Source organism: Arthrobacter sp. 10T44 (assembly GCF_056393885.1).
This window is the reverse complement of the sequence record NZ_JBFTGT010000006.1, coordinates 1-112,387: the sequence shown is the minus strand read 5'-3', so window position 1 is coordinate 112,387 and position 112,387 is coordinate 1. Positions and strand designations below refer to the sequence as shown.

At 67.6% G+C, this 112,387-nt stretch carries 108 protein-coding genes (1 of these 108 cut by a window edge); 60 read left to right on the top strand and 48 right to left on the bottom strand.

Annotated elements, in window-relative coordinates; genetic code table 11:
* On the bottom strand, positions 1-2,245 hold the 5' portion of the coding sequence (gene polA / locus AC1DBL_RS11895; protein WP_476926180.1) for a DNA polymerase I. It extends 662 nt beyond the left edge of the window; 2,245 of the gene's 2,907 nt are visible here — the first part of the coding sequence; it begins with the start codon at positions 2,243-2,245; its stop codon lies beyond the left edge, outside the window.
* On the opposite strand from polA, the gene AC1DBL_RS11890 reads away from it, so the two are divergent.
* The gene (locus AC1DBL_RS11890; RefSeq protein ID WP_476926179.1) at positions 2,244-2,708 is read left to right on the top strand and encodes a hotdog fold thioesterase; all 465 of its coding nucleotides are present in this window, start codon (positions 2,244-2,246) and stop codon (positions 2,706-2,708) included. The genes polA and AC1DBL_RS11890 overlap by 2 nt on opposite strands.
* Before the next feature lie 33 nt (positions 2,709-2,741).
* Here AC1DBL_RS11890 and AC1DBL_RS11885 read toward each other — a convergent pair whose 3' ends face one another.
* The 7 genes from AC1DBL_RS11885 to AC1DBL_RS11855 form a co-directional block, all read right to left on the bottom strand.
* The gene (locus tag AC1DBL_RS11885) at positions 2,742-3,290 is read right to left on the bottom strand and encodes a dihydrofolate reductase family protein (RefSeq protein WP_476926178.1); all 549 of its coding nucleotides are present in this window, start codon (positions 3,288-3,290) and stop codon (positions 2,742-2,744) included.
* Positions 3,291-3,405: 115 nt separating this feature from the next.
* Positions 3,406-3,627, bottom strand: a complete 222-nt coding sequence (locus AC1DBL_RS11880; protein ID WP_441418666.1) for a hypothetical protein — start codon at positions 3,625-3,627, stop codon at positions 3,406-3,408.
* Positions 3,627-4,835 (bottom strand): inorganic phosphate transporter, encoded by a 1,209-nt coding sequence (locus AC1DBL_RS11875; RefSeq protein ID WP_441418665.1) that lies wholly within the window; start codon positions 4,833-4,835, stop codon positions 3,627-3,629. The genes AC1DBL_RS11880 and AC1DBL_RS11875 overlap by 1 nt, the downstream gene beginning before the upstream one ends.
* A gap of 190 nt (positions 4,836-5,025) precedes the next feature.
* Positions 5,026-5,709, bottom strand: a complete 684-nt coding sequence (locus AC1DBL_RS11870; RefSeq protein ID WP_476892596.1) for a hypothetical protein — start codon at positions 5,707-5,709, stop codon at positions 5,026-5,028.
* A gap of 84 nt (positions 5,710-5,793) precedes the next feature.
* Positions 5,794-6,663, bottom strand: coding sequence for a universal stress protein (locus AC1DBL_RS11865; protein ID WP_441418663.1), 870 nt, complete (start codon positions 6,661-6,663; stop codon positions 5,794-5,796).
* A 220-nt stretch (positions 6,664-6,883) separates the two neighbouring features.
* Positions 6,884-8,200 (bottom strand): erythromycin esterase family protein, encoded by a 1,317-nt coding sequence (locus tag AC1DBL_RS11860; RefSeq protein ID WP_476926177.1) that lies wholly within the window; start codon positions 8,198-8,200, stop codon positions 6,884-6,886.
* Entirely contained in the window at positions 8,197-9,579 is a 1,383-nt protein-coding gene (locus AC1DBL_RS11855; RefSeq protein WP_476926176.1) for an MBL fold metallo-hydrolase, read from the bottom strand. Before AC1DBL_RS11855 ends, AC1DBL_RS11860 begins: the two co-directional genes overlap by 4 nt.
* A 213-nt stretch (positions 9,580-9,792) precedes the next feature.
* Here AC1DBL_RS11855 and AC1DBL_RS11850 point away from each other — a divergent pair, with 213 nt between their 5' ends.
* Together AC1DBL_RS11850 and AC1DBL_RS11845 are read left to right on the top strand one after the other, a co-directional pair.
* Positions 9,793-11,550 (top strand): long-chain-fatty-acid--CoA ligase, encoded by a 1,758-nt coding sequence (locus AC1DBL_RS11850; RefSeq protein WP_476926175.1) that lies wholly within the window; start codon positions 9,793-9,795, stop codon positions 11,548-11,550.
* A 326-nt stretch (positions 11,551-11,876) separates the two neighbouring features.
* Entirely contained in the window at positions 11,877-14,234 is a 2,358-nt protein-coding gene (locus AC1DBL_RS11845; protein ID WP_476926174.1) for an FdhF/YdeP family oxidoreductase, read from the top strand.
* Between the two features lie 84 nt (positions 14,235-14,318).
* On the opposite strand, the gene AC1DBL_RS11840 is transcribed toward AC1DBL_RS11845, so the two are convergent.
* Together AC1DBL_RS11840 and AC1DBL_RS11835 are read right to left on the bottom strand one after the other, a co-directional pair.
* Positions 14,319-14,636 (bottom strand): DUF6457 domain-containing protein, encoded by a 318-nt coding sequence (locus AC1DBL_RS11840; RefSeq protein WP_441418658.1) that lies wholly within the window; start codon positions 14,634-14,636, stop codon positions 14,319-14,321.
* A 123-nt stretch (positions 14,637-14,759) separates the two neighbouring features.
* Complete coding sequence (locus AC1DBL_RS11835; RefSeq protein ID WP_441418749.1) at positions 14,760-15,740, bottom strand: LysR family transcriptional regulator; 981 nt, start codon at positions 15,738-15,740, stop codon at positions 14,760-14,762.
* Between the two features lie 118 nt (positions 15,741-15,858).
* Between AC1DBL_RS11835 and AC1DBL_RS11830 the strand changes: the two genes are divergently transcribed.
* The 9 genes from AC1DBL_RS11830 to AC1DBL_RS11790 are packed head-to-tail and all read left to right on the top strand — an operon-like array spanning position 15,859 to position 25,431.
* Positions 15,859-16,761 (top strand): FAD binding domain-containing protein, encoded by a 903-nt coding sequence (locus tag AC1DBL_RS11830; protein ID WP_476926173.1) that lies wholly within the window; start codon positions 15,859-15,861, stop codon positions 16,759-16,761.
* Positions 16,762-16,766: 5 nt separating this feature from the next.
* Positions 16,767-17,330 (top strand): (2Fe-2S)-binding protein, encoded by a 564-nt coding sequence (locus AC1DBL_RS11825; RefSeq protein ID WP_476926172.1) that lies wholly within the window; start codon positions 16,767-16,769, stop codon positions 17,328-17,330.
* On the top strand, positions 17,327-19,720 hold the full coding sequence (locus tag AC1DBL_RS11820; protein ID WP_476892603.1) for an aerobic carbon-monoxide dehydrogenase large subunit: 2,394 nt from the start codon (positions 17,327-17,329) through the stop codon (positions 19,718-19,720). The genes AC1DBL_RS11825 and AC1DBL_RS11820 overlap by 4 nt, the downstream gene beginning before the upstream one ends.
* Before the next feature lies 1 nt (position 19,721).
* On the top strand, positions 19,722-20,660 hold the full coding sequence (locus tag AC1DBL_RS11815; protein ID WP_476926171.1) for an XdhC family protein: 939 nt from the start codon (positions 19,722-19,724) through the stop codon (positions 20,658-20,660).
* Positions 20,644-21,273, top strand: coding sequence for a nucleotidyltransferase family protein (locus AC1DBL_RS11810; RefSeq protein WP_476926170.1), 630 nt, complete (start codon positions 20,644-20,646; stop codon positions 21,271-21,273). Before AC1DBL_RS11815 ends, AC1DBL_RS11810 begins: the two co-directional genes overlap by 17 nt.
* Positions 21,270-22,193, top strand: coding sequence for an AAA family ATPase (locus AC1DBL_RS11805; protein WP_476926169.1), 924 nt, complete (start codon positions 21,270-21,272; stop codon positions 22,191-22,193). Before AC1DBL_RS11810 ends, AC1DBL_RS11805 begins: the two co-directional genes overlap by 4 nt.
* The gene (locus AC1DBL_RS11800) at positions 22,186-23,523 is read left to right on the top strand and encodes a vWA domain-containing protein (RefSeq protein ID WP_476926168.1); all 1,338 of its coding nucleotides are present in this window, start codon (positions 22,186-22,188) and stop codon (positions 23,521-23,523) included. Before AC1DBL_RS11805 ends, AC1DBL_RS11800 begins: the two co-directional genes overlap by 8 nt.
* Complete coding sequence (locus tag AC1DBL_RS11795) at positions 23,523-24,275, top strand: SRPBCC family protein (RefSeq protein ID WP_476926167.1); 753 nt, start codon at positions 23,523-23,525, stop codon at positions 24,273-24,275. The genes AC1DBL_RS11800 and AC1DBL_RS11795 overlap by 1 nt, the downstream gene beginning before the upstream one ends.
* A 10-nt stretch (positions 24,276-24,285) precedes the next feature.
* Positions 24,286-25,431: an XdhC family protein gene (locus AC1DBL_RS11790; protein WP_476892607.1), complete on the top strand. Its 1,146-nt coding sequence runs from the start codon at positions 24,286-24,288 to the stop codon at positions 25,429-25,431.
* A gap of 46 nt (positions 25,432-25,477) precedes the next feature.
* On the opposite strand, the gene AC1DBL_RS11785 is transcribed toward AC1DBL_RS11790, so the two are convergent.
* Both AC1DBL_RS11785 and AC1DBL_RS11780 read right to left on the bottom strand, forming a co-directional pair.
* The gene (locus AC1DBL_RS11785) at positions 25,478-26,023 is read right to left on the bottom strand and encodes an NAD(P)H-dependent oxidoreductase (RefSeq protein WP_476926166.1); all 546 of its coding nucleotides are present in this window, start codon (positions 26,021-26,023) and stop codon (positions 25,478-25,480) included.
* A complete protein-coding gene (locus AC1DBL_RS11780) occupies positions 26,020-26,889 on the bottom strand; it encodes an SDR family NAD(P)-dependent oxidoreductase (RefSeq protein ID WP_476926165.1) in 870 nt (289 codons plus the stop codon). Before AC1DBL_RS11780 ends, AC1DBL_RS11785 begins: the two co-directional genes overlap by 4 nt.
* Before the next feature lie 180 nt (positions 26,890-27,069).
* On the opposite strand from AC1DBL_RS11780, the gene AC1DBL_RS11775 reads away from it, so the two are divergent.
* From AC1DBL_RS11775 to AC1DBL_RS11760, 4 genes are all read left to right on the top strand, one after another.
* Positions 27,070-27,690 carry an L-threonylcarbamoyladenylate synthase gene (locus AC1DBL_RS11775; protein WP_441418646.1) on the top strand — a complete coding sequence of 207 codons (621 nt, stop codon included), beginning with the start codon at positions 27,070-27,072 and terminating at the stop codon, positions 27,688-27,690.
* Between the two features lie 114 nt (positions 27,691-27,804).
* Complete coding sequence (locus tag AC1DBL_RS11770; protein ID WP_476926164.1) at positions 27,805-28,431, top strand: hypothetical protein; 627 nt, start codon at positions 27,805-27,807, stop codon at positions 28,429-28,431.
* A 131-nt stretch (positions 28,432-28,562) separates the two neighbouring features.
* On the top strand, positions 28,563-28,994 hold the full coding sequence (locus AC1DBL_RS11765; protein WP_476926163.1) for a LexA family protein: 432 nt from the start codon (positions 28,563-28,565) through the stop codon (positions 28,992-28,994).
* Between the two features lie 18 nt (positions 28,995-29,012).
* Entirely contained in the window at positions 29,013-30,302 is a 1,290-nt protein-coding gene (locus AC1DBL_RS11760) for a Y-family DNA polymerase (RefSeq protein ID WP_476926162.1), read from the top strand.
* A gap of 98 nt (positions 30,303-30,400) precedes the next feature.
* On the opposite strand, the gene AC1DBL_RS11755 is transcribed toward AC1DBL_RS11760, so the two are convergent.
* Positions 30,401-31,258 (bottom strand): AfsR/SARP family transcriptional regulator, encoded by an 858-nt coding sequence (locus AC1DBL_RS11755; protein ID WP_476926161.1) that lies wholly within the window; start codon positions 31,256-31,258, stop codon positions 30,401-30,403.
* Between the two features lie 494 nt (positions 31,259-31,752).
* Between AC1DBL_RS11755 and AC1DBL_RS11750 the strand changes: the two genes are divergently transcribed.
* The 4 genes from AC1DBL_RS11750 to AC1DBL_RS11735 are packed head-to-tail and all read left to right on the top strand — an operon-like array spanning position 31,753 to position 34,481.
* Positions 31,753-32,175 carry a cupredoxin domain-containing protein gene (locus AC1DBL_RS11750; RefSeq protein ID WP_476926160.1) on the top strand — a complete coding sequence of 141 codons (423 nt, stop codon included), beginning with the start codon at positions 31,753-31,755 and terminating at the stop codon, positions 32,173-32,175.
* The gene (locus AC1DBL_RS11745; RefSeq protein ID WP_476892613.1) at positions 32,172-32,648 is read left to right on the top strand and encodes a hypothetical protein; all 477 of its coding nucleotides are present in this window, start codon (positions 32,172-32,174) and stop codon (positions 32,646-32,648) included. The genes AC1DBL_RS11750 and AC1DBL_RS11745 overlap by 4 nt, the downstream gene beginning before the upstream one ends.
* A 34-nt stretch (positions 32,649-32,682) precedes the next feature.
* Entirely contained in the window at positions 32,683-33,432 is a 750-nt protein-coding gene (locus AC1DBL_RS11740; RefSeq protein ID WP_476909423.1) for a CDP-alcohol phosphatidyltransferase family protein, read from the top strand.
* Between the two features lie 23 nt (positions 33,433-33,455).
* Positions 33,456-34,481, top strand: coding sequence for an isopenicillin N synthase family dioxygenase (locus AC1DBL_RS11735; protein WP_476926159.1), 1,026 nt, complete (start codon positions 33,456-33,458; stop codon positions 34,479-34,481).
* A gap of 12 nt (positions 34,482-34,493) precedes the next feature.
* Here AC1DBL_RS11735 and ligD read toward each other — a convergent pair whose 3' ends face one another.
* Genes ligD through AC1DBL_RS11720 form a run of 3 tightly spaced genes read right to left on the bottom strand, consistent with a single transcriptional unit; the run spans position 34,494 to position 39,395 of the window.
* Positions 34,494-35,516, bottom strand: a complete 1,023-nt coding sequence (gene ligD / locus AC1DBL_RS11730) for a non-homologous end-joining DNA ligase (RefSeq protein ID WP_476926158.1) — start codon at positions 35,514-35,516, stop codon at positions 34,494-34,496.
* 46 nt (positions 35,517-35,562) lie between these two features.
* Entirely contained in the window at positions 35,563-38,112 is a 2,550-nt protein-coding gene (locus AC1DBL_RS11725) for a cation-translocating P-type ATPase (RefSeq protein ID WP_476926157.1), read from the bottom strand.
* Positions 38,112-39,395 carry a class I SAM-dependent methyltransferase gene (locus tag AC1DBL_RS11720; RefSeq protein WP_441418635.1) on the bottom strand — a complete coding sequence of 428 codons (1,284 nt, stop codon included), beginning with the start codon at positions 39,393-39,395 and terminating at the stop codon, positions 38,112-38,114. The genes AC1DBL_RS11725 and AC1DBL_RS11720 overlap by 1 nt, the downstream gene beginning before the upstream one ends.
* 154 nt (positions 39,396-39,549) lie before the next feature.
* On the opposite strand from AC1DBL_RS11720, the gene AC1DBL_RS11715 reads away from it, so the two are divergent.
* From AC1DBL_RS11715 to AC1DBL_RS11695, 5 genes are all read left to right on the top strand, one after another.
* Positions 39,550-39,900 (top strand): hypothetical protein, encoded by a 351-nt coding sequence (locus AC1DBL_RS11715; protein ID WP_441418634.1) that lies wholly within the window; start codon positions 39,550-39,552, stop codon positions 39,898-39,900.
* Positions 39,887-40,579: an alpha/beta hydrolase family protein gene (locus AC1DBL_RS11710; RefSeq protein ID WP_476926156.1), complete on the top strand. Its 693-nt coding sequence runs from the start codon at positions 39,887-39,889 to the stop codon at positions 40,577-40,579. Before AC1DBL_RS11715 ends, AC1DBL_RS11710 begins: the two co-directional genes overlap by 14 nt.
* 11 nt (positions 40,580-40,590) lie before the next feature.
* Positions 40,591-41,511, top strand: a complete 921-nt coding sequence (locus tag AC1DBL_RS11705; protein WP_476926155.1) for an amidohydrolase family protein — start codon at positions 40,591-40,593, stop codon at positions 41,509-41,511.
* A gap of 65 nt (positions 41,512-41,576) precedes the next feature.
* Complete coding sequence (locus tag AC1DBL_RS11700; protein WP_441418631.1) at positions 41,577-41,798, top strand: hypothetical protein; 222 nt, start codon at positions 41,577-41,579, stop codon at positions 41,796-41,798.
* Positions 41,799-41,839: 41 nt separating this feature from the next.
* Positions 41,840-42,064 (top strand): VOC family protein, encoded by a 225-nt coding sequence (locus AC1DBL_RS11695; RefSeq protein WP_476909427.1) that lies wholly within the window; start codon positions 41,840-41,842, stop codon positions 42,062-42,064.
* A gap of 27 nt (positions 42,065-42,091) precedes the next feature.
* On the opposite strand, the gene AC1DBL_RS11690 is transcribed toward AC1DBL_RS11695, so the two are convergent.
* Positions 42,092-44,776, bottom strand: a complete 2,685-nt coding sequence (locus tag AC1DBL_RS11690) for an ATP-dependent RNA helicase (RefSeq protein WP_476926154.1) — start codon at positions 44,774-44,776, stop codon at positions 42,092-42,094.
* 145 nt (positions 44,777-44,921) lie between these two features.
* Here AC1DBL_RS11690 and AC1DBL_RS11685 point away from each other — a divergent pair, with 145 nt between their 5' ends.
* The 6 genes from AC1DBL_RS11685 (at position 44,922) to AC1DBL_RS11660 (ending at position 49,798) form a co-directional block, all read left to right on the top strand.
* Positions 44,922-45,188, top strand: coding sequence for a hypothetical protein (locus AC1DBL_RS11685; protein WP_476926153.1), 267 nt, complete (start codon positions 44,922-44,924; stop codon positions 45,186-45,188).
* Positions 45,189-45,515: 327 nt separating this feature from the next.
* Positions 45,516-46,559 (top strand): NAD(P)-dependent alcohol dehydrogenase, encoded by a 1,044-nt coding sequence (locus AC1DBL_RS11680; RefSeq protein ID WP_476926152.1) that lies wholly within the window; start codon positions 45,516-45,518, stop codon positions 46,557-46,559.
* 230 nt (positions 46,560-46,789) lie between these two features.
* Complete coding sequence (locus tag AC1DBL_RS11675; protein ID WP_476926151.1) at positions 46,790-47,890, top strand: class I SAM-dependent methyltransferase; 1,101 nt, start codon at positions 46,790-46,792, stop codon at positions 47,888-47,890.
* 154 nt (positions 47,891-48,044) lie between these two features.
* Entirely contained in the window at positions 48,045-48,548 is a 504-nt protein-coding gene (locus tag AC1DBL_RS11670) for a GNAT family N-acetyltransferase (RefSeq protein WP_441418626.1), read from the top strand.
* 69 nt (positions 48,549-48,617) lie between these two features.
* Complete coding sequence (locus tag AC1DBL_RS11665; RefSeq protein ID WP_441418625.1) at positions 48,618-49,553, top strand: prenyltransferase/squalene oxidase repeat-containing protein; 936 nt, start codon at positions 48,618-48,620, stop codon at positions 49,551-49,553.
* A gap of 68 nt (positions 49,554-49,621) precedes the next feature.
* Complete coding sequence (locus tag AC1DBL_RS11660) at positions 49,622-49,798, top strand: DUF7340 domain-containing protein (protein WP_476916680.1); 177 nt, start codon at positions 49,622-49,624, stop codon at positions 49,796-49,798.
* Between the two features lie 18 nt (positions 49,799-49,816).
* Here AC1DBL_RS11660 and AC1DBL_RS11655 read toward each other — a convergent pair whose 3' ends face one another.
* Complete coding sequence (locus AC1DBL_RS11655) at positions 49,817-50,188, bottom strand: winged helix-turn-helix transcriptional regulator (protein WP_441418623.1); 372 nt, start codon at positions 50,186-50,188, stop codon at positions 49,817-49,819.
* Positions 50,189-50,289: 101 nt separating this feature from the next.
* On the opposite strand from AC1DBL_RS11655, the gene AC1DBL_RS11650 reads away from it, so the two are divergent.
* The 3 genes from AC1DBL_RS11650 to ggt all read left to right on the top strand — a co-directional run bounded on the left by AC1DBL_RS11650 (position 50,290) and on the right by ggt (position 53,693).
* On the top strand, positions 50,290-51,153 hold the full coding sequence (locus tag AC1DBL_RS11650; RefSeq protein WP_441418622.1) for an SDR family oxidoreductase: 864 nt from the start codon (positions 50,290-50,292) through the stop codon (positions 51,151-51,153).
* A gap of 130 nt (positions 51,154-51,283) precedes the next feature.
* Positions 51,284-51,757, top strand: a complete 474-nt coding sequence (locus AC1DBL_RS11645) for an NUDIX hydrolase (protein WP_476909433.1) — start codon at positions 51,284-51,286, stop codon at positions 51,755-51,757.
* 109 nt (positions 51,758-51,866) lie between these two features.
* Positions 51,867-53,693, top strand: coding sequence for a gamma-glutamyltransferase (ggt, locus tag AC1DBL_RS11640; protein WP_476926150.1), 1,827 nt, complete (start codon positions 51,867-51,869; stop codon positions 53,691-53,693).
* On the opposite strand, the gene AC1DBL_RS11635 is transcribed toward ggt, so the two are convergent.
* From AC1DBL_RS11635 to AC1DBL_RS11590, 10 genes are all read right to left on the bottom strand, one after another.
* Positions 53,677-54,186, bottom strand: coding sequence for a mycothiol transferase (locus AC1DBL_RS11635; protein ID WP_476926149.1), 510 nt, complete (start codon positions 54,184-54,186; stop codon positions 53,677-53,679). The genes ggt and AC1DBL_RS11635 overlap by 17 nt on opposite strands.
* 120 nt (positions 54,187-54,306) lie before the next feature.
* Positions 54,307-55,827: an aldehyde dehydrogenase family protein gene (locus AC1DBL_RS11630; RefSeq protein ID WP_476926148.1), complete on the bottom strand. Its 1,521-nt coding sequence runs from the start codon at positions 55,825-55,827 to the stop codon at positions 54,307-54,309.
* Positions 55,824-56,582 carry an HD domain-containing protein gene (locus AC1DBL_RS11625; protein WP_476926147.1) on the bottom strand — a complete coding sequence of 253 codons (759 nt, stop codon included), beginning with the start codon at positions 56,580-56,582 and terminating at the stop codon, positions 55,824-55,826. The genes AC1DBL_RS11630 and AC1DBL_RS11625 overlap by 4 nt, the downstream gene beginning before the upstream one ends.
* A gap of 33 nt (positions 56,583-56,615) precedes the next feature.
* Positions 56,616-57,878, bottom strand: a complete 1,263-nt coding sequence (locus AC1DBL_RS11620) for an NAD(P)/FAD-dependent oxidoreductase (protein ID WP_441418748.1) — start codon at positions 57,876-57,878, stop codon at positions 56,616-56,618.
* A gap of 92 nt (positions 57,879-57,970) precedes the next feature.
* A complete protein-coding gene (locus AC1DBL_RS11615; RefSeq protein ID WP_476926146.1) occupies positions 57,971-58,291 on the bottom strand; it encodes a 2Fe-2S iron-sulfur cluster-binding protein in 321 nt (106 codons plus the stop codon).
* 46 nt (positions 58,292-58,337) lie between these two features.
* Positions 58,338-59,111, bottom strand: coding sequence for an SDR family NAD(P)-dependent oxidoreductase (locus tag AC1DBL_RS11610; RefSeq protein ID WP_476926145.1), 774 nt, complete (start codon positions 59,109-59,111; stop codon positions 58,338-58,340).
* 7 nt (positions 59,112-59,118) lie between these two features.
* Entirely contained in the window at positions 59,119-60,987 is a 1,869-nt protein-coding gene (locus tag AC1DBL_RS11605; RefSeq protein WP_476926144.1) for a PEP-utilizing enzyme, read from the bottom strand.
* Between the two features lie 70 nt (positions 60,988-61,057).
* The gene (locus tag AC1DBL_RS11600) at positions 61,058-62,137 is read right to left on the bottom strand and encodes a PEP/pyruvate-binding domain-containing protein (RefSeq protein WP_441418613.1); all 1,080 of its coding nucleotides are present in this window, start codon (positions 62,135-62,137) and stop codon (positions 61,058-61,060) included.
* 5 nt (positions 62,138-62,142) lie between these two features.
* Positions 62,143-63,417, bottom strand: a complete 1,275-nt coding sequence (locus AC1DBL_RS11595; RefSeq protein ID WP_476926143.1) for a cytochrome P450 — start codon at positions 63,415-63,417, stop codon at positions 62,143-62,145.
* A gap of 328 nt (positions 63,418-63,745) precedes the next feature.
* On the bottom strand, positions 63,746-64,540 hold the full coding sequence (locus AC1DBL_RS11590; protein ID WP_441418611.1) for an IclR family transcriptional regulator: 795 nt from the start codon (positions 64,538-64,540) through the stop codon (positions 63,746-63,748).
* A gap of 326 nt (positions 64,541-64,866) precedes the next feature.
* On the opposite strand from AC1DBL_RS11590, the gene AC1DBL_RS11585 reads away from it, so the two are divergent.
* The 5 genes from AC1DBL_RS11585 to arsA all read left to right on the top strand — a co-directional run bounded on the left by AC1DBL_RS11585 (position 64,867) and on the right by arsA (position 71,737).
* Positions 64,867-65,571 carry a TetR/AcrR family transcriptional regulator gene (locus AC1DBL_RS11585; RefSeq protein WP_476926142.1) on the top strand — a complete coding sequence of 235 codons (705 nt, stop codon included), beginning with the start codon at positions 64,867-64,869 and terminating at the stop codon, positions 65,569-65,571.
* 130 nt (positions 65,572-65,701) lie between these two features.
* A complete protein-coding gene (locus tag AC1DBL_RS11580; RefSeq protein ID WP_441418609.1) occupies positions 65,702-66,958 on the top strand; it encodes an acyl-CoA dehydrogenase family protein in 1,257 nt (418 codons plus the stop codon).
* Positions 66,959-66,987: 29 nt separating this feature from the next.
* Positions 66,988-68,184: an acetyl-CoA C-acetyltransferase gene (locus AC1DBL_RS11575; protein WP_441418608.1), complete on the top strand. Its 1,197-nt coding sequence runs from the start codon at positions 66,988-66,990 to the stop codon at positions 68,182-68,184.
* A 23-nt stretch (positions 68,185-68,207) separates the two neighbouring features.
* Positions 68,208-69,770 (top strand): long-chain-fatty-acid--CoA ligase, encoded by a 1,563-nt coding sequence (locus tag AC1DBL_RS11570; RefSeq protein ID WP_476926141.1) that lies wholly within the window; start codon positions 68,208-68,210, stop codon positions 69,768-69,770.
* A 203-nt stretch (positions 69,771-69,973) separates the two neighbouring features.
* A complete protein-coding gene (gene arsA, locus AC1DBL_RS11565) occupies positions 69,974-71,737 on the top strand; it encodes an arsenical pump-driving ATPase (protein WP_476926140.1) in 1,764 nt (587 codons plus the stop codon).
* Between the two features lie 34 nt (positions 71,738-71,771).
* On the opposite strand, the gene AC1DBL_RS11560 is transcribed toward arsA, so the two are convergent.
* From AC1DBL_RS11560 to AC1DBL_RS11550, 3 genes are all read right to left on the bottom strand, one after another.
* The gene (locus tag AC1DBL_RS11560) at positions 71,772-72,005 is read right to left on the bottom strand and encodes a hypothetical protein (RefSeq protein WP_441418605.1); all 234 of its coding nucleotides are present in this window, start codon (positions 72,003-72,005) and stop codon (positions 71,772-71,774) included.
* Between the two features lie 76 nt (positions 72,006-72,081).
* Positions 72,082-72,606 carry an N-acetyltransferase family protein gene (locus AC1DBL_RS11555; protein ID WP_476926139.1) on the bottom strand — a complete coding sequence of 175 codons (525 nt, stop codon included), beginning with the start codon at positions 72,604-72,606 and terminating at the stop codon, positions 72,082-72,084.
* Positions 72,603-72,953: an ArsR/SmtB family transcription factor gene (locus AC1DBL_RS11550; RefSeq protein ID WP_175322642.1), complete on the bottom strand. Its 351-nt coding sequence runs from the start codon at positions 72,951-72,953 to the stop codon at positions 72,603-72,605. The genes AC1DBL_RS11555 and AC1DBL_RS11550 overlap by 4 nt, the downstream gene beginning before the upstream one ends.
* A gap of 167 nt (positions 72,954-73,120) precedes the next feature.
* Between AC1DBL_RS11550 and arsB the strand changes: the two genes are divergently transcribed.
* The 7 genes from arsB (at position 73,121) to AC1DBL_RS11515 (ending at position 79,792) form a co-directional block, all read left to right on the top strand.
* On the top strand, positions 73,121-74,212 hold the full coding sequence (gene arsB, locus AC1DBL_RS11545) for an ACR3 family arsenite efflux transporter (protein ID WP_476926225.1): 1,092 nt from the start codon (positions 73,121-73,123) through the stop codon (positions 74,210-74,212).
* 24 nt (positions 74,213-74,236) lie between these two features.
* Entirely contained in the window at positions 74,237-74,659 is a 423-nt protein-coding gene (locus AC1DBL_RS11540; protein ID WP_441418603.1) for an arsenate reductase ArsC, read from the top strand.
* A gap of 27 nt (positions 74,660-74,686) precedes the next feature.
* Positions 74,687-76,069, top strand: coding sequence for an FAD-dependent oxidoreductase (locus tag AC1DBL_RS11535; RefSeq protein ID WP_476926138.1), 1,383 nt, complete (start codon positions 74,687-74,689; stop codon positions 76,067-76,069).
* A gap of 21 nt (positions 76,070-76,090) precedes the next feature.
* Positions 76,091-77,308 (top strand): MFS transporter, encoded by a 1,218-nt coding sequence (locus AC1DBL_RS11530; protein WP_476926137.1) that lies wholly within the window; start codon positions 76,091-76,093, stop codon positions 77,306-77,308.
* A gap of 129 nt (positions 77,309-77,437) precedes the next feature.
* Positions 77,438-77,980, top strand: coding sequence for a DinB family protein (locus AC1DBL_RS11525; RefSeq protein ID WP_476926136.1), 543 nt, complete (start codon positions 77,438-77,440; stop codon positions 77,978-77,980).
* A 77-nt stretch (positions 77,981-78,057) separates the two neighbouring features.
* Positions 78,058-78,483 (top strand): alternative ribosome rescue aminoacyl-tRNA hydrolase ArfB, encoded by a 426-nt coding sequence (arfB, locus tag AC1DBL_RS11520; RefSeq protein ID WP_476892626.1) that lies wholly within the window; start codon positions 78,058-78,060, stop codon positions 78,481-78,483.
* Positions 78,484-78,682: 199 nt separating this feature from the next.
* Positions 78,683-79,792, top strand: coding sequence for a cytochrome P450 (locus AC1DBL_RS11515; protein ID WP_476926135.1), 1,110 nt, complete (start codon positions 78,683-78,685; stop codon positions 79,790-79,792).
* A 32-nt stretch (positions 79,793-79,824) separates the two neighbouring features.
* On the opposite strand, the gene AC1DBL_RS11510 is transcribed toward AC1DBL_RS11515, so the two are convergent.
* A complete protein-coding gene (locus tag AC1DBL_RS11510) occupies positions 79,825-80,031 on the bottom strand; it encodes a hypothetical protein (RefSeq protein ID WP_476909452.1) in 207 nt (68 codons plus the stop codon).
* Positions 80,032-80,210: 179 nt separating this feature from the next.
* On the opposite strand from AC1DBL_RS11510, the gene AC1DBL_RS11505 reads away from it, so the two are divergent.
* On the top strand, positions 80,211-80,612 hold the full coding sequence (locus AC1DBL_RS11505) for a nuclear transport factor 2 family protein (RefSeq protein ID WP_476909453.1): 402 nt from the start codon (positions 80,211-80,213) through the stop codon (positions 80,610-80,612).
* A gap of 7 nt (positions 80,613-80,619) precedes the next feature.
* Here AC1DBL_RS11505 and AC1DBL_RS11500 read toward each other — a convergent pair whose 3' ends face one another.
* The gene (locus AC1DBL_RS11500; protein WP_476909454.1) at positions 80,620-81,423 is read right to left on the bottom strand and encodes a chitosanase; all 804 of its coding nucleotides are present in this window, start codon (positions 81,421-81,423) and stop codon (positions 80,620-80,622) included.
* Between the two features lie 215 nt (positions 81,424-81,638).
* Between AC1DBL_RS11500 and AC1DBL_RS11495 the strand changes: the two genes are divergently transcribed.
* Positions 81,639-82,424, top strand: coding sequence for an isocitrate lyase/PEP mutase family protein (locus tag AC1DBL_RS11495; protein WP_476909455.1), 786 nt, complete (start codon positions 81,639-81,641; stop codon positions 82,422-82,424).
* A 29-nt stretch (positions 82,425-82,453) separates the two neighbouring features.
* Here the strand turns inward: AC1DBL_RS11495 and AC1DBL_RS11490 are convergent, their stop codons facing one another.
* The 3 genes from AC1DBL_RS11490 to AC1DBL_RS11480 form a co-directional block, all read right to left on the bottom strand.
* Complete coding sequence (locus AC1DBL_RS11490) at positions 82,454-83,356, bottom strand: NAD(P)-dependent oxidoreductase (protein ID WP_441418593.1); 903 nt, start codon at positions 83,354-83,356, stop codon at positions 82,454-82,456.
* A 33-nt stretch (positions 83,357-83,389) separates the two neighbouring features.
* Positions 83,390-83,641 carry a hypothetical protein gene (locus tag AC1DBL_RS11485; protein WP_441418592.1) on the bottom strand — a complete coding sequence of 84 codons (252 nt, stop codon included), beginning with the start codon at positions 83,639-83,641 and terminating at the stop codon, positions 83,390-83,392.
* Positions 83,642-83,796: 155 nt separating this feature from the next.
* Positions 83,797-84,717 (bottom strand): LysR family transcriptional regulator, encoded by a 921-nt coding sequence (locus AC1DBL_RS11480; RefSeq protein WP_441418591.1) that lies wholly within the window; start codon positions 84,715-84,717, stop codon positions 83,797-83,799.
* Positions 84,718-84,837: 120 nt separating this feature from the next.
* Between AC1DBL_RS11480 and AC1DBL_RS11475 the strand changes: the two genes are divergently transcribed.
* Positions 84,838-85,380 carry a PadR family transcriptional regulator gene (locus AC1DBL_RS11475; protein ID WP_441418590.1) on the top strand — a complete coding sequence of 181 codons (543 nt, stop codon included), beginning with the start codon at positions 84,838-84,840 and terminating at the stop codon, positions 85,378-85,380.
* Positions 85,381-85,385: 5 nt separating this feature from the next.
* Positions 85,386-87,107, top strand: a complete 1,722-nt coding sequence (locus tag AC1DBL_RS11470) for an ABC1 kinase family protein (RefSeq protein WP_441418589.1) — start codon at positions 85,386-85,388, stop codon at positions 87,105-87,107.
* 111 nt (positions 87,108-87,218) lie between these two features.
* Here the strand turns inward: AC1DBL_RS11470 and AC1DBL_RS11465 are convergent, their stop codons facing one another.
* Positions 87,219-87,722 carry a hypothetical protein gene (locus tag AC1DBL_RS11465; RefSeq protein WP_476926134.1) on the bottom strand — a complete coding sequence of 168 codons (504 nt, stop codon included), beginning with the start codon at positions 87,720-87,722 and terminating at the stop codon, positions 87,219-87,221.
* 378 nt (positions 87,723-88,100) lie between these two features.
* Between AC1DBL_RS11465 and AC1DBL_RS11460 the strand changes: the two genes are divergently transcribed.
* From AC1DBL_RS11460 to AC1DBL_RS11450, 3 genes are all read left to right on the top strand, one after another.
* Positions 88,101-88,796, top strand: a complete 696-nt coding sequence (locus tag AC1DBL_RS11460) for a GAF and ANTAR domain-containing protein (RefSeq protein ID WP_476926133.1) — start codon at positions 88,101-88,103, stop codon at positions 88,794-88,796.
* A 27-nt stretch (positions 88,797-88,823) separates the two neighbouring features.
* Positions 88,824-89,537, top strand: a complete 714-nt coding sequence (locus tag AC1DBL_RS11455) for a GAF and ANTAR domain-containing protein (RefSeq protein WP_441418586.1) — start codon at positions 88,824-88,826, stop codon at positions 89,535-89,537.
* A gap of 111 nt (positions 89,538-89,648) precedes the next feature.
* On the top strand, positions 89,649-90,176 hold the full coding sequence (locus AC1DBL_RS11450; protein ID WP_441418585.1) for a DUF427 domain-containing protein: 528 nt from the start codon (positions 89,649-89,651) through the stop codon (positions 90,174-90,176).
* Between the two features lie 87 nt (positions 90,177-90,263).
* On the opposite strand, the gene AC1DBL_RS11445 is transcribed toward AC1DBL_RS11450, so the two are convergent.
* From AC1DBL_RS11445 to AC1DBL_RS11405, 9 genes are all read right to left on the bottom strand, one after another.
* Complete coding sequence (locus AC1DBL_RS11445; RefSeq protein ID WP_441418584.1) at positions 90,264-90,923, bottom strand: dihydrofolate reductase family protein; 660 nt, start codon at positions 90,921-90,923, stop codon at positions 90,264-90,266.
* 58 nt (positions 90,924-90,981) lie between these two features.
* Entirely contained in the window at positions 90,982-91,560 is a 579-nt protein-coding gene (locus AC1DBL_RS11440) for a lytic transglycosylase domain-containing protein (protein ID WP_476926132.1), read from the bottom strand.
* 209 nt (positions 91,561-91,769) lie between these two features.
* Complete coding sequence (locus AC1DBL_RS11435) at positions 91,770-92,492, bottom strand: DUF2182 domain-containing protein (protein WP_476926131.1); 723 nt, start codon at positions 92,490-92,492, stop codon at positions 91,770-91,772.
* 44 nt (positions 92,493-92,536) lie between these two features.
* The gene (locus AC1DBL_RS11430) at positions 92,537-93,142 is read right to left on the bottom strand and encodes a DUF1326 domain-containing protein (protein WP_476926130.1); all 606 of its coding nucleotides are present in this window, start codon (positions 93,140-93,142) and stop codon (positions 92,537-92,539) included.
* Between the two features lie 164 nt (positions 93,143-93,306).
* Entirely contained in the window at positions 93,307-93,747 is a 441-nt protein-coding gene (locus tag AC1DBL_RS11425) for an SRPBCC family protein (RefSeq protein WP_476926129.1), read from the bottom strand.
* Between the two features lie 135 nt (positions 93,748-93,882).
* Positions 93,883-94,185, bottom strand: a complete 303-nt coding sequence (locus tag AC1DBL_RS11420; protein WP_476909464.1) for a DUF4193 domain-containing protein — start codon at positions 94,183-94,185, stop codon at positions 93,883-93,885.
* Between the two features lie 177 nt (positions 94,186-94,362).
* Positions 94,363-94,620, bottom strand: a complete 258-nt coding sequence (locus AC1DBL_RS11415) for a hypothetical protein (RefSeq protein WP_441418578.1) — start codon at positions 94,618-94,620, stop codon at positions 94,363-94,365.
* Between the two features lie 98 nt (positions 94,621-94,718).
* A complete protein-coding gene (locus AC1DBL_RS11410) occupies positions 94,719-95,369 on the bottom strand; it encodes a PAS and ANTAR domain-containing protein (protein ID WP_476909465.1) in 651 nt (216 codons plus the stop codon).
* Positions 95,370-96,378: 1,009 nt separating this feature from the next.
* Complete coding sequence (locus AC1DBL_RS11405; protein WP_441418758.1) at positions 96,379-96,528, bottom strand: ANTAR domain-containing protein; 150 nt, start codon at positions 96,526-96,528, stop codon at positions 96,379-96,381.
* Between the two features lie 794 nt (positions 96,529-97,322).
* Between AC1DBL_RS11405 and AC1DBL_RS11400 the strand changes: the two genes are divergently transcribed.
* The 3 genes from AC1DBL_RS11400 (at position 97,323) to AC1DBL_RS11390 (ending at position 100,868) form a co-directional block, all read left to right on the top strand.
* Positions 97,323-99,842, top strand: coding sequence for a molybdopterin oxidoreductase family protein (locus AC1DBL_RS11400; RefSeq protein ID WP_476926128.1), 2,520 nt, complete (start codon positions 97,323-97,325; stop codon positions 99,840-99,842).
* Positions 99,839-100,300 carry a hypothetical protein gene (locus AC1DBL_RS11395; protein WP_476926127.1) on the top strand — a complete coding sequence of 154 codons (462 nt, stop codon included), beginning with the start codon at positions 99,839-99,841 and terminating at the stop codon, positions 100,298-100,300. The genes AC1DBL_RS11400 and AC1DBL_RS11395 overlap by 4 nt, the downstream gene beginning before the upstream one ends.
* 193 nt (positions 100,301-100,493) lie before the next feature.
* Complete coding sequence (locus AC1DBL_RS11390; protein ID WP_476926126.1) at positions 100,494-100,868, top strand: HPP family protein; 375 nt, start codon at positions 100,494-100,496, stop codon at positions 100,866-100,868.
* 13 nt (positions 100,869-100,881) lie between these two features.
* Here the strand turns inward: AC1DBL_RS11390 and AC1DBL_RS11385 are convergent, their stop codons facing one another.
* Both AC1DBL_RS11385 and AC1DBL_RS11380 read right to left on the bottom strand, forming a co-directional pair.
* Positions 100,882-101,286, bottom strand: coding sequence for a low affinity iron permease family protein (locus AC1DBL_RS11385; RefSeq protein ID WP_441418762.1), 405 nt, complete (start codon positions 101,284-101,286; stop codon positions 100,882-100,884).
* A gap of 125 nt (positions 101,287-101,411) precedes the next feature.
* Entirely contained in the window at positions 101,412-102,770 is a 1,359-nt protein-coding gene (locus AC1DBL_RS11380; RefSeq protein ID WP_441418763.1) for an ABC transporter substrate-binding protein, read from the bottom strand.
* Between the two features lie 227 nt (positions 102,771-102,997).
* Here AC1DBL_RS11380 and AC1DBL_RS11375 point away from each other — a divergent pair, with 227 nt between their 5' ends.
* The 4 genes from AC1DBL_RS11375 to AC1DBL_RS11360 all read left to right on the top strand — a co-directional run bounded on the left by AC1DBL_RS11375 (position 102,998) and on the right by AC1DBL_RS11360 (position 111,188).
* Positions 102,998-103,945, top strand: coding sequence for a carbohydrate ABC transporter permease (locus tag AC1DBL_RS11375; RefSeq protein WP_441418764.1), 948 nt, complete (start codon positions 102,998-103,000; stop codon positions 103,943-103,945).
* Positions 103,945-104,895 carry a carbohydrate ABC transporter permease gene (locus tag AC1DBL_RS11370; protein WP_441418765.1) on the top strand — a complete coding sequence of 317 codons (951 nt, stop codon included), beginning with the start codon at positions 103,945-103,947 and terminating at the stop codon, positions 104,893-104,895. The genes AC1DBL_RS11375 and AC1DBL_RS11370 overlap by 1 nt, the downstream gene beginning before the upstream one ends.
* A 736-nt stretch (positions 104,896-105,631) precedes the next feature.
* Positions 105,632-106,567, top strand: coding sequence for an SRPBCC family protein (locus tag AC1DBL_RS11365; RefSeq protein ID WP_441418766.1), 936 nt, complete (start codon positions 105,632-105,634; stop codon positions 106,565-106,567).
* 4,444 nt (positions 106,568-111,011) lie between these two features.
* Positions 111,012-111,188: a CsbD family protein gene (locus AC1DBL_RS11360; RefSeq protein ID WP_476892663.1), complete on the top strand. Its 177-nt coding sequence runs from the start codon at positions 111,012-111,014 to the stop codon at positions 111,186-111,188.
* The last annotated feature ends 1,199 nt before the right edge of the window (positions 111,189-112,387 follow it).

Genomic DNA, 112,387 nt, shown 5'->3' with positions numbered 1-112,387 from the left:
CGATCTGCGAATAGTCCGCGGAGAGCAGGCACTCGTAGCCGTCGCTGACCACAAAGATGCCGCGCACACGGCGACCTTCCTCGCTGCGGATCGGGATGTTCTGCAGGTTCGGATTGTTGGACGAGATCCGTCCCGTGGCTGCGACGTTCTGCGCGTAGGTGGTGTGGATCCGGCCGTCTTCCGCGACGGACTTCTTCAGCGACTCCAGCATCTGGCGCAGCTTCGAGGATTCGCGGTGCGCCATCAGCTGGACCAGGAATTCGTGCCCGGTCTTTTCCAGCAGGTTCTTGAGCGAGGCGGCGTCGGTGGTGTAGCCGGACTTGATCTTCTTGGTTTTGGGCAGGCCCAACTCGTCGAACAGGACGGTCTGGAGCTGCTTGGGCGAGCCGAGGTTCACCTCATGGCCGATGGCCGCGAAGGCCTGCTCCTGCGCGTTGTCGATCACCTTGGCGAGGTCCGCCAGCTGCTCATCCATGCGCGGCATGTCGATGGCGATTCCTGCCAGTTCCATGTCGGCGAGGACCCGGCTGACGGGCAGTTCAAGGGTGGTCAGCAGGTCCTGCGCTTTGCGCTCTTTGAGCTCTGATTCGAAGTAGCGGCTCAGGGCCTGGACGACGGCGGCGACGTGCACCAGCGCACCGGCGGCGGCAGCGTCGTCGCCGTCGAACGCCAGCTCAAGCTGGCCTTCCTTCGCGGCTTCCTGCGAAACCGCAACGTTGAGGTGGTGCTGCGCCAGCTCGGCGAGCTCGTAGCTGCGGCGGTCGGGCTGGATGAGGTAGCCGGAGATGGACGTGTCATCCACCACGCCCTCAAGTTCCAGGCCGCGGGCAGTCAGCGCCTTCAGTGCGGCCTTGAACCCGTGCATCACCTTGGCGGCCTGGGGGTCACGCAGCCAGGCGGCCAGGACGTTTTCGGCGTCGGCGTCCTGCCGGGCCAGGTCGATGTACACGGCGGCGTCGTCACGCACGATCGCCAGCGCGGCGGCGTCCTCGCCGATCCGGCCCGGCACGAGGTCGACCGCCATGGCGGACCGCTTCCCGGCGCCGCCCGCGAGGAAGGCGCCCAGCTCGGCGGCGTCCGAGGGGATCGTGAAGTCCGGGGTTTCGATGCTTTCCCGCTCGGCTTCCGTCACGTCACTGCCGTACAGGGCAAAGAGCCGCGTCCGGATGGTCTTGAATTCGAGGGCGTCGAACAGCTCCTCAAGGGCGGCCTGGTCCGGCCGCGGGTCGGCGAGCTCGTCCAGGGTGACGGGCAGCTCCAGATCGGTGCGGAGCCGGTTGAGCCGCCGGTTCCGCTTAACCTCCTCGACGTTTTCGCGGAGGGCGTCCCCCACCTTTCCGCCGATCGCGTCAAGGTTCTCCAGGACGCCCTCAAGGCCGCCGTAGAGGTTGATCCATTTGGCCGCCGTTTTGGGCCCGACGCCGGGAACGCCGGGGAGGTTGTCCGCGCTCTCGCCCACCAGGGCGGCGAGGTCCGAGTACTGGGCCGGGCTGACGAAGTACTTCTCCTGGATGGCGTCCGCGTCCATCCGGGGAATGTCGCTGACACCCTTCTTGGGGTAGAGCACGAACACGTTGTCCGTAATGAGCTGGAAGGCATCCCGGTCGCCCGAGACCAGCAGCACCTCGTAGCCCGCCTTCTCCCCCATCGCGGCGAGCGTGGCCAGGATGTCGTCTGCCTCCCAGCCGGGCATCTTGATGGTCTTGATGCCCCACGCGCCCATGACCTTATCGATCAGGTCGATCTGGCCGCTCATTTCCCGCGGGGTCTCATTGCGTCCGCCCTTGTAGCCGTCGTACTCGGCCTTGCGGTGGGTGGTGTCATCGGAGACGTCGAAAGCCACGGCCACGTGGGTAGGCTTTTGCGCCTTGATCAGGTTGATCAGCATCGACGTAAAGCCATGCACGGCGTTGGTGTGCTGCCCGGTCGAGGTGGAGAACTTGTCCGCGGGCAGGGCGAAGAATGCCCGGAACGCCATGGAGTGTCCGTCCAGTACCAGGAGGCGGGGCTGGTCCGTGATGGGAATGACCGGCGCTTCGGTGGCGGAAACCTCGGGCCTGCTGCGCCGGGGCTTCTTCGCCGCCTCGGCCACGAGCAGGGAACCGCCGGACGCCGCAACGGCATCCGCCAGCGCGTCGGTGGCGGCGGATGTTGTGCTGCCTGCGGCAGCCGTTGCAGTGCCTGCGGCAGAAGGGGAAGGGGCCGGTTTGGTAGTTTCGCTCACAGGTGCCAGCCTAGTTGCCATGATCGACAATTTCACGCCCGCCCCGTTCGCCGCCGAACTGGAAGCCGCCGGCGTTCCCGCGGAACTGCACGACTGGCTGGGCCGGATGGGGGTGGGCGCCCTCGTGGTGAAGATGGGAATCCACTTCCTCGAGTTGAGCCCTGAACGCACCGTCGCCACCATGCCCGTGGAGGGCAACACCCAGGTGGCTGGAATCCTGCACGGCGGCGCGCACGTGGTGCTGGCCGAAACGCTGGGGTCCTTCGCCGCCGGCATGCACGCCGGTCCGGGGCGCCAGGCCCTGGGGATCGACGTCGGCGCGACGCACCACCGCGCGATCTCCTCCGGCACCGTGACCGGGACCTGCACCGCCATCCACCTGGGCCGCACGCTCACGACGCATGAAATCGTGATGACCGACGAGGAGGGCCGCCGGCTGTCCACTGCGCGGATCACCAACCTGCTGCGGGATGTGACCGAGTAGCGTTCCCGCGGTAAGCCTGGTTTCAGTCCCGCGTCAGGAGCCGCCCGGGAGGCGGTAGCGGAGCTCGACGATACCGCGGCCCATGGTCCGCGACGAGAGCAGATCCAGCGGCGCCGTGGGGCGGGCCAGCGGAAGCAGCGGCTTCCCGCCGCCCAGGACGAGCGGGATGATCGAGATGATCAGTTCCGCCAGCAGTCCGGCGTCGGCGAATTGCGCGGCGAGGACACCCCCGCCCACCACCCAGACGTTCTTGCCCGCGGCGGCGTCCATCAGGTCCTCGGCGAATTCGGCGACGGGTCCGCGGACAAAGGTGATGTCCGTGCCTTTCGGGGCCGCCAGTTCGTGGTGCGTGAAGATCCAGCACGGGGTTCCCGGGTAGGGCCAGTTGCCGGGCTCGTGCTCGGTAAGCCAGGCGTAGGTTTCCCCGCCCATCACGATGCAGCCGACGTCAGCCATGAAGGTCTCGTAGCTCTCCTTGCCGCCGGCGAAGCCGTCGAACTGGAGCAGCCAGCCGAGGTCGTCGTCCGCGGTGGCGATGAAGCCGTCCAGGGAGGCCGCTACGAAGTACTGGAAGCCGGGCATGTGCATAGCGTAGCCACCGCCGGGGTCATTTCCCAGAGCACCCGCACCCGGGAGCACCGGCTCCCGGGAGCACCGCTTCCGGAGCGGGGTGCCCGGCCTGCGCCGCCGCCGTCGACTACTTGCTGAAGTACGGAATGATCAGGTACAGCCCGAAGAGCACCGCGATGCCGCAGAGGCCGAAGCAGACGTAGGAAAGCGGCCGGATCCAGCCCGGCTGGCTGGTCCGGACGTCCCCAGCGATAGCGGTGAGACGCACGCCCAGGGCGTAGAGAACGACGACGGTCACTGCGGAAACGAGGGTGGCCCCCGCTACCAGGACGAGTTCAAGCCACTTCATTACCGGCCACCCTTGGAGTTGTTGTTGCGGCTGACCGCAGCCGCCTTCTTCTTGGCGAACCGGATGGCCTGGCCGGCCTCTTCGACCTCGACGGCGTTGTGGTGGCCGACGTGGGACTTCCGGGACGCAACGAACATGTAGACCACGGCTGCCGTGCCGGCGACTGCGGCGATGACGAATCCGACCGTGCCGGTGTGCACCAGCATGGCGGTGAGGGCACCGACGATCCCGGCGGCCGGGAGGGTGAAGAGCCAGCCGACGACGATCTTCCCCGCGGTCCCCCAGCGCACGGTGGTGCCGCGGCGGCCCATCCCAGAGCCGATCACCGAGCCCGAGGCCACGTGCGTGGTGGAGAGGGCGAAGCCGAGGTGGGAGGAGGCGAGGATGGCGGCCGCGGTGCTGGTCTCCGCGGCGAAGCCCTGGGCGGGTTTGACGTCGGTGAGGCCCGAACCCATGGTCCGGATGATCCGCCAGCCGCCGGAGTACGTGCCGATCGCGATGGCCAGGGCGCAGGCCGCAATGACCCAAAGCTGCGGTCCCGAGCCGGGAGCCTGGCTTCCGGCCGAGATGAGCACCAGGGTGATGATGCCCATGGTCTTCTGCGCGTCATTGGTGCCGTGCGCGAGGGCCACCAGGCTGGAGGTGAAGATCTGTCCGGTGCGGAACCCGCCGCGCTTCTGCGTCAGCTTGCTGCCGGTCTCGGGGTCATGGCGGGCCGTCAGCGCGTATGCCAGCCGGGTGCACACGTAGGCCACGGCGGCGGCGATGACGGGGGCGAAAACTGCGGGCAGGAGGACCTTCTGGAGCACCGAGGTGAAGTTCACCGAGTGCAGGCCGATGCCGGCGATGGCCGCACCGATCAGGCCACCGAAGAGGGCGTGCGAGGAGCTGGAGGGCAGACCCTTCAGCCAGGTGATCATGTTCCACAGAATGGCGCCCATCAGGCCGGCGAAGATGATGTCCGGGGTGATCTGGACGCCGTCGGAACCTTCCCGGATGATGCCGCCGGACACCGTCTTGGCCACCTCGGTGGAAAGAAACGCCCCCACCAGGTTCAGCACTGCCGCGAGGGCGACGGCGGTCTTGGGCTTGATGGCACCGGTCGCGATGGGTGTCGCCATCGCGTTCGCGGTGTCGTGAAATCCATTCGTGAAGTCAAAGAAAAGCGCCAGCGCAATAACCAGCGCCACCATTACGGTGATTTCCACCTGTTGCCCAATCTGCAGAGTCGACGGTCAGCAGTTTCATTCCCCGTGGCGGCCTTGCTTCTCACTGTTCACCCGCTGTCAAGCGGCGTGCACCCGCGCAGTTCACCAAAGCTGTCCTGAAACCCTATAGATCGTACGTGCCAATGGGTGCAGGGCAAAACAACGTGCCCGGCCGCGGAGCCGGCGGCGGTCAGCCCTGCGGTGTCCCCAGCGCCGGACCTGCGTCGAGCATGCCGGCAATCTTCTCCTCCAGGGAGGCCACCGTTGCCTCCGGCAGCACGATCAGGCCGTCCAGCTCCCGCCGTGCCCGCTTGTACGCCGTCTGCCGCTCGGCCGGGGTGGCGGCGCCGTCGGAAGCGATCCGCAGCAGTTTCCGGGCCGTGGCGAGCCGCTCGCGTTCCGGTCCGGTGAAGTTGCTGTCCTTGAGCCGGCGGGCTTCGCGCTCGGCGACGTCGAAGGCCAGTTCATAGCCGCGCACGGCGGCGCGGTATTCCGTCAGCCGGGCCGACGTCGTGAGCTGTCCGGGGTCCGCCGGGCGCAGGCCGTCGGCTTCGCGTTTGGCGCGCAGGAAGGCCACGGTGAGGGGCTCCCGCACATCGGTCATCACGGGGAAGTCAATCAGTTTGCCGACGTCCAGTTCGTAGTCCAGCCAGCGCCGGTTGACGGCGTCGTGGGCGTCGATGAGGGCCTGTACCTCGTCGCGGCCGGCCTGTTCCACCTCGGCCTGGTGGTTCTTCAGCCGGTACAGCTCCACCTTCCGGCGGTGCCGGCGTTCGGCGGCCTTGCCCCAGGAACGGGCCCAGTTGGCGAGCAGCGCGCTCAAGGGGAACACCAGCCACCAGTTGTGGCCGATAAAATTGAACAGGGAATCCACGGCAACATCCTCCCACCGGACCCGGGCAGCGGAAAGCCCCCTCCGCGAAGGGGGCCTTCGTGGCAAAACCCGCCAGCTACCGGGTCAGTCCTCGTGCTTGACCTTGTGCAGCCGGGTCACCACCGTGGGGCACGGTACGTTCAGCAACACGGCATGGGCCGTGGACCCGAGCACCAGCCTGGAGAAGCCGCCGCGGCCGCGGCTGCCGACCACCAGCAGCCGCGCCTCCCGGGCAAGGTCAACAAGGGCCTTCGCCGGCTCCGTGTCCGTTTCGAGGCGCTGGTGGACTACCAGGTCCGGGTACTTGTCCCCGAGGCCGGCCACCGATTCGGCCAGCACAATCCGGTCCTCCTCAACGATCGTCTCCGCGAGCCCGCTTTCGGGCAGTTGGTGTTCCACCCAGCGGGCCGGGCTGCGGAAAGCCAGGACCACGGTCAGTTCGTCGCCGCCGCGGTCGGCTTCGGCGGCCGCGAAAGCCACAGCCTGGAGCGACTCCTCCGATCCGTCCACGCCGACCACCACACCGTGGTTGCCCGTGCCGCGCTGGACCGGGACGACCGTGACCGGGCTGTCCGAGGCGCTCACGATCTGGAGGGCGCGGTCCGTCATTGGGCCGCCGTCCATCCAATGTTTGTCGTGGCCGCCGACGACGACCATGGACGCATCCTTGGACGCTTCCCGGAGCGCCGAACCCGGGCTTCCGTGCCGCAACTGGACGTCTACGTCCACGTCGGGGGCCTGGTTCTTCGCGTTGGCCTTGGCCTTCTCCAGCAGTTCCATCCCGGATTCGCGGATCAGCTCGTGGTACTGGAAGTCCGGCGACATCCAGCGGTCGTCCACGGCGTGGACGCATATGACCGGGAGTTTCTGCCGGGCAGCGCGGTCGAGTGCCCACGCCAGCGCGGCTTCGCTGCCCGCCGAACCGTTGATGCCGACGACGATTGGTTTACTCATGCTGAATCCTGCTCTTTTCCATAGCGTGAAGGTGTACGTGACCTCGACGGGATCCCGGCAGCGCACCGTTCTGTGACCACTGCTAAGACCGCGGCGGAGACCGTTGCTGGCGGCCGCTGCACTCCGGCATGACTCTCCGGCAGCTCCGAGGCTCTGCCGACACTTCAGTGTGCCCCGGCCCCCGGTGGCGGGTTAGGGCCTTAAGCCCCGCACAACCGGCTCAGAAGCCGGTCGGTTCGGTCTCGAATTCGGGCTCCCGGGGCGGGCCCTCATGGTGCACCGGGCGGAGCGCGGCCGTGTCCTCGAGCCAGATCAGGGCGTCGTAACGCTCCCCCATCCGGGTCGGGACGTAGTTCCCCTGCTCCCGCTCCGGGTGGTAGACCACCCCGATCGCCCGGTGGCCGAGCCAGGTCGAGAGCCACGGCCCGGTCCGGTCGTCGCCGAACTCCAGCACCGCCGGGACGCCCAGGGCTTCGTGCAGGAAATCCTCGTGGCTGCCGGGCCGCGCCGCGGGCACGGGCAGGATCCGCTCCGGTGTCCCCCAGGAGTCGGCGGCGATGACCGCGCCGCGGTGGGCGGCGAAGCCGACCAGCAGGACGCCGTCCAGGGCGTGCCGCTCCCGCAGCAGCTGGCCGACGTTGACCAGGCCGTCCCGCGCCATGTCGGTGGCACGCGCGTCCCCTACGTGGGTGTTGTGCTCCCAGATGATGCCCTTGGATGCTGCGCCCAGGTGGCGGCTCAGCCGGTCGATCGTGTCCGCCATGTGATGGTCCCGGACGTTCCAGGACTGCCGGTCGCCGCGGACCATGATCCGGTAGTAGTGCTCGGCGTTGGCCGCGACCTCGGCGTTCTGGACGGCGTCGAACGCTTCCTCGTCGTGGTCGCCCGGGGTGAACACACGGCTCCGCACTTCGCTGAGCAGGGCCACGACGTCGGCCTCGCAGGAGTTCGGGACCAGCCGCGTGCTCCAGGCGTACTGGTGCGGGTCCTCGTGGTGCGGCAGGAAGCACTGCCAGGCGCGCATCGCGGCGGGCACGGCGTCGGGCACGTGTTCCTCGAGCCAGGCGATGATCTCGCGTAGCGAGTCCCAGAGCGAATAGACGTCCAGGCCGTAGAAGCCGACCCGTTCCGGCAGCGGCCGGCGGGAGTTCCAGGTGCGCAGCCAGTCCAGGAAGCCGGCCACTTCCTCGTTCGCCCACATCCAGGTGGGCCAGCGCTGGAACCCGGCGAGCAGCGCATGGACGCCCTGGTCCTGCCCGGTTTGGCCCCGGACCCACTGGTTGAGCCGCCAGCAGTCGGGCCAGTCCCCCTCCACGCCGATCCAGGTGTAGCCCTGTTCCTCGATCAGCCGGCGGCTGAGCGTGGCCCGCCAGGTGTAGAACTCGTGGGTGCCGTGCGAGGCCTCCCCGATCGCCGTGAAGCGGCACTCCGCGGCGCGCCGGACCAGTCCGTCCAGATCGCGTTCGGTGCGGAGCGGCCGCGCGAGGGAATGGATCTCGCCCAGGACGGATGCCTTGGTGACGTTGCCCGGGTTCACCGCGGGTCCCCGATGTCGATCCGCTCCAGGTGCTCCGGGACCCTGGCCCGCCAGCCAAGTTCACGCTTGATCCTCACCCGCAGCGCGTCCGAGGATTCCGGCTCGCCGTGCGTGATGTAGGTCATCCGCGGCGCCTCCGGTGCGGCCTGCATCCAGTTGATCAGGCCGTCAGTGTCCGCGTGCGCGGACAGGTTTTCCATCTGGATGACCTCGGCCCGGATCTTGACGTCTTCGCCGTAGATCCGGACCTCACGCTCACCCGCGGCGAGTGAAGCGCCGCGGGTGCCGCCGGCCTGGTAGCCGCTGAGGATGAGGGCGTTTTTGGGGTCGGGGCCGTAGGCGGCGAGGTGGTGCAGGATCCTGCCGCCGGTGAGCATGCCGCTGGCGGAAATGATGATCATTGGCCCGCCGCGCAGGTTCAGCAGCTTGGAGTCGTCCACGCTGCGGGTGAGCTTGGCGAGGCTGTACATGTGCTCGTATTCGTCCCGTTTGAGCCGGTGCTCCTCCGGATGCCGCTGGTACATGTCCGAGGCGTCGATGGCCATCGGGCTGTTGAGGTACACCGGAATGTCCGGGATGGCGTTCTTGCGGCGGAGCCGGGAGAGGTAGAGCATGAGCGTTTCGGCCCGTCCGACGGCGAAGGCGGCGAACATCACCACCCCGCCGCGTTTGGCGACCCGTGTGATGATTTCCCCGAGCTGCTGTTCGGGATCCAGGGTGGAGTGCTTGCGGTTGCCGTAGGTGGACTCCGTGACAAGCACGTCCACGGCGCCCAGCGGCCGGGGCGGGAACATGAACGGATCATCGGAGCGGCCCAGGTCGCCGGTGAAGTGCACCGACTGGGAGCCGAACCTGACGTGCACCTGCGCGGCCCCCAGGATGTGGCCGGCCGGAACGAAAGTCATTTCCATTCCGCCGCCTAGATCCAACGGGTCGTCGAAGTCGCGGATCTTGAAGCTGTTCAGCGACTTGACGGCGTCCGCGGCGGTGTAGAGCGGCAGCGCCGGGCTGTGCCGGGTGGATCCGCGGTGCGTGGCGTAGCGGGCCTCTTCTTCCTGCAGGTAGCCGCTGTCCGGCAGGATCAGCTTGCACAGCTCGGTGGTCCCGTCGGTGGCGTAGACCGGCCCGGCGAAGCCGTCCCGGACCAGCGCCGGGACGTAGCCGGTGTGGTCCAGGTGCGCATGGGTGAGGACGACGGCGTCGAGCGAGCGGGGCGGCACGGGGAAGGGCATACGGTTGCGCTCGCGGCTGCGTTTGTAGCCCTGGAACAGGCCGCAGTCGACCAGCACCCGGCGTCCGCCGGCTTCGAGCAAGTAGCGGGAGCCGGTCACGGTGTCCGTTGCGCCGAAGAACCGGAGGGTCGGCTGCTCGTGTTTCATGGTGCTTCCGTTCCCGAGTCCGTCAACCCCACCTTCCGCGCAATCCGGGCCCCCACCTAGGGCCAAAAGTCACGGGCGGCGGCCGGCTGCAGGCAGGGTACGGGCGGAGCGGCGGGGCCCGCACCGGTAGGCTTTTTCCGGCAGGCTCTCCGGGCAGGCCTTCGGGCGGGAAGGGAAACCGGACGCCGCCATTCCCAGTGGCAAGGACTACGCATGAACAAGAAATCACGCCCAGGCGCCCCGGTTCCCGGCCTCCCCTGGGCGGACCGTCCGTGGACGAAGCATTACAGCCAGGGCGTCCCTGCCGACCTCAAGCTGCCCACGGGTTCCCTCGTGGACCTGGTGGATTCCTCCGTCCGGCGCTTCGGAAGTAAGACGGCACTCGAGTTCTTCGGGGCTACGACCAGCTACCGGGAACTCGGGACGCTAATCAGCCGGGCGGCCGCCGGCCTGAAGAAACTGGGCGTGAAAGCCGGTGACCGGGTCGCCCTGGTGCTGCCGAACTGCCCCCAGCATGTGATCGCCTTCTACGCGGCGCTGCGGCTCGGTGCGGTCGTGGTGGAGCACAACCCGCTGTACACGGACCGGGAACTGCGCCATCAGTTCGAGGACCACGGGGCCGCCGTCGCGATCGTCTGGGACAAGGCGGTGGACCGGGTGCTGCAGCTGCCGGCCGACGTCGGGCTCCGGAGTATCGTCTCGGTCGGGCTGATCCCCGCGATGCCGCTGGCCAAGCGGCTCGCACTGCGGCTGCCGCTGCCGGCGGCCCGGAAGGCGCGGGCCGCGCTGGCCGCCGGAAAGCCCGCCCCCCGTGCCCACACGGGGGGTGCATCTCGCACGGTCCTGCCGTGGCACGACCTTCTTAAGGCGGGCGAACTGAAGAAACGGCATCCGCGCCCGGCGCCGGACGACCTGGCGGTGCTGCAGTACACCAGCGGCACCACCGGGGCGCCGAAGGGCGCCATGCTCACGCACGCGAACCTGCAGGCAAACGCCGCCCAGGGGCGGGCCTGGGTTCCGGGGCTCAAGGACGGCCGCGAAACCGTGTACGCGGTGCTGCCCATGTTCCACGCCTACGGCCTGACGCTCTGCATGACCTTCGCCCTCAGCATTGGTGCGCGGCTGGTGCTTTTCCCCAAGTTCGACGTCGACCTGGTGCTCAAGGCGTACCGGAAGTCTCCGGCGACGTTCCTGCCGGCGGTCCCTCCGATCTACGACCGGATCGCCGCCGCGGCGGCACTGCGGGGCATCAGCCTCAAGGGCATCCGGTTCTCCATTTCCGGGGCCATGAACCTGCCGGCCGCGACCGTGGAAACCTGGGAGAAAGCAACCGGCGGGTACCTGATCGAAGGCTACGGGCTCACCGAGACCTCACCCATCTCGGTCGGCAACCCGTTCGGCCCGAGCCGCAAACCGGGCACGGTGGGTGTCCCGTTCCCGCTCACCGACATCCGCGTCGTGGACCCGCAGAACGTGAAAATCGACCGCGCCCCTGGCGAGGCGGGCGAGCTGCTGATCCGCGGACCCCAGGTCTTCGCCGGCTACTGGAACCGGCCGGAGGAAACCGAGGAGGCCCTGCTGGAGGGCGGCTGGTTCCGCACCGGCGACATCGTCTCGGTGGACAAGGACTACTTCGTCACCATCCGGGACCGGATCAAGGAACTGATCATCACCGGAGGTTTTAACGTCTCACCGACCGAGGTGGAGGACGTCCTCGCCGAATACCCCGGCGTCGCCGAGGTCTCCGTGGTAGGCCTGCCCCGGCCCGGCGGCGGCGAAGATGTCGTGGCCGCCGTCGTACCCGCCCCGGGGGGCACCCTCGATACCGGCGCCCTGCTGGATTTCGCGCGCGGGCAGCTGGCGGCTTATAAGGTTCCCCGCCGCGTCGCGGTCCTGGACTTGCTGCCGCGCTCGCTGATCGGCAAGGTCCTGCGCCGCGAGATCCGGGACATGCTGGTGGCCGGCCGCTGACGGAGGCGGGCCGGCTGCCGGGTCGCTGGGAACCCGGCAGCCGGCGGTCCCATCTCAAGCGTCCCGGACCCGGCCCCTGGCAGTTCTGCCGCGGCTGGACGTCCGCGGTCGGATGCCGCGCTTCTGTCTGCGGACGCTAATGGTGGTGCCAGCATCGGGGACGGACCTTGGGAAAATCTGGAGTCCGGCCGCCGTCGGCGCCTGCCCATTTCCTTACGGCGCTCCGGGCAAGCTGATAGGCCTGTCACAAGAGGGCAGGTAGGGTGCCTAGAGGTAGTTGTGCCGGCCGCCGGGCTACCGGCGGCGTCTGCAGAAGGGAAGTTGTCGTGACTCGTAAGACTCCGCGCGTTGAAGAAGAGAACGAAAAGGACCTGGAGGTCGGCGACGGGCCGAAGCACTGGGCCGCCGGCGTCCCGGGCGTCTACCACTCCATGAAGCCTGCCATTGAGCAGATGGGGCTGAACCGCACGCGCAAGACGGTCATGAAGATGAACCAGAAGGACGGCTTCGACTGCCCGAGCTGCGCCTGGCCGGACCCGCATCACCGGAAGGCCTTCGAATTCTGCGAGAACGGCGCGAAGGCTGTCACCTGGGAGGCGACTCCGGTGGTCATCCCGACGTCGTTCTGGGCGGAGCACTCGGTGAGTGAACTCCGCGACCGCTCGGACTACTGGCTGGGCATGCAGGGCCGGCTGACCGAGCCGGTCTATAAGCCCAGCGGCGAGGACCACTACAAGCCGATCAGCTGGGACGACGCCATCCGGATCATCACGGAGAAGCTCAAGGGCCTGGACTCCCCGGATGAGGCCTCCTTCTACACCAGCGGCCGCACCTCCAACGAAGCTGCCTTCCTGTACCAGTTGCTGGTCCGTGGCTACGGCACCAACAACCTGCCGGACTGCTCCAACATGTGCCACGAGTCCTCGGGCTGGGCGATGGGCCAGACCATCGGCATCGGCAAGGCCACGGTCAACTTCGACGATTACGCCGACGCGGACCTGATCATCATCATGGGCCAGAACCCGGGCACCAACCATCCGCGCATGCTCACCGAGCTGGAGAACTGCAAGGAGAACGGCGGCGAAATCGTCGCTGTCAACCCGCTCCCCGAGGCCGGGCTGCACCGCTACAAGAACCCGCAGAAGGTCAAGGGCATCATCGGCCGCGGCACGTCCATCGCCGACCAGTTCCTGCACATCCGGATCGGCGGGGACATGGCCCTGCTGCAGGCCGTCTCCAAGCGGGTGCTCGACGCCGAAGCGAAGAACCCCGGCACGGTCCTGGACCACGCTTTCCTCGCCGAGCACTGCGAAGGGCTCGAGGAGCTCAAGGAGCACCTGGCCCTGCTGGACGAGCAGGCGGTGCTGGAAGCGACCGGGCTGCGCACCGAGGAGATCGACGAGCTTGCCGCCCGCTACCTGAAGGCCGAGAAGGTCATCATCACCTGGGCCATGGGGATCACGCAGCAGAAGAAGGGCGTGGCCACGATCAAGGAGATCATCAACCTGCTCCTGCTGCGCGGCAACATGGGCAAGCCCGGCGCGGGCGCCTCACCCATCCGCGGCCACAGCAACGTGCAGGGCGACCGCACGATGGGCATCTGGGAACAGATGCCGCAGTCCTTCATGGAAGCCCTCGGCGAGGAATTCGACTTCGAACCGCCCCGCGAGCACGGCGTGGACGCGGTCGAGACCATCAACAAGATGCAGGACGGCGAGATCAAGGTGTTCATGGCCGTCGGCGGCAACTTCGTCGGCGCCATTTCCGACACCAACGCCGCCGAGGACGCGATGGCCGGGACGGAAATGTCCATCCAGGTCTCCACCAAGCTCAACCGCTCGCATGTGGTGACGGGCGCCGAGGCCCTGATCCTGCCCACCATGGGCCGGAGCGAGATCGACATCCAGGAATCCGGCGAGCAGTTCGTCTCGGTCGAGGACACGGTCTGCGCGGTCCACCCCTCCTGGGGCAGCGTGGAGCCCGTTTCACACCACCTGCTCTCCGAACCGGCCATCCTCAGCCGGCTCGGCAAAGCCCTCGTCGGCGACAAGATCAAGGCGGACTGGGATGGTTACGAGAAGAACTACGACCTGATCCGCGACCACATTTCGCGGGTCGTAGGCGGCTGCGAGGACTACAACACCAGGATCCGCCAGGAAGGCGGCTTCATCCTTGAGAACGGACCCCGGGACTCGCGCACCTTCCCGACGCCGACCGGCAAGGCCGTGCTCACGGTGAACGAACTCGAACACGTGGAGCGGCCGGAGGGCACCCTGATCCTGCAGAGCATGCGCTCGCACGACCAGTTCAACACCACCATCTACGGCCACAACGACCGCTACCGGGGCATCAAGAAGGGCCGCCACGTGGTGTTCGTGAATCCGGAGGACCTGACCGAGCTGGGCCTGGCCGACGGGCTGTTTGTGGACATCCACGGCCAGTACCAGGACGGCGTCGAGCGTGTACTGCGCAAGTTCCGCGTGGTCTCCTACCCGACGGCACGGGGCTGCGCCGCCGCCTACTACCCCGAAGCCAACGTGCTGGTGCCACTGAACCACACGGCAGAGGGCAGCAACACGCCGATCTCGAAGGCCGTCATCGTGCGCCTTGAGCCGAGCCTGGACCAGTCGCCGGACAGCCCGGCCCGGCTCCATGCAGCCCCGGGAGTCACCGTGCCGGCCTAGGCCCGCCGGCACCTCCGCCAAACGCAGGCAGGCCGCGCCCCCGGTGGGGACGCGGCCTGCTTTCTTTTCGCTACTGCTCCGGTGTTACTGGGCCCGCTTGGCCCAGCCCTCCTCGTCCGGGCCGCCGGCCTCACCGTTTTCGCACAGCTCGATGACCTTGTTGGACGCGGCGTGTACCGCCTCCTGGGTGCTCTTGCGGCCGTTGGTGGACGCCGTCCCGGCGGCGTAACCGACGATGAAAGCGCTGATGGCGTCCGCGTGCGGCCCGACCGCCTTCAGTGACTCGTCCGCGACTTCGACGATCTTGTCGTGGTCGACTTCCAGATCCAGGATCTGCAGGGCCTGGATCAGTCGGGCGCTCCAGTGCCGCAGCGAGCTGTCTTCATCTCGGGGCAAAGTCATGTGCTACTCCTCATCGTGGGGTGCTTGGGGTCAAGCGGGTGTCCCTCAAGGGGTAGCACCGATTCCGGCCAATGTGCAACGCGACACAGCCGCTCACCGCCAAGTCGCCGGCTCCCCCGGCCGTCAACTCCACAGGGCGACATGGAATTTCGAGCCGCGGCGCTCCAGCCCGCGCGAGCCGCCATGGGCGACCATCGCCGCGGTGGCGTCGGCCGTGCCGACGAAGCGCTGCAGGGTCTGGGCCATGGTGGTGGTCCTGTGCTGGTCCAGCGTGCTGGCCCACCACAGGCCGGCCACCGGGGTTCCGACGACGGGCAGCCGCACCAGCGTCCCGTTGGCGACTTCGGCGTGGACGATGTGCCCCAGGGCCAGCATGGTTCCCTCCCCCGCGCGCACGGCCGCAAGGGCCTCGGTCTCGCTGCTGAGCCTGATGATCTCCGGGGCGATGCCCAGCGACGCGAGCCAGCGGCCTTCCTCCGAACTTTCCAGGATGCCCGCGGGACCGGCGAACCAGGGCCTGCCCAGCAACCGTTCCACCGCGAGCGGGCCGTGCACCCGCCCCAGCGGATCGGCCGGGGCCGCCACGAAGGCCCGCTGGTAGCGGAGGAACGGGACGGACACCAGGCCCGGGACGGACGCGGGGCTGCCGGCGGGCGCGGGCGGCCTGGCGCCCAGGGCGATGTCGTAGGCGCGCTCCAGCAGCAGCCCGGCCAGGTCCTCGGCGGCTTCGGCGACGACGTCCACCGAGGCACCCGGTACCCGCTTGGTGAACAGGTCCAGCAGCCGGCCGGCAGCGTGCTCGGCAAACGGCGCGGTGGCGGCGATCTTCAGCCGGCCGGCGTCGTTCTTGGCATTGCCGACCTCCCAGCGGGCCTGGTCCGCGAGCCCGACAATGTCCTGGGCATAGTCCGCCAGGGCCCGCCCGCCGGGCGTCAGGGTGATCCCGCCCGAGGCCCGGACAAACAAGGGGTCGCCCAGGTCCTGCCGAAGCGCCGCGAGGGCCGCGGACACGGCCGGCTCGCTGACCCCGAGGGCGGCTGCGGCGGCGTGGAGGGAGCCCAGGCGTGCGACCAGCGCGAACGTCCGCAGCTGGCTCAACGTCATCGACACGGCTTCATAACCTTTCGCTTATGACGATGTTGACACCCTCATCGGGGCGGGGCAAGACTTGCGTTAATCGGCGCCGGGCGGCGTTGCCCGTGCCTTGGAGTGAGGTGGGACTATGCAGATTCCGGCTCCATTCGACTACGTTCGGGCCACCACGGTGGAGGACGCACTCGAGCTTCTGGCACGCCACGGTCCCGAGTCGCGGGTCATCGCCGGCGGCCACAGCCTGCTCCCGATGATGAAGCTCCGGCTTTCCCGGCCTGAATGGCTGATCGACATCAACGACCTCTTCGAACTCGACTTCATCCTGCGCGACGGCGCGGAACTACGCATCGGCGCGCTGACCCGCCACACCACGCTGCTGGAATCGGACGAGATCGCCCGGCTCTTCCCGATCGTCCGGGACGCGGAGCTGGTGATCGCGGACCCGGTGGTCCGCAACCGGGGCACCATCGGCGGCTCACTGTGCCAAGCCGACCCCGCCGAGGATCTCTCCACGGTGTGCGACGTCCTCGGCGCCGTCGCCGTGGTCCGCGGCCCCGGCGGCGAGCGCAGCCTGGCCATGCAGGACTTCCACCGCGGCCCGTACCAGACCGCCGTCGGCCAGGACGAGCTGCTGTGCGAGGTCCGCATCCCTATCAAGGCCCGTTCCGGCAGCGCCTACGAGAAGGTGGAGCGGCGCGTGGGCGACTGGGCCGTCGGGGCCGCGGGAGCATCCGTGACCCTCGCGGAGGACGGCAGCATCGCCGATGCCGCCATCGGGCTGACCGCACTGGGCCTGGACCACACCATCGCCGACGCCGCCGGACGGCTGCGAGGCAAGCGCCCCTCGGAAGAGCTGTTCGCCGACGCCGGCCGGCTGGCCGCGGCGGCCTGCGACCCGGTGGCGGACCAGCGCGGACCGGTCGACTACAAACGGCACCTGGCCGACGAACTCACCCGGCGCGTCCTGCGGCAGGCCTGCGCCCGCGCCGGCCAGAACGCCGGCCAGACGGCCCCCCAGACACAGGAAGGCTGAAGCGCATGCAGATCAGCATGAGCGTGAACGGCAACGAAGTTACCTCCGACATCGAACCCCGCGTGCTCCTGGTCCACTACATCCGCGAGGTGCTCGGACTGACCGGCACCCACTGGGGCTGCGACACGAGCAACTGCGGGACCTGCGTGGTCCTGCTGGACGGCCAGCCGGTGAAGTCCTGCACCGTCCTCGCCGCGATGGCCGCCGGGCACGACATCCGCACCGTCGAGGGTCTCGCCGCCGGGAACACTCTCGACCCCGTGCAGCAGGGCTTCATGGAGGAACACGGGCTGCAGTGCGGCTTCTGCACCCCGGGCATGATGCTCACCGCGCGCGCCCTGCTGGATAAGAACCCGCACCCGGACGACGGCGAGATCCGGCAGGCCATCTCCGGTCAGATTTGCCGGTGCACCGGCTATGCGACGATCGTCCGCTCGGTGCAGTGGGCGGCGGCCCATCCCGCGGCCGCGGCCGGCGGGGGCGAAGGGGCCGACGAGGTCCTCGACGGGACCGACACCGTGGTGGCGGACGTCGCCACGGAAACCGAAGACTCAGAGGTGAAGGCATGACCGTCATCCATGAGCGGGAGACCAACCCCGCTGCCGGCGACGCGGACCGGCCAATCGGCTACGGCCGCATCCAGCGCAAGGAGGACCCCCGCTTCGTCCGCGGCAAGGGCCACTACATCGACGACCTCGTGCTGCCCGGAATGCTGCACGGCGCCATCCTGCGCGCCCCCGTGGCGCACGCACGGCTCGTGTCGATCGACACCACCAACGCCCTGGCCCACCCCAAGGTGCTCGCCGTCATCACCGGCAAGGACCTGGAGGGCCTCAAGCTCGCCTGGGCGCCGACCCTCTCCGCCGACGTCCAGGCCGTGCTGGTCACGGATAAGGTCCGGTTCCAGGGCCAGGAGGTCGCGTTCGTGGTGGCCGAGGACCGGTACGCCGCCCGCGACGCGCTGGAACTGATCGACGTCGAATACGATGTGCTGCCGCCCCTGGTCGACGCGCGCAAGGCCCTCGACGCCGACGCCCCGCTCATCCGGGACGAAATTGCCGGCCGGACGGACAACAAGATCTTCGACTGGGAGATGGGCAGCGCTGCCGAGACCGACGCCGTGTTCGCAAGCGCCGACGTCGTCGTGAGCCAGGAGATGGTGTACCCCCGCGTGCACCCGGCCCCGATGGAGACCTGCGGCGCCGTCGCCGACTTCGACCCCGTGGACGGCAAACTGACCCTCTACGAGACCACCCAGGCTCCGCACGCGCACCGCACGCTCTTCGCGATCGTGGCCGGCATCCCGGAGCACAAGATCCGGATCGTGTCCCCGGACATCGGCGGCGGCTTCGGCAACAAGGTCGGCATCTACCCGGGCTACATCCTCGCCGTCGTCGGCTCCATCGTCACCGGGCGGCCGGTGAAGTGGGTGGAGGACCGCTCCGAGAACCTGATGTCCACCTCCTTCGCCCGCGACTACATCATGACGGGCGAGATCGCCGCGACCAAGGACGGGAAGATCCTGGCCCTGCGCACCAACGTGCTGGCCGACCACGGCGCGTTCAACGCCACCGCCCAGCCCACCAAGAACCCGGCCGGCTTCTTCTCCATCTTTACCGGCAGCTACGACCTGCAGGCCGCCCACTGCAAGGTGACCGGCGTCTACACCAACAAGGCGCCCGGCGGGGTTGCCTACGCCTGCTCCTTCCGCGTCACCGAGGCCGTGTACCTCGTGGAGCGGATGGTCGACATCCTCGCCCGGAAGCTGGAGATGGACCCCGCGGAGCTGCGGCTGAAGAACTTCATCAAACCCGAGCAGTTCCCCTACGCGAACAAGACCGGTTGGGTCTACGACTCGGGCAACTACGAGGCGGCCATGCGGCTGTCCATGCAGCTGGCCGGCTACGAGGACCTTCGACGCGAACAACGTGAGAAGCGGGCCAGGGGCGAGCTGATGGGCATCGGACTCTCCTTCTTCACCGAAGTCGTTGGCGCCGGGCCGCGCAAGCACTTCGACATCGTCGGCCTGGGCATGGCCGACGGCGCCGAGCTGCGGGTGCACCCCACCGGCAAGGCCGTCGTGCGGCTGTCGGTGCAAAGCCAGGGCCAAGGCCACGAAACCACCTTTGCCCAGATCGTCGCGGAGGAACTCGGCATCCCGCCGGAGAACATCGACGTCGTCCACGGCGACACCGATCAGACGCCGTTCGGGCTGGGAACCTACGGGAGCCGCTCGACGCCGGTCAGCGGCGGCGCGGTGGCGCTCGTGGCGCGCAAGGTGCGCGAGAAGGCGAAGCTGATTGCCGCGGCCATGCTGGAGACCCGCCCGGAGGACCTCGAATGGGAAAAGGGCCGCTGGTTCGTGAAGGGCGATCCCACCGCCGGGAAGACCATCGAGGACATCGCGATGGCCGCGCACGGGACCATGACGCTGCCCGAAGGCGTCGACGGCAACCTCGACGCGGAAGTCACCTACGACCCGCCCAACCTGACCTTCCCCTTCGGCGCCTACATCTGCGTCGTCGACGTCGACCCCGGCACCGGGCGCGTTGTGGTGCGGCGCTTCATCGCAGTGGACGACTGCGGGACCCGGATCAACCCGATGATCATCGAAGGCCAGGTCCACGGCGGCCTGACCGACGGCGTCGGGATGGCCCTGATGGAGATCATCGAGTTCGACGCGGACGGCAACAACCTGGGCGGCTCCTTCATGGACTACCTGATCCCCACGGCCATGGAAGTGCCGGACTGGGAGACCGGGTTCACGGTCACGCCCTCCCCGCACCACCCCATCGGCGCGAAAGGCATCGGCGAGTCCGCCACGGTCGGCTCGCCGCCGGCGATCGTGAACGCGGTGGTCGACGCGCTGGCGCCGTTCGGGGTCACCCACATGGACATGCCGTGCACACCGGCCAGGGTCTGGGCAGCCATGCAGGGCCGGGCAAGGCCGCCGATCTGAGATGACCACCGCCGCAGAATCCCTTGCCGCCCGGGCCGCCGAACTCACCGCCCGCCGCGAGCCGTTCGTGCACGCCACGGTGGTCCGCGCCCAGCATCCCACCAGCGCCCGCGCCGGGGACACCGCCCTGGTGCTGCCCGGCGGCGAGATCCAGGGCTTCGTCGGCGGGAACTGCGTAGAGTCCTCGGTCCGGGAGTACGGCCTGCAGGTGCTCTCCTCCGGGGAACCCCTGTTGCTGCGCGTCCTGCCCGGGGAGCTGTCCCGCCGGGCCGAGGAAGGCGCCGTCGAGGTGTCCAACCCGTGCCTGAGCGGCGGTGCGATCGAGATCTTCCTCCAGCCGCGCCTCCCTGCGCCCCGGGTTGTGGTGGTCGGGGCCGCGCCGGTGGCGCAGGCCTTGGCCGCGCTGGGGTCCGGGGTGGGTTTCGACGTTGAGCTCGCCGACGGCGGGTCGGCCGAACCCCGCCCGGACGACGCCGCCCTGATCGTCGCTTCGCACGGCAAGGCCGAGGAGGGTGCCCTCGAAGCCGCGCTGCGCGCCGGCGTGCCCTACGTCGCCCTGGTGGCGAGCGCATCACGCGGCGCCGCCGTGCTGGACTCGCTCGACGTGGACGATGCGCTGCGCTCCCGGGTGTACACCCCGGCCGGCCTTCAACTGGGCGCCCGCACCCCCGGCGAAATCGCCCTGTCCATCCTCGCCCAGCTGGTCCAGGAGCGGGCCGCGGCACGGGACGGCGCTCAGCACGGCGCGCAGGCCGGCGGGGTTCCGGCGCCGTCCACCCCGCAACCGGAAACCGCGGTCGACCCCGTCTGCGGCATGTCCGTGCCAGCCGTCGAATCGTCGCTGCAGCTCGAGCACAACGGCGCCACCGTGTACTTCTGTTCCCCCGGCTGCCGCGCGGCCTTCCGCAAGGATCCGGAGCGCTATGCCCTCAGCAGCTGAAGCACCCCGCATGGCCGGCACCGCGGCCGTCATCCTCGCGGCCGGGGCGTCGGCGCGCCTGGGTCGGCCCAAACAGCTGCTGCCCTACGGCGACGGCGTGCTGCTGGACGCCGTGCTTGCGACCGCCCGGCGCTGCGGGTTCGGCCAGACCGTGCTGGCACTGGGCGGAGCGGCCGAGCAGGTCCTCGGGGCCGTGGACACCACGGGCTGCGAGGTGGCGCTCAACCCGGACTACGGCCAGGGATGTTCGTCTTCGATTGCCGCGGCGATGGCCGTGCTGCGGCCTGGCACCGAGGCGGTGGTACTGCTGCTCGGCGACCAGCCCGGCATCCGGGTGGAGAGCGTGCTCCCGTTGCTGCAGGCACTGGCCCGGCCCGACGGTCCCGGAGCGGCGGTGTGCCGCTACGACGACGGCGTCGGCCATCCCCTTGCCTTCGGCCGGCGGCTGCTGCCTGAGCTGGCGTCGCTGCATGGCGACAAGGCCGTGTGGAAACTGCTGGAGCAGCGCGCGGACGTCGTCGTCGAGGTTCCCACGCCGGGCAGCATCCCGCTCGACGTCGACACCGAGGAGGACTACCGGCGGGTGCTGGCCGAGCTGCAGGGGGCCGGGTGAACACGGCGGCCCGGACCGGGGCGGAGGAGGAAGTTCAGCGGCGGATCCCCGACGTCGCCTCGCTGATGGCGGCCCTGGACAAGCACGACTACCTGGCCGACACCGGCCTCGCCACCGCACTGTTCCTCGCGGTGCGGCTCCCCCAACCCATCCTGCTCGAGGGAGAGGCCGGCGTGGGCAAGACGGAGGCCGCGAAGACGCTGGCGCTGCTGCTGGACACCCCGCTGTACCGGCTGCAGTGCTACGAGGGGATCGACGCGGGCGAGGCACTCTACGAGTGGAACCACCAGCGCCAGCTGCTGGGCATCCGGCTGGCCGAGGCGCGCGACGCCGAGGTCAGCGAAGCCGAGCTGTTCGGCCCCCAGTACCTGCTGCGCCGGCCGCTGCTGCAGGCCATCGAACACCCGGGGCCGCGGCCGGCCGTGCTGCTGCTGGACGAGATCGACCGCGCCGACGCCGAGTTCGAGGCGTTCACCTTTGAGCTGCTCGCGGAGGCCTCGGTCACCATCCCGGAGCTGGGCACCATCCGCGCCACGCATCCGCCCATCGTGGTGCTGACCTCCAACCGCACCCGGGACCTGCACGACGCGCTGACCCGCCGCTGTCTCTACCACTGGATCGACTACCCCGGACCGGCCCGGATTGCCGAGATTGTGCGCCGCCGGGTGCCCGCCAGCAGCGGCCCGCTGGCGCTGCAGGCCGCGGCGGTGATCACGCGGCTGCGGACCCTGGACCTGGCCAAGCCGCCCGGGATTTCCGAGGCCATCGACTGGGTCTCGGCGCTCGCGGTGCTGGGCATCGAACGGATCGACGCCGCGACGGCCGAACAGACCTGGGGTTCGATCGTGAAAAACCGCGACGACTTGGAGCTCGTCGGCTCCCGCGGCGCGGCCTGGCTGGTGGACGGCACCGATGGCTGAACCGAGGCAGCCCCTCCCGATGCGCACGACGCCGGCTGCCGGACCGCCGGCCGCCGGCCCGCCGTTCGTCGAGGCCGCCTCCCTGGCTGCGGCCTTCATCACGGCCCTGCGGGGCGCGGGCGTCACGTGCTCGCCGGACCGGGCGGCCCGGCTGGCGGTGGCACTCCGGCTGGTCCCGCCGACGAACCTGGAGCGGTTGTACTGGACGCTGCGGGTGGTGCTGGTCTCCAGCCGTGAGCAGTTGCCGGTGTTCGACGCCGTGTTTGGCGCCGTCTTCCGGGGCGGCTTCGATCCCGCCGCCGCGCTGGACCGCCACGCCGGCGAACCGGTCCCGGTCCCGGCAGCGCCGCCTCCCGCGGACGGTTCGCACACCCGGGCCGCCGCCGACACCGGACGAGAGACCGAGCCGGGCCGCGCCGCCCGGCCGCCGCACCCCGCGGTAGCCGCGGGCCGGGACGACGCCGGAGACCGGCAGGGACCGGAGCGCGAGGCCGTCCTCGCGATGGCGTCCACGGAAGAACACCTGCACGGGATGAACTTTGCCGAACTCACCGAGGCGGAAGCTGCCGAGATCCGCTGGCTGGCCACCCGGATCCTGCTGGCAACACCCGTGCGCCTGAGCCGGCGCACGCGCAAGTCGCCGCACAGCAGCGCACGCCTGGACATCCGGGCCACCGTGCGGGCAGCCCGCCGCTCCGGCTACGACTCCCCCAGGCTCCTGTACGCCCGGCGCCGCGAGCAACGCCGCAAGCTGGTGCTGCTCTGCGATGTCTCCGGCTCGATGGAACCGTACTCCCGGATTTTCCTCTCGCTGCTGCAGGGCGCCGTCGCGAAGGCCGGGGCGGAGGCCTTCGTGTTCTCCACCAGGCTGACGCGCCTGACCCGGCAACTGGCCCAGCGCGACCCGGACCTGGCCCTTGCGCAGGCGGCCGCCACCGCACCCGACTGGGCCAGCGGCACCAGGATCGCCGAGAGCCTCCGGAGATTCGTGGACGAGCACGGCCGCCGCGGCCTGGCCCGGGGTGCCGTGGTGGTGGTCTTCTCCGACGGCTGGGCGCAGGAGGACCCGGCGCAGGTCGGGGCCCAGATGGCCCGGCTGCGCAGGCTCGCGCACCGGGTGGTCTGGGTGAATCCGCGGAAGGCAGCACCGAACTATCAGCCGTTGGCCGGCGGGATCGCCGCCGCGCTGCCCTACTGCGACGCGTTCGTCAGTGGACACAGCTACACGGCCCTGGCGGAGTTGGCGGCGGCAATCCGGGGCGACGACCCGCCCGTGCCGGCAGGACGCACAGGCGGAAGACAAGTGATCGCAAGTCAAGGGAGCAGCTAATGCAGATTGACAGCAGTTTCTCGGTGGTTGCACCGATCGGCAAGGTCTGGGACACGCTGATGGATTTCGAGCGGGTGGCCGGTTGCCTCCCTGGCGCGCAGATCCTGAACAAGCTATCCGACGACGCCTACCAGGTGGGCATGACGGTGAAGCTGGGCCCGGTGAACATGCAGTACAGGGGCCTGCTCAACGTCCTGGAGCGGAACGCCGCCGAGCATCGGGCCGTACTCGGCGGCAAGGCGCAGGAAACCCGCGGCCAGGGCACCGCGGAAGCCAAGGTCACGCTGGCCCTGGCGGAAGAGGGGACCACGACGCGCGGGACGGTCAGTGCCGATCTGGCGCTCTCCGGCAAGGCCGCGGCGATGGGCAAGAGCGTGATCGGCAGCGTCACCGAGCAAATGATGGGGCTCTTCGCGGCCAACCTGCAGGCCATGCTCGCCGAACCGGGTGCCGCGGAGTCCCCGACCGTAGCGGCAGCGTCGACCGCTGCCGCTGCCGCTCCCGCAGGGCCGGGCACCGCTCCGTCGGCGGCTCCCGCTGCCGCAACCGCAGGCACCGCACCGGCGGGGCCCAAAACACCAGGGCCGTCGTCGGGCAGCCTTGACGCCTTCAGCCTCGCGAAGGGCATCGCTGCCGACCAGCTCTCCAGCCCCGGCAAGGTCCTCGGCCTGGTCGCCGCAGTGGCCTGCGTGGCTTACTGGGCCGGCCGGCGCTCGGCCTTCCGGATGCTCCGGCTCTGCGGAAGGCTCTAGGGAGAAGCCCATGCGGGACGTGCTGGAGGCCATCCTGCCGGACTGGCGGCAGGGCAGGACTGCCGGCCTGGCCACCGTCGTGAACACGTTCAAGTCCGCCCCGCGGCTTCCCGGCGCGTCGATGCTGGTCACCGCCGGCGGTGCCGCCGTGGGATCGGTTTCCGGCGGCTGCGTCGAGGGCGCCGTGTACGAGCTGGCCACCCAGGTCAAGGACGACGGCGTCCCGGTGCTGGTGCGGTACGGGATCAGCGACGACGACGCGTTCGCCGTCGGCCTCACCTGCGGCGGCATTATCGACATCTTCGTCGAGCCGGTCTCGCAGCAGCGCTTCGCCGAGCTCGACGGCGTACGGCAGGACATTGAGGATGAAAGGCGGGTGGGCGTTGCCACGGTGATCGAGCACCCGGACAGCAGCTGGCTGGGACGGCACCTGGTAGTGCGACCGGGCGGCTTCGAGGGGAATCTGGGCTCCGAGCGGGCCAACCTCGCCGTCGGCGACGACTGCCAGGGTTACCTGGCTGCGGGGCGTACCGGCATCCTGAGCTACGGTCCCGACGGGGAGCGGCTGGACAGCGGGATGCGGGTCTTCTTCACCAGCTACGCCCCGCCGCCGCGGATGCTCGTTTTCGGGGCCATTGACTTCGCCTCGGCACTCGCGCGGCTCGGGACCTTCCTGGGCTACCGGGTGACGGTTTGCGACGCCCGCGCCGTCTTCGCCACGCCGGCCAGGTTTCCCGAGGCCGCCGAGGTGGTCAACGAATGGCCGCACCGCTACCTCTCCGGCCAGCAGGAGCAGGGACTGGTGGATGAACGGACCGTCATCTGCGTGCTCACCCACGACCCGAAATTCGACATACCGCTCTTGGAGGTGGCCCTGCGCGGACGCCCGGTGGCCTTCGTCGGTGCCATGGGGTCGCGGCGTACCCACGAGGACCGAATGAGGCGCCTGCACGAGGCGGGGCTGGGCGGGGCGGAACTGGCCCGGCTGCACAGCCCCGTGGGCCTGGACCTCGGCGCACGGACCCCGGAAGAGACGGCGGTGTCCATCGCCGCGGAAATCATTGCCAAGCAGTGGAGCGGCAGCGGTGAACCGCTGCGGCAGCTGGACGAGCGGATCCACCACGAGGAACAGAACCGCGAGCAGCAGCAGGCCTAGCGCCGGCCCGGCTACAGGGCTGCCCGCAGCCCTGTAAGCTCACCGCTCAGCGCGCGGCGGCGGGGACGGCCGAGAGCAGCTCCCGGTAGCGCGCGGCGTGCGCGGTCAGTTCCTCCGGCGTCACCCTCGGGGCCGCATGCAGGACCAGAGGTTCTGCCATTTCCAGGCCGCAGAGGTGCGCGGTGGCCTCCAGGGGACGCAGCAGCTCGGCCATGGTGAAGCGGTTGTGCCCCGTCGGCGTATACGAGGATTCGGGGCCGCCGGTGGAGATGACCAGCTGCAGCCGCTTGCCGTGAAGGGCGTCGCCGCCGGCGCCGTAGGCGAAACCGTAGGTGAGCACCTGGTCCATCCACTCCTTCAGCACACCGGGAACGGAGTACCAGTGCCACGGGAACTGCAGGACGATGGTGTCATGCCCGCGCAGGAGTTCCTGCTCCCGGGCGGCGTCCACGCGCCGGTCCGGGTACGCGGAGGCGAGTTCCCTGACGGTCACGCCGTCGAGGTCCCTGATGGCGGCGGCGAGCTGCGCGGTGATCCGGGACGCCGCCAGGTCAGGGTGGGCGACGACGACGAGCGTGCGGTGTGCGGTCATGGAAGGTTTGTGCTTCTTTCAGAATCGGGTTCGAGGCCTACCAGCGCGCTGCTGAGCCGCCAGAGGAGGTCGGCATCGGCCTGGTTGTAACTGCGTTTTGATGATTTCTTGGCTGTGCTGTTGGCAAAGTACTGGCCCGTGACATTGTCAAGCTCGGGCGCCGAGGCGAGGTGTATGGAGGTCCGGGCGCCTTGCTCCGGAGTCTTCATCCAGCGCTGGATCAGCGGCGTCAGGAACGCCTGCACCCGGCCCGGATCTTCCGCGCCGAACGCTGTCGCCACCACCCCGGGGTGCAGCGCGTTTGCCGTCACCCTGGTGCCGGCGAGCCGGGCGGCAAGGCCGTAGGTGAACAGGACATTCGCAAGTTTCGATTGGTTGTACGCGCTCTGGCCCGAGTAGGAGTGTTCGCCCTGCAGATCCGCGATGTCCATGCGGCCCATGGCCTGGGCCCCTGAGGAGACTGTCACGACCCGTGCCGGCCCGCTCTCCTGCAACCGCTCCAGGAGCAGGTTGGTGAGCAGGAAAGGCGCGAGGTGGTTGAGCGCGAAGGTGTGTTCGAGTCCGTCAACGGTGGTGCGGCGGCTGTTCCAGAATCCGCCCACATTGTTGACCAGGACATCGAGGCGGTCCAGGGCCTGCAGCACCTCGCCGGCCAGGCGGCGGACCTCCTGCTGGGACGACAAATCTGCGATGAACACCTCGACGGGGGCCGACGCTACCGTGCGGATCTCCTCCGCTGCCCGCGCCGCCCGGTCAGCGTCGCGTCCCGTGATGGCCACCCGGGCGCCCCGGGCCGCCAGACCCAGCGCTGTGGCCTTCCCGATTCCGCCGGTGCCACCGGTGATCAGGACCGTCTTGCCTGCCATGGATCGCATTCGGGGCTCGCTCTCGCTGCTCGTTCGCCGGTCCACGCTTCCGCCTGCGGACCTAGACAGGGCTGTCTATGCCGAACGAAGCTACCAGACAGAATTGTCTGTGCACAAGCCGGGGCCGTCGACGGCCGGAGCTGCCGCGCCGCGGGCCAGCCGCGGGCGTAAGCTCGTGCCATGGCGAGATATTTCGATGTGCACCCCGACAACCCGCAGCCGCGATCCATCACGCAGGTGGTGGAGATGGTCAAGTCCGGCGGCCTGATCGCCTACCCGACCGACTCCTGCTACGCCCTCGGCGCACAGCTGGGAAACCGGGACGCGCTGGACAGGATCCGCGCCATCCGGCACCTGGACGACAAGCACCACTTCACTCTGGTCTGCAAGGACTTTGCCCAGCTCGGCCAGTTTGTCCAGATCGACAACGACGTGTTCCGCAGCATCAAGGCCGTGACGCCGGGCAGCTACACCTTCATCCTGCCCGCTACCAAGGAAGTGCCGAAGCGGCTGCTGCACCCCAAGAAAAAGACGGTCGGTGTGCGCATTCCGGACAACAAGGTGGTCCAGGCGCTGCTGGCCGAACTCGGCGAGCCATTGCTCTCCAGCACGCTGCTGCTCCCGGACGAGGAAGAGCCGCTGACCCAGGGCTGGGAAATCAAGGAGAGGCTGGACCATGTGGTGGACGCCGTCATTGACTCCGGGGACTGCGGAGCCGAGCCGACGACGGTCATTGATTTCTCCAGCGGCGTCGCCGAGGTCGTCCGCCACGGCATGGGCGATCCGTCGAGGTTCGAATAACGCCGGGAACAGCGACCGCCGGCTTGGCCCGGCGGGTACTTGCCGCGACGCCCCCTGCCCCCTAGTGTTCGGATCATGGCCGCGCCCGGGGGAAACGCACGTTATCGACAAAGCATGACGCCGACGCTGCTGTCCGTGGCGTGTCTCGTCATTGGGGCGGTGACGGCGGGCTGCGGTTCGGCTCCGCCGGCGGAGCCCGCCGGCGAGCCAGCACTGACCAAGCTGCCGGCAGCCTCGGCCGCGGCCGGGACGGGAGCCGGACTGTCGCCGGGCATGACCCTGGCGCCGGCGCCGCCCGTTCCGCCAGCCCCCGCCGGGCACGGTGCAGATGAATGCCTGCCGCAGCGTGCCGGGGTCGCCGCGGCCAACGGGCCCCTTGAGTGCCAGTACTTCACTTCGGGCTCGATGATGCCGGCCTCTGTGCCCCGGGGTCCGGGACTGACTTCCGGCGACTACGCCGTAAGGTTCAGCAGCGTGGGTGGCCACGCACTGATGACAGTGCGGATCCGCTGCGCTTCGTACGTGGTCAGGGTCGGCATTGCCGGCGAAACAATCACACCGGACCCGCGGGCACTGGAAAGCTTTGTGGGCACGTGCAACTTCCCGTGGGACCAGGAACAAGCACGGATGAAGCGCTACCTTCAGGCTCCGCTTCAGTTTGCGCGCCGGGAAAGTGGCATTGTGCTGCACAACCCGGAATGGGGAGTCACTCTGTTCAGCACCCCGTACGAGGCCGCCTGATCCCCCAGACCCCTCCTCCCGGGCCCGGGCCCGTGCCCGCACGTCCGGCCGAAACCTTCAGCAGGGTCGGTCAAATGTCAGCCCCCGGGGCTACACTTTAATTCGAACATATATTCGAAAAAGGGTGTGTTGTGGGCGTAATCATCGGGCCCCGCGTGATAGATGCGGGCACTTCCCTGCTGTCGGTCCTGGTCTCGCCGGTGGCGGTCGCCGCCGGCTATCCGTCGCCGGCGCAGGACTACTTTGACGGCAGGATCGACCTCAACGAGCACCTGATCAAGGACATCACCAGCACCTACGTCGTGCGGGTGTCAGGGGACTCGATGGAGGGCGCCGGCATCAGCGACGGGGACGAGTTGATCGTCAACCGGGCGCTCGAGCCGCGCGACGGGTGCGTCGTCGTCGCCGTCCTCGACGGCGAACTCACCGTCAAGCGCCTCCGCGTCACCCCGTCAGGCGTGGTCCTGCAGGCGGACAACCCGCGCTACCCCGACATCCGGGTCCCCGCCCTCTCCGACCTGGTCATCTGGGGCGTCGCCACCCGGTGCCTGCCCCATGTCTGAGACCAATGTCTGAGCCCCATGCCTGAGGCCCGGCCCGGCGGCAGTATTGCCCTCGTGGATGTGAACTGCTTCTATGCCAGCGCCGAACGCGCGTTTGATCCCTCACTGGAAGGCAAACCGGTGGTCGTGCTGTCCAACAACGATGGTTGCGCCGTCACCCGTTCGCCCGAGGCAAAGGCCCTCGGCATCCCGCTCGGGGAACCGTGGTTCAAACTCGCCCCGCGGGCCAAGGAGTGGGGGCTCGTGGCCAAGTCCAGCAATTACGAGCTCTATGGCGACATCAGCGCGCGGGTGATGGAACTCCTGGGCCGGTATTCGGCCTGGCTGGAGGTCTACAGCATTGACGAGGCCTTCCTGGGCGTGCGCGGAAACCCGGAGGAACTGCTGCTGCTGGGGCAGGCCATGAAGACGGCGGTCCGGCGGAACGTCGGTGTTCCGGTGTGCGTCGGCATTGCCGGGACCAAGACCCTGGCGAAACTGGCCAACAAGTGGGCCAAACACAACCCGGCGTTCGACGGCGTCTGCCACTGGGATTCCGTTCCCGCCGACCGGCAGGAACGTCTCATGGCCGGCCTGTCCGTGATCGAGCTCTGGGGCGTTTCCACGCGCCTGACCAAACGGCTGAACGCGCTGGGGATCCATACCGTGCTTGACCTTGCCAGGGCGGACCCGGTCCGGATCAGGGACCGTTTCTCGGTGGTGCTCATGCGCACGGTCCTGGAACTGCGGGGGACGCCCTGCATCCCGCTCGAAGAGGAACGCATCGGCCGCGACCAGCTGATCTTCAGCAGGTCGTTCGCGACGCCGATCAGCACACCGGCCGGAATGCGCCAGGTCCTCGGGATCTACGCGCAACAGGCCAGCGCCCGGCTCGCCCGGCACGGCCTGCAGGCCAAAGTCCTGACTGCTTTTGCCGCCACATCCCACTACAACCCCCGGGACAGTTCGCACCCCTCGGTGTGCGTTTCGCTGCCGATGCCCACCGCGGACCCGGTGCTGCTGGCCAGGGCTGCCTACGCCCTGCTCCCCCGGATCGACGACGGCGTCAAGTATGCGCGGGCCGGCATCATGGTGACCGACCTGCGCCCGACAGCCAACCAGGCCCCGCTGGCCGTGTTCGAGAACCCGCATGAGGAGCGCGGCATCGGCACGCTGCTGGAGGAGGTCAGCCGGAAGTACGGCCGGGGCTCCATCGGACTGGGCCACGCCGGAATCCGCGGCGGCCCCGACTGGACGATGAAGCGCGACATGCTCTCCCCGCGCTACACAACCCACTGGGACGAACTCCCCGTGGTCAAGGCCGCCTGACGGCGCCGGCACGAAGGTAGGACCGGGGCACCGTGGCACCGGGGCACCGCAGTGCGCCATGCCGCCCGGACTCCGGCGCGCAGCGCCGCCCTGATCGATCAGGCCGTGGTCCGGACCCGCTGCAGGAAGGAATCCAGGATCCGTCCGGCGTTCTCACCTAGCCGGTCATCGACCGCCGGACTCTGCGGTCCCGCCACGTGCAGCCGATCCCACAGCAACAGGAGGGCCGCCAGCACCTCGGAGAGCCCCGTATCCGACTCCGCGCGCCGCCGCAGCAGCCGGAGGTGCGCCGCCTGCAGGGCCGGTCCCGGAGAGCAGGCCAGGTCGCGGCCGAAGAGGCGGCGGCAACGGTCATAGGCGGACAGGCCCTCGACCGGGAGGCCCGCGATTTCATACGCCGCCACCAGGGCCAGCCAGGCCCGTTCATTCAGCGGCTCCAGCCGGACGGCCGACTGCGCCCAGCGGATCCCGTCGTCGTGACGACCCAGGAGCGTTGCCGCCTCGGCGGCGGAGATCATGGCCGCCACGCGTTCGGCGGCGTGACGAGTACGGGCTTCGTCGGCCCAGTCGGCGACGAGTTCAAAACCGAGGAGAGGCTTGGCGGAGAGTTCCAGCGCTTCGACCAGGAACCGATAGGCCCTGGCCGGCGCGGCAAGGTCAGCTGCGCTGAGCAGGCAGCGGAAGCGCGAGAGGTCCAGGTCCACGAGGCCGGGATCGAGCACGTATCCGCTGTTCGCGGTCCGGAGTGGTCCCGTTTTGGTCTGTCCCGGCTGGATTGCCCGGCGGATGCCGCTGACATAGCTCTCCAGCGTGGCCACGGCCCCGTCGCTGGCACTTGGCCCCCAGAGGATTTCGATCAGCCGGGTCTTGGAGACCGGCGTGCCCAGGTTCAGCAGGAGAATTTCCAGAATGTGCCGCGGCTTGCAGCCGCCCAGATCCGCGGCCGTGAGTGCCACACCCTCACGGCGGACTTCCAGTGATCCAAAAAGCTGAACCGATATGGCTGGTGCTGTTGCCGGCAAGTTGTGCATGATGTTCTCCGATTTCCCGGGCCCCGTTGCAATCGCGTTGGTCAAAGACATGCCGCCTCCCGGAGCCACCGTGACACGGTGGCCCGGAGGCAGCAAGCGTAGGAAACTACCCGATTTTCGGGAGGCCAAAAGTCGGGTAGGGGCATCCGTGCGTTGAGTACGCACCCCCGAGGAAATACAGGTAGCCGGCAGCCTGGCCAAGTAGCTTCCGGGGGCAAGCAGGGCTCCTTCAAGTAGCCCTGCACCCTCACCGGGTCTGTCGCGCCGGGCCGTCGTTCGCTCCACGCCCCCCTCGGAGCGCCCGGGAATTTCGGCTGAAGACCCCGCCGGCGCACCGGCGCCATGTGCCCGTAACGGGAGCAGAATTGAAGCAGGCAACTTCACGTCCACAGCCGCGTCAAGGTCTAAGAGGGTGCGCTATGAACACCGGGAATGTTCGCGTCACGCTGCTGCTCGCGGCGGTCCTGCTGGGTGCCGCGGGATGCGCCCCGGGAGGCGGGAGCACGGCTCCGGCGAGCGCATCCGCGACAGAGGGCATGCAGATGGGCTCCGGAGCCTCCGGCGGCCCGCCCGGCAGTTCGTCCGCGGCGGCGTCGACGGCGGCGATCACCGTGCGCGACTTTGCGTACACGCCGCTGGTCGTCGCCGCCGGGGCGCAGGTCACCGTGACGAACATGGACAGCGCCGAGCACACGGTCACCGCGGACGACGGCCCGGCGTTCGACGTCGACGTCAAGGGCAGCGGCGGCACCGCCACCTTCACCGCGCCGTCAAAGCCGGGAACGTACGCCTATCACTGCACCTTCCACCCCGGCATGCACGGAACGCTGACGGTCAAGTGAACGTCCCGATCCGCAGTGGGACGCGGGGGCGGGACCTGGCCCTGCGGTCGCTGACGGCCGTGGCCCTGCTGATCGACGCCGGGGTCCACCTCCATCTCGCACCCGGCTACCAGGCCGGATCCCCGCAGGGTATCGGCCAGGGCACCCTCTTCCTGCTCGAATCCGCGGCGGCGGCGCTCGCCGCCCTGGCGGTCCTCCTGCGCGGCAGCAGGACCGCCTATGCGTTCGCCTTGCTCGTGGCGTTGAGCGCCTTCGCTGCCGTCGTGTTCTACCGCTACGTGGACCTGCCCGCATTCGGCCCGTTTCCGGCCATGTACGAGCCCGTCTGGTACCCGGAGAAGACGGTCAGCGCCATTGCGGAGGGTGCCGGAGTTGCGCTGGCGGGCATCGGCCTGGCTTGGACCCGGCACGCCGGCCAGCCCTCGCCGGCCGGCCCGCCAGTCCGCCGCCGCCCTGACCGACCCCCGAGCTGAGAAGTGCGTTGTTCGCATTGGGGGCGAGGTGACCATGCCCCACCGATTCCCGCGCCGTGCGGCGGCCGACGTGACCGCCGCCGTGGCTGCCTACCTCGGGGCCGGCAGCTGGCTCGCATCCCTTGGCTCCCCCGGCGTCACAGCCGGTGTCCTGGCCGTCGGGGCCGGCGCCGCCGTGCTCGTCCGTACGGCCGGGTCCATCCTGCTGCGGGAGCCCCGCGTGTGCACGCCGGCCGACCGCGTCACCTTGGTCCGCGCCGTGCTGGTGGCGTGTTGCGCTGCCCTCACGGTCGCCGGCATCCTTGGCCGGCAACCGCCCGCCGCGGTCCTCGTCTTCCTGGGCGCCGCAGCCTTCGCGCTCGACGCCCTGGACGGTCCTGTGGCGAGGCGGACCGGGACCGCGTCCGCGGCGGGAGCGCGCCTGGACACCGAGACCGATGCGGCGCTCACCCTGGTGCTGTCCTGCGCCGCCGCGGTGTCCACCGGGGCGTGGGTCCTCCTGATCGGACTCATGTACTACGCGTTTGCCGTCGCGGGCAGGTTCCGTCCGGGCCTGCAGAAGACTCTTCCCCCGTCGCCCCTCCGCAAGGCCATCGGTGCACTTCAGCCCTTTGCCCTGCTGCTGGCCCTGACGCCGGGTGTCCCGTCCGCGGCGGGCACGACGGCGCTCCTCGTGGCGCTTGCGCTCCTGCTCTTCTCGTTTGGCCGTGACACCGCGGCGCTGGAGCGGCTGCACCGCTCCGGCCCCGTTGCTGCCGCCACTCCGGGCACCTTCAATAGCTGAAGTACCGGTGCTACCTTGCAGTGATGGACACTCGAACCGAATCAATCCCGGTGTTGGACCTGGGTGCGGCGAGAAACGACGACGGTTCATTCAACCCCGCCTTTGTTGCCGAGCTCCGCGACGCCAGCCACCGGGTGGGCTTCTTCCAGTTGATCGGCTATGGCGCCACCGGCGCGCAAGTCGATGAGCTCTTCGACGTCACGCGCCGGTTTTTCAATCTTCCGGAAGCGGACCGGCTGGCGCTGGACAACCGCAAGTCGCCGCATTTCCGCGGCTATACGCGGCTCGGCCACGAAGTGACGCAGGGACGGCCGGACGCACGGGAACAGCTGGACTTCGGTCCCGAGCGCCCCGCCCTGCGCGACTACCCGGCCGAGCAGCCGTACTGGCTGATCCAGGGGCCCAACCTCTGGCCGGATAAGGCCCTCCCGGAGCTACGCACCGTCGCCATGGCCTGGGCCGATCGAATGTGCGTGGTGGGCGCGGAACTGCTGCGCGCGATCGCGGTCTCGCTGGAACTTCCCGAAGACCACTTCGCCGCCGCCTTCGAGGGGACACCCGCGTGGATGGCCAAGCTCACGCACTACGTCGGCGGCGTGGTCCCGGCGGCCGGAACCCAGGGCGTCGGTGCGCACGCCGACTACGGCTTCGTCACCCTACTGCTGCAGGACCGTGTGGGCGGCCTGGAGGTGCGGCCGCACGGCAGCGACGACTGGATTCCGGTGGCGCCGCTCGAAGGGGCCCTGGTGGTGAACCTGGGCGAAATGCTGGAGGTTGCGACCCAGGGGTACCTCTCGGCGACGATCCACCGGGTGCAGGCGCCGCCGCCCGGCGTCGACCGCTATACGGTTCCGTTCTTCTGGTCGCCGCGGCTGGACGCCGTCATCGATCCGGTCCCGCTGCCGCCGGCCCTGGCGGCGCAGTCCCGCGGGCTTTCGGACGATCCGGACAACCCGATGCTCGCCTCCTACGGGGCGAACGTGCTCAAGGGCTGGCTCCGCGCCCACCCCGAGGTCGCCAGGCTGCACCACCCCGAACTGGTCCAGTAAGAGGGTCCGTTTCTAGTCCTTGCTCCGGGCCCGGCTGGGCTGCACCCGCGGCGGCTCGCCGGGCATTTTCGGGAAGTCGGGCGGGAAGGGAAGCTCGCCGAGACCCGCGGCCACGTCCCGTTCCCACCACCCGAGCAGGGCCTCGATGGAGCCTGGGCTGGCATGCATGTCCGCCCACGGATCCCCGGTGGCCTTGAGCCGGGCGGGAACGGTGGCGACGGTGAAGTCCTTGGGGTCCGCGCCGTCCAGCTCGTCCCACTCCAGCGGGCAGGATACGGTGGCGTCGGGCAGCGCCCGCGGGCTGTAGGCCCCGGCCATGGTGCGGTCACGGTTGGCCTGGTTGAAGTCGATGAACACCCGCGTGCCGCGTTCCTCCTTCCACCACGCTGTGGTGACCTGCTCCGGCATCCGGCGCTCGAGTTCGCGCGCGGCGGCGATGACGGCGTGCCGCACCTCGAGGAACTCATGCGCGGGCTCGATCGGTGCGAAGACGTGGAGCCCGCGGTTGCCGGAGGTCTTGATGAAGGCCGTCAGCCCCGCTTCGGCCAGCACCTTGCGCAGTTCCTGGGCCGCCGGCACGGCGTCCCGGAAGCTGGTGCCCGGCTGCGGGTCAAGGTCGATCCGCAGCTGGTCCGGGTTGTCCGGGTTCGCAGCCCGCGACGCCCACGGGTGGAAGACCACCGTGTTCATCTGCACCGCCCACACCGCGGCGGCTATCTCATCGATCACCAGCTGGGGATGCGACCGGCGGCTCGGATAGACCACGTCCACGGCCCGCACGAAGTCCGGGGCCCCCTTGGGCGGGTTCTTCGAGAAGAACTGCTCGCCGTCGACGTCGCCGGAGAACCGCTGCAACGTGATGGGGCGGCCGCCATTAGCGGCCAGGAATGCGTCCCCGACGGCGACCATGTAGTGGGCCAGGTCCAGCTTGCTCAGGCCCGCTTCGGGCCACAGCAGCCTGCTGGGACTGGAGATCCTGACTTCCCTGCTGCCGTCTGGTCCCGCAACGGAGACCGTCGTTTCTTCCCGCGCCATGAGGATCAAGCTACCCCGGGGCGCTGTCCAAGGAAAGGAGGCAGCGTCAGGGCCGGCGGACGGTCTTGTAGATTTCGAACCAGACCACCCCGGCGGCCCCGGCCACGAGCGCCAGCAGCCAGTCCCCCGGCCCCAGCGGCCCCAGGTCGAAGGCGCCGCGCAGCCCCGGGACGCTCAGCAGCACCACCAGGAACAGCGCCGCACCGCCGACCACCCACTTCAACGTCCGGTTCCGGCGCTCGCGGAACGTCCGCCAGACCGGCAACCGCCAGGACCGGTTCACCAGGATCAGCGACAGGTTGCCGATGACCAGGGTGGCGAAGGAGACCGAACGGACGACGTCGTCCGCCTTCCCGCTGCCGATGCTCCAGAGGTAGACGCCGACGACGGCCGCCAGCACGGCGAGCCCCTGGCAGGCGGCGATGACCAGGACCCGGCGGCCGAAGATGCCCTGGCCGGCCTTGCGCGGCGGCTGGTCCATGATCGCCGGGTCGATCTCCTCGGCTTCGAAGACCACGGAGCACGCCGGGTCGATGATGAGTTCCAGGAACGCGATCTGGACCGGCAGCAGCACCAGCGGCCACTCGCTGACGAAAACCGGCAGCAGGGACATGCCGACGATCGGGACGTGGACGGCGATGGTGTACGCGAGCGCCTTGCGCAGGTTGTCGAAGATCCCGCGGCCCTGGCGGATGCCGCCCGCGATGGAACTGAAATCGTCGTCGGTGATGACCAGGTCCGCGGATTCGCGGGCCACATCGGTGCCGCGCGCGCCCATCGCGATGCCAATGTCCGCCGCGCGCAGGGCCGGAGCGTCGTTGACGCCGTCGCCGGTCATGCCGACCACCTCGCCGTTGACCTTGAGGGCACGGATCAGCCGGAGTTTCTGCTCCGGCACCATCCTTGCGAACACACTGACGGTCCGGATGCGCCGGGCCAGCTCATCATCCGCCATGGCCCCGAGCTCGGGGCCTGTGATGACGCCCGCGCCGTGGTCCAGGCCGATCTCGCGGGCGATCGCCAAAGCCGTTCCGGGATAGTCCCCGGTGATCATCACGGTCCGGACCCCCGCCCGCGCGCAGGCCGCGACGGCGTCGGCCGCGCCGGGCCGCAACGGGTCGTTCAGGCCCACGAGGCCGAGGTACTCAAAGTCGAAATCACGCTGGAATTCCGGCAGGCTCCCGGCCCGGTCGAACACGGCGCGCGCCACGGCGAGGACCCGTTGGCCGCCGGCGGTGGCCGTCTCGACTTCGGCGGTCAGGACCGCAAGCTGGGCCGGGTTCAGGCGGCACAGCCTGGCAATCGCCTCCGGGGCACCCTTGGCGGCCACGACGTAGCGGTTTCCGTCGGCGGCGCGCCAGACGTGCGAGAGGGCCAGCAGGCTTTCGGAGAGCGGGTACTCCCGCACCAGTTCCCAGTCGGCGTGCAGGTGTTCGCTGTCGCCGAGGTACTTCGCGCCCACCGCTTTGAAGGCCTTGTCCATCGGATCGAAAGGATCCACCGGGGAGGCGAGCACACCGAACTCCGCGATCGCGTGGAAGGCCTCCGGCAGCGGCCGGTCGTCGACGGTGAAGCTCTGTCCCCCGACCACCAGCTGGCGCACGGTCATGCTGTTCAGGGTCAGGGTACCGGTCTTGTCTACGCAGATGACGGTCGCCGCACCCAGGGCCTCGATCACCGGCGAGCGCCGGGTCAGCACATGCTTTTGCGACATCCGCCACGCGCCGAGGGCCAGGAACACGGTCAGCACCACCGGGAACTCCTCGGGCAGCATCGCCATCGCGGTCGCGATGCCGGCCAGCAGTCCTTCCAGCCAGTTCCCCCGGGTCAGCCCGTACACGACCACGACGACGGCGGCGGCCGCCAGGCCGAACACGGCCACATACCGGACCAGCCGGTCGATTTCCCGTTGCAGCGGGGTGGGTTCCTGTTCGATGGAGCGCAGGGCCGAGCCGATGCGGCCCAGTTCGGTGCCCGCTCCCGTCGCCTTGACCAGCGCCAGGCCGTGGCCCTTCACCACCAGGGTGCCGGAGAAGATCCAGGGCGTCGCGTCCCCGCCTGGCCGGCCCAGCGCCTCCGCCGCGGCAAGGGCCGCGTCCGGTACCTTGCGGACCGGGACCGACTCCCCGGTCAGGGCGGATTCGTCCGCCGCGAAGTTGCGGGCCTCCAGCAGCACCGCGTCGGCCGGCACCCGGTCCCCTTCGGCGAGCACGGCGAGGTCCCCGCGCACCACCTCGCGCCCGGGGATGCGTATCTGCTCCCCGTCGCGGACCACGAGTGCGCGCGGGGAGGACAAATCCCGGAGGGCTGCGAGGGCGTTCTCGGTCTTGCGCTCCTGATAGATGGAAATACCGATCACCACCACGACGAAGGACATCAGCAGCACGCCGTCGAGCAGTTCGGCCAGCAGGAAGTTCACGGTCCCGGCGACCAGCAGCAGGAGCAACATGGGCTGGCGGATCACGGCCCAGCTCTGCTGCAGGAGATTGCGCGGCTTCGCTGTCGGAAGCTCGTTCGGCCCCTCGGCCGCCAGCCGCCGGGCTGCCTCCGCTGCGGAGAGCCCCTCCGCGACGGCGGCGGCCGGTCCGGGTGTCATCAGAGCCAGGCGGTCCGGCGCAGCGGGGGTTCGGCGCCACCGGCGCGCTGCACCAGGACTTGGTTCACTCCCGTGGTTCCGGCCTCGAATCCCAGCGCACTGGCGGCCATATAGAGCCGCCAGACCCGGGCCCGGCCCGGACTGCTGGCCCGAACGGCCTCGTCCCAGTGGCGTTCCAGGTTCTGCACCCATGCCCGCAGGGTCAGCGCGTAGTGCGGGCGCAACGCCTCGACGTCGAGCACTTCCAGGCCGCTGGCCTCCAGGGCGCCGATCATCTCGGTGAGGCTGAGCATCTCGCCGTCCGGGAAGACGTAACGCGGGATGAAGGAGTTCGGATCGGGGTCGGTCGGTCCGGCGTTCCAGGAGATGGCGTGGTTCAGCAGCCGGCCGCCGGGGCGGAGCAACCCGTGCAGCCGGGAGGCGTAGTGGCCGATCTGTTCGCGGCCCACATGCTCGGACATGCCGATGGAGCTGATCGCATCGAACGGTCCGTCCGACACGTCGCGGTAGTCCTGGATCCGGATCTCGACCCGGTCCGTCAGCCCTGCTTCCGCCACCCGTTTCCGTGCCAGTTCCGCCTGCTCGGCGGACAGGGTGACGCCGACGACGTCGGCCCCGTAGCGTTCAGCGGCGTGGATGGCGAAGCTGCCCCAGCCGCAGCCAACGTCCAGCACCCGCATGCCTGGCCGGAGTCCGAGCTTGCGGCAGACCAGATCAAGTTTTGCTTCCTGCGCCGCGTCCAGGCCCGTCCCGGGAGTGTCCCAGACCGCGCAGGAGTAAACCAGGGACGGGCCAAGCACGAGGGCGTAGAAGCTGTTCCCGACGTCGTAGTGGTGCGAGATGGCGGCGGCGTCGCGCCTGCGGGAATGCCGCCGGCCCTTGCGCGCCACGCGGGCCTCCTCGGGGGGCGGGGCCGGGTTCGGTCCCAGCGCGCCGAGCCGCACCGCGGCCGCGGCCAGGGTCCCCAGTTCCCGGACGGTGGGGCGCCGGAACGGCCCGGGCTCGGCGAATTTCCCCGCCGAGCTGAGGGCGGCGAAACTGGCAAAGATGTCGCCGGGCGCCTCAATCTCGCCGGCGACGTAGGCCCGGCTCAGGCCCAGCTGGCCGGGCGAGAAGAGGATCCGCCGCAGCGCCCGGCGTGAGTGGAACACCAGCAGCGGGGCGCCCTCCGGTCCGGCTTCCGAACCGTCCCAGGCGCGCAGCCGGAGCGGAATGTCCGTGGTACCGAGCACGATGGCCAGCGCAGCGGCCAGCCGCGACGCGGCTCCAGCAGTAGTCGACATGGTTCTTTCCTCTCAGCCGGTGGCTTGCCCCAGCCCCAATCTATTGGCAACCGGGACGCCCGAACAGGGGCCGGACGTCCCGGAATCGCGCGCTTCGGCAACGGTCGGCGGGCCGCTCTGGTGCTCGCCGCGGCCGGTGATTAGGGTGGCAGACATGGCTGAGGCATTTTCGTCCCTCGTGGACGCGTTCAAGAACGTGGGGGTGTCCCGGGCGTACGGCGCTCCCGTGCAGCTCGACGGCGAGGAACTGATCCCCGTGGCGCTGGTGTCGTTCGGGTTCGGCGGCGGGAGCGCCCCGGCCTCCGAGGACGCTCCCGCGGGGTCCGGCGGCGGGGGCGGCGGCTTCGTCCTGCCGCTTGGCGTTTATGCCCGCAGCCGGGGCGGCCGCGTCGTGTTCCGGCCCAACCCGGTCGCGGTGCTGCTCGGCCTGGCACCGGTGGTCTGCGCTGTTGGTTTGATGCTGCGGGCTGTGTCACTGCGGGGACTCCTGCATGGCCGCCGCTGAACTCCCGCTGACCATCGACGTCGACGGCACGGCAGTATCCGGGATCTACGCCAGGCCGCCGAGACCCGCCGCGACTCTTGTCGTCGCCCACGGCGCAGGGGCCGGGATGGAGCACCCGTTCCTTCGGGGTTTCACCGCGACCTTGAACGACGACGGCGTCGCAACGCTGCGGTTCAACTTCCCGTACCGCGAGGCGGGCCGGAAGTTCCCGGACCGGCCGCCGGTGGCCATCGCGGCCTGGCGGGCGGCGATGGCCGCGGCCGCTGCCCGTTCCGAGGGCGAACCGCTCTGGGCCGCCGGGAAGTCCTTCGGCGGCCGGATGGCGTCGATGGCGGTCGCGGAGGGCATGCCCGCGGCCGGTCTGGTGTACCTCGGCTATCCGCTGCATCCGCCGGGCAAACCGGAGAAACTGCGTGACGGACACCTCTACGGGCTCACCGTGCCGATGCTGTTCCTCCAGGGCACCAGGGACACCTTCGCCACCCGCGGGCTGCTGGAGTCCGTGGTGGAGCGCCTCGGCCCGGCCGCGACGCTGCAGTGGCGTGAGGGCGGGGACCATACCTTCGCCGTGGCCGGGGCGAAGCGGTCGCCGGAAGAGATCGGGGCGGGCCTTGCGGCCGCGGTGGCGGATTTCATCCGGCTGCACAGCGCCGACCCGGCCTCCGAGGGCGCCCGGTGAAAGGGACGGAGGTGCCGGGCACCCGCACCGGCCGGCCGGGATCACTGGGCGACGGCGACGTCCCCGCGTGGTGGCAGCGGCTGGGGTTGCCGGGGCTGATCGACATCCACACGCATTTCCTCCCCGAGCGGATGCTGCGGCGGGTCTGGGCGCATTTCGATGAGGCCGGACCGCTGGTGGGCAGGCCCTGGCCGATCACCTACCGCACGGACCAGGACAGCAGGTTGGCCCGGCTCCGGCAATTGGGGGTCCGACGCTTCACCGCCCTTACCTACGCGCACCGGCCCGGGATGGCGGCGGACCTCACGGACTTTGCCCTGGACCTCGCCTCGGCTGAGCCGGACTGCGTGCCCAGCGCCACGTTCTACCCGGAGGACGGCGTGCTGGGGCAGGTCGAGTCTGCCCTCCACCGCGGCGCGCGCGTCTTCAAGATCCACGCCCAGGTGGGCGGTTTCGACCTGCGCGAGCCGGTCCTGGACCCGGTCTGGGGACTCCTCGCGGACGCGGCCGTTCCCGTGGTGGTGCATGTGGGCAGCGGCCCGGTGCCGAGGGCCGGGTTCACCGGCCCGGACAAGCTTGAGGGCGTGCTGCGCCGGCATCCCGGGCTCACCGCCGTCGTCGCGCATCTGGGCACGCCGGAATACGGGGAATTCCTTGCCCTGGCCGAAAAGTTCCCGCGCGTCCACCTCGACACCACGATGGCGTTTACCGACTTTTTTGAAGAGGTGGCCCCGTTCCCGGCCAGGCTGCTGCCGAGGCTCTCGGAATTTGCGGACCGGATCGTGCTCGGCAGCGACTTCCCGAACATCCCGTACCCCTACGCGCACCAGCTTGAGGCACTCGAACGGCTCCGCGACAAGGAGCCACGGCTCGACGACGACTGGCTGCGGGCGGTGTGCTGGTTCAACGGCGAACGGCTGATCGGCAGCTGATCCCCAGTTGTTCCGGTTGCGGGCAATGGTTCCCATAACGGCTCCGAGGCTGAATGATGGTGCCCATGAGCAAACCATATGAAGCGTCCCGGCGCGTCGAATCCAGCAATCCCGAGGCAGTGGCAACAGCGGTCCGGGAGGCCACCCACGAACTCCGCGACGAACTTCAGCGCGACGGGATCGAGGTCAGCTTCCAGGACCTGGCCCTGCTGGGCCATTCGGAATCCTGGGACGGCGAGGGCCAGCGCTGGGTCCACGTTGCCTGGGAGGGCGCCGAGGCCGGGTAGCAAGGGTGCCCACCGGCGGGCCCCGGGACCAGCATCCGCTCATGATGACGAAGCTTTTCGCCTACCTCAGCTACCAGGATGCCCCTGCCGCGCTGGACTGGATGGAGCGGCTCGGGTTTGAGGTCGTCCGCCGCGAGGACGGGGCCGGGGGCCGGGTCGTCCATGCGGAAGTCCGCCTCGGCGGTGCAGTGCTGGCACGGGTGCTGGACCCGCAAGGACAGGAGTGGAACGCCGGGACGTATGAACCCGGTCTTCCCGGGGCTTGACGGAGCTGCGGGGGTCGGCCCCGGCCGTCATATCCTGCTCTTGACCCTGGCCGTCGCGGGTGCCGTCCAGGGATCCTCAGGCCAGGGATGCTTCGGGTAGCGGCCGCGCATCTCCGCCCGGACCTGCGCGTAGGGCCCGGACCAGAAGGATGCCAGATCGTCGGTCACCGCGAGCGGCCGTCTGGCAGGCGAGAGCAGGTGGAACAACACCGGCACGCGGCCATCCACCAGCCGCGGCGTCTGATCCCAGCCGAAGCACTCCTGCAGCTTGACCGCGACCACCGGCCGGCCGACGTCGTCATCCGCCTCGGGGTAATCGATCCGCACCCGCGAGCCGCTGGGTACCTCCAGCGCCTCCGGAGCCAACTCCCCCAGCCGTCCCGCTTCGGGCCAGGGCAGCAGCCGCCGCAACGGTTCGGCCAGGCCGATGCCGCTCGTTGCGGCACCGGCGGCCAGGGCCTCGAGCTCCGGCGCCAGCCACTCGTCCAGGCGGGCCAGCAGGGCGGGCTCTGACATGTCCGGCCAGGGTTCGCCCAGTTCGCGGTGCAGCAGGGCCAGTCGCCGGCGCAAGGCGTCTGCCGCCGTCGACCAGCCGATCGTCTGCAGCCCTGCCTGCGCCAGGGCGCGCGCCACCGCGGCGCGGCCTTCCGCCGCGGACGGACGCACCGGCGTCGAGGAGAGCATGATCGCGCCCAGGCGGCGTTCCCGGCGGGCGGTGACCCGGCCCTGGCCGAATCCTGCCTCCACGGTGTCGCTGAGCAAATGCCGCGCGGCGTCCTCCGCGGCCTCCGCCGTCAGCGGCGCGGCTGACCGGATGACCGCGCCGGTTCCGGCCGCGTCTTTCCCGTCGGCGCGCGAAACCTCGGCAACGGCGAGCCACTCGTGGCCGGCCAGGCGGCTGCCGCCCGGGAGCCCGGCCCGGGTTCCGGAGGACAGCAAGTAGCGCTCGCCCGGTCCCGGGACCCGGCGCGCCACCCGGTCCGGGAACGCGAGGGCGACGACGAATCCGGTGCCGTCCGTGCCGGCTGCGGGCGCCGTCGGCAGCGACGCCACGCTGCCGGACTGCGGCTGGCGGGCAATGGCCTCCATCCGCCGGACGTCGTCCGCCCAGCGACGGGACCCCGGGTCGTTGCCGGAGCGCAGGGCGCTCAGTAGTCCGGGCAGGTCGGCGCCGGGGGCGCGTTGTCCGCCGGCGACGACGGCGACGGCCTCCGCCGCGGTGCGGTGCCCCACGGCGGCGGCGCCGTCCAGCAGGGCGCGGGCGAGCCGCGGATCCGCCGGAATCCGGGCCAGCGTCTTGCCGAGCTCCGTGGCCAGGCCCGCGGGTCCCACCGCGCCGAGTTCGCGCAGCACTTCAACGGCCTCGTCCATCGCAGCCCTGGGCGGGGCGTCCGGGAGTGCCAGCCCGCTGCCGCCCGGCGAGCCCCAGCAGGCCAGCACCAAGGCTGCGCCCGTCAGGTCGGCGACGGCAATCTCCGGGGTCTGATGGGCAGGGGCGGCTCCGTAGCTTTTCTGGTCATAGCAGCGGACCACGCGTCCGGGGCCCAGCCGGGCGGCCCGTCCGGCGCGCTGTTCGGCGGAGGCCCGGGAACAGGACACGGTCACCAGGCCGGTCATGCCGCGCCCCGCGTCCCGCCGCGGTTCGCGGGAGAGACCGGAATCGACCACCAGGCGTACGCCCGGCACCGTCACGGAGGACTCGGCGAGCGCGGTGGAGACGATGATCCGAGCGGGTTCGCCGGGGCTGCGGCCCGATACGGCCCGGTCCTGAGTGGCCGGGCCCACCTGGCCGTGCAGCTCCAGCACCTCTGCCGTCACCCGGCCGCGCAGCCGGGCGGCGACGTGGGAGACCTCCCGCGCACCCGGGACGAAGACCAGGGCATCGATGTCCTCTCCGGCGGCGAGCGCCGCGGCGTGGGCGTCAGCGGCCGTATCCGCCACATGGTCCAGGAACGCGCGCGTCACTCCCCGGGCGTCCAGGCGGGCGGCCGGGGCGGGCGTCCACTGGACCTCGAGCGGGTACAGCGCGGAAGGACAGCCCACAACGGGAGCCGCGCCGCCGCCGTCGTGCCCGCCGGCCCCTGCGCCGCGCCCCTCCGGCAAGGTGTCCGACGGCGGCGTCGTGTCCCCCAGCAGGGCGGCGAAGCGCGGCGCGTCCAGGGTGGCTGACATGGCGACGAGCGTGAGGTCCCCGCGCAGCTGCCGGACCTCGGCGAGCATGCCGAGCAGCAGGTCGGTCTCCAGTCCCCGTTCGTGGACCTCATCGAGCACCACCGCATCGGTGCCCTCCAGCCCGGGATCGGCGAGGAGGCGGCGCAACAGGATGCCGGGAGTGACGAACTCGATCCAGGTGCCGGGGCCGGCCTGGCGGTCGCCGCGGACCGTGTAGCCGACGCGCCCGCCCAGCGGGCTGCCGTCCAAAGCGGCGAGGCGCCGGGCCGCGGAACGCGCGGCGACGCGGCGCGGCTGGGTCACCACGATGCGCGGGGCGCGCACACCGGCGCCGTGGGCAAGGTTGGCCAGCAGCGGCGGGACCAGGGTGGTCTTGCCCGTACCCGGGGGCGCCTCGACCACCGCCGTGCCCGCCGGGGATCCCGCCTGCAGGGCCTCCGCGAGCTTGCCCAGGGAAGCGGCAAAGACCAGACCGGTTCCAATGGAGCCGAGATCGAAGGGCTTGTCCGCCGGGTTGGGAGCAGTGGGCGTTGGAGTCACTCCTCCATTGTCCCCCGCCGAGCCTGGCGGCAGTTCTGCAGGCCCATCCTGCCTGCCCTGTATCGCTTCAACGCCTAGGCTGCGGCGCGGAGGGAGGGGAAACTACGGAAGACTGGGACTTCTCAATCACAAAGGTGGCACCCCATTGATTAATCTCCAGCAGGACGCCGAAGGCTTCATCCGGATGAACCGGCACTTCCCCGCCAGCACGCCCATCACCATCACCTTCGCCGACGGCTCCACCGAAGAAGTCACCGGCCGGCAGCTGAACGCGGCCTACGACGACGCACTCGCCGAGTACCGCGCGCAGAACCACTTGGACGCCAAGGGCTTTTCCCGTGCGCCCAAAAAGAGAGTCGATCCGGGCAACAAGATCGAATTCGTCCGCGTGCACCCCGGCATGGCCGGCTAGCAGCGCCGGGGAGGGAGGCCCTGCCACTACCTGTACCAGCAGGGACTCCCCCGCCGACGCGGCAGGCAGTTGAATGGAACCGTGAGCCAGCGCCTCGCCGCTGGAGCAGCCTTTCCGGAGCTGCGACAAAAGCTGGACCAGAAAAAGTGTCCCGCTTCGGAACAATCCACCCCGGCAGGGTGTTGGCTCATACTGTGGCCCCGGACGGCATGCCGTCCGGCCACAGCGCCATCGTGGGCCGGCAGGTTCAGAGGTGCCCCCCAAGCCCCTGGACCTACTCCTCTCCCCCACGACCGCGACTTTCGAACCGACTCTTACTGGAGAAGAATGCTTACTGTAAACGCTTACGCCGCCCCGTCCGCCACGGAGGACCTCGTCCCCACCACCATCGAACGCCGCGACGTCGGCCCGCACGACGTCCTGATCGAGATCAAGTTCGCCGGGATCTGCCACTCGGACATCCACACGGTCCGCGGCGACTGGGGACCGCAGTGCTACCCGCTCGCTCCCGGCCATGAGATCGCCGGCATCGTGACCGAGGTCGGCTCGGCCGTCACCAAGCACGCCGTCGGTGACCGCGTCGGCGTCGGCTGCATGGTGAACTCCTGCGGCGAGTGCGCCAACTGCCAGGCCGGCGAGGAACAGTACTGCCTCAAGGGCAACACCGGCACCTACGGCGCCGTGGACCGCGACGGCACGATCACCCAGGGCGGCTATTCCACCCACGTCGTCGTGACCGAAGACTTCGTGGTGAGGATCCCCGAGGGCATCGAGCTCGACGTCGCCGCTCCCCTGCTGTGCGCCGGCATCACCACCTACTCGCCGCTGCGCCACTGGAACGCCGGCCCCGGCAAGAAGGTCGCCGTCGTCGGGCTCGGCGGGCTTGGACACATGGCTGTCAAGATCGCCCACGCCATGGGCGCCGAGGTCACGGTCCTCTCGCAGTCCCTCAAGAAGCAGGAAGACGGCTTGCGCCTCGGCGCGGACCACTACTTCGCCACGAGCGACGAGAATACCTTCACCGAGCTCGCCGGCACCTTTGACCTGATCATCAACACCGTGAGCGCCTCGATCGACATCAGCTCCTACCTGCAGTTGCTGCGCCTCGACGGCACCATGGTCAACGTGGGCGCCCCGGCCGAGCCGCTGCCGGTCAACGCGTTCGCCCTGATCGGCGGCCGTCGCTCCTTCGCCGGCTCGATGATCGGCGGCATCCGCCAGACCCAGGAAATGCTGGACTTCTGCGCCGAACACCACCTCGGCGCCGAGATCGAGGTCATCCCGGCCGAGAAGATCAACGAGGCCTACGAGCGCGTGCTGGCTTCCGACGTGCGCTACCGCTTCGTGATCGACACCGCGACCCTGGTCTAGTTCCGGGGAGCTTTTCCGCGCTGCGGTTCCGGACGTACGACGCGCAAACGGTCCGGCGCTATGGGGATTCCCGTAGCGCCGGACCGTTTCCGTATCACCAGGCGGTTTCCGCCGCGGAAACCCGCCCCGGCATCGGTTCAGCCATCACCCGCTGCACGCCCCGGAACCGCCACCCCTTGCCGGTTACGGCCCGTGGGAGGAAGATGTCGGGCACATCAGGGAGGCCCGCCATGATCCAGCTTGGCAAGTTTGAGACACTCCGCGACAACCTCGGCCGGCGCCTGCGTCTGAGGGTCCGGCATGGAGCGCCCAACGGCACGCACCCGGCACCGCCTCGGCGACCGGCACAGGGACCTGCGGCGGCGGCCCTGTTCCGGGTGATCCAGCTGGCGCTGCTCCCGGCAGGGACAGCGGGCTACCTCTGGGCACTGCCCAAGCTGCTGGTCTACAGCCGGCGGACCGGAGTCTCGGCCACCCTGCTGGCTTCTCTCCACACGCGGTTCATGCAGCACCGGCTGGGCACCAGGGATGATGAGCCGGCCGAGCGGCTCATGATGGTCATGCCCAACGTTTCCCGGACGGGTTTCAGCCTGGTCGCGGCCCCAACGATCGCCGCCCACGGTGCGACCGGCTACGTTCCCAGGGTCTACCGCTACCCCTACGAGGGCGAAGCGCCGTTGAGGCACCAGGATTCGGCACGGACGAGCTTTTTTGATGCTGCCCTCCAGCGCCATCTTCCCGGCGTGGGCCAGCTGGTCATCCTCGGGGCGGGCTTCGACACCCGCGCCTTCCGGTTCTCCGGAGCCGACCACGTGCGCTGCTTCGAGGTGGACAAGCCCCTGACCCAGGCCTTCAAGCTCGGCATGCTGAAGCGTGCCGGACTGTCCACACAGCTGGCGAGCTACGTCGCCGCCGACCTCCGGGCGCAGGATTGGTGGAGCATGCTCCTGGCCGCCGGTTTCGACCCCGACCGGCCGGCGTTCTTCCTCTGGGAGGCTGTGACCATGTACCTGGACCGCGCTTCCGTCGAGGCGACGCTCCGCCGGATCGGCGGTGGAGCCGCCGGCAGTGTGGTCAGTTTCGACTATTTCGCCGCCCAGACCCTTGCGTCCCGCTCGCCCTACATGCGCTACGGCCGCGCCGCCGCAGCCTTTGCCGGCGAGCCCCTCGACTTCGGAATCGACAGCACTCCCCCGGCACGGGATCGCGCCGTGGAGTTCCTCCGGCCCTTCGGCCTTGCCATGGAGGAACACCGAAATTTCGGCAAAGAGACCCGACGGCGGGGCGCGCCGGCCGGTTTCGTCACCGCCGTCGTCGGCCAAGCAGGGTAACCCGGCCGGAAAGGAACTGTTCACCTTTCGACGGCCTTCCCGTCGTCCGGATATCACCATCCGGAAACGCCGCCGCAATAAAGCGGGTGCAAGCTGGAGGGGACTCCCAAAGGGTGTCTCGTTATAAGAGGTTGCTAGAGAGAGCAGGGCTGCCGTGAATCCCCTAATCATCCTGACCGCGGCCACCGGCCCACGCGAGGGCGCCCGCCCGGGCACCGCGATACGGCCCATCCAGGCAGCCGACCTCCCTGAGCTGTCCGTAATGTACCGGGACTCCTATGCGGACGGCCTGCCGCAGCCCGAGGACCGCGCCGTCGGCTGGATCGACGCCCTGCTCGGTGGAGCCCACGGCCGGCACGTTCCGGAGGCATCCGCGGTCAAAGCAGCCCCCGACGGACAACTTGCGGCCGCCATCATCGTCACCGAGCCGGCCCCGGGCAGCGAGGGCGACTGGGACAGCGAGATCGCCGAACTCTTTACCCACCCCGACCATCGCCGGCAGGGTCTGGCGGAGGAACTGCTTGGCCACTGCCTGCACACCCTGCATGCCTTGGGCCGCACCCGGGTGGCGGTCACGGTGGACAGCGGAAATTCGGCGGCGCTGGCGCTCTACCTGTCCAGGGATTTCCGCCGGCTGTCCAACGACGACGGCGACTGAGGGCCCCGCCGGGTTCCTCCCCCGCCGGGTTCCTTCCCCGCCGGATGAAGGTGGTGCTAGCTTGTCCGGATGGACGTCCTCGACTGGCTGCTCGATTCCGACCCCGCCATCCGCTGGCAGGCCCTGCGCGACTTGACGGGCGCGGGCGCGGACGAACTGTCCGCCGAGCGGGCCCGCGTCGCTGCGCAGGGGTGGGGCGCCCGCCTGCTCGGGCTGCAGGCCGACGACGGGCAGTGGGACGGCGGCACGTACTTCCCGGCGCCATTCGATGAATCCGAGCCGGGCCAGCCCTGGACCGCGACGACCTACAGCCTGCTGCTGCTCCGCGAGTTCGGGCTCGACCCCGGCAGCGAGGCAGCGCGCAACGCCGTCGCGCGTGTCCGGCAGAACAGCCGCTGGGAGGAAGCCGGCCAGCCGTTCTTCGAGGGCGAAGTGGAGCCCTGCATCAATGGGATGACCGTCGCGCTCGGTGCCTACTTTGGCGAGGACGTCGATGGCGTCGTGACGCGGTTGCTGGGGGAACAGCTCGACGACGGTGGCTGGAACTGTGAGGCGGAACGCGGGTCCACGCGATCCTCCTTCGACACCACCATCAACGTCCTGGAAGGGCTGCTGGAGTACGGGCATGCAACCGGCGGCACTCCCGAGGTCACCGCGGCGCGGCGGCGCGGCGAGGAATACCTGCTCGAACGCGGCCTCCTCCGCCGCAAGAGCACCGGCGGGTTGATCGACCCGGCGTGGCTGCAATTCTCCCACCCGGTCCGTTGGCACTACGACGTGCTCCGCGGCCTGGACTACCTCCGGGCCGCCGGGGCTGCCGTGGATGAGCGGACGGCCGAGGCAGTGGGCGTGGTGCGGTCCAAGCGGCAGCCCGACGGGACCTGGCACCTTGAGAACAGCCATCCGGGGCGGATCCACTTCCCGCTGGACGAGGGTGACGGCCGCCCGAGCCGCTGGAACACCCTGCGGGCCATGCGGGTCCTGGACTGGGCCGAACGCTCCTAAGGTGTTTGTAACTTCGATGGAATTATGGCTAAATTTGGGTGTAGGCATCGGAGTTTTTTGGGGGAAGCATGAACAAGGCGCAACGACGCGCTCATATGGAGCCGCCCTGCCCGGCGTGCGGTTCACGGGTGGTTCCGATCTGGAAAGACGTACGTCCCGTGGCGGCGCGCCAGCCGGACTGGCAGGTCAGCGCGAGGCAGTGCAGCAGCCAGGGCTGCAGCATGAACGATCCACAGAACTGGTAGCAGGGCGCCAGGGCCCCACTACTGGCCGATGATTTCCTCGGCGTTCTCCTGCACCCAGCCAAAGAGCGGCAGCAGGTGGTCGGTGAGTTCACGGCCCCGCGGCGTCAGGCTGTAGTCCACCCGCGGCGGAATGGTCGGCCGGGCCTCGCGGTACACCAGGCCGTCGCGCTCCAGCGTCTTCAGCGTCTGCGCCAGCATCTTTTCGCTGATGCCCTCGGCCCGGCGGCGCAATTCGCTCCAGCGCTGCTGCCCGTCGGCCAATGCGATCAGAATCAGCACCCCCCACTTGCTCGTCACGTGGTCGAGCAGGGTCCGGCTTGCGCAACCGGCAGGAAATACGGGGCTCTCCGGAGGCTGCGGGGACCGGGATGATTCATAACTAACCGTCACGTATGTACCTTACCTGAAAGTGCGTACTCTCTTCCGGGAAGTTTTGCCGCTGCGGGCCGGTTGTCCACCCCGGAAGAGCAAACACGTGAAAGGAATTTCCCATGAGCATCGTCGTCACCGGCGCCACCGGACAACTTGGCCGCCTTGTAATCGAATCCCTGCTGCAGCGCGGCGTCCCCGCAGGGCAGATCGTCGCCACCGGACGTGCCGTCGAACGGCTGGCGGAGTTCGCCGGCCGCGGCCTCCAGGTTAGGGCCATGGACTACGACGACGCCGCCACGGTCACCGACGCCCTTAAGGGCGCCACGAAGGTGCTGCTGATTTCCGGGAGTGAAGTCGGCCGGCGGGTGAGACAGCACCGCGCTGTGATCGATGCCGCCGTCGCCGAGAGCGTCGGACTGATCGCCTACACCAGCATCGCCAATGCGGACAGCACGGGCATGAAGCTGGCCGCCGAGCACCAGGCGACGGAGGCCCTGCTCGCGCAATCCGGACTCCCCTACGTGCTCCTGCGCAACGGCTGGTACCTGGAGAACTACACCGAGCAGCTTCAGGGGACGCTCGCACAGGGCGTGTTCGCCGGAAGCGCCGGCGACGGCAAGGTTAGCGCCGCGGCGCGCGCCGACTATGCCGAGGCAGCGGCTGCGGCCCTGATGGCCGAGGACCAGGCCGGGAAAGTCTACGAACTCGGCGGCGACGAGGCCTTCTCTATGGCGGAACTGGCCGGCGAGATCGCCGAGGCCAGCGGGCAGCCGATCGCATATCAGGACCTGCCCGCGGCCGACTACGCCGCCATGCTGGCAGGATTCGGCGTGCCGTTGGACTTCGCCGATATCCTTGCGGACTCCGACCTGGGGATCGCTCGAGGAGACCTTCACGTCACTACGACTCAGCTACGCACGTTGATCGGCCGGCCCACAACACCCATGTCCGAGGCGGTCCGGTCGGCGGTATCCGCGCTTTAGGGGGCTCCAACCTCCCCTGGCAACCGGGCCGCGGCAGCCATGCCTCCACGGTTCCGGGCCCGACCGCGCTTGCCTTCGCACCGCGCGCGTCCGAAGATAGTCCGGAACCCGCCCGTGGACTGGAGGCCGCATGAGCGTTCTGAGTGCCGGCCTGCTGCTGTACCGGCGGGGTCCGCAGTCGCGGCTGGAAGTCTGGATCGGACACATGGGCGGGCCGTTCTGGGCGCGGAAGGATGCCGCGGCCTGGTCCATCCCCAAGGGCGAATACACCGAAGACGAAGACGCACTGGCGGCCGCGCGCCGCGAGTTCGCGGAGGAAATCGGCACCGCCCCGCCCGACGTCGATTACTTCCCGCTGGGCAGCTTCCGGCAGGCTTCGGGCAAGTTTGTCACCGTCTTCGCCGCCGAATGTGACTTCCGGCCGGAAAGGATCGTGAGCAACACCTTTTCGCTGGAGTGGCCAAGGGGATCGGGCATCGTCCGCAGCTACCCGGAGATCGACGACGCCGCGTGGTTCAGCGAGTCCGAGGCCCGCACGAAGCTGGTGCGCGGCCAGCTTCCGGTCCTGGACGCGCTCCTGGCGCACCTGCGGGAGGCAGGCTAGCCGCGGCCGCCAGCCACCGGTGTGACAGGATGCTGCATTGAATGTCACAACGGGCGCGGGTAGTGTGACAGAAACTGTCAGTTCACACGACGCTAGCCCGGGAGCAGCCATGCAACATGTAGGACGTCGACTGTCCGCCGTCACCGCGGCACTGGCCCTGAGCGTGGCGGGCGGCGCCGTCGCCGGCCCCGCCTCCGCGGCACCGCGCGAGACTGAAAAGACCGCGACGGCCATCGGCTACGGCGGCGCGGTGAGCACGGTGGACCCGGAGGCCTCGGCCGCCGCGATCGAGGTGCTCCGCAAGGGCGGCAACGCGGCAGACGCCGCCGTCGCCGCAGCCGCGACCCTGGGCGTGACCGAGCCGTACAGCGCCGGCATCGGCGGCGGCGGCTACTTCGTCTACTACGACGCAAAGACCGGCAAGGTCGGCACAGTTGACGGACGCGAGACTGCTCCGGCCGGGATGCCGCACGATGCGTTCATTGACCCGGCGACGGGCCTGCCCTATCGCTTCACCCCCGAGCTCGTCACCAGCGGCGTCGCCGTCGACGTCCCTGGCACCCCCGCGACCTGGGAACGGGCACTCGAGCGCTGGGGCAGCCTGGGGCTTGGCGAGGCCCTCAAACCGGCCATCAAGGTGGCCACCCGAGGCTTCGTCGTGGACGGAACGTTCCGGCAGCAGACCCTCGACAACAAGGCCCGCTTCGCCGCATTCCCCGCGACCAGCAACCTCTACCTGCCCGGCGGGGACGCTCCCGCCGTCGGCAGCATTTTCCAAAACCACGACCTGGCCGCGACTTACCGGCTCCTCGCGAAGCAGGGCACGCGCGGCTTCTACAGCGGGCCGCTCGCTGCGGAAATCGCGGCCACCGTCCAGGCTCCGGCGAAGGCCGCCGGCACCAAGCTGCCCGTCCCGGCCGGATTCATGACAACGGCGGATCTCGCCGCCTACCGTGCGCTGGACCAGGATCCCACCCACGTGGACTACCGCGGCCTGGACGTCTACGGCATGGCGCCCTCCAGCAGCGGCGGTACCACGGTCGGCGAGGCGCTGAACATCCTGGACCCGTCCAATCTCTCCGGGATGTCCCGGGCCGGCGCCCTGCACCACTACCTGGAAGCCAGTGCCCTGGCGTTCGCCGACCGCGGCAAGTACGTCGGCGACCCGGCGCAGGTCGACGTGCCCACAGCCGCTCTCACCGACCCGCTCTTCGGCAAGGAACGCGCCTGCCGGATCGACCCGCAGCATGCCGCGGCCAAGCCGGTCGCACCGGGAAATGTGTCAGCGTACGACGGCGTGTGCCCGGCCGCCGCAGTGGCACCCGCCGACGAGAAGGACACCGAGAACATCTCGACGACGAATCTGACGGTCGCGGACAAGTGGGGCAACGTGGCGGAGTACACCCTCACGATCGAGCAGACCGGCGGATCCGGCATGGTGGTGCCCGGCCGCGGGTTCCTGCTCAACAACGAAATGACCGACTTCTCCACCGTGTACGACCCCAAGGATCCGAACCGGATCGAGCCGGGGAAGCGTCCGCGCTCCTCGATGGCGCCGACCATCATCCTGAAGGACGGGGCGCCGTTCCTCGCGCTCGGCTCCCCCGGCGGATCGACCATCATTACGACAGTGCTGCAGACCATCCTGAACCGGGTGGATCTGGGCATGACGATCTCCGAGGCGATTGCGGCACCGCGTGCGTCACAGCGGAACACGGCCGAGGTCACGGCCGAGCCGTCGTTCATCGCCGCGTACGGCACCGGGCTGGCGCCGTACGGCCATCAGTTCACACCGTCCGGGGATGCGTTCACCTCGGCGGCGGAGATCGGCGCGGCAACCGCGATCGAGTTCGGTCCGGGCGGGCGCCTGGTCGCGGCCGCCGAGCCGGTCCGACGTGGCGGCGGTTCGGCGATGGTGCTCAACCGGTCTCGGTAACGGCGCCTTTCACGTACGCGGCCTGTCCCGCGTGCTGGAGGCAATCGGCGAGAATGCTGACCAGCCGTACCCCGAGCGTGACCGGCGGCTTCCAGCGGGTGTCCACGACGCGGTCGAGCTCCTCGTCGCTGAGGGATTCCAGGAACCCGACCGTCTGCCGGTGGACGGCGTCGTAATAGTCCCGCAGCAACTCAGGCGGGGCCTGAACCGCGTCGACCTGCTTGGACGTGTGCCCGTAGCCGGTGTCCTGGACGGGCAGTGACAGGCCAAAACGTCCGGCGAAGCCCTGCGACGTCCACACCTGCTCCAAGCCGGCGGCGGGGGCGATTTGGGCATCCTCCCCGCGGCTGAGGTGCCAGACCAGCCACGCAATCGGGTTTGCCTGGTCCGCCACCCGCCGGACCAGCAGCTCCGGGTCTATGTCTTCGAGGGTGGCGGCCACGATCTCGTGGATCCTGCCAAACCCGTCAAGCAGCAGTTCGTTGGCCTTCATTGCAGTCCCCTCCCGGCGCACTTTCGCTGAGCCCCCATGCTGGCACGGCCGGAACCGGTTGCGCTATCACTTTTGGTTGTTCCGGGTGCGGCAGAGGGACCATAAGGGAAAGAGCATCCCCTACACCTTCCGGTGGATCGACTTGTAGCTGAGGTAGGCGTTGAGGCCCTCGACGCCATATTCGGTGCCGAGGCCGGAATCGTGCCGGCCGCCAAAGGGCGCCGCATGGTTGGAGGCGAAGAAGTTGATGCCCACCGAACCGGTGTCTATCCGTTCCGCCACCGCCATCGCGGTCCCGGGGTCGGAGCCGAACACCAGCCCGCCCAGGCCGAACTCGGTGTTGTTGGCCAACGCGACCGCTGCATCGGCGCTGCCTCCCGCGTCGTCGTACTTCAGGATGCAGAGGACCGGTCCAAAGATCTCCTCGCGCGAGATCCGCATGGCGGGGGTGACGTCGGCGAACACGGTCGGCTCGACAAAGTAGCCGCCTTCGAGCCCGCCGCCCAGCGACGCGGCGCGGCCGCCGGTCGTGGCACGGGCGCCTTCGGCCAGGCCGGACTCCACGTATTCCAGAACGGTCCGGTACTGGGACTCCGTGGCGCACGGGCCAAACACGGTGTCAGGCTCCAGCGGGTCGCCCTGCTTGGCTGCCGCGATCGTGGCGGTGACCATGTCCACCACCTCCTCGTACCTGCTGGCGGGTGCCAGGATCCGGGTCGAGATGTAGCAGGTCTGCCCGGTGTTGCGCAGGCAGGAGCGGATCAGCACGTTGGACATGGCGTCCAGGTCCGCGTCCGGCAGCACAATCGCACTGGATTTTCCGCCGAGTTCGAGGGTGACAGGGCGCAACAGTTCGCCGCATGCCGCTGCGATCTTTCGGCCCACCGGCGTGGAACCCGTGAACGCCACCTTGTCGACGCCGGGGTGCTTCACCAGCTGATCCCCCAGCCGGCCGGATCCGGTGACAAGGTTGACGACGCCGGCCGGGACGCCGGCCGCGGCCACCGCGTCAATGACCACCCGGAGGGACAAGGGGGTGGGAGACGCCGGCTTGATCACCACGGTGCAGCCGGCCAACAGCGCCGGGGCCAGCTTGATGACAACGAGGTTGATCGGAAAGTTCCACGGTGCGATCAGGGCGCACACGCCCACCGGATCGCGCCGGACAACAGATTCCCCGCCGCCCTTCGGGAAGGCCCGTACGTCCTCACGCTCCAGGTACTCGGCCAGGGTGGCGAAGTAGCGGAGGATCCCCGCGGCGTTGGCGGCGGCCCCGGCGGATTCGGATACCGGCGAGCCGTTCTCGCGGGTGTTCGTCAGGGACAGCTCCCCGGCCCGCTTCTCCACTTCCTCGGCGATGCGCAGCAGGTACGCGGCGCGGACCGACGGCGCCAGCCGCGGCCACTCGCCGGCGTCGAAAGCCCGGCGTGCGGAGACGACGGCGGCGTCGACGTCTTCGGCGGTACCGTCCGGCACGGAGCCCCAGGCTTCGCCGGTGGCGGGGTCCGTGACCGGGTTGCGGCCGGTACCGCGTGCCGGGATCCAGACGCCGTCGATGAAGAGGTCGTCGACGTGGGTGTAGGGCAGTTTGAGCGCGGCGCGGGCGGCCACGGCGGGGGCTTCGTGCGTGGCGGCGGTCATCGGATGACCGCCGTCTTGAGCAGGGCGGTGGAGCGGTCCAGGTCGGCGGTGGCCATGTCGAACGCGGCCTGGGTGATGAGCTCGGGCACGATTTCCGAGGTCAGCCGCTCGGTGTAGGTCGCCGGGTCCATTTTGAACCACGAGGAGGCCAGGGCGATCCCAGCCTGGTCGAAGCGCCACAGCCGGTCGGCGTCGCGCATCAGTGCGTCCTCCAGCGAATAGGCCACCGGGCGGGTGTCATGCCCGTCAATGATCGCGCAGACGCGCTCGATGAATTCGGCGTCGTAGCCCAGGTCCGGTAGCACCCGGCGGGCGACGTCGCAGCCTTGCTTTTCGTGTTCATACCGGATGGCGGCCTTGCGCCAGTCCCCGGCGAAGCCCTCGGAGATGATCCGGGATTCGTCCACGTGGGCCCAGCCGGTGTCGTGCAGCACGGTGGCCACCCGGACCAATTCGGCGTCGGCATCCGGATAGGCCCGGCAGAGCCGCTCCGCGTAGGCGAGCGAGATCGGCAGGTGAATGTCGTTGCCTCGGGTGCGGGTCTCGTGCACTACTGCCCGCCAGAGCCCGTCCAGTTCTCCTAGGGCCGCGGGGGTAGTGGCGATCGGGGCCGTGTCCACCGGTCCCGGCGCCGGAATCGGCCGGACCGGATAAGCGGCGGCGAAGTCCGCGGCCGCGGGGTGGGCAGGGGCGACAGCAGTAGTCCCGGCTGTGGCAGTGCCGGCGTCGGCAACCGGCGTCTTGGGGGTGGTCATAGTGCTCCTTCGGGTGGGGCTGGCCGGAGGCGGCTAGCTGTCCGTGGTGATCGTCTTGAGGGGTGTAGCCGGGTCCGCGGCGGCGTCGGCGGGGATGTTCTGGCCTTTGGCGAGGGCGTTCTTGACCGCCATGAAGTCCAGCGGCGCGTTGACGCAGTCCGCGGCGATGATGCGGCCCTGCCGGTAGTAGAGGACGCTGAACTTGCCCCGTTCCTGGTCCTGCCGCAGCACCGTCTGGTCGTAGCCGCTGCAGAGTCCGGCGATCTGGAGCTTGAGGTCGGCCTGGTTGGACCAGAACCACGGGATGCCGGCATATTCCTCGCGCCGCCCGGTGAGCGAATAGGCGGCCACCTTGGCGTGCTCGATCGCGTTGTTGACACTCTCGAGCCGGATCCGCTCCCCCGGTTCCGAGCCGGGGACCGGGTTGGGCATGTTGGCACAGTCGCCGATGGCCACCGTGGTCCCGTCCGAGGCCAGCGCGAAGCGGTCCACGACGATCCCGTTGTCCACGGCCAGGCCAAGCTGTTCGGCCAGCTGGGTGTTCGGGATGACGCCGATGCCGACCAGCACGATCTGCGCGGGCAGCACCGTGCCGTCCTGGAGTTCGACGCCGGCGACCCTGCGGCCGTCGCCCGGGGCGTTGTCACCGGCGCCGGCTGCGGTGAAGCGCTTGGCGCTCGTGTTCAGCCGGATGTCCAAGCCCCGGGCACGGTGGGCCTGCAGGAAGTACTCGGCGGTTTCCTCGCCGACGGCGCGGCCCACCAGCCGCGGACCGAATTCGAGCACGGTGACGTTCTTGCCCATCTTTTGCAGGCTGGACGCGGCTTCGAGGCCGATGAATCCGCCGCCGATCACCACCACGTCGGTGGCATCCTCCACCCGGGCCTTGAGCGCCAGGGCGTCGTCGGCGTTGCGCAGGTAGAGGACGCCGTCGAGGTCCCCGCCCTCAATCTCCAGTTTTCGGGCGCGGGCGCCCACGGTGAGGGCGAGCCGCGTGAAGGGGAACTGCCGCCCGGAGGAGGAATGCGCCACCCCCGACCCGTCGGCTTCCTTCTCGATCCGGACGATGTATTCGCCCTTGACCAGCTCCACGTTGTGCTCGGCCCAGTACTCGTTGGAGCGGAAGATCAGGGATTCGCTCTCCACCGTGCCCTGCAGGAACTCCTTGGACAGGGCCGGGCGCTGGTAGGGCCGGTGGTCCTCGTCGCCAAGCAGGGTGATGTGCTCGTCGAAGCCGAGCGCCCGCAGCGACACCGCGAGCTGGACGCCGGACTGGCTGGCGCCGATGATCAGCAGGCCGGTGCGGGTGGGGCTTGCAGTTTCGGGACCGGCTGCGCCGGCCGTTTCGGCGGACGTCTGCTGCGCCGCGGCAACGTGGGTTTCCACGGCTACACCTGGCTTTCCGGGGTGGTGACGAACAGTTCGACCTCGTCCGTCAGGCGCAGCTGGCAGGACAGCCGCGAGTTGTCCTCGCGGTCCACGGCCGTGCCGTAAAGCATCTCGTCCTCCATGTCCTCCATCGGTGGAAGCTCCGCGAGGCAGTCCTCGCGGACAAAGACGTGGCAGGTGGCGCAGGACAGCGAGCCGCCGCATTCGGCCACGATGCCGGGGACGCCGTTGCGCACCGCGGTCTCCATGACGGAATCCCCGGGGTTGCCCTGCACGTCGCGGACGGCGCCATCGGCGTCGGTGAAATGAACCGTTGGCATTGGTCCTCCTTGGGTAGAAAGTCGCTTGGAAAGTTGGAGCCGGCGCTCAGATGAACTGGCGGCCGCCGTCGACCACCATGGTCTGGCCGGTGTAGTAGGAACTGTCCGGGCCGGCCAGGAAAAGCGCCGCACCCACGATGTCCTCCGGCTGGCTGGCCCGCTTGATGGCACCCCGGTCCACGCCGTAGTTCTCGGCGTTCTCCATTAGCCCATAGCTGGCTTCGGTGAGGGTGAAGCCGGGGGCGATCGCGTTGACGGTAATCCCCCGCCGGCCCAGTTCCTTGGCCAGCACCCGGGTCAGGGCCACCACACCGCCTTTCGAGGCGACGTAGTGCAGCCACTGCTCCGAGCCGCTGAAGATCGTGGCGCTGGAGAGGTTGATGACGCGCCCGCCCTCGGGCAGGAACGGGCTCGCCGCCCGGGTGACGAGCCAGGGGCCCTTGAGGTTGACGTTCATCACCAGGTCCCATTCGGCCGGGTCAATGTCCTCGAACGGGCTGCGGGTCACCCCGGCGTACACCGCCGCGTTGTTGAGCAGCACGTCGATGCTTCCGCTACCGAAGTCCGCGCAGTCTTTTGCGAGGGCCTCGGTGGAGTCGACGCTGGTGACGTCGACGTAGAAGGCGGCCGCCTCGGCCCCGGTATCCAGGACCAGTTTGGCTGTTTCCTCAGCGCCCGCCAGGTTCACGTCCGCCACCGCCACGCGGTAGCCGCGGCGGGCGAAGCCGAGCGCGAAGGCCCGGCCCAGCCCGCCGGCGGCACCGGTGATCAGGACGGTGCGGGCCGGCTGGTCCGTGCGCCCGTCTTCTGCGGGGTTCATCGTCGCATCAGACATGGCTGTGGCTGTGCGCCCCGGGTCCGGTGACCGCCAGATCGTCTTCGGCGTCGAGGATCTGCACGGTCCCCTTGGTGCCGTCCACCCGCAGCCGCTGTCCGGTCTTGATCGTGGTGGACGCGGAGCCGGTCCCGGTCACGGCCGGGAGCCCGTATTCCCGGCAGACGATCGCCGCGTGGCTCATCATGCCGCCGATGTCCGTGACCGTTGCCTTGATCTTGCCGAAGATCGGGCCCCAGGACGGTGCCGTAACGGTCGCGACGAGGATTTCGCCCTGCTGCACTTCGGAGAGCTGGTCGGCGTCGGTGACGACGCGGGCCAGGCCCTCGACGACGCCGGGTGAGGCCGCCATGCCGCGCAGGCCGCCGCCCTCCACCGCTTCGCCGGCACCCAGCCACTGCTGGACCTGCTCGGTGGTGATGCCCCAGAGCATCCGGGTGAACGGTTCGGTGATGATTTCCGGCGGGGTGTTCAGCGCGGGCGCCGGCCGCGCCGTCTTCAGTGCGTCCACGATCCCGCGGCGGCGTTCGATCTCCTCCGGCCAGTAGTCCGGGCCGATCGGCTTCGCGCCGACGCCCCAGCCGGTGACGAGGTCGAAGAGCGCGTCGCGGACCTCGTTGCGGCCCAGGTAGAGCAGGTCGTCCGGCTCGGTCCAGAAGCCTTCGCCCTGCATCATGCGGCTGAGCTCGCGGATTTTGCGCCAGAAGACGCCCATGGTCCAGTGCTCGATGTAGAAGTTGTGGTTCTCCACGTACGGGTAAGCGGTCGCGGCGAGCCCGCGCTTGGCGTCGAAGAGCGCCTGGTTTTCGCCTTCCAGCAGCTCCCGGTATTCCTCGGTGATGCGGTCGCGTTCGAGGATCAAGGCCTCGACCGGACGCATGATTTCCTGGCCCTCGTCCACCCGCCGGATGTAGTCCGCGATGTAGCCGAGCGGGATTTCCTGGTGTTCGTTCCAGTACTTGTCGTGGCCGTAGAAGCCATTGCCCACGGTGAAGTTGAACCACGGGTCCTTGGCGGCCTCATACTGGGCAATCCAGCGGTCCCCGCCGGGGGCGGCCGCGATCGCAGCGAGGGTGGCCTCGACGTCGTCGGTGTTGCCGAAGCGGGATTGCAGCCCGAGTTCGACGGCGAGCTTGGCGAGCTGCTTGAGCTCGTCATCCGGACGGAACAGCTCCATGTCCACGCCCTGCACCATGGTGGCGATCGACTGGTCCGGGATGTTGGGGAAGACCTGCTTGCAGAAGTTGAAGAAGTCCAGGTAGGCGATGTAGCCGAGGTTGAGGAACTCGAAGTGGTATTGCCAGTTCTGGTAGGCCAGCTGGATGAGCCGGTCGTAGCTTTCCAGCAGCTTCTCGGAGCCGTCCTTGCCCTTGCCGGAGAGGATATCCTCCATCGGGACCACGTCCGGGAGCTTGGGGAAGGAGATGGTTTCCATCTCGTCGATGGTGCCCTTGACCTTGACGTGCCACTGCTTGAGGAGCTGGTCCCAGTTCTGGAAGTAGTGGCCCACGCGCTGCTCGAACAGGGGGACCCGCGCGGCGATCTGGTCCTCGGGGACCGGGATGGGCGACATGTACAGGTAGCCCAGGTGCACCCTGAATTCGATGCCGTTGGCGTTCGGGATCATCAGGTGCCGGGCGTTGTACTGGCCCAGGCACTTGACCGCGAATTCGCCGCCGATGGTCTCGAAGGGCTTGAAGACTGTGGGCCAGTGCTGGCTGTCGCAGAACCAGAACTTGGCGTCCTCCTGCTCTTTGAGCTTGTCTTGGAAGACCAGGTAATACGGGTAGATCTTTTCCCAGCCCTCGGCGCCGGCGGGGACCGCGAGCTCGGAGGATTTGGGGAAGGACTTCAGGGACATGGCGGTCCTTTCAAGGCGGGCTCATCGTTGAGCCGTGGTGGGAGGGCGGAACGGGGGGCAACAGCGGGTACTAGGCGGACGCCTTGGGCGTCCCGGCGCTGAATCCGCTGAAGAAGCCTCCAGCGACCACCGGTTGCGGGGCCGTGACGACGGCGGGCTTGGAGGAGTGGACGGTTTCCGGGCGGGACTGCAGCAGGAGCAGGTTCGCGCCGTCCGGCAGGTCCGTGTCAAGGGCCCACTCGATGTCCTGCGGGCACTTGTAGTGTTTCTCCGCGCGCTTGGCCATCAGCGCCACGGCGCTGAGTTCAGCGTCGCTGAGGCTGCGCCGGCCGCGGCGTTCGGCGTCGACTTCCCGCTCCACCAGGCGGCCGGCAACGGCGTCCGGGACGAGTTCGGCGTGCTTGTCGCCGAGGTGTTCGGAGATGACGGCCAGGGTGACTTTGTCCAGCATGATGTTGTCCGGGGTGACCTGGCCTGAGACCACCATCTCGCCGACGCCGTAAGAGGAGTCGATGGTGATCTTGGAGCGGTCGCCGTTGGTGGGGTCCATGGTGATCGCGACGCCGGAGACGCGGGCGTTGACCATCTTCTGCACCACGACGGCCATCGAGAGGCCCTCGTTGGGGATGCTGTTCTTCAGCCGGTAAATGATGGCGCGGGAGGTGAACAGCGATGCCCAGCACTGCCGGATGTGATCGGTGACGGCCTTGACGCCGTGCAGCCAGAGATAGGTGTCCTGCTGACCGGCGAAGGAGGCGTCCGGGAGGTCCTCGGCGGTGGCGCTGGAGCGCACGGCCACCGGCACGGGCGCCTCGAAGCGTGACATCAGGGCCTCGTAGGCGCCGACGGTGAGCTCGCGCAGCGCTTGCGGCACCGGGCGGGAGCAGATGTCCTCGCGGATGGCGGCCGAGACCTTATCCACCTGGCCCATGTCCTCGGGGTCGAGATCGGCAAGGAGCTGGTGAATATGCCGGGTGATGCCGGCTTCCTGCATAAAGGCGTCAAACTGCGCGGTGGTGACCACGAAGCCTGGCGGGACGGGCATGCCGGCGGAAGTCATGGTGACCAGGGACGCGCCCTTGCCGCCAAGGTTGTCGAGCTTCGGTTCGATGCCGCCGTCGAAGAACTGGATGTACTCGTTGCTTTGCATTTTCCTTAGGCCTTCCAGCTGACGGGGACGGTCTCGGGGACGCGGAAGGACAGGTTTTCGCGGAAGGTGATGGCTTCCGGGTTCTCCAGCTGCAGTTCCGGGGCGAGCCGGGCCACTTCCTCAAGGGCAATCTTGGCCTGGAGCTTGGCCAGCATGTTGCCCAGGCAGTAGTGGATGCCGAACCCGAAGGAGAGGTGCTCGCGGGCGTTGGGACGGCTGATGTCGAAGTCCTCGCCGGCGTCGAACTTGTTCTCGTCACGGTTGGCAGAGCCCATCAGGAGCAGCAGCTGCGCGCCTTCCTCGATGGGGACGCCGCCGACTTCGGTGTCTGTGAGCGCCTTGCGCCGCCAGCCGACGATCGAGCCGGCGTAGCGGAGCACCTCGTCGATTGCGGCGGCGATCTTCTTGGGGTCCTCGACCAGCTGCTTCCACTGGCCGGGGCGGGCCAGGAGCTCGCGGAGGGCGTTGGAGATCAGCGTGGTGGTGGTCTCGTGGCCGGCGAAAAGCAGGCTGTACAGGACCGAGGCGATCTCATGGTCGGAGATCTCGGCACCCTCCTGCTGCGCCTTCACCAGGTCCGCGGTGAGGTTGTCGCCGCCCTCCTCATGGGCCACCTTGACCAGGCGGAGACATTCCTGCCAGTACTCCACCAGGTTGTGGGCGTGCGGGATCTGCTCCTCGTCGCTGAGGTCGCCCCAGGTCATCGCCGCGCGGGAATCGCTCCAGCGCTTGAAGGTGTCCACCTGGGAGACATCCGCGCCGATCAGGGTGAGGATGGTGATGGTGGGCACGTCGTAGGCGAGATCCTTGACCATGTCGCCGCGGTGTTCCGGGTGGGCCAGCATCTTCTCCAGCAGGTCGACGACGTTCTGCCGGATGAACGGTTCCAGCGCCTTGTAGCGGCGCGGCGTGAAGGCTTTCTGGACCACGGCGCGGATGCGGGTGTGCTCCGGCGGGCGCCGCGCCGACAGGCCCGAGTAGGCGGTGAACCCGCCCTCTTCCATGATCTTCTTCGCCGCAGCGCCGCGCTCGCGGACCGGGGCCTGGGCATTTTCGCTGGAGAAGGTCTCCCAGTCCTCAAAGACGGCCTTGATGTCGTCATAGCGGGAGACGACGTAGAGGCCCACCCGCTGGTCGAACATCACGGGCTCGGCCCGGAGTTCTGCGTAGGCGGGAAACGGATCCTTCATCTGGAACGGCTCATAGCCGTGGTGCCCTGCGGGGGCTTCGGCGCCGTGTCCAAAGGGACAGCGGCCGGCCGTTTCCGTCGAGGGTGACATCTAAGCTCCTAGGTTTTCGGTCCCGCCGGCAGCGCCAGTGCATGCCGGGGTTCTTATCTCCCAGTGTGGCCCCGGTCACTCCCCGCGGATAGCGTGTGCTTCCACTGGGTGGAAAGGACTTGTTCCAGGGCCGGGCCCGGCCGATCCCCCTGGACAGCGTCGGGCCGGGGGTGCGGGGTGCGGCCCGGGGTGCGGGGGCACTTCGACGCGGCCACGCCGCCAACACAGCGGCCGACGTCGAAGATTGCCGTCAAAGTGCTTGCCGTCAAAGTGCCCCCGGACGGACCCTCCGGCGCCGGGAGCAGACAGCACTCGGGGCGTGCCCGGCTCAGTCCGTGCCGGCGACGTGGCTGCCCAGCAGCGTCTCCAGCGGGATCCTCGCGGTGGCACGCTCAATCTGGGCTGCGATGCCCCGCAGGACGGGCAGGTGCCGGGTCATTGTGGCGGCCTGGCTGGTGGGAAGCACCAGGCCGATGGAGGCGCCGATCCTGCCGGTATGGAAGACCGGGACCGCGATCGAACAGGAGCCCAGCCGCACCTCCTCCAGCGTGGTGGCGTACCCCTGCTCCCGGATCTGGACCAGTTCCGCGGCCAGCTTTTTGGGGTCCACATGGGTGTGGGCGGTGTGCCGCTCCAGCTGCCGGTTCAGGTACGCGTCCCGGACCCAGTCCTGCTCGTAAGCCAGGATCACCTTGCCGACGGCGGTCGCGTGCATGGGCAGCCGGCCGCCGACCCGGGAGGCCCGCGGCACCCGTTTTGAACCGTAAACGCGGTCGATATAGAGCACCTCGTGGCCGGCCCGGACCGCAAGGTGCGCGGTTTCCCCCGTGAGCGAGAACAAATCCTGCACGTAGGGCCTGGCCGCGTCACGCAGCTGCCTCCCCGTGTTCTGCGCCAGCTCCCACAGCCGGATGCCCAGCTGGTAGCGCCCGTTCGGTTCCCGGGACAGGAATCCCCACGCGGTGAGTTCGGTGACCAGCCGGTGGGCCGTACTCAGCGGCAGCCCGGATTTCTCGGCGATCCCGGTCAGGCTGAGGGCACCACGGGATGTTTCGAAGGCTTCCAGGATGGCGAGGACCTTCGAGGTAACGGTCCTGCCGGGTTCGCTACTGCCTCCAGCCATCCTGACCTCCTTGTCGAGGGCTCATCCCGCCCTTCTGTTCAAAAAGCTCCAGCCCCTTTTCGAGCAACATCCTGCGGGTCATCTGCTTCTGAACTTCTCGGATGCTTGCTACTCCCCAGATTAGTGCCGTCAGGCTACCCCGCCGCCGCGTCCGCACCGGCCGGCAGGGCGACCGGCGCGCTCCAGCCCGGTTTTCGGCTGAAACAACAACGCCGGGTCGGAGACACGCCGGAGTGTTCCGCGCGTCGGAGCTAACAACCGGGCAGGAGCGCGGCCTCGGCTCCCGGCCCGGATCGGATAGCCGCGGTTGTGCTAGATTTCGGCCCATGACCTCGCACCCGCCAAGCCACCATGCCGACGCGCCCGCCGCCGCCGCTATCGGGCTGTTGGCGAGGCAGGGCTATGACGCAACGTCCGTAGAAGACCTTGCGGACGCCGCGGGCATGAGCCGCAGCACCTTCTTTCGGAAGTTCGGCTCCAAGGAGGATGTGGTCTTCGCGGACCACGAGCGGATCCTGCGGCAGGTGACGGACAGCCTGGCGGAAACGATGCAGGAACCACTGGCAGCGATCGGGGACGCGGCGCTGCTGGTTTTCAACCACCACTTGCGGAACGGGGAAACGTCCCGGGCGCGTTATGAACTGATGCAGGCCGTCCCCGCGCTGCGGGACCGGGAGCTGGTCACCTCGCACCGGTACGAGAGGGCGTTCCTCCAGCACCTGCTGGACAAGCTGCCCGACGCCGAGCACCGCGAGTACAAGGCCGTCTCCTTCGCCGCGGCCGTCGTCGCGGTCCACAACGCCTTCCTCCGGCGCTGGCTTCGCAGCGGGGCGGCCCAGGAAACCGAGTCGGCCGCCCGGGACAGGGCAACGGCGCTCGCGAACGAGCTTCAGGCCCTCTCCGAGATCTTCCGGCCGGTCTTACTGGGCTCCGGACCGGCGCACCCGGCCCCCGCCGTCGTCGTGACTGTCCTCGCGGCAGGCGCAGACAAGGACTCGATAGTGCAGGCCGTCCGCGATGCCCTGCCCTAGGCTCGACACGCCACTTCTGGCACTGAGTTTCTTGACGTGAGACTCCGTTTCAATGCATCCTTAGTCGGTGTGGCCTGAACCACACTACGCGGGGCGGAGAAACCCCGCGCCCCAGACAGAGGACTTACCCATGACGACGACGTCGCCCGGTTCCGGGCTCACCGCCACAGCGGCCACGGACGAATTTCCGCTCGGCACGGTCGAACCCGACTACGTGCTCACCGAAGCCCTGGGCACGGATCCCGCCTCCGTGTTCGCCACGATCGGCGACGAGGACCGCGGCTACTGGGAACGTGCCCGCAACTTCGTCCAGGCCGAGGTACTTCCAGTCATAGACAGTTACTGGGAGCGCGCCGAGTATCCGCTGCACCTCCTACGCCGCCTCGGCGAGCTGGACCTGCTGCGCGACGGCGTCCCCGTGGAAGGGTTCCCCGCGATGACCAGCATGGCCGCCGGCCTGGTGAACATGGAGATCAGCCGAGGCGACGGCTCCGTGGCGACCATGATCGCGGTCCAGGGCGGGCTCGCCCTGCGGTCCGTAGCGGAGTGCGGGTCTGCCGAGCAGAAGGAACGCTGGCTGCCGGCGATCGCCGCCGGCACGGAATACGCCGCGTTTGCGCTGACGGAACCGACCCACGGCTCGGATTCGGTGGCCCTTGAATCCACGGCCACCAGCACGGAGGGCGGCTTCCTTCTCAACGGCGAAAAGAAATGGATCGGCAACGGCTCCGTCGGCGGCGTCAGCGTGGTGTGGGCCAGGGGTGAGGACGGCCAGGTTCACGGCTATCTGGTACCGCAGGACTCCCCCGGCTACTCCGCTACAAGGATCGAAGGCAAGCTGGCCTTGCGTGCCATCTGGCAGGCCCACATCCGGCTCGAAAACGTCTTCGTCCCGCAGGAGAACGTGCTGCCGGGGGCGCGGACCTTCAAGGACACGGCCCGCGTCCTGCTGGCGACCCGGCTCGGCGTCGCCTGGTCCGCCGTCGGACATGCCACCGCCTGCTACGAAACCGCGGTTCAGTACGCCAAGCAGCGCGTGCAGTTCGGCCGGCCGCTGGCTGCTTCCCAGATCGTGCAGGAAAGACTGGCCCGGATGCTCAGCGAACTGGCCACCATGCAGCTGATGGTCGTCCAGATGACCCGCCTCGACGAGGAAGGGTCGCTCACCCCCGAGCAAGCCTCACTGGCCAAATACACCTGCACCCGCACAGCCCGCGGCATTGCCTCCAACGCCCGGGATCTCCTCGGCGGCAACGGCATCCTGCTGGCCAACCGCGTCGCCCGGCATTTGGCCGACATCGAAGCCATCCACACCTACGAGGGCACCGAGACCATGCAGGCGCTCATCATCGGCCGCGGAATCACCGGCACCTCAGCCTTCGCCTGACCAACGTTGTTCCTCCGAAAGGACTTCCCATGAACCAGAATGCCAACATCCCCGTCATCCTCGGCGGCGCCCGGACACCTTTCGGCCGCTTCCGCGGCGGCCTGACACCCTTCTCGTCCAGCGAGCTGGGCGCCCACGCCATCCGTGCCGCGCTGGAGCGCACCGGTGTCTCCCCGGAACAGGTCGGCGCGGTCATCGTCGGACAGGTCATCCAGGCCGGAGCAGGCCAGGGCCCAGCGCGCCAGGCCAGCCTGGCCGCCGGCATCGGCTGGGACGTGCCCACCGTGACGATTAACAAGCTCTGCCTCTCCGGGCTCACGGCCGTCATCGACGCCGCCAGGATGATCCGGGCCGGGGAGGCCGACTTCATCGTCGCCGCAGGCCAGGAATCCATGACCAACGCCCCGCACCTGGTCCCGGGGCTGCGCGCAGGTGTCGTCATCGGTGACGCACCCATGCTCGACTCCCTGAACCACGACGGCCTGCAGGACCCGGTCAGTGGCAAGCTGATGGGCGAAGCCACCGACGCAGGAAACACCGAGCGGGGCATCAGCCGGGCCGAGCAGGACGCCGTCGCGGCCCGCTCCCACCAGCGCGCCGAGGCGGCACGCGCCGCCGGGGTGCTTGCGGAGGAAATTGCGCCCATCCAGGTGCCGCAACGCAAGGGGCCCGCCCTGACGCTGGAACACGACGAGGGAATCCGGCCGGAGACCACCGCCGAATCCCTGGCCCAGCTCCGGCCCGCCTTCTCGAAAGACGAAGCGGCAACCATCACCGCCGGTTCGGCCTCGCCGCTTTCCGATGGCGCCGCCGCGCTGGTGATTGCCAGCAAGGCCGCGGCCATCGCCGCCGGCCTGGACTGGATCGCCGAAATCGGCGCCCACGGCCAGACCGCGGGACCGGACGGATCCCTGCACTCCCAGCCGGCCCGTGCCATTGAACGCGCCTTGTCTCAGGAGGGGCTCACCGCCGGGGACCTCGACCTGGTCGAAATCAACGAAGCCTTCGCCTCGGTCCTCATCCAGTCAGCCAACGACCTCGGCATCGAGACCGACGTCGTCAACGCCGACGGCGGTGCAATCGCCCTCGGCCACCCGGTGGGGGCTTCGGGCGCCCGCCTGGTCCTGCACCAGGCGCTGGCGCTGAAGCGCCGCGGCGGAGGCACCGGCGTCGTCGCCCTCTGCGGCGGCGGCGGCCAGGGCGATGCCCTGATCCTCAAAGCTTAATCAACCCTACGAAGAAGCAGGCCATGACCAACACCACCACCGGCGACGGCTTCGCCACCATTTCCGTTGCGGCGATCCTGGCGGAATCCGCCAAGCGGACGCCGGACAGCGTCGCCCTCATCGTCGGTGTCGACGAAACCAGCTACGGAGATCTGTGGCGTGAGACGCGCGCCTACGCCGGGGCGCTCCGGGCGCGCGGCGTCGGCCCGGGAGAAGCCGTCGCCGTCCTGATCCCCAACGTCCCGGATTTCGCCCGCGTCTACTACGCCGTCCTGTCGCTGGGAGCCATTGTGGTTCCGGTGCACGCCCTGCTCAAGGCACGCGAAATCGAATACGTCCTCCAGGACAGCGGCGCCAGAATGTTGATCTGCGCCGCCGCGCTGCTCGAGGAAGGTGCCGCCGGCGCCGCCAGCACCGGCGTCGATGTCCTGACGGTCATGGCGCCCGACGACGACGGACTGCCGCGGCTCGAGGCCGAGGCCGCCGCGGCCGAGCCCATCCGCAGCTACGTCCCGTGCCGTCCCTCGGACACCGCCACCATCCTCTATACCTCCGGCACCACCGGCAAACCGAAGGGCGCCCTGGGCACGCACTTCGCCCTGGTGGAACAGACGTCCGTGATCCTGACCAGCGTCATGGACTTCAAGCGGGGCGACGTTCTCTTCGGCGGCCTGCCGCTCTTCCACACCTTCGGCCAGACGGTTGTCCTCAACGCCGGTCTCCGCGCGGGTGCCACGATCGTGATGATGCCCCGCTTCAGCGGCGAGGGCGCCCTGGCGCTGCTGGACCGGCACAAGGTCAATATCTTTGTCGGGGTACCGACGATGTACGTGGCGCTTCTGGAAGCGGCCAAGACGACGGCGGCCCGCCCGGCCGCTCTCCGTTACGGCGTCTCGGGCGGGGCGTCGTTGCCGCTTGCGGTGATGGACAAGTTCCGCGACGTCTTTGGGGTGGAGATCCACGAAGGGTACGGCCTGACCGAAACGTCCCCCGTCGCCGCGTTCAACCACGTAGGCACGGCACCGAGGCCCGGCACCATCGGGATCCCGATCTGGGGCGTCGACATTGAAATCGCGCGCGCCGAAACTGTCGAAAGCATCGAACTGCTGCCGACCGGCGAACTCGGCGAGCTCGTCGTCCGCGGCCACCTGCTGATGAAGGGGTACTTGAACCGACCCGAGGCCACCGCCGAGGCCGTCGTGGACGGCTGGTTCCGGACCGGGGATCTTGGCACCAAGGACGAGGATGGCTACCTCACCATCGTGGACCGCAAGAAGGACATGATCATCCGGAACGGCTACAACGTCTACCCCCGTGAGGTCGAGGAAATTCTCCTCTCCCACCCCCAGGTTGTCAGCGCCGCCGTCTATGGAATCCCGCACGATGTCCACGGCCAGGAAATTGCGGCCGCGATCGTGCTCGATGCGGGGGCCGCCACCACCGAGACCGAGCTGATCGACTTCGCAAGCGCCCAGCTGGCTGCATACAAGTATCCGCGCGTCATCAGGCTGCTCACGGAACTCCCGCTCGGCCCCAGCGGGAAGATCCTCAAGCGAAGCCTGGCCGCCATGTCCCCCGGGGCCTGAGGCCGGTTGCGGCGACGGCGGGCAGGCCGGGTGGCATTGACGCTTATCGATATACTGACGGTAAGTGTCTTACTCAAGTCGGCGCGCCCCCGCCGGGGACCGTGCCGGTGTGAGCCAGCCAAGGAGAACTTCATGTCTGCTGCCCGAAGCCTTGAGCCGGCCGGACGCTGCGGCGGCTCGACAAGCTGCTGTGAGGTTCCGGCGTGAAATTTCTCGAGAATGCTCCGCGGTTCGTCTTCTTCACCGGCAAGGGTGGCGTAGGGAAAACGTCCATAGCGTGCGCAACAGCGCTAAGCCTCGCGAGGACCGGCCAGAGGGTCTTGTTGGTCAGCACCGACCCGGCCTCCAACGTCGGGCAGGTCTTCGGCCTGAGCATCGGGAACACGGTCACCCCCATCCCGGGCGCGCCGGGTCTCTCTGCCTTGGAAATTGACCCGGAGCAGGCCGTCGCGGCCTACCGGGAACGGATCCTCGCGCCCGTCCGGGGGCTCCTGCCCGAGTCGGAACTGGCCGGCATCACCGAGAGCCTCTCAGGTTCGTGCACCACGGAGATCGCCTCCTTCGACGAGTTCACCAACCTACTCGCCGACGACAGCTCCTACGGGGAATATGACCACATCATCTTCGATACCGCCCCGACGGGCCACACGCTCCGCCTGCTGCAACTGCCCGGCTCGTGGACCGATTTCCTGGCGGCCGGCAAGGGCGACCCGTCCTGCCTGGGCCCGCTGTCAGGACTCGAGAAGCACAAACAGGTGTACGCCACGGCAGTCCGGGCCCTCACCGATCCGACGAGGACCCGGCTTGTCCTGGTCACGCGTGCGCAGACTTCGTCCCTGAGCGAGATCGAGCGGACATATCTCGAACTCAACCAGATCGGAATCGGGGGCGGTTACGTCGTCGTCAACGGCCTCCTGCCGGAAGCCGCAGGCGAGGAGGAACTGGCGCGGGCCCTGAGGGCCCGCGAGTCCGCAGCCCTGGCCGCCATACCGGACGCCGTCGCCGGGCTGCCCCGCGATGTCCTGGAGCTGAAGCCGGGCAACATGGTCGGCATTCCGGCACTTGAGTCCCTGTTCGTAGCCACTTCCGACGCCGGAATCACGGCGGATGCGGCCCGGGTGACGGAAGTCCACGACGCCCCGCTGGCCGCCCTCGTGAACGAGTTGGAATCCGACGGCCACGGCCTCGTGCTGTGCATGGGCAAGGGCGGAGTCGGGAAGACCACCGTCTTTGCCGCCATCGCCGTCGCGCTGGCCAAAAGGGGCCATGCGGTCCACCTCACCACGACTGACCCCGCAGCCCATCTGACCGAAACACTTCACGGTTCCGTGAAGGGCCTGACGGTCTCGCGCATCGATCCGGAGGCGGCCATCCAGGAGTACCGCAGCCACGTCATGGCGACCAAAGGCCGGACCCTGGACGAGGAAGGACGTGCGGCGCTGGCCGAGGACCTGCTGTCCCCGTGCACCGACGAGGTGGCCGTGTTCCGCCAGTTCTCCCGGGTGGTGCAGGAGTCCCGCCGGCACTTTGTTGTCATCGACACCGCGCCCACCGGCCACACCCTGCTGCTCCTGGACGCCACGGGCTCCTACCACCGCGAAATTGCCCGCCAGGTCGGCGACACCATGGGGTTCGTAACGCCGCTCATGCGGTTACAGGACCCGGCACAGACCAAGGTTGTTCTCGTCACCCTGGCCGAACCGACGCCGGTGCTCGAAGCAGAGGAACTGCAGGCTGACCTGGAAAGGGCAGGGATTCATCCCTGGGCCTGGGTGGTCAACAACTCGATCGCCGCCGCGCACCCGGAAACGCCGTTCCTGCAGGCCCGCGCCGCGAGCGAAGTCGAACAGATTTCCAAGGTGCGGACCCTGACGGGCCGGGTAGCCCTGATTCCGTTGCTGCCCGACGAGCCCATCGGCGAAGACAAACTATCGGCCCTGACCGCCCTCAGCTCCCTGCCCGCCTGAGCTGGATCCGGGCCCGGCCTTCGCCGCAGCCCGGCTAGCCCTCCGGGCCGCGGTCCAGCAGCGCCTCGAGGTCCCGGGCCGTGGCATCCAGCCTGGCGATCGTGTCCCGCTGGATCGACCGCAGGTACTCGGCATCGGACTCGCCGTCCTGTACCCAGTCCTCATCTCCCGGTGCATCCATGGCCCGGCGCGTGTTGGCGGTGGCGATCCTGACGTTGTCCAGCATCGCGCGCAAGCGGTCCTCAGTGCTGGGGGTCTCGGTCTTCATGTGTCCTCCTTGCCTTTGGTCCTGTTGGCAGGTCACAGGGACTACCTTCCCCGTCGGCGCGTCGGCAGCACAAGAACTAAAAGACCCGGGTGCGCCGTTCAATCAGGACGGTGTCCTGCCACTGACCCGCGGCGGGACCATAAGCCATCCGGGCAATCTTTTCCCGCCGGCCGACCACCCTGAATCCGTGGGCAAGGTGCAGGTTCAGGCTCTGCTCGTTTTCAGGGAAGACGCTCGCCTGGAGGGTCCAGATGCCGTCCCGTTCCGTCGAAGCGATCAAGGACCGGAGGAGGACGGATCCAATCCGCCTGCCGCGTGCCGCCTCGGATACGTAAATGGAATGTTCCACCACGCCGGAGTAAACCGGGCGGCCGGATACGGCGGAGACGGCCGCCCAGCCGAGGATTCCGGCGTCGGGCGCCTCCGCCACCAGGCGGTGGGACGCAAGCCGCGAACCGTCAAAACGGGACCAGTCCGGCGCCTCGGCCTCGAACGTCGCCTGCCCGGTCGCGATTCCCTCGCTGTAGATCCGCCGGACGTCGGGCCAGTCCGATTCCCGCATCGGCCGGACAGTGACGTCCAGCGCGGCGGCCGCGCTCACAGGGAAGCCAGCAGGCCGGCCGTCTGCTCAAGGGCCCCGGGAACCAGCGAGTAATAAGCCCAGGTGCCGCGCTTCTCACGGTGCAGCAGGCCGGCGTCGACCAGAATCTTAAGGTGGTGCGACACGGTGGGCTGGCCCAGGTCAAGCGGCTCGGTGAGATCGCAGACGCACGCTTCCCCGTCGCCGGTGCCCTTGACGATGGAGAGCAGCCGGAGCCTGTTGGGGTCCGACAGGGCCTTGAAGACGAGGGCCTTTCGCTGGGCATCCTCTGCACTGAGGACCGGCTGGCCGGACGGTGCACAGCAGGCCTCGTCAAGGGCCGGTTCAAGGGTTTGCAGAGAGTTCATGCCTCTATTATGCACATTGATTGACATTCATCGATATAGTTGGCGATACTTCATATCGACAAGCATCAATTTATCGTAGCGCTGCACAGACAGCCCTGCACCAAAACGGCCGCGCCAGCGGAGCCACAAGCAGAACCGCGCCAGCGCAGCATAGGAGTTCCGTGAGCATCCAGACCGACCAGTCGCCCGCCCCTGAAGGTGAGGCTGCCCTCGCCGGCAAACTCTCCACCGTGGACCGTTTCCTCCCGGTGTGGATCATTGCCGCCATGGTCCTCGGACTGCTTCTGGGCAGCTTCATCCCGGGCCTGAACACCGCGCTGGAGGCGGTCAAGGTCGGCGAAGTGTCGCTGCCGATCGCCGTCGGCCTGCTGGTGATGATGTACCCGGTGCTCGCGAAGGTCCGCTACGACCAGACGCACCGCGTCATCGGCGACCGCAAACTGATGGTTACCTCACTGGTCCTGAACTGGGTGCTGGCCCCGGCGTTCATGTTCGCCCTGGCCTGGCTCTTCATCCCGGACCTGCCCGAGTACCGCACCGGGCTGATCATTGTCGGCCTGGCCCGCTGCATCGCGATGGTCATGATCTGGAACGACCTTGCCTGCGGCGACCGGGAAGCCGCCGCCGTGCTGGTAGCCATCAACTCCGTCTTCCAGGTCATCGCCTTCGGTGCGCTGGGCTGGTTCTACCTTCAGCTCCTGCCGTCCTTGCTTGGGCTGCCGACCACCAGCGCGGACTTCTCCTTCTGGTCCATCACCGCCTCCGTGCTGGTGTTCCTGGGGGTCCCGTTGCTGGCAGGCTTCCTGACCCGCACCATCGGCGAGAAAGCCAAGGGCCGCGACTGGTATGAAGGCACCTTGCTCCCCCGGCTCGGCCCGTGGGCGCTGTACGGTCTGCTTTTCACCATCACCTTGCTCTTCGCCCTGCAGGGCGGGACCATCACGTCCCGGCCCGTGGACGTCGCCCGGATCGCCTTGCCGCTGCTGGTCTACTTCCTGGTCGTGTTCGGCGCCGGGATGCTGGTCGGCAAGCGGCTGGACCTCGGCTACGCGAAGACCACCACGTTGGCGTTCACGGCTGCCGGCAACAACTTCGAACTCGCCATCGCCGTGGCGATCGGTACCTTCGGCGTCACCTCGGGACAAGCCCTGGCCGGCGTCGTCGGGCCCTTGATCGAAGTCCCCGTCCTCGTTGCACTGGTTTACGTGGCCCTCTGGGCCCGCAAGCGCTACTTTAGCCCCCATCCCCTTTCCGCCTAACCCCACAAACTTCAGGAGAACACCATGAGCACCGACACCGCCAAGAAGCCCTCCGTCCTTTTCGTTTGCGTCCACAATGCCGGCCGCTCCCAGATGGCCGCCGCCTTCCTCACCACCCTCGGCGAAGGCCGGATCGAGGTCCGCTCCGCCGGCTCGCAGCCAGCGGAGAAGGTGAACCCCGCCGCCGTCGAAGCCATGGCCGAACTCGGCATCGACATGTCCGCCGAGATCCCCAAGGTCCTCACCACCGAGGCCGTGAAAGAGTCCGACGTCGTCATCACCATGGGCTGCGGCGACACCTGCCCGATCTTCCCCGGCAAGCGCTACGAGGACTGGGAACTCGAGGATCCGGCGGGCCAGGGCGTCGACGCCGTCCGGCCCATCCGCGACGAAATCAAGTCCCGCATCGAGGGCCTCATCGCTTCCCTCACCCCCGCCGCCAAGTAGCCCCAACCGGAAGAAACAGAGGACACCATGGCTGTAGCCACAACCCTTCCCGTAGCTGTCATCGGAGCCGGGCCGATCGGCCTCGCCGCGGCAGCCCACCTGCTCGAGCGAGGCCTCGAGCCGCTCATTCTTGAGGCCGGCCCGACCCCGGCAGCCGCCATCGAGCAGTGGCGCCACATCCGGCTGTTCTCGCCGTGGCAGTACAACACCGACGCCGCCGCCGTCCGCCTGCTTGCCGCTACCGGCTGGGTAGCTCCTGAGCCGACGGCGCTGCCCACCGGCGGCGACCTCATCGACCGGTACCTCACCCCGTTGGCTTCACTCCCGGCGATCGCGTCACGCCTGCACACCGGCGCCCACGTCGTCGCGGTAACCCGTCTGGGAATGGACAAGACCCACAGCCGGAACCGTGACACCACCCCCTTCGTGGTCCGGGTTGAACACGCCGACGGCGAAGTCCGCGACTACCGGGCCGCCGCTGTCATTGACGCCTCCGGCACCTGGTCCACCCGCAACCCGCTCGGAACCTCGGGACTGCCCGCCGTCGGCGAAGCCGCCGCTGCCGGCCACATCTCCTCTCCCCTGCCGGACGTGCTGGCACGCCACCGTGGGGCCTTTGCCGGCCGCACCGCCGTCGTGGTCGGCGCGGGACACTCCGCCGCCAACACCCTGATCAACCTCTCCGAGCTCGCAAGCGAGGAGCCCGGGACGAAGATCGTCTGGGCGATCCGCGGCGCTTCGGCAGCCAAGGTCTACGGCGGCGGCGACGCCGACGGTCTCGCCGCCCGCGGCCAGCTCGGCAGCCGGCTCCGCGCCCTGGTGGAGGACGGCACCGTTGAGCTGCACACCGGCTTTGGTATCGCGGGCCTCGCCGCGGACGACGCCGCCGTCACCCTGACCGCCGCCGACGGCCGCACCCTCGTCGCCGACGTCGTCGTTCCGGCCACCGGGTTCCGCCCGAACCTCGACATGCTCCGGGAACTCCGGCTGGAGCTGGACCCCGGCGTCGAGGCACCGCGGGAACTCGGCCCGCTGATCGACCCCGAGTTCCACTCCTGCGGCACCGTGGAACCGCACGGCGCCAAGATGCTGGCCCACCCGGAGCAAGATTTCTACATCGTGGGCATGAAGTCCTACGGCCGGGCGCCGACCTTCCTGCTGGCCACCGGCTACGAACAGGTCCGTTCCGTCGCGGCCGCCCTGGCCGGGGACCGTGAAGCCGCCGACACCGTCCAGCTCGAACTGCCGGAGACCGGGGTCTGCTCCTCGGACATCGGCACCAGTTGCGACGTCCCGGCCGCGGCAACGGGTTTCGTGGCGGAAACCTCCGGCGGCTGCTGCGGGGCGCCCGAGCCCGTACTCGTCGGGTTCCCCACCGGCCTGGCGCACGGCCGCTCCGGCGATAACTGACCACCCGACCGGGACCTCCCGTTGCCAACGCACGCTCCCACCCCGACCCTCGTCGCGGAGGGCGCACCGCGTGGCGGCCTCGCCGCACTGTGCATCACCCAGACGACCGGGTGGGGCGTGCTCTATTACGCGCTAATCGCCGCGGTCCGGCCCATCAGCGGGGACACCGGCTGGGATCCCGCCGCGGTCACGGGAGCCTTTTCCGCAGGACTGCTGGTCTCCGCGGTGGCCGGCATCTTTGTGGGCAGGATCCTTGACCGAACCGGACCGCGCGCGTTGATGGTTGGCGGGTCCCTGATTGGCACAGTGGCTATGCTTCTCGTGGCTGCGGCGCCGAGCCTGCCGGTGTTTCTTGCCGCGTGGCTGCTTGCCGGTACCGCGCAAGCCGCAGTGCTGTATCAGCCGGCATTCACGGTGATCAGCCGCTGGTACGGACCCGCACGCATCAGGCCCCTGACCGTCCTGACCCTCGTGGCCGGATTCGCGTCCACGATCTTCGCCCCTGCCACCGCCGCCCTGACCGCCCTATTCGGCTGGCGGGCCGCCTTTGTCATCCTCGCCGGGAGCATGGCGATCATCACGGTTCCGCTGCATGCCCGATTCCTCAACCACAGCTGGTCCCCGGCGGCCGCCAACACGAACGCCGGGGACCGCCGTGCGCTGGCGCGGGATGTCCGGCGAAGCCCGGAATTCCTCGGCCTGCAGGCCCTCATGGCCCTCCTGTGCCTCGGGCTCTACACCGTGACCCTGAACATCATCCCGCTGTTGCTGGAAAAGGGCGCCGACTACGCCACGGCCGCTCTGGGGCTTGGCCTGGTGGGCGGCGGGCAGGTGGCTGGCCGGCTGTTGTTCGCCGCCATCCCGGCCGGCGCCCGGCTGCCCGGCATCACCGGCACGGCGGCGGGTGCCATCCTCCTCCTGGCGGCGCTGCCCGGCCCGGTGCCGGTACTGATCGCGGCCGGGATGGTCGCCGGCGCGGTCCGCGGGTGCCAGACCCTGCTGCAGGCCACGATCGTGGGTGACCGCTGGGGCACCCGGAGCCTGGGCACGCTGCAGGGGATCTTCTCGGCCCCGCTGACAGCAGTTACCGCCATCGCTCCGGCGGCGGGACCCATGCTGGCGGCCGGACTGGGCACGTACACGGGCATGACGTACGCCATGGCCGGTGCGGCCGGCACGGCAGCCGTCCTCGCCGCCGTCGTGAGCCAGCGCAAAGTCCGGCCGCACGCAATCAGCTGAGAAGCGTCGGGGTCCGGTCCCGCCTTCAGGCGCCATACTGAGGCCATGGGCCCGGAATCCCTCCGTACCGCGATCCGGGACCGCGGGCCCCTCGGAGGGCCGGGGAACTGAGGCAAGGGAGCGCAGACCATGGATCCGACGAAAGACGGGATCACAACCGGGTACCGCCACGCCATCCACGACCTCGCCGCCTGGCTGGGGAGCGCCACGCCCGCGGAACTTCGCCGGAAGAGCGCCGGCACCCGGTGGACCAACGAGGAACTCCTGTTCCACATGGTGTTCGGCTACATGGTCGTCCGTGCCCTGCTTCCCCTCGTCCGGGTGGTCAGCCGGCTCCCCAGGCCGGCAGCCACTGCCTTCGCCACAGCACTGAACGCCGCCACGGGACCCTTCGATGTGGTGAACTACTGGGGTTCGCGTGCCGCCGCCCTCGTCTACAACAGGCGCCGGATGGCCAGGAAACTTGAAAAAACTGTCACCGCGCTGATACGGCAACTGGAACGTGAGGACCCTGCCTCGCTCGCCAGGACCATGCCGTTTCCGGACCGGTGGGACCCGTTCTTCAAGCCGGTCATGACCCTCAACGACGTCTACGCCTACCCCACCCTTCACTTCGATTTCCACGCCAGGCAACTGAGCCTCCGCCCGCCGGACAGAGCAGGGAAGCGCTGACGGCGTGGGCCGACCCAACCCGTCCCGGCCCGAGGCGTGAGGCCACGATCCCCCGCATCGTGTGCGACGCTGGTTGCATGGACCTTGAGGTGTCGCCCGCGCTCACGATTCCCTCGTCCGAACTCCGCTGGCGGTTCTCGCGTTCCTCCGGGCCGGGAGGCCAGCACGTCAACACTTCGGACAGCCGCGTTGAACTCTCCTGGAACATCGCCGCCTCGGCAGCGCTCACGGACGACCAACGCGTGCTGCTGCTCGAACGGCTCGGACGACGGCGCCTCATCGGCGGGGTGGTCACCGTGACCGCATCGGAGCAACGGTCCCAGTTGCGCAATCGCGAGATCGCGCTGGCGAAGCTGTCCGAGCTCGTGGCTGCCGGCCTTGCCCCGGAAGCTGCTCCCCGCCGGCCGACCAAACCCACGCGGGGCTCGAACCGCCGCCGCCTCGCCGCAAAGGAACAACGGGCAGCGACAAAACGCCAGCGAAGGCGGCCTTCGGCGGAGTAGCGCGGCAGGCCCCGTCCGCACGCGGCGCCCCCTGTCGCCGCAGGCGGGCATTGGCTAAAATCAGGGTCCCCGGTCAATCGACCCGGGACCCCGGCGGTTCGGCCCGGCCGAAAGCCCGCCGGGCTGAGCAGAGAGGCCAGCCATGGACTTCGCCCCGGCCAATGAGCATCCTCTGGATCCCTTCCCTTATTACCAACGCATGCGGGAAGCAGCGCCCGTCTTTCACGACGAGCAGTCGGGCAGCTGGCATGTCTTCCGGTACGACGACGTGCAGCGGGTGCTCTCCGAACACGCCGCGTTTTCCTCGCGGATGCGTGGCGACGATCCTTCCGAGGCAGGACACCTGTTCGAGTCCAGCCTCATCACCACCGACCCTCCCCGGCACCGGCAGTTGCGCTCCCTGGTGACGCAGGCGTTCACGCCGAAAGCCGTGGACGCGCTTGCACCCCGCATCACGCAGCTCACCACCGAACTCCTCGGCGGGATCGCTTCACTCGGGACGGCGGACCTGATCCAGGCACTGGCGGTTCCGCTGCCGGTGATCGTGATCTCGGAACTGATGGGCGTGCCCGCCGAAGACCGTGACCGGTTCAAGCAGTGGTCCGACGTTATTGTCAGCCAAACGCGGACCGGCGCGATGAATGAGGACCACCGGGCCACCAATCTTGAGATGACGGCGTACTTCCTGGACCTGATCGAACAGCGTCGCAGCCGGCCCGGCAATGATTTGATCAGCAACCTGCTCTCCGCCGAGATCGACGGGCAGAAACTTAGCGTGGTCGAACTGCTGGGTTTCTGCAGTCTGCTGCTGGTCGCCGGCAATGAAACAACCACCAACCTGATCGGCAACGCCGTGCTCTGCTTCACTGAAGCGCCCGGCACCATCGATCGGCTGCTGCAGGAACCGGCGCTGCTCCCCCAGGCCATAGAAGAGGTACTCCGCTTTCGGTCGCCGGTGCAGTCCATGTACCGGATTGCTGTCGCCGACACCACCCTCGGCGAAGTTCAGATTCCGGCCGGCGCCCCGCTCGTGGCCTGGATCGGTTCCGCGAACCGCGACGAGCGGCAATTCCAGCGGGCGGCCGAGTTCGACGTCGACCGGGGCCAGCTCCGGCATCTGGCGTTCGGCCACGGCGTTCACTTTTGTCTCGGGGCCCCGCTGGCCAGGTTGGAGGCAAGGATCGCGCTGGAGGGCATCCTGTCCCGGCTGCCCGGCCTGACGCTGGCCCCGGGAGCGAGCCTGGAACGGATGGACAGCAGCATCGTCTATGGGCTGAAGGCGCTGCCGGCCAGCTGGCAGGCAGCCTGAACGCAGGGGCGTGCAGTTCCGGGGTGCAAGGCCTAGCCTTTATCCCGGTTTTCGAACTCCTCGTCCATCTCGAAACTCCGGAACTCTGTCTCCGGGTTCGGCTCGCCCTCAGCCACCACCTCGTGGTCCAGTTGACGCTGGATTTGGCTGTCCAGGATCTGCAGTTCCTGGTCGGACACCTTGTCCAAGTGCTCCGGAAATGGTTCTTCCGGCGTCAAGTGAAGATCTTCTGCTGCCATGCCCACTCCACTTCTACGTCGAAATCCGGGCCCGTTCCCTGGTAGGGGCGGCGGCGGATAGGGACAAGTATAGACGCGACCCGGCTCCGCTTGTCGCTCATGAGTACACCCCATCCACGCACTCGACATCTGCGCCGACCCCTGATGCGCACCCTGCTGGGCCGGAGCATACTGGGGGCATGAGTGAGCGTGACGACTTCCTTGCCTGGGTCAAGACCGCGCTGTACCAAGCGGAACTGGCGCTCCACAATGGCGACTCTGCTCCCCGCCGGGCGCTCTGGTCCCGCAACGAGCCTGTGAGCGTCCTAGGGGCATGGCGCAACGCGCTCGGGCAGCATCAACTGGATGAGCTGTTCGCGGGGCTCGCGGAGAGCTTTTCCGCCTGCACGTCCTACGCCTTCGAACTTCAGGCGTATGACGTGGTGGGCGACATGGCCTACACCGCCGGTTTGGAACACACCTCTGCCTCCGTCGACGGTGAGCCGCGGACCTACACCCTGCGGGCCACCCAGGTGTACCGACGCGAAGATGGCGAGTGGAAAGTCGCGCATCGGCATGGCGACACCGTGAGCGGGGACTAACCCCGCCCTATCTAACCTGGGGATACGATCCCAGCTCGTACGGGTCGTCGTAGACGGACCAGCGGATCGGTGGCCTGAGATCGAGGTTGCCGGCCTCCAAAAGCCCGTTGTGAATGTCCTGGCGCCCGTGCTTCTGATAATCGCCCCAGGCTTTCAGGATCTTTACCCGGTCCTTCACCACGGCTGCGAGGTACTTGGACTCGTCCCCGCCCTGGGCCGGAGGGCGTTCGGCCTTACGGGCTGCGGCCAGGATGCCGCCGAAAGACTCGTCGTCGTCCCCGGGACCATGGTTGACCGAGACGTCGTAGTAGATCGCAAGCCCCAGCGGCCCGACGCCGTCCCGAACGGCCTCTTCAAAGGCCGGCTGCCAGTACACCCGGTCCCGTTCCGCCTGCTGGGCCAGCTGGAAGGCCGGGTCACTCGCGGCCCTCTTCCAGTCGGCCGTGAAGCCAGGATCAAGTAGTCGATGACTCAAGGCAGGGCGTTCCTTGTAGGGCGCTTCCATAATCTGCTCCAACTGCGGCAGGTAGCGCGCCAGCGGATTCCCCGGGGCGGCACTTTCGTAGGCACGGACCAGCTCGAGCATATCGCCGGTGCCACTGCACCAGCCCACCAGCCCACCGGTGTAGCCACGTCCGTCGTCGATGTCCTCGATGTATCCGAAGGAAGTGGTCCAGTCAGGAGTGGAGTTCTCGGCGGTGGAGGTGAGCTGGAGCGCTATCTCCTTGTACACCGGGTTGGCGATATCGGCCCGGGATTGGGTCTCGGTATTTACCTGCTGGTCTTTTCGTCCCCAAAGTCGCTCAAACATCAGACCTCCCGAAGTTGTCTTGGCGCCGAGCCTAGCAGCCGGCCAGCCGGCGTAACAGGGTCTGTCCGGCCCTGTGCACCGTGGCCAAGACCCGCCTTTGCTGTTCCATTCGGGCGGCACGTGATTTGGGTATCGTCCACGCCTTGCGGCGGTCCGCCGCGTTTGTAGACTGAACCGGGATCCACCTATTCGGTTGGCAGGGTACGGGAGTGAACATGGCTACTTTTCGGGAACTTCACCACGGCGCGGCGCCGCTCTTGCTGCCCAATGCGTGGGACGTCGGATCCGCCTTGGCCTTTGCGACAGCGGGATTCCCGGCCATCGGCACCACCAGCTTTGGCATTGCGGCAAGTGCCGGCCTCCCGGACGGAGGCGGGTCCAGCAAGGCGGCAACCTCCGCCCTGGTTGCCCAACTGTGCCGCCTTCCGGTCCACATCACGGCGGACATCGAGGACGGTTACTCCGACGACCCCGCCGAGGTTGCCGAATTCGTGGCTCAACTGGCGGCCCATGGCGTGGCCGGGGTCAACTTGGAGGACAGCACGGTCGGACACCTTGTCGATCCAGCAGCCTTTGCCGAGAAGGTTGCCGCCGTCAAACAACGCAGCCCGGCCGTGTTCATCAACGCCCGGGTAGACAACATCTGGTTCGGCGAAGAAGCCACAGTGGATGCCGTGCTGCTCCGTGCCGGTCTTTACGCCGACGCCGGGGCGGACGGGATCTTCGTGCCCGGGCTGGCGGTCCCGGAGGACATCCGGGCCGTCACCGCCGGCATTGCGCTGCCGGTCAACGTGCTGGCACATCCCTCGCTGACTGTTGCCGAGCTGGGTGAGCTGGGGGTCCGGCGGGTGAGTTCCGGCTCCCTGCCCTACCGCGCAGCGGTCGACGCGGCGGTCAACGTGGCCAGCGCCCTGCGCGATGGCAAGAAGCTCCCACCCGCTACCCCTTATTGGGAGATGCAATCGCGCCTGGTGTCATTTAGCCAACGCCTCACGGATTGAGGGCGACGGGCAGCTGATTGCCGCCGTGGTCATCGCTCGGCGCGCGATCCGGGCTTCTGCCCGGTACCGGCGTAGTAAGCAGCAGCCATGTCCTGCTTGGAGCGGCCCTGGGACGCGACCCGTTCGAGGCGCGCGGCGGACGCCTCGACACCGTCGAGCCGAAGACCCTGTTCGCGGGCGGCGTCGATGATGAGGCGGGCGTCTTTCAGCGACGTATCGACCGCAAAAGACGCCGGTTCCAGCCGGTCATCGAGAATGAGTCCGGCCTTGGTGCGCAGGAAGGGCAGATCGAGGCCGCCGCCGTCGATCAAGTTGAAGAATTGCTGCGGGTCGACCCCGAGCGCCTCGGCCAGGGCAAGGATCTCACCGGCGGCATTCGAGGCGGCGATGACCCAGCTGTTCACGACGAGCTTCAGCCGCGTTGCAGAGCCCGCGGCCGGGTCCTGACCAGTCCAGACCGTGCGCGCCCCGATGGCGTCCAGTACGGGTGCCACGCGCTCGCGCACAGCTTCCGGTCCCGCCGCGATCACCAGGAGCTGGCCGGCCTCGGCAGGCTCGCGGGTGCCGGAAACGGGCGCTTCGACCAAGTCGAGACTGGCCTCGTTGGCCAGGTCCGCAAGGGCTGCGACGTCGTGCACACCGACAGTCGTGGACTGCACCCAGGCGGTGCCCCGCCGGACTCCCGCGGCTGCCTGTCGGATCACGTCGGTCACGGCTGCAGCGTCAAAGAGCATGGTCACCACAACGTCCGCGCCGGCAACAGCCTGCGCCGGGGACACGGCGACCTGGGCTCCGGCGTCGGCGAGCGGGGCGGTCTTGGCCTGGTCGCGGTTCCACACGAGGACCTCGTGCCCGGCCCGCAGCAGGTTGCGGGCCATCGCTGCCCCCATGATGCCGGTGCCCAGCACCGCCACCGTGCGTTTCGTGTCCATCCTGTGGTCCTCTCGATCGTTGTACAAGCGGCCTTAGCGATCCGCGTCGGTGTAACGCCCCTGGCCGCCCCAAGCAGACATCCTACCGATCACGGTGTGGACGTCGGCGTAGCTGCCCGGGCGTCCCGCGGGCGCGGTCTTCCCTTTGGTCAGGACATCGACGTCGGTGTAACTGCCGGGCAACGGCTTGTTCGCCGACGCAGGGCGCTGAAGCGTGTTGGTGTCGGTGTAAGCGGCCTTCCTGGCCTGATCACGCAGGGGCTGGGGAACAGTTAAAGTACTCAAGAAAATCTCCATTAGTTAGGCGGGCGTCCAAAGAAGCCACGCTCGATGACTGCCGCCTCCGGGCTTGACCGGAGCTCCGCGGCTAACACCCACTCTTCGCCGCCTCGCGATAGGTTTCAAAGAGGGATAGTGCATCGTCTAATAGGGGATGTTTATTACAGCTGGTCAGCAGGCTGATTCTCCAGGAATGTGAGATCGGCCGCACGGGCCACCGCGGTCAGCGCCCGGGCAAGGACGGTTTCCGGCTCGCGGGAGAGGGTGACAAGGCCTACTTCCGCCTGCCGCTCCGGCCCCACCAAACGGAGGGCGCGCACGCCACGCGGGAGTTCAAACACGTGCAACCACGCCGCCGGGACAATCGTTGACCACTGCCCGGCCTTCATCTGGGCCAGCAGCAAAGCGACCGAGTCCGTTTCAAGCCGCGGCGCGGCAGTCAGGCCCACGTCCCGGAGAGCATCATCCACCTGCCGGCGTCCCTGCATCGACCGGTCCAACAGGCACAGGGGCAGTCCTGCCGCGTCGGACCAGCCGACCGTGCTGCCCCCGAAGGCTCCCCGCTCGTCCGCTGTGAGCAGCACGTGCTTTTCGAAGTACAACCTGGTCACCCGGAAGCCATCCGGTACCGGGCCGCCTACGTAGGTGATCCCGGCGTCGATCTCAAAATCTGCCAGCAGCCGCAGGACGTCCTCGGACCTGAGATCGGACGCGACATGCACATTGGCCAAAGGATGCGCCGCGCAGAAGGCGGCGGTCAGCACGGACACGGCTGGTGACGCGGTCGGAATCGCGCCAATCCGCAGCTGCCCGGTCACGCCGGACCGCATGGCACTGATCTGTTCGGTCAGAGCCTTACGGTCCGCCAGAATGCGCCGCGCCCACACCACGATCTGTTCACCCTCGGCCGTCAGTCCCTCGAACCTATTGCCCCGACGGATCAGCGGAACATCCAACTCAACTTCAAGTTTCCTAATCCCCTCCGACAAGGCCGGTTGGGAAACCGAGCAACTCTCGGCCGCCCGTGCGAAATGCCGCTCCCGGGCCAAGGCGACCATGTATTCAAGTTGGCTGAAGATCATAGCCTCCGGTCTACCGCACGAAGACACCGAATTCACCACCCCGGCTTCTGGAACCTCTGGTTTTCGCGTATATCGGAATGTATCGTTGAGTATCGTTCGCGATCCACTAAGGAGACCAGCATGCGTAATTCATACCCGGCCGGCGGATTTGGCACGCCAAACATCGACGGCATGTGGCAGGCGGTTGAGGAACTGCGTTCAAGGTTTGAGAAGCGCTCGGGCAGCCGCGCGGGACGAGGCGAGGTCCGGTCCGCGGTGCTGGCCCTGCTCGCCGAACGGCCGATGCACGGCTATCAGATCATCCGTGAAATCGAGGAGCGCAGCAGCGGCAGCTGGAAGCCGAGTGCCGGCTCCGTCTACCCCACGCTGCAGCTGCTGTCCGACGAGGGGCTCATCCGCGCGGAGGAGTCCAACGGCCGCAAGATCTACTCGCTGACCGAGGCAGGCCGGGAGGTCGTAGCGGGTGCGGATCCGTCGGAGCCCTGGGAGTCGTCGGGGCCGGCCGCCGGCCCCGGATTCGCGGCACTGCCCAAGGCCGGCGTCGAGCTGGCGCAAGCCGCAGCCCAGGTCGGTCGCACCGGTTCCCCGGAGCAAGTGAAGCAGGCCGTTTCGGTGCTCGACGAGGCACGTCGCCGACTGTATTCGATCCTCGCCCAGGACTGACGCGGGTGACGTCGGTTCGTCGGACCCGGGCAGATCCGGCACCCGGCTTCGGGGACACCCGCGCCCGCTACCGTCGCATCCTGCGCTTCGCGGCGTGGCAGCTCGCGGTGACCTGGTGGTTTGAGTTGTTTCTCCCCCGCCTCGGGCTGGGCAGAATTGCCGAGCGCACCAGGGCGAGGAGGATGCGGCGCTTCGCGCAGCACTTCCACGTGCTCGCGGTGGAGCTGGGCGGCCTGATGATCAAGGTCGGTCAGTTCCTCTCCTCCAGGCTCGACGTGCTTCCGCCGGAGATCACCCGGGAACTCGAGGGACTTCAGGATGAGGTGCCTCCCGTGCCGTTCTCCGCAATCCGTTTACTGGCCGAGGCGGAGCTGGGCGCGCCGCTGGAACAGGTTTTCGCCTCAGTCGAGGAGACGCCGATTGCCGCGGCGTCCCTCGGGCAGGCGCACCGTGCACAACTCCTTCCCTCCCATGGCGCCGACGCCGGTCTCAAAACCGTCGTGTTGAAGGTGCAGCGCCCGGGTATCGATGCGATTGTCGACGTCGACCTGGCGGCACTGCGCAAAGTGGGCGGCTGGCTCAGCCGCGTGCGACTCGTGTCCGATCGTGCGGACATGCCGGCCCTGGTCGAGGAGTTTGCGCAGATTAGTCTCGAGGAAATCGACTACCTGCACGAGGCAGCGAATGCAGAGCGCTTTGCGGCTGATTTCGCCGACGACGACCGCGTAGGGGTGCCCGATGTTGCGTGGGAGTGGAGCACCCGCCGCGTGCTCGTGCTGGAAGATGTCGCGGCGATCAAGATCACTGACGCGGACGCACTTTTGGCGGCGGGCATCGATCCGGCGCAGGTTGCCCCGATTTTTGCCTCGGTCATGTTCGACCAGCTGTTCACCCGCGGGTTCTTCCATGCCGATCCGCACCCCGGCAACATCTTTGTCACCCCGGTTGCCGATTCAGCTGCTCCCTCTGCAGGGCGCCCGTGGAAGCTGACGTTCATCGACTTCGGCATGATGGGCGAGGTTCCGCCCAGCACTCGGAGCGGCCTGCGGAAGCTTCTGATCGCGGCCGCCTCGCGTGACGGCAAGGGCCTGGTGGGCGCGATCAGCGACGTGGGTGTGTTGGTGCCTTCGGCCGACAAGGCCGAGCTCGAACGGGCGATGACGCACCTCTTCGCCCGGTTTGGCGGGATGGGCTTCGCCGAGCTTCGCGAGGTTGACCAGCGGGTGTTCCTTGATTTTGCGGTGGAATTCCGCGATCTGGTTCGCTCGCTGCCGTTCCAGTTGCCGGAGAATTTCCTGCTCATCATCCGGGCGATGTCACTGACCTCGGGCGTGTGCAGCTCGCTGGACGCCCGGTTCAATCTCTGGGACGCGGTCGAGCCCTATGCGGCGCAGCTGCTCCGCGACGAGCGGGGCAACATCGTCCAGGATGTGGCCCAGCAGGCGCTCGACGCCGCCGGGGTCGCCCTGCGTCTGCCGAAACGCCTCGACGGGCTCATCAGCCTAATCGAGGACGGTTCGCTATCGGTGGCCAATCCGCGCCTCGAACGGCAGCTGGCCCGGCTGGACCGCACGGCGCAGCGAGCTGCATCGGCGCTGATCTTCGGTGCCCTGCTCATTGCAGGTGCCGTGGTCCGGGCGGACGACGCGGTGCTCGGCAACGTTTTGATGATTGCGTCGGCAGTTCCTCTGCTCCACGGGTTGTGGACGGGGCGCCGCGGCCTCTAAGTACAGTGCCACGGGCAATGATCGCCCTTTCTCGGGCACACCCGTCCGCATCAGCCGGGCCAGGCGGGCCCGGTTCCCGCACTCGGCACCGTCAGCCGTTGCCCTTGGAGGTCACTCCGCGGCGGCTTGTTCCTGGCCGCCCAGATCGCTAATCGAACTCCGCTCCCCTGCCGAAGCCGAACGGAGGAACAGCTCACGGGAGGCGACTTCAATGCCCAAGGCAGTCGCGGCAATATCCTCCAGGGCATCCTGTATCCACATCACGGCCGTCTCGTTAGCCCTTTCCCCGACTTCGGCGTGGGGTTGGTTCGCCCGAAGCGCGGAGTATCGGGCTACTTTCTCCTTGAGCACCCGGGTGAGGTCTTCGATCTCAGCCAGCAGTTGTTCCCGCGAAGTCAGTGGATCACTGGCCCAGGGGCCTCCACTCGCGGACGACGTCAGCGCGTTAAGGCCCGCTTCCCGCTCCTCCCACAAAGAACTGGCACGCTCAACGGCCGACAGCTTCTGAAGAGTCGGGGCCGGCGGCTCCCAGACTTGTTCTACTTCAATCCCTAGGGCGAGCCGTTGATCGTCGTCTTCCGGGCCCCCGGGGTACAGACCTTCTGTGATGGTCAAGGAACGGTGGAATGGATGTACTGATCCAGGCCTATAGTTGGGGTTGCCTAGCATGAGGGGGACTCCTCCGATTAGTACGCCGAATGATGGCGCTACCGGGGTCCGGGGCAACGGCACTACTTTATCGGAATTTCAGTCCAGCCGGTAGGTGCCCCCGCAAAGACCACGCAGCTGTGACAACAGACGGCCGGGCCGCGCCGCCCACCGGCACAAGGTCTCGCGGGCATAAACTAAAACAAACATCGACGGGGTTCTTCCGCAATTGATGGCACTAAGACCGGACCGAGGAGGCGCGACCCATGTCCAGCATTTTTTGCTCAACGATGGCGCCGCTGTCGCCTCCTCCGGCCGAAAACTTTGCCGTTACGGATTCGACTGATGCGGTCGCCCACCATGGATGACGGAACGGACTCCATGGCAGCGGGACTTGACGCCGGCTTGTGCAGGGGGTTCCTCACGTCATTGCCCATTTCCGGGGCCGCGGTCTCAGTATTCGCCGGACTGGCACCTGAAACCATGGTGTGCGCCAGCAACGCAGTCTCGGCGAGGGTCGAAGAGCTGCAGTTTGACCTTGGGGAAGGGCCGCGCTGGGAAGCCCTGCGGACCCGCAGCCCCGTGCTTGTGCCGGACGTGCGCAGGGGCCCGCATACCGCCTGGCCTGTCTTTGCAAAGTCCCTGTTGGAGCTGGATGTTGCGGCCCTGTTCGTCTTCCCCCTCGCACTTGGCGCCATGGACATAGGCGTGGTGGAGCTTTACAGTTCCAAGCCCGGTCCGCTGAGCCCGGCAGGGCACTCCACGGCCCTGCAACTCGCCGACGCCGCAACGTGGCGGCTACTGCGCCAGCTCCTGACCCTTGCGCCAGAAGGCGGCGCCGATGACCCGCCGGATGGCTCTCCCCTCTCCCGCCGCGAGGTCCATCAGGCCACGGGGATGATTCTGGCGCAGGCCGGGACGACAGCACGGGACGCCCTCCTCCTGATGCGGGCGCATGCCTTCGCCAATGGGCGTACGGTGCGGGAGGTTGCCCGGGACGTGGTCAACAGGACCCTGGACTTCACGCCGGAGGGCACCTGACATGGGCGCATACAGTAGAATTCCGATATGGCGATGATGAGCCGCGCTGGCCGCGTAAGTGCCGCTTTCGTCAAGATTGCGGACACACTTGTGGCGGACTACGACGTCTTCGATCTGCTCCACACCCTCGTTGATGAGTCGGTCGGCATCCTCGACGCCGCCGCTGCGGGGTTGGTGCTGGTCGATCCAGCCGGCGATCTCCAGGTCATGGCTTCGACGAGCGAGGAAAGCCAACTCGTGGAAGTCCTGCAGCTTGAGGCAGGTACTGGCCCGTGCGTTGACTGCTACCGGACCGGAGCCGTCGTAGCAATCGACGATATCGCGACGCAGGGTGACCGCTGGCCGCTGTTCCAGTCCTCCGCTTTGTCCCAGGGGTTCCGGTCCCTGCATGCCGTCCCGATGCGGCTGCGCAACCGTACTATCGGCGCCCTGAACCTCTTCGGCCACGAGGCCGGTCCGCTTCCCGCCGACGACGCCGCCATTGCCCAAGCCTTCGCTGACGTGGCAACCATCACCCTGCTGCAGGAACGTGCCGCGAGGGAAACCACCCTGATCAACGAACAGTTGCAGCGCGCGCTGAACAGCCGCATCCTGATCGAGCAAGCCAAGGGCGTCATCGCCCACACCTCAAATGTCGATATGAACGCGGCGTTCGCACTCTTGCGCGGGTATGCCCGTGCCCACAACCAGACGCTCTACGAAACTGCGGACAAGATCATCAATCGAAAAGTCACCCTCTAACCACCGGCATCTTTGGGCCCAAGGCCCCGGTAGCTGATCCAGCCGCCATACGGGCCAACCGGGAGCTCCGCCGCGTACGGCGTCCCAGGGTGAAGGTGGCACCATGGAACCATGACTCCCGTTCACGGTTTTTCCGGCTTCTTCCGGCGTCCCCAGCCCATCAAACCCCAGGACGGCGAGGAATCGGTGTGGGATTACCCGCGGCCGCCACGGGTCGAGCCGCGATCGGAACGGGTCATCGTTCGTCTTGGGGGCCAGGTCATTGCCGATACCACCGATGCAGTGCGCGTCCTGGAGACGAGTCATCCGCCTGTCTACTACTTGCCATTGAACTCCTTCCCTGCCGGGGTACTCGTCCCGGTAGAAGGCACCAGCTTTTGCGAGTTCAAGGGCGAAGCGCACTACTTCGATGTCGTCGCCGGCGGCGTCGTCGTTCGCCGTGGCGGGTGGACCTATCCGGAACCCACCCCGGGGTTCGAGGCGCTCGCCACCCGGGTGGCCCTCTACCCGGCTCAGATGGACTCCTGCGAGGTCGACGGCGAACAGGTGACCTCCCAGGACGGCGACTTCTACGGAGGGTGGATCACCAAGCAGATCGTTGGCCCGTTCAAGGGTGGCCCGGGCACCGCCGGATGGTGAGGACACCGCCGTCGGGCTGACAGGACGGCAGGCCTTCGCTGCCCGGGACTTCCGGGGCCACCTCCCCGCGCCGGAGGCCGCCCGGAATTACCGGGCCGCGCGGCGCGTGAAGATCATGTGGACAACTCCGGCTGGAGAAGGGGTCGCTTCGATGTCGAAGCGTTGCTCAAGGTCTTCGAGTCCGTCCCAGAGCCGCTCGCCACGTCCCAGCACGATCGGCACGAGGACGATGTGCATGTGGTCGATCAGATCGGCCTCGAGGAACTGTCGGACCGTGCTGACGCCGCCACCGATCCGGACGTCGAGGTCGCCGGCCAAGGCGCGGGCCTGCTTGAGCGCGGAGACGGGGTCGGCGTCGACGAAATGGAAGGTTGTCCCGCCTTCCATCTCGAGTACCGGCCGGGGATGGTGTGTTAGTACAACGACGGGGGTGTGGAAGACAGGGTTATCACCCCACCACCCCTTCCATTCCTCATCCTGCCAGGGACCCCGTTGCGGGCCGAACTTGTTGCGCCCCATGATCTCCGCGCCGATCCCGGGCTTCCACGCGCTGGCGAACGCCTCGTCCACGCCGAACGACCCCTCCGATTCCCCGTGGAAGCCCATCTCACGGAACGTGCGCGTCTCGAAGGCCCACTCCATCAGCCGTGAGCCAGCGTGACCGAAAGGAGCGTCGAGTCGCTGCCCCTCGCCGGTGCCGAAGCCGTCGAGTGAGACCGAGAAGTTATGCACGCGGACTAGGGACATGTCATCTCCTGAGGTGCTTGTCGTTTGCAGTCACCTTATGGTGATCGAACCCAATGACTCAAGAGGTGCCCGTCTTCGCGGCATAGGCGGTGGCTTCGGCCCGCACCTGGCGCAGGTAGGGATCGGACTGGTTGTAGGAGTAGATGGCGTCGGTCCACCCCTGCGCGGTTGAGAGGTCACGGCCGTGGGCGCACAGATAGCTCGCCGCGCTGAGGGCGGCGTCGTCGATATTGAACGGGTCCGCTGTTCCGTCCCCGTTCCCGTCCCGCCCAACCAGCTCCCAGGTTGCGGGAATGAACTGCATGGGTCCGACGGCGTGGTCCCAGCGGGAGTCACCGTCCAGTTCACCGGCGTCGGTGTCGGCGATGGCGGCGAATCCGGCTCCGTTGAGGCTCGGGCCCACAATTGGGCCGCTCGCCTCCCCTGCGGAGTTAAGGCTGGCGCCGCCGTAGGTTCCGTGCGCGGATTCGACGAAGCCGACGGCGGCTACGGTGTTCCAGCCGATCCCGCACGCCGGAGCGGCAGCGTTGGCCGTGGTTGCCGCAGCGACGTAGGCCCGCAGAGCGCGGGCAGGGATCCCGGTCTGCGCGGCGGCCCGGAGGAGCCACTGTGCATCCGGGTTCCTGGTTACGTTCACAGCGGTAGTGATGCCGGCGGGGAACGGATCGAGCTTCGCAACCGCCCGCGGCGGCGGAGCAAGGACCCCACGGGCATCGACGCCGGGCTGCCGGACTGCCCAGAACGAGAATGCGGCGATGGCGCACACCGCGAGCAGGCTGAAAACCAAAAGGCGTTTTAGACGGAGCACGGACTAATCAAACCATCCAGCTCCGTGATTGCCTTCCTTCACATGGCCGCATTCATGTGGAGCCCGGGCAGCAGCTCCGGGCGGGCCGGGACGAAGAGCGCGAACACGATCAGTGAGACTCCAATGATCCGGCTGAGGGCGGGGCCGTATTTCCACGTCTTCTCTAGGAAGATAACGACCGTGAGCACCGCCATCCATGCCAGGTTCATCACGCCAACAGCAATCAGCACCACCATGAGGCCCCAGCAGCAGCCCACGCAATAGACCCCGTGGTACATGCCGACGCGGACGTCACGCAACCGGCCCCGATACCCGGAGACGTGCAATAGGAATGCTATGGGCGACCGGCAGTGCCTGAGACAGAAATCCTTCAGCGGGGTCAGCTGGTAGGCGCCGGCCGCCGCGAGCACTCCAGCCCCCACCCAGGGTGCGACGTCCGCGGCGTTCTCAGCCAGCAGCACGGAGAGCTCCGCGGCCCCGTAGGCAACGATTCCGAATCCGATCCACGTCAAGAGATAACCGCCAATCAGGGCAGTTGTCCGGACGGCCCGGACCCCGCGGCTGCGGACGGCACGGATGGACCTGAGGTACGTCGAAGTGAGGGGCGCCAACGCCGGCAACATCATGGCAGCCATCATCAGTGTCCACACGCCCAGGAAACCCCAGAGCCCCAGTCCCATGGTCCCCGGGCCTGCGGACATGTCGGCCAGGCCTGAGACCGTGACGTACCACGCCAGCCCGGCGCCCCCGATCAAGGCCAACTCTGCGGCATGGTGCGTGGCAGCCAGGCCGCTCCTACCCGGCACTACGCGGACCAGGCGAAGGGGGCGGAGTAGGAGTTCTTGCCGGCGTTATCCCAGGTCATCCCGAACACGTCAACGCGGGCGGTGCTCGACCTACCGACTGCCAGGGTATCGGCCGGGAATCCGACCCCGCTGATTTTGACTCCCAGGCCTGAGGGATCCAAGGGAGACACGAAGTCCTCGACCACCATGTCAACGGCACTGCCAATCCCGACGCGGTGGACACGCCCGTCGTCGGCGTAGGCCATGGTGAGGGACTCCATGCCCGCCATTTCACCGATCAAGGGGGCGAGGCCCGCCATCGGTCCCCCGAGCTGGCCGCCGAAGACTGCGCCGAGCGCTTCGGCCTGCTCGGTCGAGGCGGCGGCATCCATCAGGACTCCGAGTTTCCAGCCGCCGTCACTCATTAGGGCGGGAGTATCGGCTACGACGCAGACGGTCAGGCCGCCGACGTCGACGCCGTTCACGTCGCCCGTTTCGATGTGGAAGGCCAGTGCCACATTGCAGCGTTCGTTGTCCGCCGGTGCGGTCAGCCCCGAAGTGGTGCAGGGGCAGGCCATATCGCAGTTGCAATTCTCAAAATACGTGCCCTCGACATGCCACGGCATTTGGGGCTCCTTTCGAAGAGGCACCCCCCACAAGAAAGTCTCCTCGCGGCCCGGACCGGTGTCAACGGAACGCGGCGACTCCTGCAGCGCGGCCCATCCGGGCCCCATTGGAAGGCTGCCGTCGGGGCTGCCGGCATCCCTGACCGGGTCGGGATTTCGTCGACCTAGGCGCGCTCCGCCAGCCGTTTGATCGAGCCGATCGCCTCCGACCACATGCCCCGCATGTCGTCGGCCCACTCGTCGGGCACCTCGAGTTCGACGACGAGAGTTGTCACCCCGCCCGTCTCGCTGAACGAGTAGCTCTCGTGCAGCCCGACAGCGGGGCCTTCGTGGCTTTCGACGTCGTTCTGGACATCGCCGATATAGCGGATCGACACGAACTCGTGGGGCCGATTCTCCACGATGGTACCGATGAGACCGCTCGCCGTGCCGTCGTCGTTCGGGCCGACGAAGCGGATCTCGTCGCCCTCGTTCCAGCCGCCCTCATAGGTCGATCCGTCGTGAAAGGCTCCCGTCCATTCGCGGTAGGTGTCGAGGTCGAGCATGACGTTCCAGACGTGCTGCGCGGGAGCGGCGACCTCGACGCTGAATCGAAGATTCTCCATGCGCGATTGTAGAACCGAAGCGCCCTGGCAGCGCAACCACCTGCAGCGTCGGTCCCCGCGGCCGCGGGGCGCACCGGGCGAAGCACGGTCACCCCGCGATACCAGCCACGAGGGACCGTGCTGATCCTGGCTGTCCTACGCTTCACACTCGACGCAGTACGAGTGGCCGTTCTTCTCGCGCGCAAGCTGGGAGCGATGCCGCACCAGGAAACAGGAGTAACAGGTGAACTCGTCCTCAGCCTGGGGGATGACTTCGACGATGAGTTCCTCGGCGACGAACTCCCCGCCGGGGGTGATGGCATCATCCAGAGCGTCTGACTCATCCAACTCCCGGACGACGCTGCGGGCATCCTGGGCATTGGCGGACTTCAGCGCTTCCAAGGAGCGGTCCTGGGATTCCTTGACGTCGGAACGTACTTCGTCGTAATCGGTTGCCACTTTGTCTATTCTCTTTTCTCGCGCGCTGGTCTGACGCATGTGCAACGTACACCATGCCCGCGGAATTCCCCGCCTCGAGGTACGCCGACGTCGTTGCCCTTGACTCACGCGCCCACGGCGGAGTCGCGGGGCTGATGCGACTCGTGTGACCCAGCATTTTGCCGACCGGGCCCGGGATCAACCGGACTCTGTGTCCGAGTATGAAAACGGCGCCCGGGGTTGCCCCGGAGGTTCCACAGTGAGGTCATTCACGGCGCAGGAGAGCATGTCGCGTTCCCTGGACGGCAGAGTTCCGCTCCCCTCGATATAGGCAAGCACGAGGTCCAGCGCGTCGTTGCCTCCGACGCCCAGATAGTGCACCCAGAGCCGGACGGGGTCAATCGCCAGTTCGTGGATAACCTTGGCTGTCAGCTCCTGCTGTGCATGTTCGTGCATGACCGTCCCTCGAAACCCCGGGTAGCTCCTTGTTCAGGAGGGATTCGGAACCGGGAACGGGATCGGATGGGTCAGGGCACGCAACTGTTGGTGTGCTGTCACTCCCGGGACAGGCGGCCGTTGAGAATCTCGTGGATGTAGCTGTCCAGTGCCCGATCATCGGCTTTGTCATCGCCCAGTTCCAGCAGTCGGTCTGCCACTCCGGCCAGTTTGACGTTTCTGTTATTGCTGTAAGTCATCAGGAGTTTGAATGCCTCATCGGAACTGATACGGAGGCGGCCCATGAGGATACCGGCCGCGGTCGCTATGGTCGTTCGGGTTGCCATTGCGCCTTGGACAGCTTCACGGGCGGCTAGCGCCGTCTCGGCTTGTATGGTCGAGGTGAGATCCAGCATTACTCCCGATACGGACGCGAGCTTCCCTGCGTCGTCAAGTCGGGCTTCCCCCGCAGTAAGCACACGGTGTTCGCGTAAGCGAGCGTCGATAACTCGGTGGTAGATGGCCACGTGCCCGCCGTGGGCGAAGAGTTTGGCGTTCACCGCCTGGATCCGAGGCAGATCGTCCGGGTGTTTGTGAGCCAAGGTCAAGGCAAGCGTCGGTGCCACTTCCCCGCGGCGGTAGCCGTGGATGGTGTACATCTCGTCCGACCACGTCATGTTCCCGGTCGGCCCGTCCAGGACAAACGTCCCGGCCAGGATAGTTGCCGGCCCCGGGACGCTGGCATACGCTGGCCCCAAATCTTCCACCATCAGACCCCCGTACTGCAGTGCAAGCAGCCCTCATGACCTCATGAGATAGTACCGCGGCCGGCGGGTGCGCACTATCGCCGGTGGTAGAACAAGCGGTGACGCAAACGGCTTGCGCCGTCGAGGTGAGAAGCCTCAGCGGGACGGACTGAGCGGTGACGACATGTAGTCGACCCGGACCGGACTCGGCCGATTTCCCTCGAATCTTCAGCATGAGTCGCCGTTGGCCGCTCATTCCTTCAACGGATCTCCGCAAGCTCCAGGCGTCGCTTACCGCATGTGTGCACCTGGCCGACTCGTCGGCAGGGCAGAACTGCTCGACCTGGTAGGCCGCAGACTCCAACGAAACCGGGCCCGGCCAGCGAAGAACATGCCCCGCCAAGGTCTAGAGAGCACCCCCCGCGAGGTAGGCAGTAGACCGCACTGCGATCCGAAGGGCACCAAGGGACCAACGCGGCGGGTTATTGACATGCCGTAGTCCGCTAAATAGCCTGTTGTGGAGCGCCCCGATGAATCCCCCAATATCATCGGGGCGCTCTTGTGTCCTGACCCATGCGCAGGCTTACCGGCGCAGGCTCGTAGACGCCTTTTCGCTAAACCGTGACAAAGGACCGAACGGGCCGCGCCCTGGCGAGTCTCAGCCGGCCCGCCCCCAATGCGCGCTATCGCTGCAGGCCGGATACTGCTAGGCGAGGCCCGTTCGGAGTTCTTGGGGCTAAGTCATAGCTACCGCGCCCGCCTTGTCGAAGGCCGCAACTCCGGTCCCGTACTGGCCGCAGAGTTCACCATGGCGACTGCGTCACGATGCAAACGCTCGGTTTCGCGCATCGAAATAGGTTGCCCGTTATAGCAGAGCTCGCACTAGAAAGGAAGAAGTGGTTTCGGGGCAAAGGCCTAGTCCTTGAACGATTCCTTACGGCCTCTGCCTGACCATGTCCAGATTAACCATATATCAGATGATTTGGGAAGCCCCTGGGTCGGGCTTCTGCTCGGGTATTGAAACCCGACCCCTCTAATCGTCGAAGTGGGTAGTGACTCGCTGTTCGCCCGAAATAGAGTCGATGACCTGTGCCGCCAAGTCCTTGAGCTTGATATTGCGCGAATTCGAGGCCCGGACCAAGATTTTGAAAGCCCCTGCCTTCGTGCGGCGGTTTTGCGCCATGATCGTGCCGATGGATGTCGATCGTTGTCCTTGAACGCATCGCGGCTGTGAGGTCCTCTTTGGACTCCCGCAGTTGCCCCACGACCAGGGCAAGCCGCAGGGACCGTGAGGCTAGCGCAACGAAGGCATGGACTGTCAACGTCGCCAGCGCTGAATCCCACGCGCCGGCTTGCGTAAAGGTTCAGACCTCAAGAACAGCTTATTCCGGATATTGGCGTCAGCCGCATAATCTGCCCGAAGCGAAGCTAACGCCCAACTCTGGCTGAACGAACGCAGCCGCCCGTCTTCGGACAATCCTCCAAGGCTGAAGAGGGCCGCAGGAATACCACGCAGGGTCGAACTCTTTAACACGTTTACCGGTACTCGCCCAGCCGCGCGGGCTGAATAGCCGGGGGGAATTGCATGACTTCAACGCTATTCCCTAGGGCGAAATCTGATGTCATCGCCGAATTTGATTCCGCCTGCTGGTCTGTATTTCGGGCAGATTTTCGTCTACGTTCAAAACCAGTCGAAGTTGATACATCTGTTCTGCGCAGGTTCGCGCGCCCGGTGCCGCACCCTTGCTGCTTGGGATCTGCTGCTAGAGAGCGCACCTATGGACGGGAGTCGGCCTTGGTGCTAAATCTGATGATTGCTGCTGGAAGTCCCCTTGCGTTTGAGCGGTCTCTCTCATTCCCGGCATGACTGCAATGCCGGGAGGGACAATCCATCATCAATCGGGAGCCAGGCGAGGATTGGCCTGGCTCTATCGCGGCCAGCACTTTCTGGCGGCCCGAACGTTCAGGAGGACCACAATGGTTGACCGGATTGCCCAAATTTGGGGCGCGAGGACGCCCTACCCCAGGGACGGGCTCTGGCCTGTCAGGGTGGACCAGACGCTGGGCGAGGGTGTCACCGAAGACGACGTCGACCGCTGGGTCCAGTCCGCCTGTGTGCTCTGCAGCAACGGCTGCGCGTGCGACATCGCCGTGAAGGACGGTGCCATGGTCGGTATCCGCGGCCGCGCTGGAGACCTGGTCAACCACGGCCGGCTGGGGCCGAAGGGCTTGTTCGCCAGTTGGCAGGGCGTCTCCCATCGCGACCGGTTAAAGCGGCCCTTGATCCGCGAAAACGGCCGGCTGGTCGAATGCGATTGGGACACGGCGATGAACCGCATCACCGAGCGGAGCCAGCAGCTGCTTCAGGAACGCGGACCGCTCAGCCACGGTTTCTATACCAGTGGCCAACTGTTCCTTGAGGAGTATTACGCCCTGGCCGTGATCGGGAAGGCCGGCATCGGAACCCCGCATATGGACGGCAACACCCGACTGTGCACCGCCACCGCGGCGGCGGCTTTGAAGGAGTCCTTCGGAGCCGACGGACAGCCCGGCACTTACACCGACATCGACAGCTGCGACGCGATCTTCCTGTACGGACACAACATGGCCGAGACGCAGACCGTGCTGTGGTCACGCGTGCTGGACCGCATCGCCGGACCGGACCGCCCCAAAATCGTCTGCGTTGATCCGCGCGAAACTGAAGTCGCCCGCCACGCGGACGTCCACCTCGCTGTCCGGCCCGGCACCAACCTCGCCCTCATGAACGCCCTTGTCCACGAGATCCTTGCGCACGGCTGGCTCGATAAGGAGTTCGTAAACAAGCACACGGTCGGGCTGGAGGAACTGAAGGCCACCGTCGAACCTTGGACGGCGGAAGCCGCGGCAGCGGTATGTGACGTGAGCGCCGCGGACATCAGGGAGGCCGCCCGCATCTTCGGCACCTCCGCCCGCGTGCTGTCCACTGTCCTGCAGGGTTTCTACCAGTCCGCGCAAGCCACCGCCGCCTCCTGCCAGGTCAACAACCTCCACCTGCTCCGCGGGCTGCTGGGGCGGCCCGGCTGCGGGATCCTGCAAATGAACGGCCAGCCGACCGCGCAGAACAACCGCGAATGCGGCGCCGACGGGGACCTCCCCGGCTTCCGGAACTGGGAGAACCCCGAACATATCCGGGAACTGGCCGAGCTCTGGGACGTGGACCCCTTGGTCATCCCGCACTGGGCACCACCGACGCATGCGATGCAGATCTTCCGCTACGCCGAGCAGGGCTCAATCGAGTTCCTCTGGATTTCGGCAACCAACCCGGCGGTCTCCATGCCGGATCTGCCCCGGATCCGGGGCATCCTGGCCAAACCCGAGCTGTTCGTGGTGGTGCAGGACCTGTACCTGACCGAAACGGCGCAGGCCGCCGACGTCGTCCTGCCGGCCGCGGCCTGGGGCGAAAAGACGGGGACCTTCACGAACGTCAACCGCATCGTCCACCTCTCGGACAAGGCCGTCGAACCGCCGGGTGAAGCGCGCAGCGACCTGGAGATCTTCCTCGACTACTCCCGCCGGATGGGGTTCACCACCCTGCAGGGCGAACCGCTGCTTCCGTGGGCCGGTCCCGAAGACGGCTTCGCGGCGTGGAAGGAATGCTCCCGCGGCCGGCCCTGCGATTACACCGGCATCAGCTACGACCGGCTTCGCGGCGGCAGCGGCATCCCTTGGCCGTGCAATGACGAGAACCCGGACGGCCGGGAGCGGCTCTACGCCGACGGCGTCTTCCCCACGGACCCGGGCTACTGCGAAAGCTACGGGCATGACCTCTTGACCGGCGCCACCGTTGGCGCCGAGTCGTTCCGCGCCAGCGTCCCGCGCGGCCGGGCCATCCTGAAAACCGCCGACTACTCCCCTCCGCACGAGGAACCGGACGGGCAGTACCCGCTGCGCTACACCACGGGCCGGACCGCCTACCACTTCCACACCCGGACCAAGACCGGACGGTCCCGCCCGCTTACCCAAGCCGCCCCCAGCGCCTGGGTGGAACTGGGCCCGGACGACGCCGAGCGGCTGGGGATCCGGGAAGGCGACCTCGTCCGGGTGACGTCGCGGCGTGGCCGGATCGAAGTCCCGGCCCGGGTCAGCGACATCCGAAGAGGCACCGTCTTCGCACCGTTCCACTACGGATACTGGGATGGGGACGGCTCCCCCGGGGAACACCCCACCGCCGCGAACGAACTCACCCTCACCGAATGGGATCCGGTCTCGAAGCAGCCGGTCTTCAAGAACGCCGCCGTGAAGGTGGAAAAGATCGGCGACGGTACCGGCCCAGCACCGGCGCCGACCACGACGGCGTCCCGTCCCGCCTCGGCGTCGGGACAGCGGGCGCCCCGGCCCACGGCCGGCGGTAGTGACGCCGAAGCCACGGAGCTGCTCGGCGCCGCGCCGCCACCACGTTTCCCGGAGGCGATCAGCCCGGGCGCTGGCGCCCGCGGCGGAAAGGACGAACAACCATGAACCTGAACATCTACCTGGGCCTGCTTCGCCAGGCCGAAACTACGCTGGCCGAGTCCTTGCGGCAGGTGGCGGCAGGCCATGGTGCGGAACCGGACGTCCATTTCCTCTGCCATACCTTGGCCCAGCAATGCGAGGAGCACAGCCGCCTGCTGCTCCCTGCGGTGCAGCGGTACGGCGAGGTCCTGCACGAGGACGAACCGGAGCGCCTCCATGCCGAGGGGCTTTCCACAACACGCAACGGACCGGTGGGGCTGCTGCGGGACCTTCAGGACCTTTACCTGCTGGCCAGCCTCGTCGACGTCACCTGGACCATGGTGAAACAAGCTGGCTCCGCCCTCCGCGACCGCGAACTCCTCGACGTCGTCGCTCGGTGCGACAGCGAGACCTCCGTGCAACTGCGCTGGCTGCAGACCCGCATGAAACAGGCGGCACCGCAGGCCCTGGTGGTGGCGCGCTAGTCGTTCCGAAGCGAGCGAAAGGTGAAATCGTGCCCATGAGACCGCCACTGCTGAAGTGGCTTGCCGCGAGCCGGAGCACATTGGGGACGGCCACGTACGCCGCGGTGTTGTCTCTCATCGTTCTGGCTTTGACCGGAGCAGTCGGAGTAGGTCTTCACCTACCTGGCTGTTTCCCGGCCTCGGACCGAGGGTAATGCTGTTCTTCGAATCACCCGGGCGGCCCGCGGCCCGGCACGACAACACCCTGGTCGGGCACTTGACGGGCCTGCTTATGGGCGCAGCTTGCCTCTACGGCGCCGGACTCCAAGGCAGCCTGCCCGCCCCAGTCGGCGGCCTTACTATCCCTTATGTGGCCGCAGCGGCACTGTCCGTCGCGCTCACGACGCTCGTGCTGACCTTGCTTAGGAAGCCGCACCCACCGGCCGGGGCAACCACGCTGATCGTCAGCCTCGGCATTCTCAGCTCGCCGGCGCAGCTCCTCTCGATGGCCGGAGCCATCCTGCTGATCACCGCCGCGGGCTGGGGGTTGAACTTGCTCCTGGGGACCAAGCCGGCGGGCACCCACTAGGAGTAGCGGCCCACTAAGGTGCCCGCTGCTCCCCGTCGGCGGCAGCATGCTCGATGCGTTGACGCTGCCGTTCTATTTCCCCCTCTCCTTCATTCTCCGCGTCGTAAAGCTTGGCGTTGCTGACCTTGAGCTCCAACATCAGCGCATCCAGTTTTAGGTGCAGGGCGGCAGTGTCCCGGTTCTGGGTGTTTTGAATAATAAAAACCATCAGGAAAGTGACGATCGTGGTACTGGTGTTAATTACCAGTTGCCAGGTATCCGAAAAGCCGAGTAGTGGGCCCGTGAATGCCCAGATGATCAGCACGGCTACGGCGGCCACAAATACCCAGGCGTGGCCCAGGATCCTGGCCGTCCGGGTGGTGAACCGCGTAAAGACGTCGGGACGGTCCTTGCCCGCTCTGCCCGTCACTTTCGCCATAACCTGCCCGCCTCACTTCTCAAGGAACGCAGCAGCACCATATGCCCCATGTCCCGCCTTTCCGACCGCCAGGTCCCCGGTGCTACCCGGGGCCGGCTCGCTCCAAGGCCTCGCCGTCCCGGACTTCAGGAGCCGGTCTGGTCGAATGCCCGTTTCGCGGCCGCCTGTGCGTCCGCGAGGGCCTTCTCGGGGGCCTTTGTACCGAGCAGGGCGGAGGCGATGGCGTTGTTGACTTCCGTCTTGATGGTTTGACCAGCCGGCGAAGCTCCGAGCGACTTTCCGGCCGGCAGGACCTCGTAGTAGGTCGCGATCGTCTTATCGAAACCTGCGTTGCCGCTGGCCTTGACGAACTTGTCCCGGATCAGCTTGTCCGCGGACGGCGAGCCGGTGAACAGTCCCGTATTCATGCCTCCGGGCGTTGACGAGATCTTCTCCGCCCTGGCAGCGCCGGCCGCGGACCAGGCGTCATCCGTGACCAACGAGGTCATCCAGGCGCACGCGGCATCGGCGTTCTTGGCACCGGCAGGGATGACGAACGATGTTCCACCCGCCACCGTGAAGGGTTTTCCGTCCTTGCCCTTGAAGGGCACGGCGGAAATGTTGAGTGACTTCGAGTACGGCGCCAGGACGTTGACATACCACTGGGCGTCGACCTGCGCGCCGACCTGGTTTTTGACGAACTGGTTGTCCTTGCCGAAGGTGTCGAACGAGTCACTGAAGCTCTTGGCCTTCGCGTAGCCGCCCTGCGCGTCGTAAATCTCCTTGAGGAACGTCAACGCCTGAACATTTGCCGGGTCGTCCAGGGCAGGGGCTCCTTTGTCGTCCACCAGCTTTCCCCCTTGGCCCAGGATCCAGAGCTCGGCCTGGCCGGCGGCCACCGGATCGAAACCCAGCGTTACCGGAATACTTCCGTTGGACTTATAGGCCTTGGAAACAGCACCGAGGAGTTTCGCCTTGTCCGAGGTGTCGATGGCGTCCGGGGCAACGCCGGCGGCTTGCAGGACGTCCTGATTAAGGATGATGGCAGCCGGCTGGTAGAACTGCGGAACCGCCCACACCTTGTCCTGGTACGTGACCTGCTGCGTGACCGCTGGATAGAACTGCTTGGCCGGGTCCATACCGTGCGCCTTGAAGCACCCGTCCAGCGGCTTAATGAGACCTTGGGCTGCATAGGTGGCGACAAAGGCCCTGTCCATTTGGACCACGTCCGGAACGGTGCCGCTGGCGGCCCGGGTGGTGAACTTCTGCGCGTCGAAGGGTGTCTGATCCATGGTGATCTTGACGTCGGGAAGCTGCTCTCCTGCGTACTTCATCCGCGCCTTGCCGACGTCGTCAGCATTGTCGAAGGCCCAAGCAGTCAGCGCCCCTGACGCTTCCTTCTTGAAATCAGCCGTCTCCGCAGGGGACGCACCGCTCCCGCCGCAGGCAGTCAGCCCCAAGACTGCCAGAGCCAGCACCGCCACGCTCTTTTCCCGAACCCTCATCTGAATCCTCCCCGTGTCAAGTTCAAGGTCTTCGCGGCATCACTTCGTCACCGGAAAACTTTCGGCCAAACGCCCTTTTAACTGCCACACTGTAAGTAAGCTTGCTAAATCGAAAGCTAGCCGAAGCCGCGGGGTCACGCAAGGGGCCCGCCGCCGGCACCGCCAGGTCGAATCAGTCCGGCCTCGCGCTGGGAGAACGGGGGTCATAGGTGGGAGCTAAGGCATCGGTGGAAGCCGCGTCGCGCAAAGCCACGCGCGCCGGGCGTCCGGAACGAAGAAAGTACAACCGTCGTGAAGCGATCGCCGGTTACTTGTTTATTTCGCCGTGGATCATCGGTTTTGTTGTTTTCATGCTCGGCGCTATGGTCTACAGCCTGGTGATCTCTTTCAGCCGCTACAACCTCGCCACCAACGTGGCCCGGCCAGCCGGTGTCACCAACTATGCCCTCCTCTTTGAGGATCCGAAGGTGGCCCTCTCGCTGGCCAATACCCTGTTTTACGCCGTCCTGGCGGTGCCGTTGGAAATTTGCGTCGCTCTTGGGCTCGCGCTTTTGCTGAACCGGGTGGGGCGAGGCGCCGGGTTCTTCCGCACCGTTTACTACCTCCCGAAGATGACGCCCTCTGTGGCCACCGCGGCCGTGTTCTTGCTCCTGCTGAACGGAAACACGGGAGCTATCAACCAAGCCCTCGGATTTTTCGGAATAACCGGCCCGCAGTGGCTGATCGATCCGGCCTGGGTGAAGCCGTCGATCGTGCTGATGACGTTGTGGGGGGTCAGCGGCACCATGGTCATCTTCCTGGCGGCGCTCAAGAGTGTCCCGAAGGAGCTTTACGAGGTGGCGGCCTTGGACGGCGCCGGCCCGGTCCGGAAGTTCTGCTACATCACGGTGCCAATGATTTCGGGAGCGATCTTCTTCAACGTGATTGTCCTGACGATCGCCGCGCTGCAGGTTTTCGATCAGGCATACCTCCTTTTCTGGAGGGACCAGACCAGTTCATCCCCGGAGGCGTCGCTGTTTTACGGGATCTATCTTTTCCAGCAGGCCTTCCGGGAATTCAACTTCGGGTTCGCTGCAGCCATGGCGTGGGTGCTGTTCGTTTTGATCCTGCTGATCAGCCTCGTCCAAGTGAGGATCGGGAACAGGTTTGTCTACTACGAAGGGGAGAAGCGCTGATGGCAACAACACGGATCCAGCCGGCGTCAAAGTCACCGGGCCTCGCCCCTCCGCAGGATGGAGAGGAGCAAGGTAGCGGACGGCGGACGCGCAAAAAGACACGCAGCCCGCGAACCACAGGTGCCCGCTTGCTGCTCTGGACGGTGTTGATCCTTATCAGCGGAGCTTTCCTTTACCCGCTCGTATGGCTCATCGCCGCGAGCCTGAAACCCCGTGCCGAGGTGTTTGACAACGCCCTTGTCCCCCGCAGCTTTTCGCCGCAGAACTACGTTCAGGTGTGGGACCAACTACCGTTGGTGCACTGGGTGGTCAACAGTTTCCTGATCGCTGTCCTGGCCGCCACTCTGGTCACCGTTTCCAGCGCCATGGTCGCCTTCGGTTTCGCATACTTCCGCTTCCCGGCCCGCAACTTCCTCTTCGGCCTTGTTCTTGCCACCATGATGCTCCCGGGCGCCGTCACTATGGTCCCGCAGTATTTGATCTGGAAAAACCTCGGGGTCCTCGGCACCTGGATCCCGCTATTCGGGATGAACCTCTTCGGCTCGGCGTTCTACATCTTCCTGCAACGGCAGTTCTTCCTTGGACTCCCCCGTGAGCTTTTCGAGGCCGCGCGGATCGACGGAGCCAGCTACTTCGGACTCTTCCGGCGGATTGCCCTGCCGCTGTCCATCCCGTCGCTCGTGGTGATCTTCATCTTCGAGTTCCAAGCCAGTTGGAACAACCTGCAGTCCGCGCTGATCTACCTGAACGCCGGATCGGTGGAGGGCTTCACCGCGCCCTTGGGGATCGCTTACGCCATGACGAAATACAGCCCTACCAACGGGGGACAGGGAGACTACCAGTACGTCATGGTCGCCACCCTCCTGATCACCCTGCCCATGTTGATCCTGTTCGCCTTCGGGCAGCGGCACTTTATTGAGGGCGTGGCAACCGAGGGCCGGAAAGGCTGATCGACGGCGTTCGCGCCCGACACCCCCGGTCTCATTGCGGCAAGTGCGTTAGGCGGCAGGGACGGAGCCGCGGGCGCCGCCGGTCGGCCATCCGGGGCGAGCGGCGCCGGCTCCGGCCGCCGGGGCGGACGGCACTGGGGTCGTCCTGTCCGGGACGTCCAGCACGGCGAGCGGGAATTCACGGTGGACCAGGTAATCGCACGCTGCCGGACCGGCCTTCATCAGTCCCGGGCACCGCCCGTCCCGGTGGATGGGGCGGATCCCGGCTGCGCGCAGACCGGCTCTGAAAGACCTGTACCGGGCCGGATTCGAGCCCGCCAGCCCGCACCAGCTCAGGTACAAGCCATACAGTTCGTCCAGGCTGAGACCGTTTCCACCGGAATCCCGGGCAACGCACTCGGCGAGAAAATCTTTCAGTGATGTCTTCGCCATCATGGCCTCCTGCATCCCGGCGGTGACCGCCGACTGAAACGGCATCAACAGTGAGTGTGGTGAAAGACCAGCCCGGACATGTCCCTCGGACAGTAAGAAGCTAGGAGCCCTTATTCGCACTGTCAACCCGATAGTCCAGCCCCTGTCGTCACGCGGCATGTCCACGGCTCCGGGAAGCCACGCGGACGCCACGTCCTTCCCGGCGGCGGAAAAACTTCTGGCCGGTTCGCCAACCCGCGGATATAGTAAGCCTACTGATGACTAGTTCATCACTGTCGATCCCGATCCAGTCGAAGGAGACACCGTGAGCACCAAAGTTGAAAAGCGAATCATGGTCAATGTGCCCGTCAGCGTGGCCTACAACCAGTGGACCCAGTTCGAGGAATTCCCCCACTTCATGAGCGGGGTGAAGACCGTCAAACAGCTCAGCGACGACCGGCTTGAGTGGACCGCAGAGATCGCCGGGGTCCGCAGGCAATGGGAGGCCAAGATTCTCGAGCAGGTTCCGGACCGGAAGGTGGCGTGGGCCGCAACCGACGGCGCCACCAACGCAGGGTCGGTTACGTTCGAAGACCTTGGCGGCGGCCAGACCTCGGTTCAGTTGTCCCTCGAATATGAGCCCGAAGGCGTCGTTGAAAAGGTGGGCGACAAGCTCAACGTAGTGGAGAAGCAAGCTGAGAACGACCTCAACCGTTTCAAGGCTTTCATCGAAGACGAAGGCTACGCGACGGGGGCATGGCGCGGGACCGTCGGCGCCGGCGCTGCAGCGGGAACGCCGGGTGTTGACGCGGCAGCCGGGTCGCGCGGCGACAGCGGCAAAGCCGGCGTCTCCGGCAAGGTGATCGCCGGAGTCGGGCTAGCTGCAGCGGCCGCCGCAGGCGTTGCCGCAGCCACCGGGCGCAAGGATACCGACGACGGCATTGCCGGCGGCGAAACCGCGGCCACCGTACACACACCGCCCGCTTCCGTGCCGCCCACAGGCACCTCGGGAAGCGTGTTCCCCGGTGAGGGCCTCCGGCCGGGCGGTGGCTTGGGCCACGACACGGACCCCGCGGCGAGCGACGTCGGCGGACGGTCCGACTCCAAGCCCTTCGACCAGACCAACGGCCTCGTGGATACCGAGGGCGATTCCGACGGGACAGCCGTGAGTGACACCCGTAGCGCGGCCGAACGCGACGCCGAAATCGAACGCAGCTCGGGCCCGGTTCCCCCCACCGGAGGAAGCCTGGGCCAACACTAAGCCCGGGTGAGACCGGCGTTGGTGACCGGCAGGAAGCCTCCGGCCGAGTTCCTGGACTCGGCCGGAGGCTTCCTGCTTCAGTCCGGGAAAACAGTCCCGCATCCGATGCGCCGTCCAGTGCGTCGCAGTGCAGTGCAGCGGACGCAGGGTGTCCATAACACCATGGTTGGGGGCCGGGGTCGGTCCAATTGTGGATATGTCATCCCTGCCGCACTCGGCAAGGAACTGCGCCCCGCGGAGGCTGCCTCGAAGGCGGGCCTCATCAGTTGACCCTCGCCAGGGCACTGGAACGTTGCAGCGAGTGGATCACCGTTAACGCCGTCAGGCCCGGGGCCCGCTGCTGCCGAGTTGTCCATTAAGGCGGAGCCGGCGGACGCACCGCTGACGAAGGCCTCATCCCGTCCATCCCGGTCGAAAGGAAGGCTTGGTCAACCGGAGGACATCGATAAACGCCGTGGGTTTCCTTCTTGAGGCGCGTTCTTGGTTCATCACCCGCTAAACCTGTCCGTGGCCTTACCGTCGGCGCAGAGGCCTACAACCCCCTGAACCGAGGTAACACTGCGCGCGAGGTGGGACTTGAACCGGGTTCCGGTCCTTGATAATCCGCCACTCCCCCGGCTACCTCAGCAATCCGGCCCAGTCCGGCCAATCCGAAGCCTAGGGTTTGCACTATTTGCACACCCTCTCCTTCCCCGATTCGACACGCGCAAACATCCGGCTTGGAACCGCTATTTCCACGCCCAAGCGCAGGCGTTCGCTGATCTCGCCGAAGAGCGTCTTGACCCCAGCGGCGGGGCATTGCTAACCAAGACTGATCGGGTCCGGCTGATGGGCCTATGCGGATTGAGAAAGGGGCATTGCCGCTAAGTCGTGTCCCGGCCTCACTGAACCCTCGCTCTAAATGGAGGGGCCGATGGCAACTGGGACGAGACGCCCCGGTCTCAGGAGGGCTCTCGGACGCCACCGACCCCGTCTCACCCGGAGCTCCAGCTCTCCAGAACTTCAAGATCATACCTACATACTGCTAGTTGGTGACCGCGAATCTGCCATCATTTAACACCCTGCTGGACCTCATCCGCTACTGACAACCTAAACGACCGCGCGACCCCGGGAAGCTGCACGCACGTGTGGGCAATCACGTCTTGACGGTAGTCTGCCCGCGGAACAGGATGGAATCAGGTTCGGTTGGCTGCAGGGCATGACTCCGGAATGGCAGGCAACCCGTCGGCTGATAATCGAGGCACGGTGGCCTGCCCAGGGATCGTTTCCGGGAAGTCTTCCAGCCGCACAAAAGAGAGGGCTTACCGTGAGCGAATCCCCAAAGAACACCGAGCGGCGCCACGCCGAGGAACCGGCCGAAGGAGGCACAGGTGGCCCGGCCGAGGTCCTGAGTGAACGGCGACACGCTGAAGACCCGGCTGAGGGCGCCGACTCTTCCGGGGCCGACCCTTCCCTTGCCGCTGACGGCGGGTCCTTGGTAGCGGAATCGCAACCGCCAACGTCCGACCAAGGGGAGAATTCATAAGCTAACGGTCGATGACTGCCTAGGAAAATCCGGATACTCGCGGGGAACGGTTCTCTCATCGTCGGGGTACCACCAGCGCAGTAGGTCAAGCTTCGCAGTCATTGCGACTCCACGTCGGTGTCTCTGCGCCTTCGAAGTTCCTCGGTGGCGAACTCGAACCAGCTCAGCGCACCGAATGCGGGCGTCGCCGAATCCAGGTGAACAAACAGAGCGTCCGCCAGATCCGCCAAGTCCTCATCCGCCAGATCCCGCACCGCGGATGCGGGGTCCAAGGTCCCGTCGGAGAACTCGCACAAGCGCAGACCGAGGAGTCGCCCTCGTGTCTCACCCGCGCAGCCGCTCAGGACGCAAGCCGGCGGGTGCAGGGCGGGTTCCGTGTCCACCTCGATCGGGGAGGCTCCGTCGACCGCCACTCGAGGTACGGACGTATCGGGAATCCAATGCCACCGTCCGCCGAAATCAATCCCAGGTTGGTTCTCCATTTTCCCTCCGCCGGCTCGGGCGCGCAGACGTTGACTGCTCTGCATCTATGGAACTAACCCTACGAATAGCCGAACAGCAGGACAAGCTAGCCGGCCAGGCCGACAACGTTCGAGTCCACTCTTCGATCAGCGAAGGTTCCAACACCGGGGAAAGCTGGGGACGACGCCGCGCCCTACCGCCCGGCGCGCGAGGCTGCAAGGGATTCACTCGCAGGCGACCTGACGCGTAGCATCGATCCCGACCAGAACCTCCTCGAGTCCGCCCGGTCCGCGGATGGGCCTGAATCAGGACGCTGACGCATCCGTCGCTGGATGGGCCTGTGCCGGGCCGATCAGCGGACGCACGAACCCTACGGAGGCCCTGCATTGGCTGACCCTGCCCGGGGCACGAGGACGCCTCATCCCAAAGAGAGGCTGGCGCGGTCCGGGCGGAACAGGCACCGGGTGGAGGTGTCAGGGACGACGACATCGACCGCTCGGTCGGAAGCTGCTGCCAGGGCGGAGAAGATGTTGTCAATGCCCGAATCGGTCCTCCATCAGAGTGCGCTCTTCATCCCATGCCCTCGCTTCGCCGCTGGTCGCCAAGGTCACGCCCAGTGAGTGGGCCCGACGTCGCCGGACCACGCAGCCTAAAACACGAAGAAATGACACTGCGACGACGTCATACTGCGAGTGAGCCGCCTCTCCCGCAAGAACCCATCGTGCAGGTCATCCCACGTGGTCGATGGGTTCACGCCCGCTCACTACTTGCTCACCAGCCATCACCACCGTCCCTAGGCAGAAACCCGGGCCCTTCCCGCGAGATGCCTGCTCTGGACACACTGACCAAGGCGACGTAAATTCGGAGAGTCCAAAGAACTCTCGCGGATTTGGACCTTCGCGCCCGGGTGCACGGTCGCGAAGAGAGCCGCTGAAGCAGCACGGCGGCACACGAATGCACCCGCGGAACGGAGCCGGAAATGGCCACCTCGCACATCACACGATTCCTCCTGGACGCCACAGTCCCGGACGAGACGCAGGACCCGTTGGGGCCGGACTGCCTCTACGGCCTATACACAAGCTGGTGCATACTGCACCACATCAAGCCACTGGACGACTCCGAGTTCCGTTCCGCCATCCGGCGCCACGGGGTAGATCCCAGTAGCAGCCGCCGCCGAATGACCGGTCCAGCAGCCGGCAACTACATCTTGGCCAGCTACCCGGACACAGCCTGATGGAGCCCTCCAAGCACGCAGACGAGACCGATTAGGGCACATCTCACGTATTTCCGGGTGGCAGAATGTCCGTAGCCGAAAGGTTTCACGTCAGGATGCTCCTTTGCGGAAACCTTCCGCCTCCTACGTAGCTATCGATCCACAAACGCCCCCCCCCCCGGTAACAACATCCCTCCGCAAAAGCCGCTACATCCGGACAACGCGAGGGGCCCTCACTTCGAAGATGGTCGCGCGCCCGCGCCGTTCAACGTTAGGGACCCAGCGCTCCACGGCGCTACGCCCGGGCGCTCATCAAACGCGGCACTGCCGAACTTTCATAAAAGAACTGTCCATTGCTTTAATGGTCCTTTATCGGGAGTCCAGAATGGTGGGAGGCGCTCAAGTGCCTCGGAATTCTTTGCCCAACTCATGGCCCCGTCTCACTTCCGGAAGTCACCGAATACGCGGGCTTCGCCTCTCGGGCTCCGCCAGCGGACAAAGGATGTCGATTTATCCGATCTTCCCCGCTCCCGTTTGCCGGCCATGTCCCAATTCCAGGCCTCGCGTGCACAGAACACGAGGTTCTGTCGGTAATTGCCCGCCCTTCCTCCCATCCAGCCATGGCCGCCTAAGCGCCCGGCACCCACTCGTTGTCCAGGGCCGTGGCTGGGGCATGCTGCCACTGCATCGGCGCGCCTGTGGAGTGCAAGGCGTTTCGAAAGTTCACTACTTCCAAACAACGTCGCTACTTCCAGACTCTGTAACTCTGTCGGAGGCGTCGAGAGCTATGAGTGGTCTGCCTAAGCTGACGGGGAATCCATCCGGCCGCTGGTGGGTATGTCATGGATCCAGCAGACCTGCGGCTTAGATCGGCCGCCAACGGGCGCTCTGAGTCCAGGAGTGGGACTGTCCAGCAACGGCAAGCTGCACGGATTCAGTTCAAGTAGTCGGCGGTGATTTCATGAAACCAGCGCAACGCGCGGGACCGTGGAGCCGTGCCGTTCCAGTACAGCGACACGTCGCATGACGGAACATTAAAATTACAACCGTCTGCCCGCAGCGAAGAAACGGGGCCAAGATCCACGCGGCGGACCCACCTGCTGGCACCGATCGCCAATTCCGGCCCAAATCACAGGTTATTCCGGTCGTCCATCGCACCCACTCTTGACGGTTCCGTCCCTACAATTAACTGTCGGCCTCCACGGCATTCACGTCGCGGGGGCGGCCAAATAAGGAGAACTACCATGGGTTTGGGTGACAAGATCCACAACGCCGCCGAGAAACTCCACGGCAAGGGCAAAGCAGCCGCCGGCGATGCCACCGGCAACGACCGGCTGAAGGCCGAGGGCAAGGGCGAGCAATTCAAAGCGGACCTGAAGCAGGCCGGCGAAAAAATCAAGGATGCCTTCAAGAAACACTAAGACACGCAGCGAAGAGGCAGAGGTGSGGTCCGGAGGACCGCACCTCTGCCTCTGCCTGGCAGCAGGAAAGATCATGCGCCCGCTCCCGAAGCTTTTTTCAAGTCCCAACATGTGTGACTGATAAGTTTCGGTTGACAGGGCATCGGGCTTCATGTGCAGGTCCCGGTCCCCGTGGACTAATTCCTCAAAAACTGGGATAGCGCAGCCGCGCGTTTTGCTGCCTCCAAACCTTTGCTGCACTTCAGGCAGACGCGGGTTCCGGTGGCACCGAAAACAGGGCTCGGCTGCCCACAACCGGGGACAATTCTCGAAGGGTATCCACCGCTACGGCGGCCAGGGAGCTACCCGGACGGCTCCCCAATTCAGCCGTGGACAACCCGAATTGACCCCAGCATGGGCAGATGAGGAGTTAGTCGGGAGTCACCGCTGGGGGGATCTACCGTCTTTCCTAACGCTGGTTCGTCTTCAATGAGCGAAAGCTCCTTTAGAGCAGGGTATGGGTTATGCCTCTAGTCGCGCGACGTTAGAGGGCGTCCCATTGCTTCGATCGTCGTTCGGGTTGGGGTGTCTCATTCACGGTCTTAGGCCAATGCGGGACCGCCACTGCCGCTCCGGTGACTTCGGCTGCCAATACAAAAGTGGCAGCGAGCCCCCAGACAGCGGCGACGGCACCTGCGGCCGTCGCGCCGAGCGCCTGCCCCAGGACGAGGGCAACAAACAGCAGCGAGGTACCCGTTGCAGCACGACCAAGGTCGCGTTCCTGAGGCCCGAACAGCCTCACGGCGTAGGAAGTGAACCGCGGTTTATACCCGCTTAACCGCATGAGTGAACGGAAATTCCTCAATGGCTCTCCGTACCGCTACCCACGGCCAAATCCCGCACGAAGGTTGGTTTGCAGAACCTCAGGCGCAAGCTGGAACCCGCATAACTGAGCCGGAGGACACCCCATTGCGTTGGTAACGGATTGGTGTCGGTTCGGTGGGGACCCATCCGGGAGGGCGGGTGTTGCCGAAGTACTCCTGACAGACCAAGCCGGACCCGCAGGAAAAAGTCAGCCCCTACCAGGGCGGCGGGGACGGGACACCCATTGAGCCAATTCCAAGGAGCACTCCCATGCGTACATCCATCAAGACTTTCCTCGGCGTTGCCGCTGCCGGTTCGCTCATGTTTTCCCTGGCTGCCTGCAGCCCGGCGAACAA

What these genes read in the sequence shown, in the direction of transcription:
- AC1DBL_RS11890 (WP_476926179.1), top strand. Translation starts at nt 2,244, where the DNA reads ATGATCGACAATTTCACGCCCGCCCCGTTCGCCGCCGAACTGGAAGCC.
- AC1DBL_RS11885 (WP_476926178.1), bottom strand. Translation starts at nt 3,290, where the DNA reads ATGCCCGGCTTCCAGTACTTCGTAGCGGCCTCCCTGGACGGCTTCATC.
- AC1DBL_RS11880 (WP_441418666.1), bottom strand. Translation starts at nt 3,627, where the DNA reads ATGAAGTGGCTTGAACTCGTCCTGGTAGCGGGGGCCACCCTCGTTTCC.
- AC1DBL_RS11865 (WP_441418663.1), bottom strand. Translation starts at nt 6,663, where the DNA reads ATGAGTAAACCAATCGTCGTCGGCATCAACGGTTCGGCGGGCAGCGAA.
- AC1DBL_RS11855 (WP_476926176.1), bottom strand. Translation starts at nt 9,579, where the DNA reads ATGAAACACGAGCAGCCGACCCTCCGGTTCTTCGGCGCAACGGACACC.
- AC1DBL_RS11850 (WP_476926175.1), top strand. Translation starts at nt 9,793, where the DNA reads ATGAACAAGAAATCACGCCCAGGCGCCCCGGTTCCCGGCCTCCCCTGG.
- AC1DBL_RS11840 (WP_441418658.1), bottom strand. Translation starts at nt 14,636, where the DNA reads ATGACTTTGCCCCGAGATGAAGACAGCTCGCTGCGGCACTGGAGCGCC.
- AC1DBL_RS11835 (WP_441418749.1), bottom strand. Translation starts at nt 15,740, where the DNA reads ATGACGTTGAGCCAGCTGCGGACGTTCGCGCTGGTCGCACGCCTGGGC.
- AC1DBL_RS11830 (WP_476926173.1), top strand. Translation starts at nt 15,859, where the DNA reads ATGCAGATTCCGGCTCCATTCGACTACGTTCGGGCCACCACGGTGGAG.
- AC1DBL_RS11825 (WP_476926172.1), top strand. Translation starts at nt 16,767, where the DNA reads ATGCAGATCAGCATGAGCGTGAACGGCAACGAAGTTACCTCCGACATC.
- AC1DBL_RS11820 (WP_476892603.1), top strand. Translation starts at nt 17,327, where the DNA reads ATGACCGTCATCCATGAGCGGGAGACCAACCCCGCTGCCGGCGACGCG.
- AC1DBL_RS11815 (WP_476926171.1), top strand. Translation starts at nt 19,722, where the DNA reads ATGACCACCGCCGCAGAATCCCTTGCCGCCCGGGCCGCCGAACTCACC.
- AC1DBL_RS11810 (WP_476926170.1), top strand. Translation starts at nt 20,644, where the DNA reads ATGCCCTCAGCAGCTGAAGCACCCCGCATGGCCGGCACCGCGGCCGTC.
- AC1DBL_RS11800 (WP_476926168.1), top strand. Translation starts at nt 22,186, where the DNA reads ATGGCTGAACCGAGGCAGCCCCTCCCGATGCGCACGACGCCGGCTGCC.
- AC1DBL_RS11795 (WP_476926167.1), top strand. Translation starts at nt 23,523, where the DNA reads ATGCAGATTGACAGCAGTTTCTCGGTGGTTGCACCGATCGGCAAGGTC.
- AC1DBL_RS11790 (WP_476892607.1), top strand. Translation starts at nt 24,286, where the DNA reads ATGCGGGACGTGCTGGAGGCCATCCTGCCGGACTGGCGGCAGGGCAGG.
- AC1DBL_RS11785 (WP_476926166.1), bottom strand. Translation starts at nt 26,023, where the DNA reads ATGACCGCACACCGCACGCTCGTCGTCGTCGCCCACCCTGACCTGGCG.
- AC1DBL_RS11780 (WP_476926165.1), bottom strand. Translation starts at nt 26,889, where the DNA reads ATGGCAGGCAAGACGGTCCTGATCACCGGTGGCACCGGCGGAATCGGG.
- AC1DBL_RS11775 (WP_441418646.1), top strand. Translation starts at nt 27,070, where the DNA reads ATGGCGAGATATTTCGATGTGCACCCCGACAACCCGCAGCCGCGATCC.
- AC1DBL_RS11770 (WP_476926164.1), top strand. Translation starts at nt 27,805, where the DNA reads ATGACGCCGACGCTGCTGTCCGTGGCGTGTCTCGTCATTGGGGCGGTG.
- AC1DBL_RS11760 (WP_476926162.1), top strand. Translation starts at nt 29,013, where the DNA reads ATGCCTGAGGCCCGGCCCGGCGGCAGTATTGCCCTCGTGGATGTGAAC.
- AC1DBL_RS11750 (WP_476926160.1), top strand. Translation starts at nt 31,753, where the DNA reads ATGAACACCGGGAATGTTCGCGTCACGCTGCTGCTCGCGGCGGTCCTG.
- AC1DBL_RS11740 (WP_476909423.1), top strand. Translation starts at nt 32,683, where the DNA reads ATGCCCCACCGATTCCCGCGCCGTGCGGCGGCCGACGTGACCGCCGCC.
- AC1DBL_RS11735 (WP_476926159.1), top strand. Translation starts at nt 33,456, where the DNA reads ATGGACACTCGAACCGAATCAATCCCGGTGTTGGACCTGGGTGCGGCG.
- ligD (WP_476926158.1), bottom strand. Translation starts at nt 35,516, where the DNA reads ATGGCGCGGGAAGAAACGACGGTCTCCGTTGCGGGACCAGACGGCAGC.
- AC1DBL_RS11725 (WP_476926157.1), bottom strand. Translation starts at nt 38,112, where the DNA reads ATGACACCCGGACCGGCCGCCGCCGTCGCGGAGGGGCTCTCCGCAGCG.
- AC1DBL_RS11720 (WP_441418635.1), bottom strand. Translation starts at nt 39,395, where the DNA reads ATGTCGACTACTGCTGGAGCCGCGTCGCGGCTGGCCGCTGCGCTGGCC.
- AC1DBL_RS11715 (WP_441418634.1), top strand. Translation starts at nt 39,550, where the DNA reads ATGGCTGAGGCATTTTCGTCCCTCGTGGACGCGTTCAAGAACGTGGGG.
- AC1DBL_RS11710 (WP_476926156.1), top strand. Translation starts at nt 39,887, where the DNA reads ATGGCCGCCGCTGAACTCCCGCTGACCATCGACGTCGACGGCACGGCA.
- AC1DBL_RS11700 (WP_441418631.1), top strand. Translation starts at nt 41,577, where the DNA reads ATGAGCAAACCATATGAAGCGTCCCGGCGCGTCGAATCCAGCAATCCC.
- AC1DBL_RS11695 (WP_476909427.1), top strand. Translation starts at nt 41,840, where the DNA reads ATGATGACGAAGCTTTTCGCCTACCTCAGCTACCAGGATGCCCCTGCC.
- AC1DBL_RS11680 (WP_476926152.1), top strand. Translation starts at nt 45,516, where the DNA reads ATGCTTACTGTAAACGCTTACGCCGCCCCGTCCGCCACGGAGGACCTC.
- AC1DBL_RS11675 (WP_476926151.1), top strand. Translation starts at nt 46,790, where the DNA reads ATGATCCAGCTTGGCAAGTTTGAGACACTCCGCGACAACCTCGGCCGG.
- AC1DBL_RS11665 (WP_441418625.1), top strand. Translation starts at nt 48,618, where the DNA reads ATGGACGTCCTCGACTGGCTGCTCGATTCCGACCCCGCCATCCGCTGG.
- AC1DBL_RS11660 (WP_476916680.1), top strand. Translation starts at nt 49,622, where the DNA reads ATGAACAAGGCGCAACGACGCGCTCATATGGAGCCGCCCTGCCCGGCG.
- AC1DBL_RS11650 (WP_441418622.1), top strand. Translation starts at nt 50,290, where the DNA reads ATGAGCATCGTCGTCACCGGCGCCACCGGACAACTTGGCCGCCTTGTA.
- AC1DBL_RS11645 (WP_476909433.1), top strand. Translation starts at nt 51,284, where the DNA reads ATGAGCGTTCTGAGTGCCGGCCTGCTGCTGTACCGGCGGGGTCCGCAG.
- ggt (WP_476926150.1), top strand. Translation starts at nt 51,867, where the DNA reads ATGCAACATGTAGGACGTCGACTGTCCGCCGTCACCGCGGCACTGGCC.
- AC1DBL_RS11635 (WP_476926149.1), bottom strand. Translation starts at nt 54,186, where the DNA reads ATGAAGGCCAACGAACTGCTGCTTGACGGGTTTGGCAGGATCCACGAG.
- AC1DBL_RS11630 (WP_476926148.1), bottom strand. Translation starts at nt 55,827, where the DNA reads ATGACCGCCGCCACGCACGAAGCCCCCGCCGTGGCCGCCCGCGCCGCG.
- AC1DBL_RS11625 (WP_476926147.1), bottom strand. Translation starts at nt 56,582, where the DNA reads ATGACCACCCCCAAGACGCCGGTTGCCGACGCCGGCACTGCCACAGCC.
- AC1DBL_RS11615 (WP_476926146.1), bottom strand. Translation starts at nt 58,291, where the DNA reads ATGCCAACGGTTCATTTCACCGACGCCGATGGCGCCGTCCGCGACGTG.
- AC1DBL_RS11610 (WP_476926145.1), bottom strand. Translation starts at nt 59,111, where the DNA reads ATGAACCCCGCAGAAGACGGGCGCACGGACCAGCCGGCCCGCACCGTC.
- AC1DBL_RS11605 (WP_476926144.1), bottom strand. Translation starts at nt 60,987, where the DNA reads ATGTCCCTGAAGTCCTTCCCCAAATCCTCCGAGCTCGCGGTCCCCGCC.
- AC1DBL_RS11600 (WP_441418613.1), bottom strand. Translation starts at nt 62,137, where the DNA reads ATGCAAAGCAACGAGTACATCCAGTTCTTCGACGGCGGCATCGAACCG.
- AC1DBL_RS11595 (WP_476926143.1), bottom strand. Translation starts at nt 63,417, where the DNA reads ATGTCACCCTCGACGGAAACGGCCGGCCGCTGTCCCTTTGGACACGGC.
- AC1DBL_RS11590 (WP_441418611.1), bottom strand. Translation starts at nt 64,540, where the DNA reads ATGGCTGGAGGCAGTAGCGAACCCGGCAGGACCGTTACCTCGAAGGTC.
- AC1DBL_RS11585 (WP_476926142.1), top strand. Translation starts at nt 64,867, where the DNA reads ATGACCTCGCACCCGCCAAGCCACCATGCCGACGCGCCCGCCGCCGCC.
- AC1DBL_RS11580 (WP_441418609.1), top strand. Translation starts at nt 65,702, where the DNA reads ATGACGACGACGTCGCCCGGTTCCGGGCTCACCGCCACAGCGGCCACG.
- AC1DBL_RS11575 (WP_441418608.1), top strand. Translation starts at nt 66,988, where the DNA reads ATGAACCAGAATGCCAACATCCCCGTCATCCTCGGCGGCGCCCGGACA.
- AC1DBL_RS11570 (WP_476926141.1), top strand. Translation starts at nt 68,208, where the DNA reads ATGACCAACACCACCACCGGCGACGGCTTCGCCACCATTTCCGTTGCG.
- AC1DBL_RS11560 (WP_441418605.1), bottom strand. Translation starts at nt 72,005, where the DNA reads ATGAAGACCGAGACCCCCAGCACTGAGGACCGCTTGCGCGCGATGCTG.
- AC1DBL_RS11550 (WP_175322642.1), bottom strand. Translation starts at nt 72,953, where the DNA reads ATGAACTCTCTGCAAACCCTTGAACCGGCCCTTGACGAGGCCTGCTGT.
- AC1DBL_RS11540 (WP_441418603.1), top strand. Translation starts at nt 74,237, where the DNA reads ATGAGCACCGACACCGCCAAGAAGCCCTCCGTCCTTTTCGTTTGCGTC.
- AC1DBL_RS11535 (WP_476926138.1), top strand. Translation starts at nt 74,687, where the DNA reads ATGGCTGTAGCCACAACCCTTCCCGTAGCTGTCATCGGAGCCGGGCCG.
- AC1DBL_RS11525 (WP_476926136.1), top strand. Translation starts at nt 77,438, where the DNA reads ATGGATCCGACGAAAGACGGGATCACAACCGGGTACCGCCACGCCATC.
- arfB (WP_476892626.1), top strand. Translation starts at nt 78,058, where the DNA reads ATGGACCTTGAGGTGTCGCCCGCGCTCACGATTCCCTCGTCCGAACTC.
- AC1DBL_RS11515 (WP_476926135.1), top strand. Translation starts at nt 78,683, where the DNA reads ATGCGGGAAGCAGCGCCCGTCTTTCACGACGAGCAGTCGGGCAGCTGG.
- AC1DBL_RS11510 (WP_476909452.1), bottom strand. Translation starts at nt 80,031, where the DNA reads ATGGCAGCAGAAGATCTTCACTTGACGCCGGAAGAACCATTTCCGGAG.
- AC1DBL_RS11505 (WP_476909453.1), top strand. Translation starts at nt 80,211, where the DNA reads ATGAGTGAGCGTGACGACTTCCTTGCCTGGGTCAAGACCGCGCTGTAC.
- AC1DBL_RS11500 (WP_476909454.1), bottom strand. Translation starts at nt 81,423, where the DNA reads ATGTTTGAGCGACTTTGGGGACGAAAAGACCAGCAGGTAAATACCGAG.
- AC1DBL_RS11495 (WP_476909455.1), top strand. Translation starts at nt 81,639, where the DNA reads ATGGCTACTTTTCGGGAACTTCACCACGGCGCGGCGCCGCTCTTGCTG.
- AC1DBL_RS11490 (WP_441418593.1), bottom strand. Translation starts at nt 83,356, where the DNA reads ATGGACACGAAACGCACGGTGGCGGTGCTGGGCACCGGCATCATGGGG.
- AC1DBL_RS11480 (WP_441418591.1), bottom strand. Translation starts at nt 84,717, where the DNA reads ATGATCTTCAGCCAACTTGAATACATGGTCGCCTTGGCCCGGGAGCGG.
- AC1DBL_RS11475 (WP_441418590.1), top strand. Translation starts at nt 84,838, where the DNA reads ATGCGTAATTCATACCCGGCCGGCGGATTTGGCACGCCAAACATCGAC.
- AC1DBL_RS11460 (WP_476926133.1), top strand. Translation starts at nt 88,101, where the DNA reads ATGCGGTCGCCCACCATGGATGACGGAACGGACTCCATGGCAGCGGGA.
- AC1DBL_RS11455 (WP_441418586.1), top strand. Translation starts at nt 88,824, where the DNA reads ATGGCGATGATGAGCCGCGCTGGCCGCGTAAGTGCCGCTTTCGTCAAG.
- AC1DBL_RS11450 (WP_441418585.1), top strand. Translation starts at nt 89,649, where the DNA reads ATGACTCCCGTTCACGGTTTTTCCGGCTTCTTCCGGCGTCCCCAGCCC.
- AC1DBL_RS11445 (WP_441418584.1), bottom strand. Translation starts at nt 90,923, where the DNA reads ATGTCCCTAGTCCGCGTGCATAACTTCTCGGTCTCACTCGACGGCTTC.
- AC1DBL_RS11430 (WP_476926130.1), bottom strand. Translation starts at nt 93,142, where the DNA reads ATGCCGTGGCATGTCGAGGGCACGTATTTTGAGAATTGCAACTGCGAT.
- AC1DBL_RS11425 (WP_476926129.1), bottom strand. Translation starts at nt 93,747, where the DNA reads ATGGAGAATCTTCGATTCAGCGTCGAGGTCGCCGCTCCCGCGCAGCAC.
- AC1DBL_RS11415 (WP_441418578.1), bottom strand. Translation starts at nt 94,620, where the DNA reads ATGCACGAACATGCACAGCAGGAGCTGACAGCCAAGGTTATCCACGAA.
- AC1DBL_RS11410 (WP_476909465.1), bottom strand. Translation starts at nt 95,369, where the DNA reads ATGGTGGAAGATTTGGGGCCAGCGTATGCCAGCGTCCCGGGGCCGGCA.
- AC1DBL_RS11405 (WP_441418758.1), bottom strand. Translation starts at nt 96,528, where the DNA reads ATGGCGCAAAACCGCCGCACGAAGGCAGGGGCTTTCAAAATCTTGGTC.
- AC1DBL_RS11400 (WP_476926128.1), top strand. Translation starts at nt 97,323, where the DNA reads ATGGTTGACCGGATTGCCCAAATTTGGGGCGCGAGGACGCCCTACCCC.
- AC1DBL_RS11395 (WP_476926127.1), top strand. Translation starts at nt 99,839, where the DNA reads ATGAACCTGAACATCTACCTGGGCCTGCTTCGCCAGGCCGAAACTACG.
- AC1DBL_RS11390 (WP_476926126.1), top strand. Translation starts at nt 100,494, where the DNA reads ATGCTGTTCTTCGAATCACCCGGGCGGCCCGCGGCCCGGCACGACAAC.
- AC1DBL_RS11385 (WP_441418762.1), bottom strand. Translation starts at nt 101,286, where the DNA reads ATGGCGAAAGTGACGGGCAGAGCGGGCAAGGACCGTCCCGACGTCTTT.
- AC1DBL_RS11380 (WP_441418763.1), bottom strand. Translation starts at nt 102,770, where the DNA reads ATGAGGGTTCGGGAAAAGAGCGTGGCGGTGCTGGCTCTGGCAGTCTTG.
- AC1DBL_RS11370 (WP_441418765.1), top strand. Translation starts at nt 103,945, where the DNA reads ATGGCAACAACACGGATCCAGCCGGCGTCAAAGTCACCGGGCCTCGCC.
- AC1DBL_RS11360 (WP_476892663.1), top strand. Translation starts at nt 111,012, where the DNA reads ATGGGTTTGGGTGACAAGATCCACAACGCCGCCGAGAAACTCCACGGC.